Consider the following 114,798-nt stretch of genomic DNA (forward strand, 5'->3'; position numbering starts at 1 on the left):
CTCGCCCGCCTCGGCCAGGCCGTCCTCGTCGCGCAGCAGCAAGGTCGTGGTGATGACGGGGGCCAACGGCCCGCCGCGCACCACAGCACGCGACGCGGCCACCTCGGGAAGTTCCGACACGAGCCGCTCGTAGTCGGCGGGGACCACCGCCGACAGCGCGTCGCGGACACCGAGCGGTGCCCGGTAGCGCATGGTCTCCAGATCTTCGGGATCGCGTCCGCCGACCCCGGGAACCGGGTTGGTGACCGTCAGCAGTCGCCGCAACAGGTCGTAGCGATCCGTGCCGCCGTCGCCCAGCAGCGCTTCGGTGTCCTCGCCGGGACCGAGGGCGAGCAGCCGGGTCAGGGCGCCGACGCCGACGTTGCCGACCGTGCCGAGCCCGACCCGCACCGCGAGATCGACCGTGATCGGCCTGGCGGGCAGGGCGTTTCGGGCAAACCGTACGACCGGGGTATCGCCAGGACCGGTCCGCAGCGCAAAGACCTGATCGCCCGCGGATGCGAGATCGTCGACGCGGGTCCACGGTTCGTGTTCGACCGCGAGCTCGATGCGCGGTTCTCCGATGCGCGGCAGCCCGCCCGGAAACGGCCAGCCAGCGGCGTGCACGCTGACCCGGTCGATCGGCACCGGAACCTCACGCAGGGCCGATCCGTCGACCTCGATACGGAGCCGTTCGCGCCACGGCGCCAGCACGTCGTCCTGCTCCAGCACTGCGATGCCCGGGTTCTGTGCTGCCGCACCCGTCAGCGGAAGGCCGTGGTGTGCGGGCACGACGTTGCCGAAGACCCGGCACCGGTCCCGCTCGTAGCGCGTGGGTGATCCCCGCCGCGGATCCCACAGCACGCGGGTCGTATCGGTGCCGGGCTGCACCTGGGTGACCCGCACGACGTGGCCGGGCACGTCGGGATCCAGCCGCGTCGGATCCAGCGGATCGACGCCTGCGATGACGAGCCAGCGTCCCGGTTCGATCGGCAGGGCGCCCGCCAGCACGGCGCTGGTGTCTCCGATCTCGATCGCCGTGGACACGCCCGGCTCAAGGTTCGTCTCGTCGGCGAGCTGCAGGGTGTCGAGTTCGCGCACGATGGTCAGATCGGATTCTGTGCCGAACACCACGACCCGGTCGGCGGCGTCCGGATTCAGCACCAGCGTGTCGGCCGCGATCACCACGGGACCGGCGGTATCAGCGAGAATGTCGTTGGGCGCCAACGCGTCCAGCGTCGCGGCGTCGGGATCGGACAGTTTGAACCGCAGCATCGTCGATGCCGACAACCCGGGGTCGGGAACGTAGTCGACCAGCCGGACATGGTCTTCCACGGAGCGCCGTTCGAGCGCGGTCGCCACGGTGCCCTCCGACAGTGCGAGCTCCTGCCGGTAGGCGATGCGGTCGAGTCGCTCCGCGAACAGCTCGAGCAGCATCTGGGTCTGGTCGGCGGGCCCCGTCGGCGTCCAACCCGGCATCGTCAGGCGGGCACGGGCGGTCATCAGGGCCAGCAGGCTGCGGGCGTCGCGGGCCCGGTAGTCCACCACCGGGCCCGGTGCCTGCGGCGCAGGCGCCGGTTCGGTCGGCGGCGGTGCGGGATCCCGCAGGGCGCAGCGGGTGTCGACGTCGGGTGCCAGTGCGCCGACCCAGGCCGCGGCATCGTCGTCGTCGCCGGGTACCGGTTGGGCGCGGCCGTGCAATGCGCCGTCGACCCGCAGATCGTGCGCCGCGTCGGGCACGACGTCACCTGCGAGCAGTTCCGCCGGAACGCCGCCGGGCCCGGGATCGTGGTAGGGCAGCGGTGTGGGCTCAGGCTCCCACGGTGGCAAGCCCGCCGTGGCGATGACGACGAGCGCATCGACGAGTTCGGCCTCGGGTCCGAGGACAACTCCCGGACCGCTCTGCACACCGGTGACCAGAGTGTCGGCGGCGGTCAGAGCGCACGGTCCGAACGTCCATCCGAACCCGACGCGGTGAATCGTGCTCTGCGCCAGCAGCACACGCTCACCCTCGACGTGGCCTGCGCGGGCCGCGGTCCATATCAGCAGCCCGCGCAATTCGATGTTGCGCAGGTCGGCCGTCACCTGCACCGCGGTTCCGCTGATCCGTTCGACGACGCACTGGGTGACTTCGACGGGCCCGGGGTCGCTCGTCTGCAGCCACGGGGCATCCTCGGGTACGGGCGCGCAGATGTGGAGGCCCGCGACGGCTTCCGCGTGGCCGGGATCTCCCGTCGCGGGCCAGTCCGGCAGCCCGGCGCCTGCGGCAAGTGCGGCTCCGGCGTCGGCGAGCCAGGTCCGCCAGGATTCCGCAGGTTCGGCGACTGTGCCCGGATCGGTGCCCGAAACCTGTGCGACTGCGAGGTCGGTCAGCCGGATCGCCGCGCGTTCGGGCGCCGCGAGCACCCGGAGCCCCACCGCACCCCCTGCGGTGGCGCGCACTGCATTGATCCTTCCGCCCGACCAGTCGGCCTCGCGGCCCGCGACGATCACCGCGCCGCAGGCCCGGGCGCCGTCGACGGTGTCGACGGTCAGCCCGCGCACGGCCACGTCCCCCGCGCACGCTGTGACGACCCCCGTCGCGTCCTGCGTGCCGCCGACGTGTGCGACGCGCACGTCGAGCAGGCTGAGCTCACCCGCCGCGGCGGCGTCGACCCCGACAGCGGTAGTTCCTTCCACCGCATCGACATTCAGATCGGTGAGCTCGCATCGCCCTGCCGCCCGGACCCGCAGCGCGGTGGCGGTGCCGGCACTGCGCACCCGCAGGGTGAGGCCGTCGACCCGAACGTCGGCACCGGTCAGATCCAGACCGGTCGCGGGTGCGGCGACCGGCGCCGCCGATCCGACGGTCAGCGTCGCGGTACCGCGCAGCGTCAAGCTGCGACCCGGCGCGCCTGCTGAGATCCCGTCGCCGAGGTCGAACTCGCCGGGCCCGAGCACCCAGGTTTCGGCCGAACCCGCAGGCGCCGCGGCCAGACCGGCCTGGGCCTGCGTGAAAGCCGTTGCCAGGTCGGCGGTGTCGAGGACGCGGGTGGTCATGGCGACACCTGCAGCGGTTGAGCGATGGTCAGTGCGGACTCCTCGCCCGTGCCCTTCACGGTGTAGAGGATGTCGACGAGGACGGTGGACTCCTCGACGGTGACCCGCACGGCGTCGAGGGTGACCAGGTCGCTGAGATGGTCGCGGATCGACGTAGTGATCAGATACTCGGCGGTGGCGAGCGCGAGTGGGCCGGTGCCGTCGAACACCAACCGCTGGATGCCGCAGCCGAAGTTGGGCCGGTTCACCCGCTCGCCGGGAATCGTCAACAGCAGCTGCTCGAGTGCCTCGCGAATGGCCCGGCTGCGCGGCGACAGTGCCGCGGCGCCGAGCTCGGTCACCCGGAACGGAAAACTCATGGCCTGGTCCATCACGCTGCTCCGCTCAATGCGTTCCGGACCACCGTGACATCGGCCTCGTAGCGGCGGATGCGTTGTTCGCGTTCGGGTTCGGCCGGGTCGACACCCCAGCGATGCCGCACGGCCTGCACGTACCAGCGCCCGTCGAGCAGGTGCCCGGCCCCCGAGACCGTGACGGGCCGCCGCGATCGGACGATGGCGGGATAGCGGTCGCTCTGCACCGTGCCGGTCCCGGTGACGAACCAGTCTGCGACCCGCAGGCTCGCGCGGGCGAGGTTGCCGAGGTCGACCCTCGAGCAGGGCACGTTGCCCGACGCGATGTCGAGAGTGGCAGGCAGGCTTCCGGCACTGGTGCGACCGGTTGCCACGGTGGTGGCAGTCGCCGCACCCGCCTTGACCGGTTGGATCGTGCTCAGCCGCTCCGCGACCACGTCGGCCCGCGAATGCGTGCCCATCCGCATGAGGTCGGTGCCCTGTAGGTCGACGTACTGGAGCGCCCGGCTGCGCTCGTCGATGTGCCAGCTGCGTACCCGGGTGGGTTGGTGACTGTCGAAGCGGGCCCGGAACGTCTGCAGCGTCGGCGTGAGCCGGGGGAACAGCGCGAGTTCGGGCTGCGGTTCGATGCCCACCCGTGGCGAGTGGAAATGGCCGACGACGTCGTGGCCGGGGTGGGTACCTGCGTGCACGTCGCCTGCCGGTTCGATATACCACTCGAATCCGTTGCGCCGGGCGAGCATTCGAAGGAACTCGGCGTCGGTGCCGCGTTGCACGAGGCCGGGCAGGTCGGCATCGTGGCTGACACCGCTGTCCTCGATGGTGTCGCCGGGTGTGCAGGCGAAGCCGTACTTGCCGAAGATCTCGGCAGCGATCTGGGCGTCGGTCTGTCCGTCCCAGGTCCGGGTGACGGTCTCGAGGTGCATCAGACACGACGCGTCCAGACACGTCAGCACGAGGTACGAGTCGGGCACCCGGCCGCGGCCGATCACGGGCTCGACAGCCGTCACGTAGCCGTCGAAAACTGTTGCCGTGATCGCGGTCTCGTCGGCACCCGCCTCGAAGCCGAACGCTACCGTGACGCGGCTGAGCAGCCGGAAAGCCGGAACGCCGCGCTCGGCCGCGAACGGCCCGTACTCGAGGGCGTCCCAGTCGCCGGGTTTCGAGCTGCCACCGACCGGGGTGAGATCCAACATGATCCGAGCCGAGGACGCCTCGTCGGAACGTTCCTCGACGTCGAGGGCCAGCACCGAGCCGGCCCGCAGCGCCACGGCCACCCCGTCGAGCCACACCTGCAGGTGCGGCGGACGCGCGGTCACGACGACGCCCCTGGGATGTCTATCGAGCGGCCGGGCTCAACCAGCTGGTCCGGCGGAACCGCCGGATTGGCATCGGCGATCCGCCAATACTGGTGCGGGTCACCGAGATAGCTTGCCGCGAGATTGTCGAGCCGGTCGGTGACGGAGGCTGTGTGCTGGCGCACCGCCGGTGGCCGGTTTCTCATCCTGGGCACCAGGAGTTCGACCTCCTGGCTCACCCGGTAGGTCTCGGCGTTGGCGTGGCGCGACGACGGATCGGTGGTCATTGCGGATTCAGCGCCTTCCAGATCGCGTCGACGACGGAGGCCGACGAGGCCTGCTGCGCGGCGGCACTACGACGTTCGGTGAGTCGCGAGAAGGCGGTGCCGATCATCGCGCTGTAGCGACTCTCGATCGGTTCGAGGACGGTGAACTTGAGTTCCACCTCCGCCCGCAGCGGTACCAGGCTCGGCAGGAACTTCTGCTCGGTGATCGTCAGGTTCGTCAGGACCACCGGGAAGATCCGCGCCGATCCCAGGATCAGCAGTAGTTCGTCCGGCCGGATCGGTTGAATGACCTCTTTGGCCTTGTCCTGCTTCTTGGGGTCGTCGGCCACGTTGCCCTCGCGCCCCTGCGAGACGAGCTCGAGGAAGGCCAGCTGCGGCAACACACCTTGTTCGGTGCCGTGCGGCCGCCCGGCGAGGACGGCTTCGGTGGCGTCGAAGACGATCTTGAAACCGATCGTCTCCGACTCGGCGAGCAGCGCCGACGAGCCCATCGTGGCCGTACCCCGGACCTCGGGATTCGGCGGAATCTTCGCCTCCTGCCGTTTGACCCGCGGATCCCACTGGCCGGCTCTCGTTCGGGTGACCGTTTCTGGGTTGAACTGGAACTGCAGAGCCAGCTGGCCCGAGGTCGAGCTCCCGACGATCGTTGCCGCGTCGTCGGTGACCGATACCGTGGCCGCCAATGACTTTGCGTCGCGGTCGATCCGCAGCAGGGCGCCGCGCTCGAGGGTCGATTCGAGTGCATCCAGCCGGGGTTCGAGGTTGAGTCCCATCAGGACACCGCCGGCGGATCGATCGCGGTGTCTGTGACCTCACGGCGCAGGGCTTTGTTGTTGCAGTCGATCAGAGTGACCATGACATCGCCGAGGAACTCTGCGAGTTTGCCTGGGTCGCTGGGCTGTTGGCGCAGCATCCACCGCAGTTCGTACTCGAGCTGGCGCCTGCTCAGGCCCGTACCCGGCTTCTCGTGCATCACGCACCTGCTCTCGTCAACGGCCGGCCTTCGAGTTGGTCGCACAACAGCTCCAGGTACGCGAACCGACGGGGTCGCGGCAACGCGAGGATGTCGGATTCGGGCCAGCCGTAATGGAAAGCCAGGCAGTGCACCTCTGCGAGCAGGCGGTGTTCGCCGGTGGCCAGGGTACGGGTCAGCAGGTCGACGGCGTCGAGCTCGAGCTCTATCCAGCACCCGCACCGAGGACACGCACAGACGAAGGCGAGGTCGGCGCACGAATCCAGGCCGGAGAGTGCCATGGCGATCTGCTGGTGACTGGTCGGGGCGAGCCTGTGCCAGCCTGCGGCGCCTATCGGCTGCCCCGCTCTGCTGACCAGCCGCCCCCAGAGCTCGTCGTCCGCGCCGGCGGCAGCCCGGTCGTCGGCGCCGGTCGGCGGCCGGACCTCGACATCGCCGTCGGCGGTCGAGACCGCGATGCTCAGTGCCTGGGCTGTGCGGGTTTCGCCGAGCAGTTCGTGTGTGCGCAACGTGAGGTCGGCCAGTGCGCCGCAGCCCGCGGCGGGGCACTCGACGATGAGGAGGATGGCGTCACCGTGCAGCAGTGTGCGGATGGCCAGCGCAAGGCGGGCCCGGTCGCCGCGGGTCAGTGCCGCCGTCAACGACGGTGTCACATCGTGGAATTCACCGATCCGTGCGACGCAGCCGGCCAGCAGTTCATCGGCGTCGTCCGGACCAGGTGCGTCGGCGCGCCGCCCGGCCAGGCCGAGTTCGACATGCCCGGTCGGCGGGCGCAGCCGCACCCGCCGATGCCGCGCGCCCGTCGAGTCGACGAGCCCGCGTGCGAGCGCGACATCGTGGTACATCGTTGCCTCAGACCGGAATCCGTTCGAAGCCCTGGTGGGTGAGTTCCAAGGTTTCGATGATCGTGTCGTTACCGTCGCCGACGAGGTCGGACATCGCCGTGTACTTCGAGGGCCAGGCCCGGTGCAGAACGTATTTGCGCACCACCGTGATGTTGTCGATGTCGAGCACGCGGATCTCGACCTCGCGGCGGAAGTTGGGCTCGGCCGCCCGTGGTTCGGCCTGGGCGTCCTGGTCCATCAACTGCCGGGCCCAGGCCTCGAACGTCTCGTCGTTGGTGAGCCCGGATTCGAACACCACGGGCTTGTACTCGACCCGGCCGGGCAGCATCTCCTCGACCGTGGTGCGGTTGTTGCCTGCCCGGAACTTGACCGTGTTGACACTCACTTCGAGCATCGACATCTTGCGGCAGGCGGCAACCTCGTCGCCGTCGATGACGATGCGGAAGTTGAAGTTGCGGAATGGGTCGTTGCGTTCGGCTTCCTGAAATCTCGTGGCCACGGTGGCGCTCCTTCGTCGGGTGATGGTGGGTTAATCCGGGGTGTCGAACAGGTCAGGAGGCGGATCCCGCCGCCAGCCGTGGTGGGTGAGTTCGACGGAGAGCAGGGCGACTTCGTCGGCCATCGCATCCAGCCGCGGGATGGCCTGGTATTTGCTGACCCACGCGTTGAAGATCACGTAGCGCAGCCGGGGCACCAGGTCTCCGGCGTTGGTGAACACTCCGAGGAGCACGTTGCGTTTGACCGGCTGTGCCGGGTCCACCGTTCCGGTGCGCAGGAACCGCACCCCCGCTTCGGCCCAGTCCTGCAGGCTGGTGTCTGTCGAGATGCCTTGTTCGAGCAGGATCGGCTCCCACACCGCGCGGTGCGGATTGGCGTACCGGTGCAACGAGTTTCCGCCTTCCCAGGTCTCGCTGGCCGCCACGGTCAGGGTGAGCCCGGAGACCCGGCGCACACCCGCCACGAAGCCCATCGGGGCCGCACCGATGTCCGCCGCCCCGACGCGTCCGGCGTTGGTGCCGGGCAGTGTGGTCCGGGTGGCCTCCAGTTGCTCGGGCGTGGGATCTCCTGGGGGATCCAGCAATTGGATGCGGAACTGATAGGTCAGCAGCGGGTTGTACGGAGTCGCCGTGACCACGGGATCAGCCATGTCAGACCGCCAGCAAGCTCTTCTGACTGATCTCGATCACCACGAATTCAGCCGGTTTGAGCGGAGCCCACGCCACCTGGGCGGTCACGATGCCCTGGTCGACGAGTTCCTGCGGGTTGGTCTCGCGGTCGCACTTGACCACGAACGCTTCGTCGGGGGTGGCGCCCTGGAATGCGCGCTGCCGGAACAGCCCGAGCATGAAGGCGTTGATGTTGATGCGGATCCGGTCCCAGAGTTCCTGGTCGTTGGGTTCGAACACGGCCCAGTACAGCCCGCGTTTGATCGAGGCCTTGAGGAACAGTCCCATGCGCCGGACGTTGATGTAGCGCCACTCCGGGTCGGCCGCGAGCGTGCGGGCACCCCAGTTGACGATCCCGATGCCGGGGAACTGGCGGATGCAGTTGACCCCGATCGGGTTCAGCAGATCCTGGTCGGCATCGATGAGCCGGTGCTGGACGTCCACCGCGCCGTTGACGATCGAGTCGATACCGGCCGGCGCCTTCCACACCCCGCGGGTGACATCGGTGCGCGCGAAGATGCCCGCCATGTGCCCGGAGGGCGGAACCATCCGGCGCGGGTTGCGGCCGATGCCGACGGGGTCGGTGACCTCGACCCAGGGATAGAACAGCGCTGCGTTCTCCGACACGGTGGGCAGCCCCTCGACCGCTTGGCGCACCTCGTCGGCCGTCACCTGGAAATCCGGATCGATGCTGCCGACGCCGTCGGCGATGAAGAACACGTCGTTGCGTTCACAGAACGTCATCGCCGGTGCCAGGTAGTCCGCGGTCGTCCGCCCCGGCAGGCACAGGATGTTGACGTTCACGGAGTCGAGCGCGTGCAGCCCGGTGCGCCCGTCGGCGGTGACGGTGCCGGCGAACCGGTCGGGCAGCACGGCGCCAGAGCCGTCGTCGCCGCCGAGCAACCGCACCGGTGAATCCTCGGTGAGCGCCGGACGCAGGTCCGGGTTGGCGGCGCTGTTGCGCTCCAGGCCCGTGGCCCGCACGACGGGGAAGAGCCGCGACAGCACGCGGGGGACACCCGGGCGCAGCTGCTCGGCCACTCTCACTTGGACGTTCGCGAGCGAACCCACCGCGGCGCCCCCGGTACCGCCGGAGGTCACCGGAGCCTGCCACGGGGCTGCACCGCCGGTAGCGGCCAGGGCCAGGGTCACTCCTTCAGGGGCACCGTCAGCGGTGACGACCAGGAATCGGCCGGCTCCGTCGGCGACCACACCATGTGGGTTGGTTGCGGGGAGCTCCGCGTTGATCCGGTCGGCGAGGGCCTGGGGGCTCAGCGTCGTGTCGGCGGTGGTGTCGACGACGATGTCGGTCGCGCCTGCGGAGTCCGTGACCGTCAGCGTGACGCCGGTCAGCGGGTCGACGTCGAATTGATCACTGCCGTCGGGTGTCTCGGCGGCGAGGACAGTGCCGAGCGCCACGGCCGGGGTGACGCGCACCCGCGCGTTCGCGACGTCGACGGTGAACGTGTCGCCGAGCGCAGTGGCGAGGAGATCCTGCAACTGGTCGGGCGTGAGGAGCCCGACAGCGCCGGTCACGGTCCCGCCGGCGGCTTCGATCGCCTCGCTGCTGAACTCGACCGCAACACTGGACTGGTTGGGCGTCGTGCTCGACAGGTCGTCCCACGCGAAGGTGAGTCGGGCCTGTTCGGGAACGGAGTAGTTCCCGTCGGCACCGGGGCGGGCCTCGAGCACCGGCGCGCGACCGGGAATGGGCGGTGTGCTCCGTTCCTCTGCGTCGACGAACTCGATCTGGAAAAGGTCGTCGGCACGCACGTACTGCGACGTCTCGTTGACCACCCGCACCGCGTAGTCCTCGGATTCGGGGTCCATCCGGACCCCGTCGTAGGTCTCGATCGTGCGGGACCGGCCGGCCTCCACCCATTCCAGCCGCAGCCGGAAGGTCTCCCCGGCAAAGGAAGTCGAGTTCTCGATGTGGATCCGCACATGGTCGGCCCAGGCACCCTGCCCTTTGGCGGTGAACCGCAGCACGTTGTGCCGGACGCCCCAGGCGTCGTCGGCCCTGGCCTGAAGTGCCGGTGACACAGCCGGATCGGCGGCGTTGCCGGGCAGGACGCGCACCACGTAGGCGCGCCGCCCGCCGGCCGCGAAGAACGCGTCCACGGCCTGGGCCAGGAAGCCTGCTTCACCGCGGCTGTGGCCGCCGAACTTGCGGGTGAAGTCCCCGAATCCGTTGACGAACACCGCGCGGTCGGGAATGCCACGCTGTGCCTGCCCGACGAATGCCGCTGTCGACGTGCCGACGCCCTGGATGGGGCGGACACCTCCGGGGATCTCTTCGACGTAGACGCCGGGTGTCAAGCGTTCAGCCATGGGATGCCTCCGTGGGTTGCAGTGCCGGTTCGGTTTCGGGTGTGGTCTTGGCCGACCTGGGCGGGTTGGTGGTGAAAACTGCCGTGGTGCCCGGTGTTTCACCGGCTGGGCGGCCGGAGAACACCGGTTCGCCCGGTGCGCCGAGTTCGGCGGCGAGCCGCGCGAAATCTCGGACCTGCAGGTCGACGCTCTCGACGAGCGGGGAGCTGATGCCGGCCTCGAGCTCGTCGAGGACCGTGGATACGCGGTACTCCGCGCTCATGCGGTACAGCTGGTTCATCAGGTCGTCGCTGCGGCGCAGCGCACGTTGGGAGAAGAACTCGCTGCGCCGGTAGGCGATGCTGTCGGTGCGCGGGAAGGCGGCCTGCACGGGACGGTCCAGCAGAACCCGATCGCCCTGCACGCCGAGCACTGTGGCGGCGACACCGTCGCCGACCGCGGTGACGCCGTCGGTCGAGCGCGCGAGCACGAACGGATCACCGGGCGACCATGCGGCCGCTGGTGCGGCGGCCGGCCGAAGCCTCGGATCGGGCGGTCCGACCGGTGCCCCGTGCAGATGTACGTGCTGGACGGCCAAGTTCGATTGGTTCTGCGGTGCGCCTGGGGGAGGTCCCAGGACCAGGCGCATGCCAGGCCCACCGACCGGACGGCCGGCGGGGGATACGCCGCCGTCGCCCACCTGTTCGCCGTCGACCGAGATCCGCAGCGCACCGCGACGGGAATCGAGCGCGACGTGGATCTGCATGCCCGCGGCGAGTGCGGCCGTGCTGACCGTGGCGGAGACGGGAGTGAAATCTCCCGCGCCCGCGCGCATCGCCGAGGCACGAAGCTCCGCACCGGCAGCGACGAAACCGACATCGAGCCGCAAGGCGGTCCGGCCTTGACCGATCGCACCGCCGGCTCCTGGACCGAGCACCGTCAGCACCCGCACGGTCGCGCCGACGGCGCCGGCAGACACGCTCAACCCGATTGTCGCGGAGTATCCGTTGGCGCTCGGGGTGTCAGGCGCCCAGGCCACCGGAATCGGCGGCAGTTCAAAGAAATCCAGCTCGGCGCGTTGCGCGGCGGTGAGGGCCAGCGCACCGTCGGTCACCTGGGCGCCCGCGCCGACGAGCCGCGCGGCGCGGCCGGTCTTCCGGTCGGTGACGGCATCGTCGATCACGTCGAGCAGGGCGATGGTCGTGCAGGCCGCAGGTTCGGCGGGGGACAGCAGGCGGACGGACGTGTCGGTCGGTGACACGTCCTCGGCGAGGATCGCCGGGCGGACCAGGAGTTGGCCGCGTGTTGCGGTCGAGCGGGTCCACGCGTCGAGCACCGATGCCAGTTCCGACTGGCTGCCGCTCCACAGATCGACCCGGACGTCGACGGCGACCGCGGTCGGGGTCGGCCTGCGGTGCCGGATGAGCCGGCCCGGGGCGCGCACGGTGGTGGTCGCGGCGAACCCCAGTGCGGCGGCGACCGTCCCCGCCGGTTCGGCGAGTTCGACCGATGACGGCTGCCGCTGCATCAGATCGGGCCCGACGACGACGCCCCGCCGGCCGGATGCCACCACGAAGCGGCGCCGCGCGACATCCCAGCGGGCGGTGACGAGCGCCAACTCGGCCAGCCGTTCCTGGTCGGTCACGGCTGCCCCGTTCTGGGTGAACGTCCCTGAACGCAAAGCCGTTTCGAGTACCGAGGCGGCCTGCAGGCCGACCCCCTCTGCGGCGGCAGACTCCCCGGACAGGGCACCGAAGTTCACGGCGGCGGTGACGATCGTGTCGCCGTCGAGCCGCAACACGAGCTGACCGGGCGCGGGAATCGGGTCGGCCGCGGTGCGCTCGGCGCCCGCGAGATAGCCGGGTGCCTGCACGGGCAGGTAGACCGAGCGGGGTGGGTCGCGGTCGGGCTCGAGTTCGATGTTGAGCGGGCCGACCACCGACGCGTACGGCAGGGCGGGCGGCCGGTATGCGGCGTCGGCCATTCCGTGGCCTGCGCGTAGCGGCGGGCCTTCTACGCGGATGCCTGCCCTGGCACGCCACAGCAGGCCCTCCACCAGCTCGCGAGACCCCATCCCTGCGCCCCCTGTTGTGCTGCGAGGTGCGCGTGCACCCTGCACTCGAAATGGTGTCCGGGGGTCGATCAGATTGCCATCGAACAATGGCAACTGTGCGCGATCGGGCATCACATCGGCACTTAGGGGCATGAAATCCCAGGTCAGCAGCTCTGGGCAAAGATTATTCACTCGTGTAGCATTTTCCTTCATGACTGCAGGAACAGTCCGCGAGCGAGCTGCCCATCTCGGGCCCGAACGCAGGCGGCCCCAGGTGCTGGACGCTGCATTGGCGGTCGTGATGGCCGACGGCGTCGCCGCGGTCACCATCGGCGCGGTCGCCAAGCAGCTCAAAGTGACCCGCCCGGTGGTGTACTCGTGCTTTGCCGACCGCGTCGAACTCATCCGGGCGTTGCTCGAACGCGAACTGGGTCTGCTGCTTCGCGACGCCATCGACGCGTTGCCGTACGGCAAACCGGACGCCGACGAGGCGGTGTTCGTCGAAGGCTTTCAGGCCCTGCTGCGCACCGTCGCGCGCAGGCCGTACTCGTGGCGGTTGGTCATGAGTGCCGACCCCGATCCCGCTGTGGCCGAACACTTCCGCAACGGACGCGCGGTGCTGGTCGACAAGGTCTCACGGCGGCTCGCGCCCACGCTCGACCGATGGGGCACCGCCGACGCCGACAAGAAGCTGCCCGTGCTGGTCGAGCAGTTCATGGCCGCGTGTGAAGCCGCCGTGCGGACTCTGCTGCGTGACGACGGAAAAGACTGGACCCCAGACACATTGGGTGCGTTCGTCGGATCAGCCACCTATCGGGCGTTTCGAACCGCTTGACCCCACGAGGAGGAGTACATGTCCGATCTCCAGCCGATGGCTGACTACGGGTTCTTCGGGCCCGGTTCGGTGACCTGGAAGGTGTGGGGCCACGCGACCACCCCGATCATCGGCTTGCAACGCGCCGTGGTGGTCGAGGAACTCGACCCGCCGCTGATCGCGGCGGTCGACACCACCGGTGCGAACTACGACCGGCCGCGCACCCGCTACGACCGGACCGTGCGCTACTTCGCGATGGTCGCCTTCGCCGACACCGAATCGGTGCTCAAGGCGGCCGACGTGCTGGTGAAGGTTCACTCCAAAGCCATTGGCACCGAACCCCTGAGCGGCAACAGATACGACGCGAACGATCCCAGGTCGCAGCTGTGGATCCTGCTCACCGGCTGGCACTCGGTGCTCAAGGCCTACGAGCTGTACGGCGGCGGCAAGCTCAGCCCGCAGGAGGAAGCCCGCTACTGGCAGGACTGCGCACGGGCTGCCGAGTTCCAGACCTGCGACCCCGCCGACGTCCCGCGCACCCGCGAAGGCATCAACGACTACTTCGAACAGATGCGGCCCCACCTGGCCGTCAGCGAAGCGGCGCGGGCCATGATGGATCACCTGCTCAACGCCAAAGTGGTGTTGCCGCCCGTGCCGCGCCTCGCGCAACCGGCCGTCGAGATCCTCAACTGGTTCCTGCGTGCCGGAACCATCGCCACCATGCCCCGGTGGATGCGCCGGCTCAGCGGATTCGATCAGCCCCGCGTGGTCGACCTGGCCGTGCGGCCTGTGCTCAAGCTCGGCTTCGGCGTGGTCGACCGCGTGCCGCGGCTGAAACTGCTGGTGGCCAAGATCATTGCACCCTCGGTGGTGCCGGTCGCCGGTCCCTACATCATGGGCATCCCGCCGCGCTCGGCAGAAGTGCTCAGTCCCGAAGAAGGGCGCAAACGGTACGGCTTCGTCAAACCCGCCGATGCGCACCGGGAGTTGCGTGCCCGCCAGCACGAGCGTGTGTTCGGGCAGGGGCAGCTGCCGAGCGACGAGGGCCTCATCGAATCTCAGTCCTACCTGGGGAGTTTGGCGTGACCGCACGATCCGATGTCCTGTTCGACCCGAACCGGACCGAGTTCGACCAGTTCGATCCCCGGACGCGGGAGATCTTCCGGGCCACCATCGACTTCTTCGAGTCGCACGGCAAGCGGTGGCTCAAGCAGCAGGACCGGGACCGGGTCTGGTACAGCGACTTTCTCGACCTGGTCAAGCGGGAGGGTATCTTCGCCACGTTCCTGACGCCCGCGTCCGAGGCGGGCGGCGATCCCGACAAGCGCTGGGACACCGCACGCAATGCCATGTACAGCCAGATCCTCGGGTTCTACGGCATGCAGTACTGGTACGTCTGGCAGGTCACCATCCTCGGTCTCGGACCGATCTGGCAGTCGGCGAACGAGGCGGCCCGCAAAAAGGCTGCCGCCCTGCTTGATTCGGGGGAGATCTTCGCGTTCGGATTGTCCGAGCAGGCGCACGGCGCCGACGTCTACTCGACTGACATGGTGCTGGAACCCGGCCCCGACGGTTCGTACACCGCGACCGGTGGCAAGTACTACATCGGCAACGGGAACCTCGCCGGCATGGTCTCGGTGTTCGGCAGGCGCTCCGACAAGCCGATCATCGACAGTTCGGACCTCGACCGGCGCCGTCCCGAGCAGGACTTCGAGGGGTACCTGTTCTTCGCGGCCGACAGCCGGCATCCGAACTACCACCTGCGCCGCAACGTCGTCGACGGCCAGATGTACGTCGCCGCGTTCGATCTGGAGAGCTACCCGGTCAGCGCCGACGACATCCTGCACGAGGGCAAGGCCGCGTTCAACGCCGCGATCAACACCGTCAACATCGGCAAGTTCAACCTCGGCTTCGGCGCGATCGGCGCGTGCGAACACGCGATGTACGAGGCCGTCACGCACGCGGAGAACCGGGTGTTGTTCGGGCAGCGGGTCACCGAATTCCCGCAGATCCGCCGGATGCTCGCCGACGGCTATGCGCGCCTGGTCGGCATGAAGCTCTACAGCGAGCGGGCCGTCGACTACATGCGCAGCGCGAGCCCCAACGACCGGCGCTACCTGCTGTTCAACGCGATCGAGAAGATGAACGTCACGCGCGAGGGCGAGAAGATCGTCACGCTCCTGGCCGACACCATCGCCGCGCGCGCATTCGAATCCGACATGTACTTCACCATGGCACTTCTCGGTGTCACGGGGCTGCCGCGCCTGGAGGGCACGGTGCACGTCAACATGGCACTGTCGCTGAAGTTCATGCAGAACTACATGTTCGGTGCCTCGGACGCCGCGTTGGCAGCCCTGGCCCAACTGCCCGTCGGCCGGGCTCCCGGTCCGGTGCTCAGCGCGCTCGCAGGCGGCCTGCGTGCTGCCGGGGGAGTGCTCGCGGATTCCCCGCTGGCGCAACGTATCCCACCGCTCAAGCCGCTGTTGGCCGAGGTGCCCGAGATACCCACGCGCCGAGACGCACGTAACGACGACTTCCTGTTCCACCAGGGCCCCAGCAGCGGCCTGGCCAAGATCAGGTTCGGGGACTGGCAGTCGGTGCTGCGCCGGTCCGCGTCGACGCCGAACGTCGCGATCTTCCTCGCCCAGGCCCAGGCATTGCAGACGCTGCTGGCGGTCGCGACGCCGACGGCCGAGCAGCAGCGCAACGTCGACTTCCTGTTCGCGATCGGTGAGATGTTCACGCTCGTCCCGTACGCGCAGCTGATCCTCGAGCAGGCCGGCATCGAGGATGCCGACACCGACATCCTCGACCAGCTGTTCGAGGTGCTCGTCACCGACATGTCCACGCACGCGACCGAACTGCACTGCCATCCCGACGCCACCGCCGCGCAGAAGCAGCGCGCGCTCGACATCATCCGCCAACCGGTGGCCGATGCCGGGCGCAGGGACCGCGTCGTCGGCAAGGTGCGCGACCTGGCCGGCCGGTACGAGATGAAGCCGTGACGATGGTGTCCCGGCGCGTCGAGTGGACACCCACGAGGCATCTGCGACGGTAGGGGTGTGGACGCAGTACTCGACGAGTTCGATCAGTACCTCGAACTCGAACGCGGGTACTCGGCGCACACCCGCCGCGCCTACCGTGGTGACCTCACGGCGCTGTTCGAGTTCGTCGCCCGTCGCGTCGGGACGGCCGAGCCCACCAAACTGACCCTCCCGCTGCTGCGCTCGTGGCTCGCCGAACAGGCCGCTGCAGGCGCGGCCCGCACCACATTGGCGCGCCGCACGTCGTCGGTGAAGACCTTCACCGCGTGGGCGGCCCGGCGCGGTGTGCTGGCTGGCGATCCGGCGAGCCGGCTGCAGGTGCCCAAGGCGCATCGCACGCTGCCGGCCGTGCTGCGGCAGGACCAGGCCCTCGAAGCCCTCGACGCCGCGAACAACGGTGCGCAGGAGGGCGATCCACTCGCCCTGCGCGATCGTCTGATCGTCGAGCTGTTGTACGCCACCGGGATCCGGGTCAGTGAGCTGTGCGGTCTTGACATCGACGACGTGGACCGGTCGCGGCGGGTGCTGCGTGTGCTCGGCAAGGGCAACAAGCAACGCACCGTGCCGTTCGGTGAGCCGGCCCAGGTCGCGTTGACCTCATGGCTGGCCGACGGGCGGCCCGCACTGGTCACGCCGGCGTCCGGCCCTGCGCTGCTGCTGGGGGCCCGCGGCAAGCGTCTCGACCCGCGCCAGGCGCGCACCGTGGTGCACCAGACCGTGTCGGCCGTCAACGGGGCACCTGACATCGGCCCGCACGGCCTGCGCCACAGCGCGGCCACGCACCTGCTGGAAGGCGGGGCGGACCTGCGCGTCGTGCAGGAACTGCTCGGCCACACCACGCTCGCCACCACGCAGCTCTACACGCATGTCACCGTCGCGCGGTTGCGTGCGGTGCACGACCAAGCGCACCCGCGGGCCTGATACGTCGAGCGTCGGGGAGGGGCGACAACGCGTGAGCAGATCAACCGTCGAGTTGCCCTCCGGGACGGTTTCCTACCTGACCTGGACGGCTGACCGCGCGGCGCCGGCGGTCGTGTTGCTGCACGGCGGCGGGGTGGACAGCGCGTCGTTGTCGTGGGGCGAGATCGGCCCGCGACTCGCGCAAGCCGGTTACCGCGTCATCGCGCCGGACCATCCCGGCTACGGACGCAGCGCGCCCGCGCGGCTGCCGGTCACACAGGAGCGGCTGGTCGCCTATGTGGGGGAGCTGGTCGACGCCCTCGGCTTGGAGCGCTACACGATCGGTGGGCTGTCGCTCGGTGGCGGCATGACGATCGGCCATGTGCTGGCCCGGCCCGACCGGGTGAGCAGCGCGATTCTGCTGGGCAGCTACGGCGTCATGCCTCGGCTTTCGGACGGACCGTTCTCCGGTGTGCGCCAACTGGTCACCTGGGCCGCACTGCGCACCGGCCTGCTGGGCGCGACGACCAAGTGGGTGGGCGGCAACCGCCGCGCGATGGCCCGCAGCATGCACGCGTTGATCACAGACCCGAAGCAACTCACCGACGATCTGATCGACGAGGTGATGGCCGCCGCGGGCAAACCCGGTGGATTCGAGGCGTTCGGACAGTGGCAGCGCGACCAGGTCAAGTGGAACCGGCTGCGCACCGATTACACCGCGCGGCTGGGGTCGGTGGCGTGCCCCGTGCTCATCGTGCACGGCGATCGCGATCCGGGCGTCCCGGTGGCACGGGCCCGCGCGGCCGCGGCGCTGATACCTGACGCGGATCTGAAAGTGATTGCCGGAGCTGGGCATTGGGTGCAGCGGGACCGGCCGGGGGCGGTCCTGGACGCGATGACCGAGTTCCTGGCCGCTACCGCAACAGCTTGATCACCTCGGCCAGGTGGGCAAGCGCCGATTCGCGGCCCGGCCACGCGTCAAAGACGGTCCAGTAACTGATGCCGAACTTGCGCTGCCGGCCCGCGAGCTCCTCGGCCATCCGCTCGTAGCTGCCGAGCAGCACGAACGGGGATTCCAGCAGGAGGTCGGCCGAGGCGCCGAGGGGTCCGGCTAGCTCGGCGGCGGCCGCGGACGGATCCTCTGTGTGCACCACGAACTGCAGCAGCGCGTTGAGCTCGATGGCGTCGAAGCGGTCGCCCGCGGCGTTGCGGACCACGCTGATGCGGTCCAACAGGCCGGTGGCGTCGAAATGGGTCAGCTTGACCTCGGTGGCGTCGTGGTTGTGGCTGAACCCTGCCAGCCCCGCGATGTCGGCGACCCGCCCCGCCAATTGCAAAACCCGCGTGCCGTTGCCGCCGATCAGCAGCGGAACGTCGACGCCCGGCGGCGCGACGAGTTCGCCCGCGGCGGCGCGCACACAGTAGTGGGCACCGTCGACGTCGACGGGCTCACCGGCCAGCAGTGGGCGGATCACGTCGACCGACTCGATCAGCCGGTCCACGCGCGTGGCGCCAGGATCGAATTTCAGTCCGGCCGCGTCATATTCGGACTTCATGTGGCCCGCGCCCAGACCCAGCTCGAACCGGCCACCGGAAAGCGCTGCCAGGCTTGAGGTCTCCCGCGCGGTGTCGACCGGGTGGCGCAGATCGTTGTTGAGCACCAGGGTGCCCGTGTGCAGGCGCGACGTCGCCGCGCACGCGGCGGCGGCGCCGCTGAACGGGGCCAGCGAGGCGGCCAGATGGTCGGGAATGGTCAGCACGTCGAAGCCGGAATTCTCGACGGTGAGCGCGAATTCGGCGAACTCCGTGCCGCGCGGCAGCGCGGTGTGCAGTCCGAATCGCATCGGTCGGCTGCGATGAACTTCTGTGGTCATCTGTCCGAGGGTAGGTCGGTCAGCGGGCGATCACCACGAGATTCCAGACCACGAGCACGGCGAGAACGGCCATCTGCGGCCAGGGTTTCCACGGGTCGGCCTGGATAGCATATGACATCTCCTTGAGCGGAGAGGTTTGCGGTGGCGCGGACTTGGCTGCGGGCACCGGCTCGTGAAATCGGTGGAAGTACAGCTGGATCAGCGTCGCGCCGATCCACAGTCCACCCAGGAAGCTCACGGCTTCCACCCCACGGCACAGCAGCAGCACCGACAGCGCGACGACGAAGGCCAGCGCTACCCAATCCGACGTGGATGTCGCCGAGGGCTTGTCTCCATAGCTCCTGTCGAGTGCCTCTCGCCGTTTTCGGTACGGCAACGCGAAGAACGCGAACTTGATGAGGATGTGAACGCCCAGCAGGGCGATGACAACCGTCGTGATGGTGTCGAGCATGAGCCCAGAGTGCGACGCCGGCGGCGGGAACGAAGGGTTTTGTACGCCGCGCGGGGTGTCGTTCAGCCTGCCAGCGGCTTGAGCCGAATCTGGGTCTCGGCCAAGAGTCCGAGCGGATTGACGTAGTCGGCCCGCGACGCCGGACCCCACATCGCACCCCAGTGCAGGCATGCCGCCACCGGGCAGCCGGGGTGCCCGGCCACGAGCACACCCAGCGTCGTCCCGGCCGACACGACCTGTCCGGGCCGCACGACCGCGCGCACCGGTTCGTAGCTCGTGCGCAGCCCCCCGGGATGCGCGATCGAGACCACCTCACGCCCGGCGAGAACGCCGGCGAACACGACGGTGCCCGGTGCCGCGGCGTAGACGGGTTGCTCCGCGGTCGCCGCCAGGTCGACGCCACGGTGCCCGCGGTTCCAATTTGGCGAGGGCGCGTCGAACCCTCTGGTCACCGTGGGCCGGGGCGATACGGGCCAGCGCAGCCGCGCACTGTCCGCGTGTGCGGGTGCCGACCATACGAGGAGTAGGGCGGTGATCAGGAGCGCTCGTGCGAGCTTCACGCATCCAGTGAACAGCCGCCGTTGGCGGCTCCGCTAGGGACAATTGGGCACCTGGGGATAACCGGCCACGGCTCAGGCATAGAGCGCGTCCCGTACGTGCAGTGTGTCGCAGTACTCGCGGATCGAGGTGATCCGCGAGTGCTTGACCGTGAAGAAGAACGCGTATTCGTTGTCGTACACGCGACCTTCGACGCTCGTTCCGACGGCATGCCATTCGATGGCCACCACGTCGCCGTCGGAGACTGTGCGGGTCAGCTTGAGCTTGAGTGACCCGGGGCGGTAGAGGCCCAATCCCCGGCGAAGGAAGTCGTTGAGTATCGCCTCGCGGCCGACGTAGTGCCCGGCGACGGGAAGGTCGCCGTGCAGGTGCCAGGTCGCGTCCGGCGCCAGCAGGGACGACAGTGTCGCCGTGTCACCGGCTTCGATTGCGGTGACGAACTGCCGAATCACACTCTCGTTCAACGGATTACTCACTACGTGCCTCCTGATCGCGCTCATGTGCGGATGCCTTGACATCGAGGGATGACCCATCATAGCCTGTGTTCAGTATGTCGTACTAGTAGACGAAGAAATGAACGGAGTTTCAGGTGCGACCTCGTCTTGAAGTTCTGGATGTGTCAAAGCGCTATCCGGGTGTGCGGGCGTTGAACGGACTTCACTTGGCGTTGCAGCCAGGCGAGGTGCGCGCGCTGCTCGGCAAGAACGGCGCGGGCAAGTCGACTCTGGTTCGGATCCTGTCGGGCGCCGAACGCCCCGACGAGGGCACGGTCCGGATCGACGGCGTACGCGTGGCCATCACCTCGCCGGCCCGGGCCCGGGAACTCGGGATCGCCACCGTGCACCAAGAACTCAGCCTCATCCCCGAACTGAGTGTCGCCGAGAACCTCCTGCTCGGCCGTTGGCGCGCGGTGGCCGGTGTCGGTCCGCTGTTGTCGCCGGCAGCGATGGTTGCGCACGCGCACGAGCAGTTGGCCGCGGTCGGCCTCGTGATCGATCCGCGGGCCAAGGTCAAGTCGCTCAGCATCGCCACACAGCAGAGTGTCGAGATCGCGCGGGCGGTGTCGTTGGGCAGCCGGGTGCTGATCCTCGACGAACCGACCAGTTCGCTGCCGGCCGCAGAAGTCGAGATCCTCCTCAAACTGATTCGGCGGTTGGCCCAGTCCGGCATATCGGTGATCTACGTGTCACACCGCATGGACGAGATCCCACTCATAGCCGATTCGGTCACGGTGATGCGGGACGGGCAGCTCGTCGAGACGCGGTCCATCGGTGCGGCGGGCACCGGCGACATCGTGCGCATGATGACGGGCGGCGCTGGGCACGCGCGCCGCCCCGCCGCCACGAAACGATCGGAGGAGGTCGTTCTCGCCGTCCACGGCTTGCGATCCGGAGACCGGGTCGACGGCGTCGACCTCGTGCTCCATCAAGGTGAAGTGCTCGGCATCGCAGGCTTGTTGGGGGCGGGCCGTACTGAGATCCTTCGCTGCCTGTTCGGCCTCGACCCCGTCACCGGTGGTCGAATGGCCCTTGGCGGGCGGCCCTACGCCCCCCGATCGCCACAGGACGCGATCAGGGCCGGTGTCGGGTTCACGCCTGAGGACAGAAAACGCGATGGCGTTGTCCTCGGCATGTCGGTCTCCGGCAACCTGGTGCTTGCGGTGTTGCGCCGGTTGGCGCGGCGCGGATGGCTTTCGCGCAGGGCCGAAAGGGAACTCGCAGCTTCCAGTAGTAAGCGGCTTGCGGTCAAAACGCCCTCACCGCACGTGGCCGTCGGCACGTTGTCGGGCGGCAATCAGCAGAAGGTCATTCTCGGCAAGTGGCTCAATGCGCGGGCCCGGGTGCTGTTACTCGACGAGCCCACGCGCGGAATCGATGTTGAGGCCAAAGATCAGATATATCAACTGATTCGAGAGCTGGCAGCAGACGGCGTAAGCGCCGTCTTCGTGTCGTCGGAGACCGAGGAACTGTTCCAGGTCTGCGATCGAATCGTGGTGCTGCGCGGCGGTCGCGTGATCGCCGAGCGCGTGGTCGACGAGTCCACGCCATCGGAAGTGTTGGCACTGGCAATGGAAGGCAGTCAATGACAGCGGTATTCAGTGGTCGGGTCGTCCCGCCGGCAGACAGCGATCCAGGCGCGCCGTCGCGGGCGCGGTCGATGGTCGCGGTGGCGTGGCATTCCGGTAGGCAGCATCTCGCGCTGCTCGGCGTCCTCGCAGTGGCCGTCGTCGTGCTCTCGGCGACGGCGCCCAATTTCCTCACCGCGGGCAACCTCCTCGATGTCGCCCGGCAACTGTCGTTCACCGGAATCATCGCGTTCGGTATGACTTTGGTGATCGTCGCCGGCGAGATCGACATCAGCATCGGCTCTGCAATCGCCTTCGGTTCTGCGCTGTTGGGTGTGCTCGCGGTGCATCATGGGCTGCCACCATGGCTGGCGGCGGCTGCGGTATGCGTCAGTGGTGCCGTGATCGGCGCCGCGGCGGGCGCGGCCCGGGCGTGGCTGAACGTGCCGTCCTTCATCGTGACGCTGGCGTTGTTCTCCGCGCTCAGCGGCGCGGCTTTGATGTTGACCAACGCCGTCCCGCTGCCGATCATCGATGCGGGGTTCGCCCAATGGGGCAACGGTGCGCTGTTGGGCGTGCCGATTCCGGCATTGGTGATGGTCTCGGCGTTCGCACTGTTCTGGTTGCTGGCCAACCGAACAGCCTTCGGTCGTGGCGTGTACGCCATCGGCGGTAACCCGGAGGCCGCGAGATTGTCCGGGATTCCGGTTGCGCGCATCCGCACCGTGCTGTTCGGCCTGACCGGTTTGCTCGCCGCGGTCTCGGCGGTGCTGCAAACCTCGCAACTGGGGGCAGGCAATCCGACCATCGGACGCGGGGTCGAATTCGCGGTCATCACGGCGGTGATAGTCGGCGGTGCCAACCTCTACGGGGGCCGCGGGTCGATGGTCGGCACCCTGATCGGTGTTGTGTTCATCGGTGTGCTCAACAACGGCATGGTGCTGCTCGGGGTCAACAGCTACGCCCAGTATGTGGCGAACGGGCTCATCGTCCTGCTTGCGGTACTCGTCAGCACCGTGCGCCCGCGAGTGCGGAAATAGGAGGTCTCGGCATGCGCATCTTCATCACCGGCGCGACCGGATTCCTCGGCGGGACATTGGCCACCCGATTGTCGGCGACTCACCATGTGCGCGGGCTCGTTCGATCCACCGCCGACGCCGCATCCCTTGCTGCGGCTGGTATCGAACCCGTGCTCGGAAATCTCGACGAGGCAGGGCTGCTTGCCGGCGAATCGCGCGCCGCCGATGCGGTGATCAACGCCGCCGACAGTGACCATGCCGGTGCCGTCGACGCAATCCTCGACGCTCTCGACGGCAGCGGTAAGCCCTTCCTCCACACGAGCGGCTCCAGCATTGTCGGGTCGGCATCCGGCGGAGAGCCTCAAGACGACGTCTACTCCGAGGATGACGTCTATGGCGACGCCACGTGGGCGCCGGCTTCCGACAAACAAGCCAGGGTCTCCATCGACCGGCGCGTGCTGGCGGCGAAGGACCGCGACATTCGTTCGGTTGTCTTGTGCAACTCGATGGTCTATGGAACCGGCGAGGGGGTCCGCGCCGACAGCGTGCAGATCCCTCGGCTGGTAGAGACGGCTCGACGAACCGGCGTGGTGCGGCACATCGGACGAGGCCTGAACCGGTGGTCCAACGTATCCCTCGACGATGCCTGCAGTCTTTACCTGCTTGCGTTGGACAAGGCGCCCGCCGGTTCGTTCTACTTCGTGGAGAACGGTGAAGAGAGTTTCCGGGCCATCACGGAGGCGATTGCAGCCGCGCTGAGGTTGGCGCCGCCGCAGGAGATGTCCGTATCCGATGCGGTCGCAGAATGGGGTTTTGAGCCTGCGGTCTACGCGCTGGGTTCCAACAGCCGGGTGCGCGGCCGCGCGGCGCGGGGCGGGCTCGGTTGGCGGCCCCGTCAGTCTTCTGTCACCAGCTGGATTCGCGAGAACGTGCGCCCCTGACCGGATTGGGCGGCCCGGCCTCGTATCCTGACGGCGTGGGCATGGAGTCGGGCGCTTCACCGCGCGTGCCGGCTGTTGGCCGGGCTTTTCACGTGATGTCTGACATCGCCGTGCACGGTCCGGCCACGCTGTCCGAACTTTCGCGCAGGCTGTCCCTTCCGAAGAGCAGCCTGCTCGGGATCTGCCAAGCCCTCGTCGACCAACGACTGCTCACGGCGACAGACGGCAACTACGGGCTGGGGCTGGCGATAGTCGAGCTCGCGGCGGCATACGGCCGACAGCCCGTGCGGATGTCGCGCGTCGGCGTCTGCGTGCAGAACCTTGACAACCCGTTCTTCGTCGCGGAGATCGCGGCGGTTCGGGCGGCGGCCGCGGCTCAGGCCGTGGAGGTCGACATCCGCGATGCCAGACAGAGTCTGCGGCGACAGGCCGAACAGATCGACGACCTGGTGGCGGATGGCGTGCAGGCGCTCTTGCTCGACAGCGTGGATTCCGTCGGCATCGGCCCCGCAGTCGCGCGCAGTAAGGACTCTGGAGTACCGGTCGTCGCGCTGAACGTGGGAGCTGAGGGCGCCGATGCGACGGTGACGACCGACAATGTCGCGGCCGGTGCGATGGTCGGCCGGTATCTCGCCGCAGCCATCGGAGGACGGGGTCGGGTTGCGATCGTCGACGGCACGTTCGTGACCGCTACCGCCGATCGGGTCGCGGGATTCGTCTCGGCGTTGCGCGAGTACCCCGACATCGAGATCGTCACTCGGCAACGCGGTGACCATTCGGAGGCCTCAGGCCGCAAGTTGGCTCGTCGCATCCTCGCTGAACATGGCCCAATCGATGGGTTCTTCGGAATCAACGACCCCACTGCCCTCGGTGTGTTGAAAGCGGTCGAAGAGGCCGGCCTGCCGATCCCCATTGTCAGCGTCGACGGATCCCAGCGTGCTGCGGCTGTTTTGGCGCGCGGCGAGGGGCTGATCGCAACTGCGGCACAGGATCCGGCCGAGATGGCACGCGTCGGACTGTCGGTGGCAGCCGATATCCACACCGGCCTGGCCCCTGCTTCTCGGCTTCGGCTGCTGCCGCCGCGGCTGATCACGCCCGACGCCGCCGACTACGTTCCCTGGGACGCAGAATGACGCGTCCCGGTTCACCCGCCGTCCACCGCGCCGCTCGAATTCTGGCCGAGCTGGCGGCGAACCCACACGGGCTCACGGTCCCCGAGCTCGCGCGCCGCCTTGGCACGGCCAAGAGTTCGGTGTCCGACCTGGTGTCGACGTTGCTCGAAGAGGGAGCGGTCACGCGCGACGAGCAGGCAACAGTACGGTTGGGTGCGCGAATCCCCGAGATCGCAAGGGGCTTTGTCGGAGGATCTCGCTTGATCGACGAATTCCGTGGCGCGTGCTCGCGTGTCACGGAGTTGAACGGCGCGGCGATAGTCCTGGCGGTGCTCGTCGGCGGCGACATCGCACACGTGGCCGTGCGTGAGGGCGACAGGCCGTTGCCTCTCACCCTGACTCCGGGAATGCGCCTGCCGGCGTGGTCGACGGCGACGGGAATCGCCCTGTTGAGTCATCTGCCGGACGCTGTGGTCGACCGGATGTTCCAGCACGAGCCGGCCGTGTCGCCGAGCGGTCTGACTTTCGACGCCGACCGACTTCGGTTGGCGCTCAAGGTGTGTCGAAGCCGCGGGTGGGCATCGAACGACGGTGTCGAGGAAATGGCGCTCGCAGGCACGGCGGCCGCGATCAATGTCGGCGGACGAACCCCGGCGGCCGTCGGAATCGTGCGTGCCCTGGGAGATGCGACGCACGAGAAGGACTCCGCCGCAATCCTGCGCCTTGCCGGCGAACTCGCTTCTCGCGCTTGATCAGCCGCCCTTCGGGGTCTTGACGCGTGTGACGCACGGCGCATAGTGTGTTCTGTATCTCGTTTATAGGATCGAAGTATTGAACACGCAGTGCTGAATCCGGCCGCGCGTGATCATGCCGGAAGGACATGTACATCAATGAGGTTCGCAAGAATTGCGGCCGCGGCGGCCGTGGTGGTCGTCGCCGGTGGGTGCCATGCCACCAACAGTGGAGCGGACGGTACGTACACCGTCGGAGTGACGACGTTGTTTCCAACCGGCACGTTCTCGGAGTTTGTCGACCGACTGAACGAAATCGGCCCCGCGCAGGGGATTTCGTTCGACATCGCCGATATCAACAACGACGTGGGCAAGGAACACGAGGTGCTCAGTGCCTTCGCCACCAAAGGTGTGGACCTGGTCGCGACCAGCGTGGCCAGTGCAACCGGCTCGGCCGCGGCGATCCGCAGACTCGACAACGCCGACGTGCCCGTCGTCTGCTACAACACCTGCCTGGCGCCACCACTGGACGAACAACTCACCGAGGCATTCGTCACCAATGACCAGAAGGGGCTCGGCACGAGCACCGGGCGTGCGGTTGCGGCTCATCTCGAAGGTCGCCACAAGCCTGCGAAAGTCGCGTACCTGACCTGCGAGACCTATGACGTGTGCAAGGCCCGTCGTGCGGGGTTGGACGAGGCGCTTTCGGGCCTGGATGTGCAGACCGTGAGCGCCCAGGAAGGCTATGTCGTCGACGCCGCGACCCCCGTCGCAACCGCAATGCTCGCTGCCCATCCCGATATCGACGTGTTGATCGCGGAGAACGAGGACGGAATCGTGGCCGCCGCCAAAGCCGTTGAAGCGCGCGGACTTCAAGGCAGGGTCGCGGTGTTCGGCATCGGCATGAACCCCACTGTCGCGCAGTTGTTGCTCGCCGAACCGGCTGTCGTCGAGCACACCACCGGCCAGGACGCCGCCGCGTGGGCCGACGAAGTGGTCGCGGTCGCCATCGCAACGCGCGACGGCACAGGCGCCGGCGACTATCTGCACTTCACCCCGTCGCCCGAATTCAGCCGCGACAACCTCGCGGCCGTCAAGCAATACCTGGCCGCACACCAGTGATCGGAAATGAGGCATGCTCATGCGCAAGTTCATCAACAAGCCCGGCGACGTCGCGATGGAAACCCTTGAGGGTTATCTGGCTGTCACCAGCGGCCGAACATCGCGTGTCCCTGGCACTCTCGGCCTGATTCGACGTGAGCTCACCGACCGCGTCGTGGTGCTCGTCGGCGGCGGGAGCGGCCATGAACCGGTGTGGCTGGAGTATGTCGGTGAAGGCCTGGCCGACGCCGTGTGCCAAGGGGATGTCTTCGCCGCACCCGACCCCATGTCGATCGCGACCGTGGCTGCCGCGGCACACCGTGGCCACGGGGTGTTGTTCCTCTACGGTAACTACGCCGGCGACAGGCTCAACTTCGACCTCGCCGCAGAGGAACTCGCCGCCGACGGCATCGTGACACGCACCGTGCGAGTCGCCGACGACGTCGCAGCGGCGCCATTCGATCGCCGGGATGACCGGCGCGGTATCGCCGGTGGTTACTTCGCCACTCGAATCGCCGCGGCCGCGGCTGCGCGGGGAGACCATCTCGATGCGGTCGCCGACATCACCCAACGAGCCGTCGACCGCACGCGCAGTATCGGTGTCGCGGGTGCCGGCGGCACAATCCCGGGCTCAGACGAGCCGACACTCGTCGTGCCGGATGGCCGACTCGAGATCGGGATGGGCATGCACGGTGAGAAAGGGGTGTGGGCGGGGGATTTCCTCAGTGCTGACGCGACGACCGACAAGATGCTGGAGCTGCTGCTCACGGACCGCCCGCTGGACGGCAACCATCCAGTCGCAGTCCTCGTCAACGGCCTGGGTGCCACGACCAGGGCGGAGTTGCTGATCGTGAGCCGTCGGCTGCTGAACTGCCTCGCCGAACAGGCGATCGAAGTGGTTGACACCCACATCGGCGAGTACGCCACGAGTCAAGAGATGCACGGGTTTTCGATATCGCTGTTCGAACTGGATGACGAACTCACGCAGCTGTACCACGGTTCGGTCGAGGCCACGTTCGCGGGAGGGTTGGCGTGACGCACCCGTGGGTCGAAACGGTCGACGTCATCGGCATGCTGACTGCGGTGTGCGACCGGATGATCGCCAGTGAAGAACTGCTGGCGCGGGCCGATCGGGAGGTCGGTGACGGCGACCACGGGCAAGGTATGGCCCGCGGTTTTCGCGCGGCGCGTGATTACCTACACCGGGCGACGGCGGCCTCCACGCCGCACCAGATTCTCGTCGGGGTCGGGACGACACTGATCGGATCGATGGGCGGAGCGTCCGGCGTGGTGTTCGGAACCTTTTTCCGCGGCGCCCGCACGTCGGCGTTCACGGGGCCGCTGACAGTTGCCGCGCTCACCGGCCACCTCGACGCCGCCGTAGCCGAGATCCAGCGCCGCGGAGGCGCACGCGCGGGCGACAAGACGATGCTGGACGCGGTGCTGCCGGCTGTCGAGGCATTGCGCGCCCAACCCGCGGAAATACCTGTGGCACAAGCACTGTGCGCTGCGGCCGAGGCGGCTCAAGCCGGCGCAGAAGCGACAAAGGCGATGACGGCGAGACACGGGAAGTCGGCGACGCTCGGGCCCCGTTCGCTGGGGCACCCCGATCCCGGCGCCATCTCTGTCGCACTGATTTTCCGCGAGATGGCCGACTGGCTGACTCGCCAACACCTCTCACCCTCAACCCCCTGAAAGGACGTCAGATGACCACACCCCTTACGGCTGACGAACTGCGGCGGCGCAACGCCACCCGGAAGATCTTCCAGATCGCCCTTGTCACACGAGATCTCGAGCGAAGCATGAAATCATGGGTGGACAACCTCGGTATCGGCCCGTGGACCGTGCTCACCTTCACCGAAGAGTCGGTGCGCCACCTCAAGGTGGACGCGCAACCGGTGACCGTGCCGTTCAAGTTTCTCATCGCGATCGCCACGGTGGGCGACATCGACTTCGAGTTGATCCAGCCCGTGTACGGCCCCACGATCTATGAGGAGTTCCTGCAACGCCGCGGCGAAGGATTGCACCACATCAAGGAGAAGATTGCCGAGAACGACCTCGACCAGGTGATCGCCGACTACGCCGCGAAGGGAATCGGCGTGCTGCAGACCGGCTGGTTCGACGTGGACGTGCACTACTACATGGACACCGAGCCCAAACTCGACTTCATCTTCGAATTGGGGAACTGCCCGCGACTCGAACTCCCGGTGGGCTCGTACTCGACCTACCCGGCGGAATGAGGCAGGCCGACATGCATGCCCGAATGGAGAGGCTGTTCGCCGCGGACGGGCGGCTGCTGGATGTCGCGATCGACCATGGTGCGGTCAACGAACCTGCGCTGCTGGGCGGGATTGCCGATGCTCGGGCGGCGCTGGCGACGTTGCGCGCCGCGGCGCCGGATGCCATCCAGTTGACCCCGGGGCTCGCGCGGCTGTTGTCCGGGCATCGCGGTCCCGGCGATCCGAGGCTCGTGCTACGCACCGATGTGTCGAACGTCTACGGCGCTGCGGTGCCACGTACGCCCTCATGCGAGTTGCTGCCCCAGGCCGTGGAGACCGCGGTACGTCTCGACGCCGCGTGCGTGGTGGTCAACCTGCTGCTACTGCCGAATCAGCCGGAGCTGCACGGCCAGTGCGTCCGCAACATCGGGGTGTTGCGCGCAGAATGCGAGCGCGTCGCGATGCCGCTCATGGTCGAACCACTCGTCATGGCACCCAACGACGTCGCAGGCGGCTATCAGGTCGACGGTGATCTGAGGCGCATCACCGCACTTGTGCGGCAGGCAGCGGAGCTCGGAGCGGATGTGATCAAGGCCGATCCGTGCGATGCGCCTGCCGAGTTTCATCAGGTGGTGACCGCGGCATCGGGTGTGCCCGTCCTCGTTCGCGGTGGCGGGCGAGCCACCGACACCGAGATCCTGCAGCGCACATTTGAGGTCATGAGACAGGGAGCTTGCGGAATCGTGTACGGCAGAAACATCTTTCAGCATCCAAATCCCGCCGCAATGGTGGCCGCGCTGATGGCTGTGGTGCACGACGATGTGGACGCGTCGGCCGCTGCCGACCTGCTGCGGAGCCGAAGCGCGGCGTGAGGATCGTCGGTGCGGTCCTGGAGGACGATCGGGCGGGTCGGCCGGCTGGGGCGATGGCACAGCTGGCCGTCTGCGAGCTGGACCTGGAGGATCCGCGAAGCGGAGAGATCCGCGTTGCGATCGACGCCGCAGGCGTGTGTCATTCGGATTTGTCGGTGGTCGACGGGAACAGGCCACGGCCATTGCCGATGTTGCTCGGGCACGAGGGCACGGGCCTGGTCGACATGGTCGGCTCGGACGTCGACGACATCCGCCCTGGGCAGCGCGTGGTGATGACGTTCCTCCCGCGATGCGGACAGTGCGCGGGCTGCGGCAGCGGCGGACGGGTGCCGTGCGAGCAGGGGACCGCCGCCAACTCAGCGGGCGAGCTCATGGGTGGCGGCACCCGGCTGTCGCGATTCGGCAGGCCGATCCGGCATCACCTCGGTGTTTCGGCGTTCGCGACCCATGCGGTCGTGGACCGAAGGTCTGTCGTGCCCGTCGACGACGACATTCCGCCGGCTGTCGCGGCACTGCTGGGATGCGCGGTCCTGACCGGTGGCGGCGCCGTGCTGAACAGCGGTCGGCCGCAATCGGGGGAGTCCGTCGTCGTTGTCGGCCTCGGTGGTGTCGGAATGGCGGCGACGATCACGGCGCTGGCGCTCGGACACGAGGTCATCGCTGTCGACAACCTGGAAGCCAAGCTCGAGCTGGCGCGCGATCTCGGCGCGGCCCAGGCGGTCAGCCCGGCGCGTGCCTTGGCATCGGGCATCCGGGCACCGGTCGTGATCGAGGCGGCCGGACACCCCCGCGCCTTCGAGACCGCCTTCGCCATGACCGCGCCAGGAGGGCGCATGGTGACCGTGGGCCTACCGGCCCCGTCAGCGATCGCGACGGTGTCACCGCTTCTCATCACCGCCGAAGCGCGAACGATCGCCGGCAGTTACCTGGGTTCGGCCGTCCCGAATCGGGACATCCCCGAATTCGTGCGGCTCTGGCGCGATGGTCTCCTGCCCGTCGAACGGCTGGTGACCTCGGAAATCGGCCTCGACCAGATCAACGATGCGATGGGCGACCTGGCCGGCGGCCGGACCGTCCGCCAGATTGTGCGCACGGGCTGACCGCGGGCGGCGTGGAAAAAGCACACCCCATCAGCGTGTAAACTTCTATCCGCAGCTCGTCCAAGCGGGCTGACTTCGCGTGTCTGCGCCACGACTGCCACCACGGAGTCGTAATCGGATGCCGACGGTCCTGACCTGGGATTTCCTCAGGGAGGGTTCGGCAACCGGCGGGCACCAGGGTCCGGCCTCACCCGAAGCCGGACGACAACCGACATAAAGGAACCATGGACTCATGGCTGTTGTAACCATGAAACAGCTGCTGGACAGCGGCACCCACTTCGGGCACCAGACCCGGCGCTGGAACCCCAAGATGAAGCGGTTCATCTTCACCGACCGCAACGGCATCTACATCATCGATCTGCAGCAGACGCTGACCTACATCGACAAGGCGTACGAGTTCGTCAAGGAGACCGTCGCCCACGGTGGCAGCGTGCTGTTCGTCGGCACCAAGAAGCAGGCGCAGGAGTCCATCGCCGAAGAGGCGACCCGCGTCGGCATGCCCTACGTGAACCAGCGCTGGCTGGGCGGCATGCTCACCAACTTCTCCACCGTGCACAAGCGCCTGCAGCGCCTCAAGGAGCTCGAGGCCATGGAGCAGACCGGTGGCTTCGAGGGCCGCACCAAGAAGGAAATCCTCATGCTCACGCGTGAGAAGAACAAGCTTGAGCGCAGCCTCGGCGGTATTCGTGACATGCAGAAGGTGCCCTCGGCCATCTGGGTCGTGGACACCAACAAGGAGCACATCGCCGTCGGCGAGGCCCGCAAGCTGGGCATCCCGGTCATCGCGATCCTCGACACCAACTGCGACCCCGACGTCGTCGACTACCCGATCCCGGGCAACGACGATGCGATCCGTTCGGCCGCGCTGCTGACCAAGGTCGTCGCGTCTGCCGTCGCCGAGGGCCTGCAGGCCCGCGCCGGCCAGGGTGGGGCCAAGCAGGACGCCGAGGGTGCCGAGCCGCTCGCCGAGTGGGAGCAGGAACTGCTCGCCGGCGCGACCGCAGGCACCGGTGAGGGCGACGCGGCCCAAGCCGACACCACCACTGACGCATCGTAGGAAAGGCTGAACATTGGCGAACTACACCGCCGCCGACGTCAAGCGACTTCGGGAGCTCACGGGCGCCGGCATGCTCGACTCGAAGAATGCGCTGGTCGAGGCTGACGGCGACTTCGACAAGGCTGTCGAGCTGCTCCGCATCAAGGGTGCCAAGGACGTGGGCAAGCGCGCCGAGCGCGCCACGGCCGAGGGCCTGGTCGCCGCCAAGGGCGGTGCGCTGATCGAGCTGAACTCGGAGACCGACTTCGTCGCGAAGAACGCCGAGTTCCAGGCGTTGGCCGACCAGATCGTCGAGGCCGCCGCGGCCTCGAAGGCCACCGACGTGGAAGCCCTCAAGGCCGCCAAGGCCGGTGACACCACGGTCGAGCAGGCCATCGCGGACCTGTCGGCCAAGATCGGTGAGAAGCTCGAGCTGCGCCGGGTCGCCTACTTCGACGGCACGGTCGAGACCTACCTGCACAAGCGTGCCGCGGACCTGCCGCCTGCGGTGGGTGTGTTGGTCGAGTACACCGGTGGCGATCAGAGCGCTGCGCACGCCGTGGCGCTGCAGATCGCCGCGCTCAAGGCCCGCTACCTCAGCCGTGAGGACGTCCCCGAGGACATCGTCGCCAACGAGCGGCGCATCGCCGAGGAGACTGCCCGCAACGAGGGCAAGCCCGAGCAGGCCCTGGCCAAGATCGTCGAAGGTCGTGTGACCGGCTTCTACAAGGACGTCGTGCTGCTGGATCAGCCGTCGGTGTCCGACAGCAAGAAGACCGTCAAGGCCCTGCTCGACGAGGCCGGCGTGACCGTGACCCGCTTCGTGCGGTTCGAGGTCGGCCAGCAGTAGCAGACCCTGCAAAGCCCCGCGCATTTCCGGTTGGCCCGGAGGCGCGGGGTTTTGTGCATTCCGGGGTGAGGGCGGCAAGGACGCCGCGCATCTATTGCACATGTGTCTGTTAACGTCGGGACATGAGTCATATCAGCGCCTTCGGCGACGATGCCCTTGGCGAGCATGACGCAGTCGGACTGGTCGAGGAGATGCGGGCCGGGCGGGTGTCGTCGGCCGATCTCATCGAGGCGGCCGTCGCCCGCACCGAGGCCGTCAACCCCACGCTCAACGGGCTTGCGTACGAAGCCTTCGATCGCGCCCACGCGCGTGGCGCCGCCCCGAGCCCGTACGGCGGGTTCTTCGACGGTGTGCCGACGTTCGTCAAGGACAACGTCGCCGTCGAAGGCATGCCCACCATGCAGGGCACCGACGCGTGGGAGCCACGGCCGCAACGGGCCAACGGCGACTTCGCGCGCGCCTTCTTCGCCACCGGTCTGGTGGCGCTGGGCAAGACGCGACTGTCCGAGTTCGGTTTCAGTGCATCGTGTGAGCATCCGCGGCTGGGGCCGGTCCGCAATCCCTGGAATCCCGACTACACCGCCGGAGCGTCGTCGTCGGGGTCCGGTGCGTTTGTCGCGGCCGGGGTCGTGCCCATCGCGCATGCCAACGACGGTGGCGGTTCGATCCGGATTCCCGCGTCCTGCAACGGCTTGGTGGGGCTCAAGCCGTCGCGCGGGCGGCTGCCGCAGGACAGGGAACTGCGCATGATGCCGGTGCGGATCGTCTCCGACGGCGTCGTGACCCGGTCGGTGCGCGACACCGCGGCGTTCTACCGCGAGATGGAGCGGGTCTACCGCAATCCCAAGCTGCCGCCGATCGGCGACGTCAGCCGGCCGGGCAAGCAGCGGCTGCGCATCGCCGTGTGCACGCAGTCGATCACGCGCGACGCGGATCCCGAGATGCGTGAGCTGACCCTCAAGACGGCCTCGCTTCTTGAGGAACTAGGTCATCGGGTCACCCCGATCGGCAACCCGGTGCCCGCCCGCTTCAAGGACGACTTCCTGTTGTACTGGGCGTTTTTGGCGTACGCACTGGTGCGTGGCGGGCAACGGAACTTCGGCCCGAGCTTCGACCGGGACCGGCTCGATCACCTGACCCTGGGCCTCGAGCGCCATGCGGGCCGCAATCTGTACCGGCTGCCGGTCTCCATCGCGCGGCTGGCGCGGACCCGCCGCATCACCGAGCGGCTGGCCAACAGCTACGACGTGGTTCTCATGCCGACCTTGGCCGAGCCAACCCTGCGCATCGGCGAACTGGACCCGATGGCGGACTACCAGGACATCATCGACCGGCTCATCGACTGGGTGGCCTTCACGCCGCTGCAGAACGCCACCGGTGATCCGGCCATCTCGCTGCCGCTGGCCCAGACTGCCGAGGGCCTGCCGGTCGGCATGATGTTCTCGGCCACCGTGGGCCGCGAAGCGCGGCTGCTGGAGCTGGCCTACGAACTGGAGGAAGCGCGCCCGTGGCGTCGCATCCAGGATCCGGTTCCGGCGAACAGACGCAAAGGTGCCCAGAAGCGCCCGAAATAGGGTGCTTTCGTGTTTGTTCGGCAGAGACGGTACCGGGTAGCGACATGACGCCGTAACGCGGGCGGGAGGCATTTAACCCGCTCGACACCGCGGGCTGCTGCCCGTGAAACACGGCGCTCGCAGCATCTGTGCTGTGGAATCCACTGCTTCGTTGGCGACGAGCCGTCGGGCACCGGAGATCGAAGCGACGACCGGAAGCACCTTCGGCTGTCTGATCCGGTTCGCGTTGGCGAACATTCGCCGGCGACCGGAGCGGTTCGTGTTGTCGGTGCTGGGAATTGCCCTCGCGATCGCGTGTGTGACCGTCGTCCGGACGATCTCGTCGAGTTTCGCGATCACAGGGGCCGAGTCGGTCACCGATGTCCTCGGGGACGCACAGTTGTGGGCGGTGCCCGCAGCGGGCGTCCACTATGACAACGATGCCCGCGCACTCGTGGCGGACGGCCCGGCTCCGCTGATCACGTTGCCCGACGGGTGGCGGGCGACACGCACGTACTCCGGTGTCACCCGGGTCGGCGACACCCCCGTGTCGGTACGGGGAAACGATGAAACACCCTCGGAGCAAGCGGTTTTGGGTGATCCGCTGGCGCAGCGGCTGGGCGTCTCGCCCGGCGACGTGATCGACGTCGGCGGCCGGGCCCTGACCGTCGGCGTCGCGGGCAGCGGTGAGTCGATGACGGTGTCGTCGGCACTGGCCCGGTCTCTGGTCGGTGACAACGGATGGTGGACCATCTACGCGCCGGCCGGTGAGGAGAAGAACCGTGGTCTGGCACGGACATTCGGCGGTGCCGTGGGCCTACCGGTCACGGCTGACCCGTCGATGCAACCGGACCGCACCGGGTCCGGTCTGATCTACGACACTGTGGGCGGATCCGGCCCCTTGACGTTCGAGCAGAAGTTCTCGGCGTTGTTCTCCGGAAAGGTGACCGGCTCGACGCTGGGGCTGATCTCGATCATCGGACTCGTGCTCGGTTTCGTCATCGCGGTGTCGTCCTTCCTGGCTGCCGTGGCCGAACGCAAACGCGAATTCGGCATCATGAGCAGCATCGGCCTGGCAGACGAGGTGCTGTACTTCTTTCTCGTCGAGTCGGCCCTCGTCTTCGTCGCGGCCTACCTGGTCGGGATTCTCGGCGCGGGTGTGGCTGTGGCCCTGGTGATTCCCGGTATCGCGACGCCGACGGCATGGGCCCAGGCCGCGGGTATGGTCGCGGCCTTTCTGCCCGCGATGGCGATCGTCGGTGCGCTGGTTCCGGTGCACCGCTTGTTGCAGCAGCGGCCGGTCGACCTGCTGGGGGCGCGATGATCACGAAAGGCCTCGGATACGGCTGGCTGTCGGCGCGCCGCCGCATCAGGGACATGGTGCTGCCCGTGGTCACCACCGCCACGGGTGCGTTCCTGGTCGTCCTGGTCTTCGGTATGTCGCCCGGCATCCGTGCCCAGTCAGCGGCACTGGGCCACGCCGACGAGATCGAACGCGCGGTGGTGCTCATCGCGGTGACCGTGCTGCTCGTCGGTGTCGTCGAAGTGGCGGTCGCGACAACCCGGACCGTGGCACACCGCACGCGCGAACTCGGTGTGCTCGGCGCCAACGGAATCCCGCGTGGCCCCGTGGTGGCTGCATTGCTCGTTGAGCCCGTCGTGGCGGCCGTGCTCGGAGCCCTGTTGGGTGCACTCCTTGGCGCGGCCACCGCAATCGTCGTCACGCTGGCCGGTTTCGCGCCCACCGGTGTCTCCCCGGCAGGGTTGGCGGTCGGGGCAGTACTGGCCGTCGTGGTCAGCATTGTGGCCGCCCTCGCCACGAGCGTCGTCCCCACCTGGAATGCCGCATCACGACCACCCATCCGATCCCTGACCGCGTGAGGCTGAACAGACAATGACCGCACTGGACGACGCGGCGACAGCCGCCCCCGCCGACACCGAAATCGGCAAGAAGCCCGTCATCGAGATCAGTGATGTCTGGAAGTTGCACAAGCTCGGCGACGAGGTGGTCAAAGCCCTCGTGGCCGCCGAACTCCAGGTGATGCCAGGGGAGTTCGTGTGTTTGATGGGGCCGAGCGGCAGCGGCAAGTCCACGTTGCTCAACATCATCGGCGGGCTGGACCGTCCGACCAAGGGCGCGGTGAAGATCACCGGTCGCGATACCGCACAACTCACCGAGAGCCAGTTCGCCGCGTTACGTCACGACACCATCGGATTCATCTTCCAGAGCTACAACCTGATTCCGTTCCTGTCGGCCGTGGAGAACGTGGAACTGCCGCTGATGTTCGAACCGTATGACCGAAAGTCTTTGCGTAAAAGGGCAACCGAGCTACTGGAGCTGGTAGGTCTCGGTCACCGCGTTCATCATCAGCCCACGAAGATGTCCGGAGGGGAACAGCAGCGCACCGCGATCGCACGGTCGCTGATCAGCAGCCCGACCCTCGTCCTCGCCGACGAGCCGACGGCCAACCTCGACCACCGTACCGGGGAGACGGTGGTGCGTATGCTGCGCGACCTGTGCTCGACACTGGGTGTCACGGTCGTCGCGAGCACCCACGATCCCACGGTGGCCGACGAAGCGACCCGTGTCGTCCGGATGAAAGACGGACAGATCATCAACTGATTCAACGGCATTGGGAGAACACTGATGACCCAGGAACTGGAGGCCGCGCACGTGAGGAGCACCGAATCTGCGCTGCCGCCGTCAGAGCGTGACAAGCTGATGACGACAGAGCTTGTTCCCGAACAGATCTTGCCCAAGGTGATGAGCACCTTCGGCTTGACCGCGGCGTATGTGTTCATCATCTGTTGGATCACCGGCTCGTCGGTGATGGCAACAGGCGGCTGGACCGCGATCCCCATGTGGGTGCTGGGCATCCTCACGTTCCTGGTCCCCGCCGGCATGGCCGTGGTGGAACTCGGCAACCTGTGGCCCGGGCAGGGCGGTGTCTACATCTGGGCCACCCGGACGATGGGTGAGACCTGGGGCTTCATCGGCGGCTACCTGTCGTGGGTGCCGGTGATCCTCAATGCCGCGTCATCGCCCGCGGTGGTCCTGTCATTCCTGTTGTTGGCCTTCCACGCCGAGCTCGGCGTGATGACCAGCGTCATCCTGCAACTGGTGATCCTGTGGACGGTCGTCGGCCTGGCATTGGCGAAGCTCGCCGCCAACCAACGGATCATGAACGTCGTCTTCGTGGTGTTCGGCATTCTCGCGCTGACGATCTTCATCTCGGGAGTGCTCTTCGCGGTGAAGAACGGTTCGGCGACGCCGTTCAGTTGGTCCGATGCGACGATTCCCAACTTCGCGGTGTCGGGCTTCCTGTATGGCACCGTGCTGCTCTACCTGCTCGGCGTGGAGACGCCGTACAACATGGGTGCGGAGTTCCTCTCGGTGCGCAAGAGCGGCCCCCGCATGATCCTGTGGGGTTCGACGGCGCTGGTCGCCATCTACCTGATGACGACACTGGGCACGATGATGGCATTGCCGACCGCGGAGATCGACGCCGTGACGGGTGTCATCGGCATGCTCGACGTCGCGGGATTCCCCGGGCTGATGGAGATCTGCGCAGTCGTTCTCGCCTTGATCATCGTCGTCGCGTTGATGACGTATCAGGTGGCCTACTCGCGGTTGATCTTCGTCTCGGGGCTGGAGCGACACCTGCCGCGCATCTTCACCCATCTCAACCCGCGCACCCGTAATCCGGTGTCGGCCATCCTGATCCAGGGCGTCATCTCGTCGCTGCTGATCGTCGGCCTGTACTCACAGAGCAGCCTGGTCAACACGACGATCTTCCTGCAGGGTGGCCTGTCGACCGTGTGGCTGCTTTCCGGCTTCTTCTTCCTGATCCCGGTCGTGATCGCCCGCAAGAAGTACGCGGATCGCTATGAGAACGAGACGTTCTGGCGCATCCCCGGCGGCATGGTCGGCGTCTGGATCACCGTGATCGTCGGCACCCTCGGCACGATCGGCGGCGTCTACTACTCGTTCGCGAAATCATGGCTCGCCAGTGCCGGGGTCGGGGATGGCGAGTGGATGACGTGGGTGGGCAGCATCAGCGTCGGCATGTTCGCACTCGGGCTGGTGGTCTACATCTTCGGCCGCCGCTCGGCGCACAAGGTCTCGCAGGAGGATGCCCTGGCCCATCTCGCGGTGTTCGACCTGACCGCCGACGGCGCGACCGCAACCAAGGAGGCCTAGCCCATGACCATGGACAGCACGTTGGCACCGACCGAATCCACCGAAGGCGCCACCCGGTATCCGCTCGACCCGCTGACCGGCGCCGAGATCGAGGCGGCAGCTGCGGTGATCACCGAATCCGACTACGCCACAGCGACGTTGAAGTTCGTGATGATCCAGCTGGCCGAACCCGCCAAGACGGCCACGCTCACATTCCGTGGCGTCGCCGACGTGCCACGTCGCGCGTTCGTCACGGCCTACGATGCGGCGGCCAAGCTCATCTATGAGGCCGTCGTCGACCTCGACGCGCGGGTGATCGACTCGTGGACCCCGATACCCGGCCGCTTCCCCTCCTACCTCGTGGAGCACATGACCGGGGTCGAGGAGAAGGTACGCGAAGATCCGCGCTGGCAGGAGGCGATGCGCAAACGCGGCGTGACCGATTTCAGCCTCGCGATGATCGACCCTTGGCCGGCAGGCTATTACGGCGCGCAGGACCATTACGACAACTCGGCGCTGATCTGCCGTCCGCTGACGTTCATGCGGGCCGCGCCTTCGGAGAACGGCTATGCACGCCCGGTCGAGGGGCTGATCGTCACGTTCGACCTCGACGCGATGGCGGTTGTCGACGTCGAGGATCACGGTGCTGTTCCGCTGCCCACGAAGGGCGGCAACTACGCCGAGAAGTTCATGTTCGACGCCGACAACCGGCCCGCGTTCACACAGTTCCGCGATGACGTCAAACCCATCGAGATCACCCAGCCCGACGGGCCCAGCTTCACGGTCGACGGCTGGAACGTCACGTGGCAGAAGTGGTCGCTGCGCGTCGGGTTCAACCCGCGCGAAGGCCTGGTGCTGCACGAGCTGACCTACACCGACCGCGGCACTGTGCGACCCGTCATGTATCGGGCGGCGTTGTCGGAAATGGTAGTGCCGTACGGTGATTCGTCGCCGACGCACTGGAACAAGAACGTCTTCGACATGGGCGAGGTCGGCATGGGCTTCTCGGCCAACCCGCTGACCCTTGGCTGCGACTGTCTCGGTGAGATCTTCTACTTCGACGGCACGGTCAACGACTCCAGCGGCAACGCCGTCACCATCCCCAACGCCATCTGCATGCACGAGGAGGACTACGGGATCTCCTGGAAGCACACTGATTTCCGCACCGACGAGGTCGAGGTCCGGCGCTCCCGGCGGCTCGTCATCTCGATGATCTGCACCGTCGGCAACTACGAGTACGGCTTCTTCTGGTACCTGTACAACGACGCGTCGATCGAGATGGAGGTCAAGCTCACCGGGGTGCTCACCACCGGGGCGATCGCCGACGGCGAGACGCCGCGCTGGGGCAAGATGGTGGCGCCCGGGATGTACGGGCCGAATCATCAGCACTTCTTCAACTTCCGGATGGACATGAGCGTCGACGGCCCCGGAAACAGCGTGTACGAGGTCGACTCGATCCCCGAACCCGACCCGGAACTCAATCCGCACCACAACGCGTGGATCACGCGTGACACCCTGGTGGCGTCGGAGGCCGAGGGGGCGCGCGACTGGGAGCACTCGACCGGCCGGTACTGGAAGGTCGTCAACCCGTCCAAGCTCAACGAGTTCGGCGCGCCCGTCGCCTACAAGTTGATGCCCAAGGACATCGTGCCCGTCATGGTGCAGGAGGGTTCGGTCATCTACGACCGGGCCAGGTTCGTGCAGCACAACCTGTGGGTGACCAGGTATGAGCCCAACGAGCTCTACGCCGCGGGCGACTACATGTACCAGTGCGCCGAGGCTCAGGGGCTACCGCAATACGTGGCCGACGACGCGCCGCTGGAGGACACCGACGTCGTGCTGTGGTACACCGTCGGTGCCCACCACGTGGTGTGCCCCGAGGACTGGCCGGTGATGCCGTGCCACTACACCGGGTTCAAGCTCAAGCCGGTGGGATTCTTCGACGGCAACCCGGCCCTGGACCTGCCGCCGTCGCCGCCCGCTGCCTGCCACCACCACTGAACCTGCGGTCACGGTGGTTTCCGCGCATATATGTGACTGCTCGCGCGGGGACCGGGCCTTATGCTCTTTATCGAGCAGAGGGTTACGGCGGCATCGCCGTCCTCTTATGATGACCGGCGAGTGTCGCCGAACAGGGGGATGTGCATGGGTCCGGGGTCGGATGACCAGCCAGGCGAGGACTATCAGCCAGGTCAGAACGTGCAACCCGGTGAGGAGCACCGGCCCGCGCCGCAGCAGGGTTCGATCCGCTGGCAGGAACCCGGTGTCACGCAGCCTCGCCCACCCACCGTCGCCGAGGCGCGCGCACGCGACAAGGCGCAGAAGGCGCGCGAGGCCGCCGAGGAGTGGGCGAGACTTCAGGAGGAGAAGCGCGAGCAGCGCGCCGCCACCGGCCGCAAGGTCTTGATGGGCTCGGTCGCGGTGGTCGGTGTGGTCGGCGCGGTGGCACTCGGCTACCACCTGCTGCACAAGGACGAGATCGCCGCGACGTGTGTCAAAGACGGCACCAACGAGGTGGTGCCGGACAGCTACTGCTCGAGCGGCTACAGCAGTTCGGGCGGCACGTTCATCTATGCGGGCTCGCCGTACCGCTACTACTACGGTGGCAGCAGCGGCGGGGTCGGCACCGTGGCCCGGGGCGGAACCATCGAACAGCCCAAGGGCACGACGGCCAAGACCAAATCGGGGACGTCGATCTCGCGCGGCGGGTTCGGATCGTCGTCGAGCTACGGCGGAAGTTCGGGCAGCTGAATGCGCCGCCAACGTAGTTCCCCGCGCGCCGGCTGGGAACAGATAGTCGCTGACCAGGGCATGTGCTACGGGACTCCGGCGCGGGACGCGGCAGGCGCCGACCGGCCGTACTGGGACGAGTCGGTGCACTACGTGTTCGACATGGACGAGGTGCTGTCGATCGAGGCCTCGGTCGAAGTGCTGCATTCGATGTGCCTCGAAGCGGTCGAGCAGGTGGTGCTCACCGAGCGCTACCGCGATTTCGGATTGCCCGAGTGGAGCTGGGAACACATCGAAAAGTCCTGGCGCCGAAGTGATCCCCACCTCTACGGCCGCTTCGACCTGAGGTATGACGGGCGCAGGCCACCGGTTCTGCTCGAGTACAACGCCGACACCCCGACCACGCTGCTGGAAGCGGCGATCCTGCAGTGGTACTGGAAGACCGACGTGTTCCCGGCGGACGACCAGTGGAATTCGCTGCACGAGAAGTTGGTCGCCCGGTGGGGCGAGATCCGGGACCGGCTGCCGGGTTCGGAGGTGCATTTCACCTGGTCGGGCGCGGAGTCGACCGGCGAGGACAACGTGACCGTGGCCTACCTTCAGGAATGCGCCGCGGAGGCCGGGCTGAACACCGTGGGCCTGGCGATCGAGGACATCGGTTTCGACATCGACCTGAACCGGTTCGTCGACCTGGAGGAAGCACCGATGTCCTCGGTGTTCAAGCTCTATCCGTGGGAGTGGGTGCTCGACGACGAGTTCGGCCGCCACGCCGTCGAGAGCCTTCCGGCCACCATGTGGGTCGAGCCGCTGTGGAAGACGCTGCTGAGCAACAAGGCGATCCTGGCGGTGCTGTGGGAGATGTACCCCGGTCACCCGAACCTGTTGCCTGCCTATGTCGATGACCCGCATGAGCTCACCGAGTATGTGCGCAAGCCCAAGCTGGGCCGCGAAGGTGCCAACATCACGATCGTCGGCGCCGGGCACGAGACCGAGACCGGCGGCGTGTACGGGGAAGAGGGCTACGTCTACCAGCTGCTCGACCCGCTGCCGCAGTTCGACGACATGCGCCCGGCACTCGGCGCGTGGATCGTCGGCGACGAGTCGGCGGGCCTCGGCATCCGCGAGACCTCCGGCTTGGTGACCGACAACGGCGCCGCTTTTGTGCCACACCGCATTCCGCTGTGATTCCGAAAGGTTCGAACCCTATGACCACGACGTTGGTTGCGCTCGACAAGGACTTCTGGTCGCTGCTCGGGCACGGTGTGTCCGCGATCGTGCTGTACACGATCGTCGGTGTGGCGCTGATGGTGCTCGGTTTCTTCGTGATCGACTGGACCACTCCAGGGCCGCTGCGCACGCTCGTGCAGGCCGGCCGGCCCAACGCCTGCGCCGTGACCGCATCGGGGGTGCTGTCGATGGCGGTCATCGTCGTGCTCGCGATCTACGCGTCGTCGGGAGACCTCATCCAAGGGCTCGTCACCACGGTGGTGTTCGGGCTTTTGGGCATTGCCGCGCAAGCCTTTTCGGTGGTGCTCATCGGCGCGATCAAAGGCATCGGGATCGGGCCGATGCTGGCCTCGGAACGGTTCACGCCCGATGTGCTGGTGGTGACGGCGTCGTACCTGGCGTTCGGGCTGATCGTCGCGGCCGCGATCCTCTAGTTTTCCTTCCGCGAGCAGACACTCAGGTACCCGGAACGATCGCGTACCGGGTACCTATGTGTCTGCTCGCGGGGCAAAGGTGCGGCAGACGTCGGCGGCGGCGCGCTCCAGTGAGACGGCGCCGTCACGCAACGCCTGTGCGATCGGGGTACCGGGCTGGGTGATCGCCACCAACCGGTCCACTCCGTTGGCCAGCAGCACGTCGGCGTCGGGGGCCACCCGGCCCGCGAAGATCACCACGCGAGCGCCTGCGCGGCGCGCGGCCTGCGTCACGCCGAACGGGGTCTTGCCGAGCATGGTCTGCGCGTCGACACTGCCCTCACCGGTGAACACCCAGTCGGCTCCGGCCACGGCCTGGTCGAGTCCGACGGTCTCGGCGATCACCTCGACACCGGGATGGCATTCTGCGCCAAGGAAATCCAGCAGGGCGAAGCCGAGGCCGCCGGCAGCGCCCGCACCCGGGAGCTCGGGGCGCGCCCGCCCCAGCGTCGCCTCGGTGACCGCGACGAACCGGGTCAATGCCGTTTCGAGAGTCTGCACGTCGGCGGGGGTCGCACCCTTCTGCGGGCCGAAAACCGCGCTGGCGCCGCCCTTTCCGAGCAGGGGTGCCGTGACGTCGGAAGCGATCCTGATCCGGACGTCGGCCAGCCGCGGGTCGAGGCCGCTGAGGTCGATGCGTTCCAGCCGCGCGAGTGCGGCGCCCCCGGGCGGCAGCGCGGCCCCCTCGGAATCTGTCAGCTTGGCGCCGAGCGCCGCGAGCATGCCCGCCCCGGCGTCGTTGGTGGCCGAGCCGCCGAGCCCGATCAGCAGCTCGGTGGCACCGTGGTCGAGCGCTGAGGCGATGAGCTGACCCACGCCGAATGTGCTGGCCCGCAGCACATCCCGGTCTTCGGGTGCCACCAGTTCCAATCCGGAGGCGGTGGCCATCTCGACCACGGCCAGCCCGCGCTCGGCGACGTAGCCGTAGTTCGCGCGGATCGGCCGGTCCAACGGGTCGGCGACGTCGACCGTGACGTGGGTGCCGTCGAGCGCGTCGACGACCGCGTCGACGGTGCCTTCACCGCCGTCGGCCATGGGCACGCCGACACATTCGGCATCGGGCAGCACCGCGAGCACACCCGCGCGCATCGCTGCCACGGCCTGTGAGGCGGTCATCGACTCTTTGAACGAGTCGGGTGCGAGAACGATTTTCATCCGGTGCTATCGGACAGGGGTAAGCGCCGGCTTCCCGGCGAGTACCGCGGCGGCATTGTCGATAGCGAGGATACCCATTGCGTCGCGGGTCGCTTCACCCGCGCTCGCGATGTGCGGGGTGAGTACCAGATTCGGGGCATCCAGCAGTCGCGGGTCCACATCGGGTTCGTTTTCGAAGACGTCGAGTGCGGCGCCGCGGAGCGCCCCGGCATGCAGCGCGGTGATCAGCGCGGATTCGTCGACCACGCCGCCGCGCGCAGTGTTGATCAGATAAGCGGTCGGCTTCATCTTCGCCAGGGCCGCCGCGTCGATCAGGTGCCGGGTCTGCGGGGTGAGCGGCGTGAGCACGCTCAGCACGTCGGATTCCGCAAGCAGGGTGTCGGCGTCGACGAACTGCACGCCGTCCTCAGCGGTGCCGGGCGTTCGACTCCGTGCGGTGGCCAACACGGTCATGTCGAAGGCTCGGGCGCGGCGGGCGACGGCCTGGCCGATCCTGCCGTAACCGAGGATGCCCAGCGTCGCTCCTGCGCTGATGTCCAGCCCGACCAGCATGCGCGGCCCCCACACCCACGGTTCGCCAGTCCGCAGGAACCGGTCACCGTCGACCACCCGCCGGGTTGCCGCCAGGATCAGGGCGAACGTGTGGTCGGCGGTCGCGCGGTCCAGAACCCCGGGCGTGTTGGTCACGGTGACCCCGGCCGCGGTCGCGGCTGCGACGTCGATGTTGTCGTAGCCGACCGCGACGTTGGCGACGACCTTCAGACCGTCACCTGCCGCGGCGAGCAGGGCGTCGTCGACGCGCTCGGTCAGCGTGACGATCGCCGCGCCCGCGCCGCGGATGCCGGCCTGAAGTTCGGCACGCGACGGCGGGGCCTCTGAGCCGACGCGTACCGGCACACCGAGTGATTCGAGGTGGGCCATGGCCCGGTCGGTGAGCAGGCGGGACAGGTAGATCGGTGCGGTCAACAGACGGTCCTTGTCAATGCGTCGTCGAGCGTGCTCGGCGGTGCGACTCCGGTGACCTGCGACCATGTCGCGCGGTATTGCTGCAGGCGCCGCTCGATGGTCGCGTGCCACTCGGGCCGAGGCTGCACCAGCCGTGCTCGTGGTGGATCGACGATCGTACCGTCGAGCACCTCGCAGCACATGGCCGCAGCGCCCAGCGCAGGCAGATGGCTCTCGTCGATCACGAGGATGTCCCTGCCGAGGACATCGGCGAGCAGCTGGGGCAGTCGGGGTTCGTCCCCGAAAGCGCCACTGACGTAAAGGCTTCGCTGATCCGCACCCACGCACGACTCGATGATCATGCGGTCGGCGAACAGCACGCCTTCGACGACACCCCGGGCCGCCGCGATCCGGGTCGTGTCCGGCCGCAGGCCCAGCAGCGCGGTGCGGGGTTCGGCGAACCACAGCGGTCCGCGCTCGGGGCGGGTGTGGGGAATGTACACCGGGGTGTCGTCGGCGGGCCCGGCATCGTATGCGGCGTCGACGAGTTCGGCGACAGCCGAGTCGTCGCGTCCGAAGCCCAGTTGAGCCGCGCCGTCGGCCAGCGCGTCACCGCCGTTGATCACGCCGTTGATGAGCCATTGCCCGGTCCTCACATCGGTCCGCTGTAGCGCCAACGCCCTCGGATCGGGCTCGGCCAGCGCATTGGACACCACGTGGGTGGTTCCCATGATGAACAGTGGTCGGCCGCCTGGCGCGGTGCCGAGGGCGTACGCTGCCGCAGGTGTGTCACCGGAACCCACCAGCACCGGGATGCCGTGGGGGAGGCCGAGGACATCCGCGGTGGTGGGGCACAGCGGTCCCAGCACGCTCAACGACGGCAACACCGGCGGCAGTTGGTGGGCTGGGATGCCGAACCTGACCAACGCCTCAGCGAGCCACTGGCACCTGCCGTCGGTGCCGGACATCAGTGCGGTGTACGACGCCTGGGTCGGATCGATGGCCCGTCGTCCCGTCAGCCATTGCCCCAGCCAGGTGCCGGCCAGGCCGAAAGTCGTTGCTGTGCCGAGCGCTTCGGGTTCGACCTGCTGGAACAGCCGATAGGCCGCGCCCATCGCGGTGGCCGGCATGAGGTGGTTTCCGGTCAGTCTGCGCTCATCCGCACTCAGCGTCGCGATCAATTCGGCAGTCGGCCCGGCCAGACCGGGGTGGTCCCAGGTCACGCCGGCGGCCAAGGGCCGGCCTGCTGCGTCAAGCAGCAGCGCCGTCGGGCAGTGGGTGTCGAGGCCGATCCCGGCGACGCCTGCGGCGTACGACCCGAGCTGCGCGACCGCCGCGGTGATGCTGCTGCGCCAGGCGGTGGGGTCGGCCCGGCCAGGGCCGACCCCGCGAGCTGACGGATGGCACACCCGGGACCGCGCGAGAACCCTTCCGTCCGTGTCGATCACGACGGCTTTGGTGGCCGAGGTGCCGACGTCGATTCCTAGGTATGCCACGGCTGTCGTCAGTCCAGCAGCTTGGCAGCGACCTCGGGGGTGTCCCCGCCGTGGATGACGGCCTTGAGGGCCGCGACCATCTTGGCCGGATCCTCGGCCTGCCAGATGTTGCGGCCCGCGGTCATGCCGTGACCACCGGCCTCGACGACGGACGCGGCCTGCTTGAGCACGTCGAGCGGGCTGGGTGCCGGTGCGCCGCCTGCCGCGACGACGATGGCCGGGGTGCCCTCGACCACCTTCGCGAACTCGGCCGTGGAGCCCGTGTACCAGGTCTTGACGATGTCGGTGCCCAGTTCGGCCGCGGCGCGCGACGCGTACAGCACCGACTCCGTGGAACCCTTGCGGTCGCCCCACATCTCACCGGACGGGTAGGCGTGGCAGACGACGGGCAGCCCCCAGCTGTGGGCCTCCTCCACGACGGAGGTGAGCATCTCGAACATCGCGACCTGATTCGACGAGCCGGCCGAGATGCCGACGGCGACGGCGTCGGCGCCCAACCGGATCGCGTCGTGGACCGTGCCGATGGTGGCGTCGTAGGTGGGGTGGAACTCGACCGAGAACATCGAGGCCTTCAGGATCCACGGCAGCGGGTTGGGCCGTCCGCCGAAAAGCGGACCGGCCAGACCCTTGGTGATGGTGACGGCGTCCGGGTTGCCTGCGGCGATGCTGTCGAACGTGGTTCCGATGGTGGCCAGCCGGGGTGCGACACCTCGCGGCACGGCCTGGTCGAGCGCAACGGTGACGGTGCGGCCGTCGGCTTCGAACAGCCGGCGCAGCCGCAGCTCGCGTCCCAGCGCCGGGGTGGTCCCGGACCGGTTGATATCGAAGGCGGGCGTGAAAGTGCTTGTCATTGTCGGGTTTTCTCCTTCTTTGGTGAGGTCTGCGCTCAGGCCCACGGATCGACGCCGACGCGCATGTCTGCGCCGGAGCCGGCCAGGCTGATGGCCTCGACTGCCTGGTCGAGCGGAAGTTGGGTGCCGATCAGTTCGGCGACGGGCAGTTGACCGGAGGCCACCATGGGCGCCACCGCGTGGAAGCCGTCGAGCCGGCACGACGACGCGCCGACAATGGTCCATTCGTTGTAGTGCACGTCGTTGGCCGATACCGCGAGGTCGGCGTCGGCGCCGAACCCGGCGAACACCGATACGCGGGCGCCGGGCGCCAGGTTGGCCAAATATGGCGTGAGGGCGTCGATCCGGCCGATGGCCATCACCAGGACATCGATGCCGCCGTCGGTGAAATCGTCCAGGGCCGCGGCCGTGTCCGGTCCGGGTTCGAGCACCAGGTCGGCGCCGAACCGCTTCGCCATCTCACGGCGCCCGGCGATCGGATCGACGGCGGCGACCTTCTCCACCCCCAGGCTCTTGGCCAGGCCCGTGTGGATCAAACCGAGTGGCCCGCACCCGACGATCAGTGCGGTCTGTGCCTTGGACATCCCGGCGAGTTTCTGGCCGTTGTATGCGCACGCGACGGGTTCGATGATGGCGGCCTGCGTGGCCGGAACGCCGGGCACGGGAACCAGATTCTGCCGCGCCACCGCGGGCACGTGCACGTACTGTGACAGGCCGCCGGTCAGCTGATAGCCGAATGCCTTGCGGTTGCGGCAGATGTTCTCGTGCCCGCGCAGGCATGCCGCGCACCGCCCACACGTGACCAGTGGATACACCGCGACTTGGTCGCCCATGCCGATGCCGTCGGGCAGGGGACCGTTGGCGTCGACGACGGTGCCGGCGAATTCGTGTCCGAGCACGCTCGGGAACGTGACGTTCTTCTGCTTGCGGCCCTCGTAGATGCGGACGTCGGTACCGCACAGCAGCGCTGCGTCGACACGCAGCAGGACGTCGCCCGGCTGCAACACCGGCATGGCGGCCGATTCGATCCGAATGTCATTGGGACGGTAGAGGACTGCTTGCCGGAAGCGCTGTTCTCCGGTCGTGGTCGTGCTGCCGCGGGGCTGCGACATGGCGGTTGTCACGGCTGGTTGCCTTTCTGGTCGGCGGTGTCGGTCACGGCGCGCAGCGGATGCGCGATGTCGATGTGCGCGCCGACGTGACGTAGGCGGTCGAGGTGGATGGGATCGGCGTCTTCGTCGGTGACGAGCCGCCATTGCGCGGGCAGGGCGGACCAGTAACTGAACTGGTCGGTGCCGAGCTTGCGGTGGTCGGCGACGACGACGGTCTGCCTGGCCCGCTGCATCATCAACGTCTTGAGTCGGCTCTGTTCCAAAGTGCGTGATGCGACACCGTATTCGGGATGTACGGCGTCCGCCCCGACGAAGGCGTAGTCCGCGACGACCGAGCGCAGCATGCCTTCGGCCTCGGCGCCGCTGATGGTTTCGTTGACCCGGCGCAGGCGGCCGCCCAGCACGACCACCGACACGTCTTCTTTGCGCATCAGGATGTTGATGGCGCCGATGCCGTTGGTGAACACCGTGATGTCCTCGGCTTCGAGGTACCGGGCCACGAACTCGGTGGTGGTGCCCGCATCGACGATGACCAGCGCACCGTCGGCTACCAGCTCGGCGGCGAGCCGGCCGATGGCGTCCTTCTCGCGGGTGAACTCGAGGTGACGCTGATGAATGCTCTGTTCGGTCGGGGAGGTCAGCGCGACGCCACCGTAGGTGCGGGTGATGTGGCGGTCCTGATGCAGCCGGCTCAGGTCGCGGCGCACCGTCGCGAACGAGACTCCGAAACGGTCGGCGATCTCCTCGACGCTCAACGAGCCCGACTCGACCGTCTGGAGGAGGTGCAGGATCTGTTCGCGCCTGCGCGCACCGCGGACGTCGCGGCGTCGCGCCACGGTGTCCCGGGCGTCGTCCGCGCCTTCGGGGTCGTCGGCATCTGTGGGCTGAGTCACGCCAGTAAAGCTACATGCGCGATGTGCGCAAGTCAACGCTATATGAGCGATACGCGCATATTAGAGGCGAAGCGAGCGGATATATGCGTGTAATGCGCGCGAAATGCGCGCAGGAACGATCCCTTGACAAATTAGATGATTGGTTCAATCATGTGAGACCGAGAAGATGATTGTGTCGTGCACCACAGTCGCGCACTTTCTGAGACTCCCGCCCCACCTCGGTGCGCGAAACGATCAAAGTTTGAGTCTGGAGGTCAACAATGACCAGCATGCCGGCAGTGACGCCCGGGAGGCCGGGCAGCTCCGATACGGCAGATCCGGCGCCGCCGGGACGCAGTCGCGCGTCGAAGGTGCGCTGGGCCGTCGCGGTGTTCTGCGCACTGGGATTGGCGATCAACTACATCGACCGATCCGCGGTCTCGGTGAGCCTGCCGTTCATGACGGAGGACTTCCACCTCACGCCGACCGAGAAGGGGCTCATCCTGAGCGCGTTCTCGTGGAGTTATGCGCTCATGCAGATCCCGGCGGGCCGGCTCATCGACCGGTTCGGTGAACGCGTCATGTTCGGCGCCTCGGTGCTGGTGTGGTCGTTGTTCACCGGAGCAACCGGAGCCGTGAACAGTTTCGGTGCACTGTTGGGCCTGCGGCTCGGGTTGGGTGTGGGGGAGGCCGGTGCCTACCCGGCCGCGGCCAAGACGGTGTCGAACTGGTTCCCGCTGCGGTTGCGCAGCCGTGCCACATCCGTGTACGACAGCGGCGCCCGCATCGGCAGCGCCGCCGCGACGCCGTTGATCGCGCTGATCATCGGGCTGTGGGGGTGGCGGGCAGCCTTCCTGTTCGCGGGTGCGCTCGGCGTGCTGTGGGCCATCGGATGGTGGGCCTGGTACCGGCGCCCGGAGTTCATGTCCGCGGTCAACGAAGCCGAGTTGGCGATCATCCACGAAAGCCACAAGGAGCAGGCCGCCAGCAACGTCGATCCCGATGCCAAGCCCATGCGGATCGCAGACCTGTTCCGGCGGCGCACGGTGTGGGGCATGATGATCGGCTTCTTCTGCCTGAACTTCATGATCACGTTCTTCCTCACGTGGTTCCCCTCCTACCTGGTGGAAGAGCGCGGATTCAATCTGCTCAAACTCGGTGTCTTCGGCATGATCCCGCCGCTGGCGGCCATCGTGGGCAGCTGGGTCGGCGGGCTCACCGGTGATTACCTGCTGGCGCGGGGCTGGTCGCTGAACCGGGTGCGCAAGACCTGCCTGGTGGGCGGCATGCTGGTGTGCTCGGTGATCGCGCTGGCCGCCGTGGCCCCGCAGGCCTGGCAGGCGTTGGTGCTGATGTCGATCTCGTATGCGGCGTCGGCGTTCACCATCGTCACGATCTGGTGCCTGCCCGCCGACGTGGTCGATGCCAGCACGGTCGGCAGCCTGGGCGCGACGCAGAACTTCTTCTCCAACATCGGCAGCGCGCTGAGCCCGATCGTCATCGGTGCGCTCTACGGTGCGACCGGAACGTTCGAGGTGCCGCTGGTGCTGACGGGTCTGGTCGTGGTGGCCGGGGCGCTGTGCTTCGGCCTGCTCATCAAGCGAGTGGAGCCCATCCGCTAGCTCAGTGACGCGAAATCCCCCTTCCCACAATGGGACTGGGGGATTTTGCATGTCGGCAGGTCAGTGCGGGTGGAAATCGGGGAGTTCCGCCACGGGCGTCGCAGGCCCGTCCACGGCGTGAGCGAGCAGGCGTTTGAGCTCGCGGCGCTGCTCGCCGGTCAGCCGGGCCAGCGCGAGCTCGTCGGCGGTGTGGACCACGGCCTCGGCCCGTTTGAGCAGCGCGGCGCCCTCGGACGTCAACTCGGCGGGCAGGGCGCGTCCGGAGCTGACCGTGGCCGGCCGGCACACGATGCCCCGTTCCTGCAGGCCGCGGACCACGTTGTTCATCGCCTGCGGCGAGACGTTGATGTGCCGCGCGAGTTCGGCGTTGGACTGGCCGGGGGCCGTCGAGAGAATCCGGAGGCACACGAATTCGGGCAAGGTGAGGCCGAGTGGCTGCAGGTGTTCGGTCACCTTCGGTTGCAGCACCGCCGCCACGCGGTACATCAGGAAGCCCAGTGGCTGATCCTCGAGGATTTGCCCGCTGTCAGAGTTCATATCAATCATATTGACACATATCAACTGCGTTGATATACCGGACTCATGACTCAACCACAGGAATTGTTCGAATCGGCATATCGCGGCGAGGCCCCCGAGTTCGCGGGAGTTCGTCCACCCTGGAGCATCGGCGAGCCGCAACCTGAGATCGCAGCGCTCATCGAGGCGGGCAAGTTCCACGGTGACGTGCTCGACGCGGGCTGCGGCGAGGCCGCGACGGCGCTCTATCTCGCGGAGCGGGGGTTCACGACGGTCGGCCTCGATCAGTCCGCCACCGCCATCAACCTGGCCCGCGCCGAGGCAGCCAAGCGGGGCCTGACCAACGCGACCTTCGACGTCGCCGACATCAGCGCGTTCACGGGCTACGACGGCCGGTTCGGCACCATCGTCGACAGCACCCTTTTCCACTCGATGCCGGTCGAACTCCGGGAGGGCTACCAGCAGTCCATCGTCCGGGCCGCCGCGCCGGGCGCGTCGTACTTCGTGCTGGTCTTCGACAAGGGCACCATGGGCGACACCGGCCCGGCCAACCCGGTCACCGAGGAGGAGTTGCGCGAGGTCGTCGGCCGGTACTGGGTGATCGACGACGTCAGCCCGGCCCGCATCCACGCGAACGTGCCGCCGGAATTCGCCAACTTCGCCGACTTCGCGGGCGGCGACATCCGCGACGAGGGCGGCATCCGCAAGTCTGTGGCCGCCTGGTTGTTGCAGGCCCACCTGGGCTGACCGTCGCCGGCCGGCGACACTCGGTCCGCCACTTCGCGCACCCGGGCATTGCCTGACGCCTTCCATAGGGCAGGATGGAGATGCCGTCCTGGGCGCTCGCCCGGATGGCTCTCTAGTGCAAGGAGTGCCGAGGAACCGATGGCGGACCCGAATGTCGCCGGCCAGGCCGCAGCACCTATTCGACCGCTCTATTCCCGCGTTCTGCTGAAGCTCGGCGGCGAGATGTTCGGCGGCGGCCAAGTCGGCCTCGACCCCGACGTCGTCGCGCAGGTCGCGCGCCAGATCGCCGAAGTCGTCCGCAGCGGAGCCCAGGTCGCCGTCGTGATCGGTGGCGGCAACTTCTTCCGAGGCGCGCAGCTGCAGCAGCGCGGCATGGAGCGCACCCGGTCCGACTACATGGGCATGCTGGGCACGGTCATGAACAGCCTTGCCCTGCAAGACTTCCTGCAGAAGGAAGGCATCGACACGCGCGTGCAGACGGCCATCACCATGGGCCAGGTCGCCGAGCCCTACATTCCGCTGCGCGCCGTGCGGCACCTGGAGAAGGGCCGCGTCGTGATCTTCGGGGCAGGCATGGGCCTGCCCTACTTCTCCACTGACACCACCGCGGCGCAGCGCGCCCTGGAGATCGGGGCCGAGGTCGTGTTGATGGCCAAAGCCGTCGACGGGGTCTTCACCGACGATCCGCGCACCAATCCCGACGCCGAACTCATCACCGCGATCAGCCACCGCGAGGTCATCGACCGCGGTCTCAAGGTCGCCGATGCGACGGCCTTCAGCCTCTGCATGGACAACAGGATGCCGATTCTCGTGTTCAACCTCCTCACCGACGGCAATATCGCTCGAGCGGTCGCGGGTGAGAAGATCGGAACACTGGTCACCACCTGACGGTGCGACAGGGACGGGAGATAAAGACGTGATCGACGAGACTCTCTTCGACGCCGAGGAGAAGATGGAGAAGGCCGTCACGGTGGCCCGCGACGATTTGGCGTCGATTCGTACGGGCCGGGCCAACCCCGGCATGTTCTCCCGGATCAACATCGACTACTACGGCGCGATGACGCCGATCACGCAGCTGTCGAGCATCAACGTGCCCGAGGCGCGGCTCGTCGTCATCAAGCCCTACGAGACGTCGCAGCTCAAGCCGATCGAGGACGCCATCCGCAACTCCGACCTCGGCGTCAATCCGAGCAACGACGGCAGCGTCATCCGCATCTCCATCCCGCAGCTCACCGAGGAGCGCCGCCGCGACCTGGTCAAACAGGCCAAGTCCAAGGGCGAGGACGCCAAGGTGTCGGTGCGCAACATCCGCCGCAAGGCCATGGAAGAGCTCGGCCGCATCAAGAAGGACGGCGAGGCCGGCGAGGACGAGGTGGCGCGCGCCGAGAAGGATCTCGACAAGTCGACGCACACCTACACCGCTCAGATCGACGATCTGGTCAAGCACAAAGAAGGCGAACTGCTGGAGGTCTAGTGGCCGATCAGCAAGCGGGTTCCGTGGCAAACACACCGGCGTCAGAGCCGAAGAAACAGTCGCGCGCCGGGCGCAACCTGCCCGCTGCGATCGCCGTCGGCGTGGCGCTCGGCGGCTCGGTCATCGCCATCTTGCTGTTCGCCCCGCATGTCTGGGTCGCGGTGGTCGCCGCGGCCATGGCCGTGGCCACCCACGAGGTGGTGCGTCGGCTGCGCGAAGGCGGGTACTCGGTGCCCGTCGTGCCGTTGCTCATCGGCGGCCAGGCCATGGTGTGGTTGACCTGGCCCTTCGGCGCCGCAGGTGCGTTGGGCGGCTTCGGTGGCACGGTCGTGCTGTGCCTGATCTGGCGGTTGTTGAGCGGCGGTCTGGCGGCCGCTCCCGCCAACTACACGCGCGACGTGTCGGTGACGATCTTCCTGGCCGCCTGGATCCCGCTGTTCGGCGCGTTCGGCGCGCTGCTGATCTATCCCGACGACGGTGCCGGGCGGGTGTTCTGCCTCATGCTCGGCGTGGTCGCCTCCGATATCGGCGGATACACCGCGGGTGTGCTGTTCGGCAAACACCCCATGGTCCCCGCGATCAGCCCGAAGAAATCGTGGGAGGGCCTGAGCGGCTCGCTGGTGCTGGGCATCGTCGTGTCGATGCTGTCGGTGCAGTTCCTGCTCGACAAGCCCGCGTGGGTCGGCGTACCGCTCGGCATCATGCTCGTCATCACCGGAACCCTCGGTGATCTGGTCGAGTCCCAGGTCAAGCGAGACCTCGGGATCAAGGACATGGGCACGTTGCTGCCGGGCCACGGCGGTCTGATGGATCGCATCGACTCGGTGCTGCCGTCAGCCGTCGCCACCTGGATCGTGCTGACGCTGTTGGCCTGACACGTTCAGCCAGCACGCCGCCGCGCCGACCGCCAACCCGGCGACGATCCCGATATCGGGCCGCTGGCCCAGCATGACCCACGACATCAGGCCCGCGACCGCGGGGATGACGCTGAACAGCATCGCGACCGCCGCGGCACCGTGATCGTTGACTGCCCGAACGTAGAGCGTCATGCCCAGCAGCGCGTTCGACACGATGACCGCGCCGACCGCCGCGGCGGCCTTCCACGGATCCGACACCGTGAACGGCAGAGCCGCGGCGAGCATGGCCGCGGGCAGCACGCACACCGCGTTCTGCAGGGCCGCGGTGGCCCGGAAGTCGACACCCGAGCAGAACCTCTGCTGGTACACGCCGCCCGCCGCCACCGAGAGCAGTGAGAGCAGCAGCAACAGCACGACGGGGTCGATACCGCCGACCATGGCGAGCCGGCCCGCGCAGGCCAGCAGCACCGCGACCACGCCCAACCCGAGCGCGCCGACCCGCATCGGGGTGAGCCCTTCGCCGAGAAAGGCCGCGGCCAGCAGAGCGGTGATGACCGGGTTCATCGAGATGATGACCGCGCCGAGGACCGCGGGCGCGCCGTGCAGCAGAGCCAGGTACAGGCAGCCGAACAGCATGCCCTGCGCCAGCAATCCGCTGACCAGTACGTGCACCAGCGTTCGGCCTGTGGGCCAGCTCACGCGCGCGAGCATCGCCCAGCCGCTCAGGATCGCGCCAGCCACCCCGAACCGGAAGACCAGCACCGCCATGGGCGACATTGCCGAAACCGCAAGGGCGCCAATCGGATAGCCGAGGGCGTAGAAAAAGGTCAGGGTCGATGCGGTCCGAAAGGGCATCGGCGTGGTCGCGCTGGGCCCGGAAGGCAAAGCCATAACGCCATGTTGCTGACGGGCCGGTGCGTTCGTCCAATCAATTACGGCCACGTTGAGATGAGATACTGACAGGACACCATGCCCGGATCCCTGCCCCTCGTTTTCGACGCACCGCGACGCGCCATGCCGCCGCGGCATCTCGCCGACCTCGACGAAGCCGGCCGCGCGGCCGCGGTCACCGAGCTGGGGCTGCCCGCGTTCCGGGCAAAGCAGCTGGCCAACCAGTACTACGGTCGGCTCATCGCCGACCCGCAACAGATGACCGACCTGCCCGCCGCCGTGCGCGATCAGGTGGCCGAGGCGTTGTTCCCGGCCTTGATCGAACCCGTCAAACAGATCCAGTGCGATGCCGGTGAGACGCGCAAGACGCTGTGGCGTGCGGTGGACGGTACGACGTTCGAATCGGTGCTGATGCGGTATCCGCAGCGCAACACCGTGTGTATCTCGTCACAGGCCGGGTGCGGCATGGCCTGCCCGTTCTGTGCGACCGGCCAGGGTGGGCTCAAGCGCAACCTGTCGACCGCCGAGATCCTCGAGCAGGTACGGGCCGCGTCGTCGGCGATGCGTCAGGAACATGACGGCCGGTTGTCGAACATCGTGTTCATGGGCATGGGGGAGCCGCTGGCCAACTACAACCGCGTGCTGGCCGCGGTGCGGCGCATCATTGCACCGCCTCCGCACGGCTTCGGGATCAGCGCGCGTGCGGTCACGGTGTCGACAGTGGGGCTCGCGCCGGCCATCCGGAAGCTGGCCGACGAGCGGTTGGGTGTCACGCTCGCGCTGTCCCTGCACACGCCCGACGACGAGTTGCGCGACACGCTCGTTCCGGTCAACAACCGCTGGAAGGTCGACGAAGTTCTCGACGCCGCGCGCTACTACGCCGACGTCACCGGCCGCCGGGTTTCTGTCGAGTATGCGCTGATCCGCGATGTGAACGATCAGCCTTGGCGCGCAGACCTTCTCGGCAAGAAGTTGCACGGCAAGCTGGGTCCGCTCGTGCACGTCAATCTCATCCCGCTCAACCCGACGCCGGGCAGCAAGTGGGACGCCAGTCCCAAACCGGTAGAGCGCGAATTCGTCAAGCGGGTCCGGGAGCGGGGCGTGTCGTGCACGGTCCGCGACACCCGCGGGCGCGAGATCGCCGCGGCGTGTGGGCAATTGGCCGCCGAGGGCTGAGTTTCCGCGCCGAGACTACTGTTTGTGTTGGGAAATCGGCGTTTCCGCACCAACAAGCGTCGTCTCGGCGCATGGCTCACTCCGTTGGGCGGAATTGCCGAGCAGTCGCTCAGGCCGGGTTCAGTCGGACTGTCTGATGCCGACCGCGTGGCGCAGCTGCGCGAGGAACTGGTCGCCGTCGTCGCTGCGGACGATGTAGTGCGACACCGCGACGCGGATCGCCGTGGCGGCCTTGACCGCCGCGTTGGGCCCGGACAGCAGCTTCTGCAGCCGCGCGCGCATGATCGGGATGACATGGTCGAGCTGGGCGATCACCACTTCGGGTTCGATGTCGACCAGCCGCACCCCTGAATACGACTGTTGATACTCGACGATGAAACGCAAAGCAGCGTCGAGTTTTTCCGTGCCACGCAATCCCACGGTGGCCTGGCCGATGCCGTTGTCGAACATCTCGCGTTCGTAGTTGCCGAAAGCGTCGAGCAGTTCCTGCTTGTCGGCGAACCAGCGGTACAGCGTCGGCCGGGACACCCCCGCCTGCAACGCCACCTCGGACAGACTCAGCTTGGTCTGCCCACTGCGGGCGAGCACCTCGGCCGTCGCCACCAGAATTCGGTGGCGGGTCGAGGTGTCCTCGATCTGCGCGTCCCGCGGAGCGGGCACTGGTTCGTTCACGTCCAAGCCTCGGTCGATTGTGGTTCACCAAATGGTAGGGCCATCACAGCAACTTCTGGAGTATTGCCACAGTCTCCAGGTCGGCCAGCGCCGCGACGCCGCGCCGCGCACCTTCGGCCGCGATGTCGTCGGCCTGCATGCCGCCCAGGCCCGCGGTGATCACGGCCGCGGTGTACGCATACAGCGCGCCCATGCGGTAGCGCTCCCACAGCTCGTCCCCATCCAGGTCCGGCCCGCCCGCCGCGCGCAAGGCGCGGCGGTATTCGTCGAGCAGGTCGTGCTCGGCGGCCCGGCGGTCAGCGGTCGTCATGCTGGTGATCAGCGTGTAGGCGAGTTCGCGGCCCGGGTGTCCGCGCCGGACCGCCTGCCAGTCGAGCAGTCCGGCCTTCCCGTCCCGGAAGTACACGTTGCCCGGATGTGCGTCACCGTGCATGACGGTGTGTGGCGGCTGATCGAGCAGGTGCGCGACGCGGCGGTAGTTGTCGTCGATGAACCGGCCGTGGTGAACGGGGATGTCGGTGCGTTCGGCGAGTCGGCGGGTCGAGAGTTTGAGCAGCGGCCCGGTCAGCAGCGACGTGTCGTCCTCCGACGCCGAATACAACCAGCCGAGCGGTCCGGTGCCGCTGTGGGCGGGCAGCCGGCCCCAGAAGGTGGCGTGCAGGCGGGCGAGGAGTTCGACGACGAGCGCGGCCCGGTCGCGGTCGAGGGGATGCAGGGTGTCGGGAAACTCGCACGGCCCGGCAGCAAGGTCTTCCAGCACCAGCACGAACCGGCCGGTGACCGGGTCGAACGCGGTGCCGTGGCACCGGGGTACGCCGGGCAGCGCGCCGGAGAGGGTTTCGTAGAACCGCACCTCGGTGTGCGCCAGCCTGCCGAGGTCACCCATCAGCCGGGTCGCCGTCGTTGCGGCGGGCATCTTGACGAACACCGCCGCGTCGGTTGCGATACGCTGCACGTCCTGGCCCACGTGCACCGCCAAACGCAGGGCGGCAGTGCCGCGGCGGGTCACCGGGAGCATCCGTCGAGTTTACAAATATACGAAGAAATGTAAATACGCTGGTGGGCTATCACGATCGTGCGGAGTTGATCGACACCAGCAGCGCATCGAGTTGGGCACGCGTGATCCGGCCTGCCGAGAATCCCGCGAGCCGTCCCAGCGGAATCGACGCGATCATCTTCAGCAGATCGGTGCCCAGCGCCGACTCGCCGGTCCCGCCGGGAACGGCTTCGCTCAGCGCCGCGACGGCCAGCGGCGCCGCCACCGGATCGGTGAGAATCTCGCCGAGAGTCGACTCGGCCGTGAACGGCTGCACCGGTTCATCGCCCTCCAGTTTCACGGTGGCGGACAGTCGCAGATCCCGGCTCGACGCACCGACCCATACGGTGTACTCACCGGCTTCCACCGCCCACCGATGCGCGGCGACGTCCCAGTACGCCAGATCGCTTCTGCGGACCGGGATTTCGACAGTGGTCTGCTCGCCGGGGGCCAGCGTCACCCCGGCGAACCCCGCCAGTGTGCGCGGCGGCCGGGCAACCCGCGACGAGGGCAACCCGGTGTAGGCCTGGACCACCTCGCGCCCGGCCCGTGCGCCGCTGTTCTCGACCGTCACTCGCACGGTCACGCCGTCGCGTCCTTCGGCGACCCGCAGGTCCGAATAGGCGAATGTGGTGTAGGACAGGCCGTGGCCGAACGGGAACGCGACCGCGATGTCGCGGGCGTCGTAGCCTCGGTAACCGACGAAAACCCGTTCGCCGTAGACGGTATGACCCCGCTCCGACGGAAAGTTGAGGTAGCTGGGGCTGTCCTGCAGGCGCAGCGGCACGGTTTCGGCCAGCCGCCCGGACGGGTTCACCGCTCCGAACAGCACGTCGGCGATCGCGCCGCCGCCTGCCTGCCCGAGCAGCGCTCCGTCGAGGATGGCAGGCGCGAGAGTCGCGACCTCGTCGAGTCGCACCACGCCGCCGTGCGCGAGTACCACCACGGTGCGGGGCTGCACGTCGACGACCGCCCGCAGCAGGTCCAATTGCTCTGCGGGCAGGTCGATGTCGTCACGGTCGTAACCTTCGGATTCCGCTTCCGCCGACAGGCCGAGGAACACGATCGCGGTGTCGGCAGACCGGGCGGCGTCGACCGCGCTCGCGACATCGGGGGAGTAGGTCACCTCGTGACCTGCCGCGTGGCTTCGGATCTCGTCGAGCGGGATGTCGACCCGGGTCGGGTTCACGTGCGAGCTGCCGCCGCCCTGGTAGCGCGGAGCTTGTGCGAACGGGCCGATGACGGCGAGTGTCGACGGCGAGAGCGGCAAGACCTCGCCGTCGTTCTTGAGCAGCACGACGGCTTGTGCGGCTGCCTCGCGGGCCAGCCGGTGATGCGCGTCGGCGTCGAAAGGCGTGCGAGTGCCGGCATTTTCCGTTGCGCGGGCGGCCAGTCGGGCGACCCGGCCCGCGGCCCGCGTGACGACGGATTCGTCCAGCGCGCCCTCCTGCACGGCCGATACGACGTCGGCGTCGGTGATACCGCCCGTCGCGGGCATCTCCAGGTCGAGGCCGGCCGCGACCGCGGCGACCCGGTCGCGCACCGCGCCCCAATCGCTGACCACCACACCGTCGAAACCCCACTCGCCGCGCAGCACCTCGGTCAGCAGCCAGGCGTTCTCTGCGGCGTACGTGCCGTTGATGCGGTTGTACGAACACATCACCGTCCACGGTGCGGCGTCGCGCACCACGCGTTCGAACGCCCGCAGGTAGATCTCGCGCAGCGTCCGCTCGTCGACATCGGAGCTGGCCCGCATCCGGTCGTGCTCGGCGTTGTTGACCGCGAAATGCTTCAGCGACGCGCCGACACCCCGGCTCTGCACGCCGCGCACCCACGCCGCGCCGAGTGCCCCGGACAACAACGGATCCTCGGAGTAGTACTCGAAATTGCGCCCGCACCGCGGATCTCGTTTGATGTTGACGCCCGGCCCGAGCAACACGTGCACGCCCAACGACCGGCACTCGTCACCCAGGGCCACGCCGATCCGCTCGACCAGCTCCGGATCCCAGGTCTGGCTGAGCCCGACTGCGGGCGGGAAACACGTCGCCGGTTCGCTGCTGGCGACGCCGAGATGGTCTGTGGCACTGCCGGATTGCTTGCGCACCCCGTGTGGGCCGTCAGTCAGCATGATCGCCGGAACGCCGTCGACGGCCTTGGTCGTCCAAAAAGTCGCGCCGCTGCCCAGGGCGGCGCGTTGCGGCAGGCTCAGTTCGGCGATGCGTGTGTCGTAGGGGGTCACCTTTCCCGAGGGTAGCCGTGCGCGGCGGGTGTGCGGTTTCCCGGGGCTACGTCCCGCGGGGCTCTGCCTTTACAAATTTTCAGTGAACTGTCACGCTGAGTTCTGGTGTGACATTGCCGTCGCAGCCCGCAGGAGGGAACCCACGTGACAGTTGCCAGTACGCCGCAGGCACGCGAATACAGCCCGTTCGACATCACGTCGCACGAGTTCTGGAGTCAACCGTTCGACGTGCGCGACGAGACTTTCGCACAGCTGCGCGCGACGGACGGCCTGACCTGGCACCGGCCGCTGCCGACGCTGTTCGACATCTCCGAGCCCGGGTTCTGGGCGCTGACCCGGCGCGCCGACCTCCAGTTCGCGAGCCAGCATCCCGAGCTGTTCACCTCGACCCTCGGAGTGGCGCTCGACCCGATGCCCGCCGATGTGCAGCGCTTCGCATCGTTCTTCCTCACGATGGACCCACCCGAGCACACCACCTATCGCAAGCTGATCAGTTCGGCGTTTACGCCGCGCAACGTGCGCAGGATCGAGGAGCAGATCCATGCCAACGCCGTGGCGGTGGTCGACGACCTCGTCGGTGCGGGCGACATCGACTTCGTACACGACTGCGCGGCCCGGCTGCCGATGGTCACCATCCTCGACATGCTCGGCGTGCCGAGCGCCGATCAGCCTGCACTCGCGAGGGCCGCCGAAAAGCTGTTCAGCATGAGCGACGACGAGTATTCGAGCATCGAAGAACGCGCGGCCGACACCATCAACGAGATCATGCTCCTGTCCGGTACCGGGGTGGAGCTGGCCAAGTTCCGCCGCGCCAATCCCGGTGACGACCTCATGACGAGCATCGTCGATGCCGAGGTGGACGGGCACCGGCTGACCGACGACGAGATCGGGGCGTTCCTGATCCTGCTCGCCTCCGCGGGTAATGACACCACCAAGCAGACCACCACGCACGCGATGCTGGCGTTGGCCGCGAATCCGGAGCAAAAGGATTGGCTCATGGCGGATTTCGAAAACCGTATCGGGCTGGCCGTCGAGGAGTTCGTCCGGTGGTCGACGCCGGTGCTGCAGTTCGCCCGGTTCGCCACCGAGGACGTCGAGGTCGCGGGCCAGCGGATCAACGCGGGCGACAAGGTGGGGTTGTTCTACTGCTCGGCCAACCGTGACGAGTCGGTGTTCACCGAACCGCAGCGATTCGATCTGAGCCGTTCGCCGAACCCGCACGTGGGGTTCGGCGCGGGCGGTCCGCACTTCTGCCTCGGCAACCAACTGGCCAAGACCGAACTGCGAAACCTGTTCCGTGAGTTACTGACCCGGCTCAAGACCGTCGAGTTCGGCGAGCCCGAGCTGCTCTACAGCAGCTTCGTGCACGGCATCAAGCGCGTGCCCGCGTTTGTGCGGTAGCGGCCTCCCCGCGGAACTGCATTCCCGGTCGCTAAGACCGAGCGTCAGCGACCGGGAATGCAGTTCCGCGGAGAAGGTGGGCGGCGTGGGCGCACCAAAACCGACTGCTGGATCGCGCCCACGGCGCCGGTCTGGTCGAACAGGGTTCCCACCGTGGTGCCGATGCCGTCCGGGCCGTAGCTGGTGTCGGCCCGGATGCCGATCCAGTCGCCGTCGGGCACGCGATGCACGTGCACCACGAGATCGGTGTTGAGGAACGTCCATTCGCGGATGTCGATCTTGGAGCCGATGCCGTTGGCGTCATCGGCGACGGTGAACAGGCGCTGCAACGGCGTCATCGCTTCACCCTTGACCAGGTCGACCATGGGCTTGAGCCACGACTCGCCCGGCCCGGGCGCCTGCGGCACCGTGAGCCACCGCCAGTCGATGCTGTGCACGTAGTTGGGCTCCCAGTTCTTGGCCATGTCGCGACTGCGGGCCCGCTCCAACGGCGGCAGCGGCGGCGCGGCCGCGTGCCGCAACGGCGCGGTGTCCAGCGTCAGCATGCGCCAGCCGCTCGCGCGGGCCACGACTCGCGGTGCGCGGTCCGGTCCCGGCGCGAGCATCTCGGCGCTCACCAACTCGATCTGCTTGCCCGGCCGGTCCAGCTGGGCGCGCACCCACAGATCCCCCTCGGACGGCACGGCGCCCATCAGATCGACCGCGACGCGGCTCAACCGGGTGTCGCTGCGTGGCTCACAGAGCTCGAGCGCGCGGACCAGCAACGCCGAGACGGGGGCCGCGTGCTGAATGGCTGCCGACCAGGTGCCGCGCACCAGGTCCGTTGCGCGAAATCTCGCGCCGTGCCGATCGGTGTCGATCAGCTCGTAGTAGGAGTCCGACATGGCCGCCCGTCAGTGGTGATGGACGTGGTCACCGGGTGCGGCCACATCCACCATGAGCGCCTCGATGCGAGACGACTTGGTCCCCACGAGCCGCTGCGGATACGCATCGGCCGTGGTGACCAGGAACAGGGTGCGGCCTTCCGGGCCGCCGAGCGCGCACGCGATCGCAGTGCGGTCACCGACGTCGACCCGGTCGGTCACGGCTCCACCATCCACGATGCGCTGGAAGCGATGCGCGAGCGTCAGCGCGGTCCAGACCCCGCCCTCGGCATCGATCGCGATACCGTCGGGCGGGCCGTCGAGCCCTTCGGCGAACACCCGACGGTCGGACAGATCGCCGTCGGCGCCGACGGCGAACGCGCTGAGGCGACGCCCGGTCGATTCGGCGACGATCAGCGCCGTGCCGTCCGGTGTGATGGCCATGCCGTTGGGGAAGTCGAGGTGTTCGGCGACCACGCGCGCGGTGCCGTCGGGATCGATCCGCACGATCACCCCGCCCGAGCGAGCCTGCGAGCCCACGTAGGCGCGGCCGTGCCCGTCGATCACCAGGTCGCCGAGCGCCGCGGGCACCAGTGCACTCACGTCGGCCAGCACATCCACGGTGTCACCGTCGTAGCGCAGCACCTGGCGGCGTTCCGTCGAGACGATCAGCAGCGTGCCGTCGGGCCGAAAACCCAAGCCGGAGGGGGCATGTCCCGGCACGCTCAGCGTCGTAATGGCGCCGCCGAGGGTCACGGTGTGCACGGCCTCGCCGAGCATGTCCGAGAACCACAGCAGCCCTTCGAACCAGCGTGGCCCCTCACCGAAACAGAATCCGTTGGCCAGTTCGGTTGTCCGCACCAGTTCGGCCCCGACCGTCATGTCCACGCGCCTTTACAAATCACGCCTCAAGTGTCACGCTCGCAGGGTGTCACTGTCAACCACCGGGACGCCCTAGATGAAGAAGTTCTACGGCCACACGCTGCTGTATCTGCACGAGACCATCGATCTGGGCTCCGGTCGCGTAGACCGATTCACGGAAACCTTCGACGAGATCTACCAGCCGATGATGGCCGACCTCGGCGCGCGGTTGTTCGCGTTGTGGGAAACCACGCCGTACAACGGGCACTGGCCGCAGGTGACCGTCATGTGGGAGATCGACGCGTTCGCCGACTACGCGCGGATCGGCAGGGCGCAGGCCGCGGGCGGCAGCCATGAAAAGCCCGCTCTGCAATGGGCGGCATACCTCTCCGAGAGCGGTGCCAGCGGTGAAGGCCGGATCATGTACGCGGGCAAGTACAACAAGACGCTGACGCAGCTGCGGCAGGAGAACTTCCGCGCGGGTCTGGTGATCCAGGAGATCATGCAGACCAAGCCGGGCCGGCAGGACGACTACATCCGTGAGTTGGAACGGCTGTACGTGCCGTGGTCGGAATCGACCGGTAAGCGCTGGCTCGGGTCGTACATCACCACGTTCCGGTTCAACGAGGTCATCCACTACTGGGCGCTCGACGACGACTGGGACTGCTTCGAAAACCACTACCCGTCGTGGAAGGACAGCCCGCCCGCGGAAATCGTCACCTGGATGAGCGTCGCCCCCGCGCTGCGCGACGGTTGGGAGGATTCGATCCTCGCGGCGCTGCCCTCTTCGCCGTTGCAGTAGGTCCGCGATGAAACAGCCAGTCCTGCAGGACTTCACCTATGATCCGTTCGACCCGGACGTGATGGCAGATCCGCTGCCGTACTACCGCATCCTGCGCGACCGACACCCGGTCTATCACATCGACAAATGGGACACCTATGCGCTGTCCCGGTTCGACGACATCTGGAACGTACTCGGGGTCAACGACGGAACGTTCGTGGCGTCGGAGGGCACGCTGCCGGCCGCGAATGTCCTCGCTCGTCGTAACGACGGCCCGGTGCCCGATCCGCCGCTGCACCCCATGCCGTTTCACGCCAATTTCGATTCGCCGATCTACGAGAACGTCCGCCGGTGCACGTCGGCGCAGTTTCGCCCCCGGTCCGTGACCAGACTGGCGGACCGGATCCGCACGCTGGCCAACGAACGCCTCGACGAGTTGCTGCCGCGAGGCCGATTCGACCTGACGCAGGATTACGGGGGCATCGTGGCAGCGACGATGGTGTGCGAATTCGTCGGGCTCCCAGCCGCTCTGGCTCCCGAGGTGCTCGCGACCGTGAACGCGGGAAGTCTCGCGCAGCCCGGCGAAGGTGTGGAGGTCGGCAACGCCCGCCCAGGGTACCTGTCATATCTCACCCCGATCGTCGAACGCAGGCGGGCCGAAGGTGCCGACGGCAGCGTGCCGATCGCCGACAGCCTGATCTCATACCGGCTGCCCGACGGTTCGGCGTTCGGCGACATGGAAGCCGCCGTGCAGATGCTGGGGGTGTTCATCGGCGGCACCGAGACGGTCCCGAAGATCACCGCGACCGGGCTCTGGCAACTGCTCCGCCATCCAGACCAGTTGGCCGCGGTACGTTCCGATCTCGAAGGCAACGTGCCGACCGCCCGGGAAGAGATCATCCGGCACAGCGCGCCCGCGCAGTGGTTCGCCCGAACGGTGCGGCGGCCCTTCACCATTCACGGCACCACCATCAACCCCGGGCAACGCGTCATCACGCTGTTGGCGTCGGCGGCCCGTGACGAGCGGGAGTACGACAACCCTGACGATTTCATCTGGAACCGGCCGATCGAGCGGCTGCTGTCGTTCGGCCGCGGGCAGCACTTCTGCCTCGGCGTGCACGTGGCGCGGCTGGAGATCACGATCATGATCCAGGAGTGGCTCAAGCGCGTGCCGGACTACCATGTCGACGAAACCGCCGCGTCCCGGCCGCCGTCGAGCTTTCAATGGGGCTGGAACAACCTTCCCGTGGAGGTGTGACGTGTGGTGTTACCGCCTGGTCGCGCCGTTCACGTTCGAACGCACCGACGTCGCGGAGCCCTCGCCGGAGTCACTGTGCGACGGGCAGGTGCTCCTGAAGTTCGAGGCCGCCGGGATCTGCGGCAGCGATCTGCCCGGATTCCGTGGTGCTCAAGGAAAACTCCCCGGCGACACCGGGTCTCGCGCCGCCGAGATGAACGGCTTCCCGATCCACGAGATCGCCGGCGAGGTGCTCGCGAGTCGCCATCCCGGTCACCTGCCGGGAGCCCGCGTGGTGGGTTGGGCCTCGGGCTTCGACGGTCTGATGGCCCGCGTGGTCGCAGACGGGAACGGCCTGGCTCCCTACGACTCGCAGCTGTCCCCGCAGTCAGCCGTCGGCCTGCAGCCGCTCGCGTGCGTGCTGTACGCCGTCGAGCAGCTCCCTGGACTTGCCGGGCGTCACGTCGCGGTGCTCGGGCAGGGCTCGATCGGCCTGCTGTTCTCCTATGTGGCAAAGGCTCTCGGTGCCGCCAAGATCACCGGCGTCGACCCGGTGGACCGCGCTCAGATCGGCCCGCGGTTCGGCGTCGACGACGTGGTCCGGGCTACCAGCGACCGGTGGGTTCGGCACCTCGACCCCCGCGACAAACCCGACGTCGTGATCGAGGCCGTCGGGCATCAGGTCGCAACCCTCAACCACGCGCTGGAGGCCGCGGCATTCGGCGGCACGGTCTTCTACTTCGGCGTGCCGGACGACGACAGCTATCCGATCAGCATGCGCACCATGCTGCGCAAGAACCTGACGCTGAAATCCGGCGTGACACTGGACCGCCGGCGGATGCTGCACAGTGCCGACGAGTTCGCCCGCGCGCATCCCGACCTCCTGCCTGCCTACATCACGCACACCTTCGGAATCGACGATGTGCAGGCCGCGTTCGAGTTGGCGTGCCTGCCGACGCCGGGCCGGGTCAAGATCGCGATCACCGCATGAACCCCAGCAGGCTGCAGGCAGTACTCGGCCGGCGCGAGCCGATGTGGGGCGGCTGGGTGGTGGGCCCGACCATGCTCGGACCCGAGGAGTTCGCGGCGGCGGGATACGACTATGTCGGATTCGACGTCCAGCACGGCTATCTCGACGACGCCGACGTGGCGCTGTTGTTGCGCCGGGTCGAGCATGTGCCGATCGCGACCGTGGTTCGGCTGCCGTCGGCTGATCCGGCACCGATCGGCCGGGTGCTCGACGCCGGCGCCGACGCCGTGATCATCGCGATGGTGGAATCGGCCGAGCACGCCGCACAAGCGGTCGCTGCCACCAGGTACGCGCCCGGCGGGGTTCGCAGCTTCGGCCCGTTACGCGCGAGCCTGGGACTCGACACCACGGCGCTCGAGGCCCGCGTGTCGGTCTTCGTGATGATCGAGACCGCACGTGGACTCGGCGCCGTCGACGACATCTGCGCGGTTCCGGGATTGACCGGGGTGTACGTCGGACCTGCCGATCTGGCCATCTCGATGGGATTTCGGCCTGCCGACGCCTGGACGCAGCCTGACGTCGGCGGGGCCATGGCGGCGATTCAATCCACTGCCACATCAGCGGGCCTCGTCACCGGGATTCACGCCGGTACCGGAAAACTCGGAAAGGCAGCGGCCGCACAGGGTTACCGCATGATCACGCTGACCTCCGAATCTCAGGCGTTGCGCCGTGGCGCGGCCGGGCATCTGCACGACGCGACCGGCCAGGCCGAGGACCGACAAGGGGGATACCACTGACCAAACCCACCGACCACGTGGCACTGGTGACCGGTGCGGCACGCGGCCAGGGCGCGGCAATCGTGCGCCGGCTGGTGGCCGACGGCTTCCGGGTGGCCGCCGCGGATCTGCTGGTCGACGAGTTACGGTCGAGCACAGCAGAATACGACGACGCCGTGATCGCCGTCGCGCTAGATGTCACGTCCCCCGATCAATGGCAAGCCGCCGTGGCGACGACGGTGGAGAGGTTCGGGTCGCTACGCACCCTGGTCAACAACGCCGGCGTGCTGCACCGGGCTCCGATCGCCGTCGAGACGCCGGACGGTTTCGAAAACAGTTGGCGCGTCAACTGCCTCGGCCCGTTCCTCGGAATCCGCGCGGCCCTCGAATCGCTGCGCCGCGTCGACGGCGCCGCCATCGTCAACACGTGCAGCACCGGTGCCATCCGGGCGTTTCCCGACCACGCCGCGTACGGGTCGGCCAAGTGGGCGCTGCGAGGTCTCACGCAGGTCGCCGCGGCCGAGCTGGGCCCGGCGGGGATCCGGGTCAACGCGGTGTTTCCCGGCCCGGTCGAGACGCCGATGCTCGACCCCGCCACCCAGCGCCGGCTCGCGGCCAGGGCCGTGACCGGGCGGCTCGGGAAGGCCACCGAGATCGCCGATGCGGTCGCGTTCCTGGTGTCCGACCACGCGTCGTTCATCACGGGATCCGAACTGGTCGTCGACGGCGGGCAATGCCTGCAGATCGGATGAGCATGCCCACGTCCATCGGGATCATCGGCGCCGGCCCGGGCGGGCTCGCGCTGGGAATCTTCTTGAAGAAAGCCGGTTTCGCCGACTTCACCATTTTCGACCGCGAGGACGGCGTCGGCGGAACGTGGCGGATCAACACCTATCCGGGTTTGGCGTGCGACGTGAAATCACATCTGTATTCGTACTCGTTCGATCTCAACGCCGAATGGTCGCGACTGTGGTCGGGGCAGCCGGAGATCCTGGCGTACTTCGAGCGCTGCGCACGGCGACACCAACTGGCCCCGCATCTCAAGCTCAACACCGAGGTGGTTGCCGCGCAGTGGGATTCCGATCACTGGTGCCTGAAGACCAAGGCGGGCGAGGAATACCGGTTCGATGTGGTGGTTTCGGCGGTGGGGTTGTTCACCCGGCCCGTGCTGCCCAACCTGGTCGAGGAGGAGCCGTTCACCGGCACTGTGATGCATTCCGCGCGGTGGGACCATTCGGTCGATTTCGACGGTGCGCGGGTGGCCGTGCTCGGCACCGGGTCGACCGCATCACAGGTCGTACCCGAATTGGCCAGGGTGGCCGGGCACGTGTACTCGGTGCAGCGCTCGCCGACGTGGATCCTGCCGAAACCGGACCGCGCGTACACCGAGCGGGAGCGCTGGCTCTTCGCCCATGTGCCACTGGCCAAGAAGATCTACCGGGCCAGGCTGTGGCTGCGCAGCGAGGCGAACATCGCCGTCATCGAGAACGGCAGCGAAAAGACGCAGCACTTCCGGGCGATCGCCATGAGGCTGCTCGAATCAACGGTCACCGATCCGGAATTGCGCAACCGCCTGACGCCGGATCATCCGTTGGGTTGCAAGCGGTTGGTGTTCTCGTCGGACTTCATCCCGACGCTGACCCGCCCCAACGTCGAGGTGGTCTCCAGCCCGGCGCGGGCGTTGCGGGCCCGGTCGTTGGTGACCGACGACGGGCGCGAACTCGATGTGGACGTGGTGGTGTGCGCGACGGGTTACGCCGCAGCCGACTATCTGGGCGAGATCGACGTGGTGGGGGAGGACGGAATCTCGTTGCGCGACACCTGGAATGACGGCGCATACGCCTATCTGGGGATGGCGGTGCCGGGCTTTCCGAACTTCTTCATGCTCTACGGGCCGAACACCAATGTGGGGTCCAACAGCGTCATCTTCATCCTGGAAGCGCAGGCCCGGTACATCGTGCGGGCGCTGAAGCACCTGCGCCGCAAAAAGAAGTCGTACGTGGCGGTGCGGCCCGATGTGATGGCCGCGTTCCTCAGCGACATCGACAGGTGGATGCAGGGCACGGTGTGGCTCACGCGCTGCAGCAGTTACTTTCGGGCGCCGAACGGCCGGGTCGTCACGCAATGGCCACGCAGCGCACGGGCATTCTGGACGATGACACGCCGTTTCCGGCCCCGCGCCTACGTTTTCGACCCGCCCGCGGTACGCGCAGGCGCACCGGCGGGCGCCACGTCCGGTCGCAGCGACGGTTAGCCGGATGGGTTGGCTCGATCGGCTCGATCCCGCGTTGCGGCACCTTGCCGAGGCGCGGACGGATCTCTCGCCCGCTGCACTGGGCGCAGTACGCGCGGGCCTGAACCGGCGGCGCCGGAACGCGGCGCGGATTCTCGACACCCCGGGTGTCGACATCTCCGGCGGCAGCGTCTCGCTCGGCCGGCGCACCGTCGCGATACGCCTCTTCCGCGGCGGTCCCGCACCGGCACCCGCGGTCGTCTACTGCCATTCCGGCGCGTTCGTCCTCGGCAACCTCGACACCGATCAGCTGCAGTGTGTGGAACTGGCCCGGCAAGGCGGGTGCGTCGTGATCGCGATGGACTACCGGTTGGCCCCGGAGCACCCCTTTCCCGCCGCGCTCGACGACGCGTTGCTGGTGCTGAGGTGGGTGGCTACCCGCTCGGACGAACTCGGAGTCGACCCGACGCGCATCGCGGTGGCAGGCAGCAGCGCAGGCGGGGCGTTGGCGGCCTTGATGGCCCAGCGGTCGGCCTCCGGGCAGGCACCACGAGTGGTGCTCCAGCTGTTGCACCAGCCGGTGCTCGACGACCGGCCGACCGTTTCCAAGCACCGGTTCGCCGACACGCCCGGCATCGACGGCCCGGCGGTCACGGCCATGTGGCAGCACTATGTCGCGGGCCGCGAGGTGCCCGAAGCCGTCCCGGCGCGCGCGGCCGATCTCACCGCAGTGGCACCGGCCGTGATCACGTGCTCGGAGCTGGATCCGCTGCGCGACGAGGCCCTGGATTACGCCCGCCGCCTCCTGGCGGCCGACGTGCCCACCGAGCTTCATGTTTTCCCGGGCACGTGCCACGGATTCGATTCGCTGCTGCCCGAGTGGGAGATCAGCCGACAGCTGTTTGCCCTGCAAGGAGCCGCGTTGCGGCGCGCCCTGTATTGACGTGTGCGTTAGCTGAGCTGCTCGGGGGCGCGCGAGGCCACCGATATGGGCGATAATGCCAATCTGCGTTACGGAGATCGCGCGACGGTCACCGTGCGGCGCGGTGTGACGGGGACGTCCGGCCGGTAGCCCTTCGGGCCGGTCAGATGCAGGTCAGCGATTGAGAGGTAGTTATGTCGGCCGACAACGACCGGCTCACGTACGCCAGAGACCCTAAGCACGCGAAAGACCCCGACTACGGTGAGCTCGACGTTCTGTTGAGCGGCTCGGTCCCGGCGATGTCCAACGGTCAGAGTCGACACGGGAACGCTCCGCCGGCGGTGTTGCCGTCCAGGTTCCCCAGGCCGGCGCCCCCGGCCGGCGAAGCCGAGATCACGGCGAAGATCCCGCCTGTCCCGGCCGACCCGCCTCGTCCGCCCGTCGGCGTGCCGGCCGAGAACTGGATACTGCAGACGCCCGTGCCGCCCCATGGCGCACCGGTTGCCGTGCCCCGCGCGATCGACAACTTCGCCCACGTCGGGGTGCGCTCCGCGGTCAAGATGCACTCGCGGCGAGGGTGGCGGCGGCTGCTGTACCGCACCACCCGCATCAACGTGGGTCTGTCGCGCGACGAACTGTACGAGCTCGACCTGTTCGCGCGCGTGCGCCGCAACGCCAGGGAGTCGTACCAGATCGGCGTCTTCGGGCTCAAAGGCGGCGTCGGCAAGACAGCGGTGACCGTGGCCCTCGGATCCGTGCTGAGCCAGGTGCGGGGCGACCGGATCCTGGCCATCGACGCCGACCCCGCGGGCGGCAACCTCGCCGACCGTGTCGGCAGGCAATCCGCGGCCACCGTTGCGGATCTGCTGGCGGCAAAGGACCTTTCGCGCTACACCGACGTTCGGGCCTTCACGAGCATGAACGAGTCGAAGCTCGAGGTGCTCGCCGGAGCCGAGTACAGCAGCTCACCCCGCGCGTTCGACGACACGGATTGGATCGCCTCCACGGGCATCGTGTCGCAGCACTACAACGTGGTGCTCGCCGATTGCGCGGCCGACATGTTCACCCCTGCGGCCCGCGGTGTGCTGGAGACGGTGTGCAGTGGCGTCATCGTGGCGAACGCGACGATCGACGGGGCCCGCCAAGCCGCGGTGACCCTCGACTGGTTGCGGCAGAACGGGCGGCACGATCTGTTGAGCCGGTCATGTGTCGTGGTCAACCACGTCGGGTCGGCCAAGCCCAACGTCGACATCGGTGACCTGGTGCATCAGTTCCAGAAGCATGTCGCGCCCGGGCGCGTGTTCGTGCTGCCGTGGGACAAGCACATCGCCGCGGGTACCGACATCCACCTCGACCTGCTGCGCCCGAAGTTCCGGCGGCGCGTTCTCGAGCTCGCCGCGGCGCTGTCCGAAGACTTCGAGACCCCGTTGGTCAACTGACCGATACGTGCTCCAACTCGCGTGCCACCGCGGCGTGGTACTTGTCGATGTTGGCCGGGTTGACCACCCGGAACAGCGCGTCCGGCAGCGGTGCGTCTCTGTACGCCTCGATCGTCATGGTCCGACGGAACAGCGTGACCTCGGCACCCGGTCGCGTGAACCGGTATTCCACGGTGATCCGGCCGGGCAGACCACCGTTGCCGTCCGCGTCATGTCCGAGGTTGCCCACCGAACTGAACACCCACACGCGCGGCCGCGTCGCAATGGCCAACTGCCATGTGTAGACGTGCGAACCGTCGGGCCCGGCCTCGGTCCAGGTGTCACCCACCTGCAGCGGCAGCCGGCCGGGCAGGTCGCCTACCCGGCCGCTGCCCGGGTAGGTCTTGGTCCAGTTGGCCGGATTGGTGACGAAATCGTAGACAGTCTCGGCGGATTGGCTGAACGCCGTCTCCGAGCTGGTGGTCACGATGCCCAATGGTGGTCACCTTTCTGATCGTCACAGGAGCCGGGCAACTCCGCGTGCACGTGCACCCGGGTGGCGTCGAAACTCAGAAATCCCTTGATGGGCAAGGATTCCGGCGGGGGTTCGGGGTAGCTCCAAGCGATGTCCTCGACCACGGTATCGCCGATGACGGCCGACCAGTAGGTCGCGGTGCCCTTGTAGTTGCAGTACGTGGTGGTCGCGCTGCGCCGCAACAGGTCGGTGCGCACGGCCGTGGGCTCGACGTAGAGCCGTGGCTCGAGCGCGGTCTCGAACACGATCACGGTGTCATCGGTGTCCGCCAGCACGGTGTCGGCGACCCACACGCGCAGACCGCGTCGTGTCGGCCGGCAGTCGACGCGGTGATAGGGATTGGGCGGGTAGTGCACCAGCCGGCGGCCCTCCTCGACCCATGCGTCGACCGCGTCCCACGGCACCGAGACATAACCCTCGGCCTCGGATACCGGCTCACACGGCAGACCGTCGACCTCGTCGCGGGGAAACGCATAGCTCAATGGATGTCCCGGCCGGTGCACCAACAGCGCACGTTCGGTGTCCAGCTTTCGGGTGTTTCCGACGAATGCCTCGATCCGGCGGGGGTGCGGCTCGACATATACGACGACACCGTCGATCGGCGGAGTGAACCAACCGGCCGGTCGTGGACCGAGCGGCCCGCTACCCGCCACGAGAGTCATTGCGGCTCCTCCTCTTTGGCGGCACGACTCGGCGATGACCCGAGTGCCCGCACCGGCGTGTGCGGACACCGTCGCGCCACAATAGGAGCTTTACAGATTGATGGATAAATGTCACGCTGTTGAGTGATACGCGCCATACCGGAGGGTGACGAGATGACGGTGACCAGATCGAGGCTCGACCGCCTGCCCGTCCGATCTGCCGAATCAACGCCCCGTGAATTGGATTGGACCCGTATGTCTCCTCAGCCTGCCCCCAGCACCGTGTCCTTCGTCCGGCCGCGCTCCGAGGCGGTGCTGTGCTACGAACTGAACGTCGTGGCGTCCACCACTGCGGCCGTGGTATCCGGACTCGGGGGTTGGCTCTTCGACCGGCGCATGGCCGGCTGGGGCGTCGGTGTCGCGTTGACCGATCGGGGCGACGACCGCGCGTTGCGGATTCTCGGCGCGAAAGTCGTTGAGCTGAGCGGCGTATGGGGATCCGGGCCCGGTGACGCCGAACGCGTGGCGTTGACCGTCGTCGCGACGGACCGGTTCGAATCCGATGGGGCCGTGCGGAGTCGGGGGCTCGACGCGCTGCACGCAGGCTCCGGGGGCATCGCGTTCTGGGGCCTGGCATGTCCCCGGTCGTTGAGCAGTCAGTTGTACCCGACGCGATACCGTCCGAGCACGGCCGCCCGGGCATTCAAGGCCCATGCCCTTGCCGCAGCGGGATTGCCGATGGCCGGGGCGGACGTGCCGGAGACGGTGTTCCGGTGCGGAACGGCAGCCGGTGCGCTGGACAGCGACCTGGTGCCGGTGTGGTGACACAGCCGAGCGTCTGATCCGCCCGGCGGGGTGCTGAATGTCGCTGTCTACCGGATCCAGCCGCGACGGCGCAGCCACCAGTCGCGTACCACGAGTGCCACGATGATGGCCGCGAAAGCGATCAGCGTCCAATCCTCGACGTGGCCGACGTGGTTGCCGCGCATCATGATCAGCAGGAAGGCCGCCGACAACAGGCCGCCGATGTGGATGACCTTGATGTTCTCCTTGGACCAACCCCAGGCAGCGGACGGCACGTCCTCGACGTCGACGCCGTTGTTGCGGTCCACCTCGGTGCTTGCCACGGGTTGCTCCTCGTAATCAGGCTGGCTTCGGGCTGCCCACATTCTGACATACGACATTGCGTCGTATGCAGCCGTCTCGGGTCAGGCGAGCCGGCCGTACCGGCGCAGCGCTTCGAGCCGTTCGGTCGCATGGTCGACGATGGGTTCGGGGTAGTGCTCGGGACGCGGCAGGCCCGGATCGTGCACGTCGTCGACATCGGCCAGCTCCGGAACCCACCGCCGCACGTAGTCGCCCTCCGGATCGAATTTCGCGCCCTGCAGCGTCGGATTGAACACGCGAAAGTACGGCGCGGCGTCTGTGCCGCAGCCTGCCGCCCACTGCCAACCGTGCTGGTTGTTGGCCACGTCTGCGTCCACCAGCTGGTCCAGGAACCAGCGCGCGCCCCACTGCCAGGGCAGGTGCAGATCCTTCACCAGAAACGACGCCGCGATCATCCGCACCCTGTTGTGCATGAATCCGGTCTGGGCGAGCTGGCGCATGCCCGCGTCCACGATCGGGAACCCGGTCCGGCCCGCCTTCCAGGCGTCGAACAACGTGCGTGCCTCGGCGTCGTCGTCGACTTCGATGGCGTCGAAGTCGCGGTTCCAGTTGTGCCAGGCGCTGTCCGGCCAGTGCTGCAGCACCGCGGCATAGAAGTCGCGGAAGGCGAGCTGCCGTAGATACGCGTCGGCCCCGGCACCTCCCTGTAGGTCGAGCACCATGGTCCGGGGGTGGATGGCACCGAACTTCAGGTGTGCGGACATGTGGCTGGTGGTGTCCCGGTCGGGCCGGTCGCGGTCGTCGGCGTACGCGGGCAGCGATGTCTCGACGAAACGCCGCCACTGTGCGTGTGCCGCCTGTTCTCCGGCGGCGATGCCGACATCCGGAGCGTGCGGTATTTCGATGTGGCCGAGGGACTTCGACGGCGCGATCCACGAGGCCGACCGGGCGCTGGTGCCTGCGGGCGCGCGCCAGCCGTGTTGGCACCAGGCCCGGAAATAGGGCGTGAAGACCTGGTACGGCGTGCCGTCGTTCTTGGTGACCCGGCCCGGTGACACCAGATACGGAGATCCCGTGGCGCACAAAGGCACGCCGCCGAGCGCGGCCCGCACGGCGTCGTCGCGTCGGCGCCCGAACGGCGTGTGGTCGTGCGAGACGTGCACCGACGCCGCGCCGACGGCTTCGGCCACGGCGGGTATCTGCTGCTCGGGCCTTCCCTCGACCACCAGCAGGTTGCCGCCGAGGTTGTCCCGCAAGGTGTGCAACGCCCGGTGGAGGTAGTGCAACCGGCGGGCGCCCGACGCGGCGAGCCGCGGATCGAGCACGTAGCAGGCCAGCACGTCGCCGTCGTGCTGCGCGGCGTCCAGCAGGGCGGGGTGGTCCGCCAATCGCAGATCTCGCCGAAACCACAGCACCGTGGGCATGCCGGCCATGTTACTGCCGCGCATCAAACTGACGCTTGCGATGACGTCATAATGATGTCATCATGACACCATGGACTTGCAGCCGTATGTAGACGCCGTCCGCCACGAACTCGGAGTGGCCGCCGCCGCGGGCGGCGCCGAGGCGGAGGCGCTGGCCCAGCGGCTCACCGCGCCGCTGGAATCGGCTTTGCGCCTGACGCTGCTGGAAGCCCTGTCGGAGGCGGCCGAGCAGATCACTCGGGACATCGCCCCCGGATCCGTCCACGTCCGTCTCAACGGCCGCGACCCCGAGTTCACGGTCGAACCCGCCGAGGCCGATGTGCCCGTGGCGCCGGTTGTGGATCCGGTGGAGGACGACGGTGGCGGCACCTGGCGTGTATCGCTACGGCTCCCCGAGAGCCTGCGCCCTGGTGTCGAAGGGGCGGCGCGCCGCGAGGGCGTGTCCGTGAACGCCTGGCTCGTGCGCGCGGCCGCCGCGGCGCTCGGCGGCGCCGGGCGCCAAAGCCGTACCGGTGACAAGACCTTCAGCGGCTGGGTCCGCTGAACCGAACGACAGGAGATGATCGATGACCACATTTCACACACCCGAACCCATTACGGCCGTCGTCGAGGTCGTGGCCGGCGCGGTGCGCCTGACCGCCACCGACCGTGACGACACGGTCGTCGACGTCAGGCCGCGCGACCCCGAGCGCGCCTCCGACGTACGCGCGGCCGAGCAGACCCGCGTCGACTACCACAACGGCACCCTCGTCGTGACCGCAGGCAGGAAGGTTCTGTCGTTGGGCCGCGGGGGAGCGGTACGCGTCGACATCGCCCTGCCGACGGGTTCGCGGCTCGATCTCTCGTCGGCATCGGCCGACGTCGACGCCGACGGTGTCTACTCGGATTGCCGCTTCGCGTCGGCAAGTGGTTCGGTCCGCGTGGCGACGGTCACCGGGAATCTCAAGGCGGACACCGCATCCGGTGATATCGCGGCCGGAGATGTCGCGGGGAACGCGCGGATCGCCACGGCATCCGGCGACGCCGCGATCGATAGGATCGAGGGGGACGTGAAGTTCCAGGCCGCCAGCGGCAACCTCACCATCGGCACCTTGCGCGGGCACGTCAAACACCAGGCCGCGTCGGGTTCGGTCACGGTCGCCGCCGCCGTCACCGGCGCCTTGCACGCGCAGACCGGAAGCGGCGAAGTCGAAGTCGGCGTTCCGGAAGGCACCGCGGCGCGACTGGAGCTCAAGACCCATTCCGGCACGGTCGACAACGGATTGCAGTCCTCGGACGGCCCGGCCGTCGGTGACGAGACCTTCGTCGTGCACGCCCGCACCGGCTCGGGGGACATCTCGATCCGCCGCGCCATCGGACCGGTGGTCACGGGGCCGACGGCCTAGTCAACGCTGTGCCGAGGATCGCAGCCACATGGTGACTGCGATCCTCGGCGTAAGCGGCACACGACCGACGGCTTAGGCCGGGTCGAACCGGAACACCGTCAAACGCCCTGCCAGTGCCTCGAATTCGTCGGGTGTGCCGTCGACGACCAGGCCGCTGCGCTTGGCGAAGCCGACGCCGACGGGCACCTTGACCGCGAACGCGCGCAAAACCGGGCGCGACTCGTCGGGTGTGAGTTCGACGATCTTCACGGGGCGGGACCGCCGGCCTCGCGTCAGCGTCCCGGCCCCGGCGGCGCGGGCATTGGCCGCCCAGTCCGAGCCGGGATACCCCGCGACCGTGTAGAGGCCGCCGTCGTGATCGAACGGCGTCATGGGCGTGCTGCGGGGCACCCCGGATTTCCGCCCCGGCACCGTGAGCACCATGGCGGGCCCGGTCGGGACGCCCAGGCGCTGCACGGCCATCATCACCTTGTTCATCGGCTTGAGCCAGCGGGGTGGGCGAGGCTCGGTCTGCTGTCCTGACATGTCTTGTCCTCCTCAGTCTTTCGTGAAGTGACCGCGGTGCTCGGCAGCCCAGTCGGCGAACGACGTGGCGGGCCTGCCGAGAATCTTGTCGACCTCGTGGGTCACCAGCGCGGGCCGGTCGACGGTGTCGGCCAGCAGGCCCATGTACGCGTCGGCGAACTCCGCGCCGAAGCCCAGGTCGACGAATCGTTGCCGCACGACATCGGTGGGCACCTCGCGGTAGTGCAGCGGCCGGCCCAACACCCGCCCGAGCGTGGCGACCAGTTCGGTGTTGGTCAGTGCCTGCGGCCCGGTCAGTGGGATGCGCTGTCCCACAAGGTCGTCCGTCAGCAACGCGACCGCCGCCACGGCGGAGATGTCGGCATCGGCGATCACCGCGGTCGACGCATTCGCATACGGACCGCTCACCACATCACCTGCCCGGATCTGGGCCGACCACATGCCGGCGAAGTTGGAGGCGAAGACCGTGGGCCGCAGGCTCACCCACTCCAGGCCGGAAGCCACGGCCAGCTGCTCGACTTCGCGGTTGCGGTCCCCGCGCACGCGTGACGGTTGCCGGGAATCGTCGTCATCGGCGTTGATCGCCGACAGTGCGACAAGGCGTCCAACCCCCGCGGCGCGGGCCAGTTCGACCGTCGCGGCCAGCTCCTGGCCCAGTGCCCGTGAGTTGAGGAAGACCGCCGAGGCGCCCGCGACGCCGTCGGCCGCGGATCGGACCGGCTCGACGCCGGGCGGAAACCCCGCGGTCTCGGGAGTGCGGGTGACCGCGCGCACGCGGGCTCCGGCGCGGACGAGTTCGGTGATGAGCGGGCGGCCGACATTTCCGGTGGCGCCCGTGACGAGAATTGTGTTCATGCGATCAAGGACGGGGAGGGCGTCCGAAAAGTTACCGGTGCGCGTCGGTAACTTTCCCGGCGCCGGATTCGTCGTAACCACATGAACGGCATCGAGACAGCCTGGCGAGACCACCACCCGTACCTGGTGAATCTCGCCTACCAGATGCTCGGCGACATCGGTGACGCCGAGGACATCGCGCAGGAGGCGTTCCTGCGGCTGTCCCGCACCGACTCCGAGCGAATCGACGACATCCGGGCCTGGCTCACCGTGGTGGCGGGCCGGCTGTGCCTGGACAGCCTGCGGTCCGCGCGGAGCCGGTTGGAACGCCCCGACGGCTCGGCCGCGGTGGACACCACCGCGGCCGTCGGCTCCGACCCGGCCGATCGCGTGACGCTCGACGACCAGGTCGCCGCGGCGGTGCTGACCGTGCTGACCCGGCTCAGCCCGGGTGAACGCGTCGCGTTCGTGCTGCACGACATCTTCCGCATCCCGTTCGACGACATCGCCGAAACCGTGGGGCGACCCGTCGGGACATGCCGTCAACTGGCGCGCAGGGCCCGGACGAAGGTGGCCGCGGCGGCGCCTCGGCTCAATGAGGTCAGTCCCGGCGAGCACCGCAAGGTCACCGACGCGTTCATCACCGCGTGCGCCAACGGGGATCTGCAAGCCCTCGCGGCGGTGCTCGATCCGAGCGTGTGGGGCGTCGGCACCGTGCTCACCGATTCGGCCCTGCGTCAGGTCCACCACGGCCGCCACGACGTCGCGACCAACCTGCTGCGCTACCTCGGCCCGGGGGCGACCGTGGTGTGCGCGGCCGAGCCCGTGCTGCTGGCCTTCGACCGGCGCAGGCTGTTCGCGGTCGTCGTGCTGACCATTCGGGACGGGCTGGTCGTCAAGATCGAAGCGACCGCCGACCCGACGGCCCGGGCACATTAGGGAAGGCCGGTCGGTGCGCGGCACAATGGAGCGGTGAGCGATACCCCGCGACAGCGCGTGCTGATCCTCGGTAGCACGGGTTCGATCGGCACCCAGGCGTTGGAGGTGATCGCCGCCAATCCCGATCGCTTCGAGGTGGTCGGCCTGGCTGCCGGCGGCGGCAATCCCGACCTGCTGGCCGCTCAACGGGCCCAAACCGGCGTCAGCGCGATCGCGGTCGCCGACCCGGCAGCCGCCGAGCGGGTCGGAGACGTCAGGTATGCCGGGCCGGACGCGGTCACTCGGCTGGTCGAGGACACCGAGGCCGACGTGGTTCTCAACGCCCTGGTCGGGGCGCTCGGCCTGCAACCCACCCTGGCCGCGCTGGCCTCGGGAGCCCGGCTGGCGCTGGCCAACAAGGAGTCGCTGGTGGCCGGCGGGCCGCTGGTCCTCAAGGCCGCGGCACCGGGTCAGATCGTGCCGGTCGACTCCGAACACTCGGCGATGGCGCAGTGCCTACGCGGCGGCACGGCCGACGAGGTCGACAAGATCGTGCTCACTGCGTCGGGTGGGCCGTTCTTGGGTTGGTCGTCCGACGACCTGCAGTCGGTCACCCCGGAGCAGGCCGGTAAGCATCCGACCTGGTCGATGGGCCCGATGAACACGCTGAACTCGGCGACCCTGGTCAACAAGGGACTCGAGCTCATCGAAACCCACCTGTTGTTCGGGATCGACTACGACCGCATCGAGGTCGTCGTGCATCCGCAGTCGATCGTGCATTCGATGGCCACGTTCACCGACGGCTCGACCCTGGCCCAGGCCAGCCCGCCCGACATGAAGCTGCCGATCGCGCTCGCACTGGGCTGGCCCGCCCGAGTTCCGGGCGCCGCCGCGGCATGCGACTTCACCACCGCCTCGACCTGGGAATTTCTCCCGCTGGACAACGAGGTGTTCCCCGCGGTGGACCTCGCGCGCCATGCCGGTAAGCGCGGCGGTTGCCTGACCGCGGTCTACAACGCGGCAAACGAAGAGGCCGCCGAGGCCTTCCTGGACGGCCGCATCGGTTTCCCGGCGATCGTGGAAACGGTCGGTGACGTGTTGCACGCTGCAGACCGGTGGGCCGCCGAACCCGCTACCGTGGAAGACGTACTCGACGCGCAGCGCTGGGCCAGGGAACAGGCCCAGCACATCGTCGAGCAGAAGACCACTAAAAAAGGGCTCGTTTCTAGATGATGTTCGCAATCGGCATCGTGCTGTTCGCGCTGGCCATCCTGGTATCAGTGGCGCTGCACGAATGCGGTCACATGTGGGTGGCGCGTGCCACGGGCATGAAGGTGCGCCGCTACTTCGTCGGCTTCGGTCCCACCCTGTGGTCGACGCGACGGCCCAACCGGCTCGGGGAGACCGAGTACGGCATCAAGGCCATCCCGCTCGGCGGCTTCTGCGACATCGCGGGCATGACCTCGGTCGATGAGATCGCGGCCGAGGACCGTCCCTACGCGATGTACCGGCAGAAGGTGTGGAAGCGCGTCGCGGTGCTGTTCGCCGGCCCCGCGATGAACTTCATCATCGGCCTGGTGCTCATCTACGGCATCGCGGTGACGTGGGGCTTGCCCAACATCAACCAGCCGACCACCGCCATTGTTGGTGAGACCGGTTGCGTTGCACCACAACTCAGCCTCGACAAGATGGGTGACTGCACGGGCCCGGGCCCGGCCGCACTTGCCGGCATCCAGGCAGGCGACGAGATCGTGAAGGTCGGCGACACCAAGGTCTCCGACTTCTCGTCGATGGCGGCCGCCATCCGCAAGCTCGACGGCCCGGTGCCCATCGAGCTCAAACGCGATGGCCGCACCATCAACGTCGTCGTCGACGTGGCCCAGACGCAGCGGTTCACCAGCACCGAGGCCAAGGAACCCACCACCGTCGGTGCGATCGGGGTGAGCGCGCCTGCCGTCGAACCGCCCGCGCAATACAACGTGCTCACCGCGGTGCCCGCGACCTTCACGTTCACCGGTGACCTCGCGGTCCAGCTCGGCAAGTCGCTCGCGAAGATCCCGACCAAGATCGGTGCCCTGGTGGAGGCCATCGGCGGCGGCGAACGCGACAAGGAAACCCCGATCAGCGTCGTGGGTGCCAGCATCATCGGCGGCGAGACGGTCGAGGCCGGGCTGTGGGTGGCGTTCTGGTTCTTCCTGGCCCAGCTGAACTTCGTGCTGGGCGCGGTGAACCTGGTGCCGCTGCTGCCGTTCGACGGCGGCCATATCGCCGTGGCCACCTACGAGAAGGTCCGAAATATGATTCGGGCGGCCCGCGGCAAAGTGGCCGCCGGGCCGGTCAACTACCTCAAACTTATGCCCGCCACGTATGTGGTGTTGGTGGTCGTGGTCGGTTACATGCTGCTGACCGTGACCGCAGACCTGGTCAACCCGCTCAGCATCTTCCAATAGGAGAACTCCGTGACGTCCATCGGTCTGGGTATGCCTGCGCCCCCCGCGCCTACGCTGGCGCCCCGGCGCAAGACCCGTCAGCTCATGGTCGGCGGCGTGGGTATCGGCAGTGAACACCCGATCGCCGTGCAGTCGATGTGCACGACCAAAACGCACGACGTCAACTCGACGCTGCAGCAGATCGCCGAGTTGACGGCGTCGGGCTGCGACATCGTCCGGGTGGCGTGCCCGCGCCAGGAGGACGCCGACGCACTGCCGGAGATCGCGCGGCACAGCCAGATCCCGGTGATCGCCGACATCCATTTCCAGCCCAAGTACATCTTCGCTGCGATCGACGCCGGATGCGCCGCGGTGCGCGTCAACCCGGGCAACATCAAGGAGTTCGACGGCCGGGTCAAGGAAGTCGCCAAGGCCGCGGGCGCCGCGGGCATCCCGATCCGCATCGGGGTCAACGCCGGCTCCCTGGACAAGCGGTTCATGGAGAAGTACGGCAAGGCCACGCCCGAGGCCCTGGTCGAGTCGGCGCTGTGGGAGGCCTCGTTGTTCGAGGAACACGGCTTCGGCGACATCAAGATCAGCGTCAAGCACAGCGACCCCGTCATCATGGTGGCGGCCTACGAGCAGCTCGCCGCGCAGTGTGACTATCCGCTGCACCTCGGCGTCACCGAGGCAGGCCCGGCATTCCAGGGCACCATCAAGTCCGCCGTGGCGTTCGGTGCGCTGCTGTCCAAGGGCATCGGAGACACCATCCGGGTGTCGCTGTCGGCGCCGCCGGCCGAGGAGGTCAAGGTCGGCAACCAGATCCTGGAGTCGCTGAACCTGCGGCCGCGCGGTTTGGAGATCGTGTCGTGCCCGTCGTGCGGGCGCGCGCAGGTCGACGTCTACACCCTGGCCAACGCGGTGACGGCCGGTCTCGACGGGCTCGACGTGCCGCTGCGGGTCGCGGTCATGGGCTGTGTGGTCAACGGGCCCGGTGAGGCGCGCGAAGCCGACCTCGGGGTGGCATCCGGAAACGGCAAGGGCCAGATCTTCGTCAAGGGCGAGGTCATCAAGACCGTGCCCGAGGCGCAGATCGTCGAAACGTTGATCGAAGAGGCCATGCGGCTCGCCGAACAACAGGGACCAAGTGATGCGAGCGGTTCGCCGGTGGTGACCGTAAGCTGAACATGGCCCTGTGAGCGGGGTCACCACCCTTCGGGTCAGCAGAGAGAGTCTGGATGTCGGCTCCACCACTATTCCGTCTCGTCGACGAGCGACGGGTCTCCGTGGTGCGCGACGCCACCTCGGTGCTGCGAGTGCTCGACGAGGATCCCGTCGGGTCGTGCATGGTGTCCTCCCGGGTCGCCGACCACGGCGTCGATCCCGCCGCGATCGGTGGGGAACTCTGGACACGCCGCGGTGTCGGTGAGTCCCTGTGCTACGCCGGTCCCAACCTGATCCCGCTGCGCGGTGACCTCGACGATCTGAAAGCGTTCTCCGACAAGGCCATGAGCACCGCACGGCGCTGCTCGTCGCTGGTCGGCCACGCGGGTCTGGTCATGCCGATGTGGCAGCGGCTTGAGACGGTGTGGGGCCCGGCCCGTGACGTGCGTGAGCAGCAACCGTTGATGGTCTTGAACTCGATGCCGCAGTGCGCCGTCGACCCCGCGGTGCGGCCCGTGCGCATAGAGGAACTCGACACTTATCTGGTGGCGGCCATCGACATGTTCATCGGCGAGGTCGGCGTCGACCCCCGGCTGGGCGACGGTGGCCGCGGGTACCGTCGCCGCATCGCGGGATTGATCGCCGCGGGACGGGCCTGGGCCCGGTTCGAACGCGGTGAGGTCGTGTTCAAGGCCGAGGTGGGTTCGCAGTCGCCGGCCGTCGGCCAGATCCAAGGGGTCTGGGTGCACCCGGACTGGCGCGGCCACGGGCTGGGCACGGCGGGCACTGCCGCGCTGGCGGCCGCGGTCGTCGGCGGTGGCCGCATGGCCAGCCTCTACGTCAACGACTACAACACCGTCGCGCGGGCGACCTACGACCGCATCGGCTTCGAACAGATCGGTACGTTCGCGACGATCCTGCTGGATTAGACCCGGCGCACGAGCTCCAGTAGCTCGTCGACCGACCACTGGTCGTCGGCGTGCTCACCGTACTTCGCGGCGACGACGGTTCCGCCGGCGTCGATCAGGAAGTCGGCGGGCAGTCCGAGGCGGCCGCCGTGCGGTCTGGCGGCCGGCGCGCGGAACCGTCCGGTGGCGGTCGCCGCGACACCTCGCACGATCGTCGGCCAGGCCCGCGGGTCGAGCAGCGCGCGGGGTGTCGACTCGACCCCGAATTCCTTGTAGTACCGCCTGTTCGGGTCTGCGATCGTCGCGAACGGCAGGTCGGACGTATGCGTGCGGAGTTCGTCGGCGGGGGAGTGGAAGAACGCCACCTCCCGGATACCTGCGGCGCTGATCTCGTCGTGCCGGGCCGCGAACGATCGCAGATGCAGATTGCAGATCGGGCACCCGGCGAACCGGCGGAACTGCAGGTGCACCAGGCGGTGCTCGTCCGGAACCGGGATATGTTCGCCTGTGACGCTGACGAATTCGTAGCGAGGGATCGTGGTGATGCTGGGCCGGGGCATGGCTACTCCTAGTTAGCGTGCGATGTACGCTTACGGGCGACGCTATAGCGATACGCTGTACGCTGTCAATCGCCATGCCGCGACCACGTTCACTGCGCCCGGAGCAGATCGCCACCGCCGCACTCGCCGTCATCGACGCAGACGGTCTTGCCGCGTTGTCGATGCGCGCAGTGGCGCGCGAGCTGGGCATGGGCACCATGTCGCTGTACCGATACGTCGCCGACCGGGACGAGCTCGAGGTGATGGTGGTGGATCTCGTTCTGGCCGAAGTGGATCTGGATGTGCCGCGCGCATCGCCGTCGCGCCGGGTGACCGTGCTCGCCGAGCGCGTGCGGGACGCCGCGGCCGGCCATCCGTCGGTCGTGCCGCTCGTGCTGACCCATCGCCATCGCTCGCCGGCGTCGCTGCGGTGGGGGGAGGCGGTCCTGGCCGCGCTCACCGACTGGGGCTACACCGGCAAGCGGCGCGTGTACGCGTTCCGTGCGGTGCTGGCCTATGTCCTGGGCGCACTTCAGGTGGAGAATTTCGGCGCGCTGACCGGCCCGGGTACCGAGGTGCTCGCCCAGCTTCCCGCCGCACAGTTTCCGCTGCTGTCGCAGACCGCTGCACAGGCGGCCGGCATCTGCCCGCAGGAAGAGTTCCGCCGCGGCCTCGACATCCTGGTGCGTGGCCTGGATCCCGCGTCATCCCGGTGAAGCCAGCCGGTCGGCGAGGAACGCAATGAAGTCGGCGATCCGGCCTGCGCTTCGCCCGTCGTCGAGATCGGGGTTGTAGATCACGACGCTGGCGCCCAGGCAGCCGGACACGCTCAGGCACGATGCGGCGAACTCTTCGAGTTGTGTCCAGGTCAGCCCGCCCGGCTGCGGGTAGTCGACTGCGGGCAGCGAAGCGGTGTCGAGCACGTCGAGGTCGACGTGGAGCCACCAGCCGGCGTCAGCGGCCGCGGCGCCGGCGGTCACCAACTCGGCGATTTCGGACGCTGTCGAGGCGGCGAGCGTGGCGCAACTGCGGTAGGTCGCGACCCGGTCGTGCACACTCGGCTGACCGGCCTCGGCGAGCTCGGCATGATCGCGAGGTCCAAGGACGGCGACATGCTCTGGCCGCAGGCATGGCAGACTGGCGTCGAGTGCCGACGGTCCGCTGAAAAGTCCAAGGGCCAGCCCGATTTCGCAATCAGAGGCCTCCCCTGTGGGCGTTAGGTGCGGATCCCATGCGTCTTCGTGGCCGTCGAGGAAGACCAGGCCTGCTCCGCCGTCGGCGGCCGCGGCGATGAGCGGAGCCAGCAGGACGGGGCAATCGCCCGCGACGACGATGGGCGTGGCTCGGTTCTGCCATGCCGAACGCACGGCGGCGGCGCCGGCGGCCACCATCTCGACCAGCGCGTGCTCGTTCACAAGTCCGGACGCGCCTCGTGTGGTGGTCATGCCGGTCACCGGAATCCAGCTGGACCGGACCGGCGACGCGAGCCGGTGCTCGACACCTGCGGCGTGGATGGCCGCAGGCATCCGCGCGACACCGGTGGGTATCCCGGCGGCGTTGAACGGCACGTAGATCAGTTCGGTTGCGGCCATGTCGCTGCCGCCACGATAGCCCTCGGCCGGGGCTGTCCGGCCCGGTGAGGGAAGCGACACCATCGGTGGCCCCGCAGGTTTCGGCACAGTCTCGATTCGGTCTCGGTGCGCCTCCGACGAAACCCGCCCGCAGCTTCTTACCATCAGCCACAATGGCAACTCAAACATCATCAGTAACACGGACCGTCGGCCTGTTCAGCGTGGCGGCGGTCATCGGGGCGGTGGCGCTGAGTGCATGTACACCGAGGCCCGACGGGCCCGAACCGGCGGCGGAGAAGTTCTTCGCGGCCCTGGCCACCGGGGACACCTCGGCCGCCGCACAGCTGTCGGACCGCCCGGACGACGCCAAGACCGCGCTGAGCGAAGCGTGGAACGGTTTGCAGGCCACGCGGCTCGACGCACAGATCCTGGGCTCGAAGTACTCGCAGGACACCGGCAGCGTGGCCTACCGCTACACGTGGCACCTGCCCAAGAACCGCACCTGGACCTACGACGGCCAGCTGAACATGGTCCGCGACGAGGGTCGCTGGGAAGTGCGCTGGAGCGCGACCGGACTGCACCCGCGACTCGGCGAACATCAGACCTTCGCGCTGCGGGCCGACGCACCGCGCCGGGCCTCGGTCAACGAACGCGGTGGCACCGACGTACTGGTGCCCGGCCAGATCTACCACTACGCCCTCGACGCCAGGGCGGCCGGTGCGGCTCTGATGCCGACCGCCCGCGCCGTCGCCGACGCCCTGCGCCCGTTCATCCCGGCAATCGATCCGCAACTGCTGGCCGAGCAGGCCAGCTCGTCGGCCCAGCCGATGAGCCTGCTCACGCTGCAGCAGGCCGACCACGACCGCGTCGCCCCGGCCATCGCCGGCCTGGCCGGTGTCGTCGTCACGCCGCAGGCCGAAATGCTGCCCACTGACCCGACTTTCGCGCCCGCGATCGTCAACGAGGTCAAGAAGGCCGTCGGTGACGACCTCGAGGGCGAGGCAGGCTGGCGCGTCGTCACCGTCAACCAGAACGGCGTCGACGTCGACGTGCTCAACGAGGTCGCGGGTCAGCCCGCACCGTCGGTGACCATCAGCCTCGACCGGGCCGTGCAGAACGCCGCGCAGAACGCCGTCAACACCACGGGCAAGAAGGCCATGATCGTGGCGATCAAGCCGTCGACGGGCGAGATCCTGGCTGTCGCGCAGAACGCGGCCGCCGACGCCGACGGACCACTGGCCACCATGGGGCAGTTCCCGCCCGGCTCGACGTTCAAGATCGTCACGGCGGGCGCGGCGATCGAGCGCGACATGGCCACGCCGAACAGCCTGCTGGGTTGCCCCGGCACGCTGGAGATCGGGCACCGGATCGTGACCAACTACGACGCGTTCGACCTCGGGACCGTGCCGATGTCGCGGGCGTTCGCCAACTCGTGCAACACCACGTTCGCCGAGCTCGCCAGCAAGATGCCGCCGCGCGGTCTCACGCAGGCCGCCGCACAGTACGGCATCGGCACCGATTACCAGGTCGAGGGAATTCCCACGGTGACCGGTTCGGTGCCGCCCACGGTAAGCCTCGCCGAGCGCACCGAGGACGGTTTCGGGCAGGGCAAGGTACTGGTCAGCCCGTTCGGCATGGCACTGGTGGCGTCGACCGTCGCTGCCGGGAAAACCCCTGTGCCGCAACTCATCGAGGGTCATCAGACCATGGTTGACGGTGCGGGTGCACCCATCAGCCCCAAGATGCTCGACGGTCTGCGGCCCATGATGCGCCTGGTGGTGACCAACGGCACGGCCAAGGATCTCAACGGGTTCGGCGACGTCCGGGGCAAGACCGGTGAGGCGGAGTTCGACGGGGGATCGCATTCCTGGTTCGCCGGCTACCGCGGCGATCTGGCGTTCGCGGCGCTCATCGTCGGCGGTGGCAGCTCGGAATACGCGGTCCGGATGTGCAAGACCATGTTCGACGGATTGCCGCCCGACTACCTGGCCTAGGTTTGAACGGCCCACCCCACTGGCGGAGCGTCCGGCCGGCGCGCAGCGTAATTTGGAATGGCCATGACGGAACTCAACGGGGATCTGCCGGAACTGCGGATATCGGATGCCGATCGCAATGGCACATTGCGGCGGCTGCACAATGCCGTCGCCCTTGGCCTGATCGACATCGACGAGTTCGAGGAGCGGTCGGCGCGGGTGTCGCGCGCGCGGCTGCGCGCCGATCTGGACGTGCTGGTGGGTGATCTGCCCGGCCCGGGTGCCATCGTCACCTCGGCGGCCGACCGGGTCGAACTGCGCGGCGTGCTCGGATCGCTCAAGCGCCACGGCGAATGGGTCGTGCCGACGCGGCTGGCGCTCGTGCGGCGCATGGGCTCGGTCGATCTCGACCTGACCCGGGCCCGGTTCGCCGGTCCGATGGTGATCGTGGAACTCGACCTGAAGTTCGGCGGATTGGACCTGCGACTGCCCGACGGCGCGAGTGCCTCCATCGACGACGTCGAGGTCATCGTCGGCAGCGCCGAGGACCACCGCAGGGACGCCCCCGCCGAAGGCACGCCACACGTGATCCTCACCGGACGGGTGGTGTGCGGCTCGGTCAGCATCCGCGGGCCGCGCAAGTCGTGGTTCGGTCGCTCTCCGAAGGCCTAGCGCGAATCCAGGACGGCGAAGCTCAACGTCGCGCGCGCCGCGAGCCGGTCGCGGCCGGCGTCCACCACATCGACAGACGTGACGATCAACCGGCGGCCCGCGCGCACGATGGTCGCCACGGCGCGGGCCGGACCCGCCACGATGGGTGCCAGGTAGTGGATGTTCATGTCGGCCGTCGTGACATCCTGGCCCGGCCCCACGTGCCGGCCGGCGAGTCGCCCGGCGGCGATGTCGACCAGTGTCGCCACCAGGCCGCCCTGCAGCGCGCCACGGGTGTTGGTCAGATCGGGCCGGTTGTCCATCTCGACGATCAGCTCGTCGTCGGTGTCCAGCACGTCCCGAAACCCCATCTGGCCGAGCAGGTGGCCGGGCGTGGTCTGCATCGGCCTCGACATCGGTCCCGACTCGCTCAGCATGGCTGACAAGTTAGCATCATTCTCGTCATCAGAGAATTGCGTTCTCGTAGCTATCCTTGCAGCCATGCCTGTTCGTACCGCTCTTCGCCCTGGTGTGCTGTCGCCGACCCTGTCGGTGCCCAAGTCGATTCCCCGGCCGGAGTACGCGTGGCAGCCCACAGTGCAGGAGGGCAGCGAACCCTGGGTGCAGACCCCGGAGGTCATCGAGAAGATGCGTGTGGCAGGCCAGATCGCGGCCGCCGCGCTGGCCGAGGCGGGCAAGGCCGTCGCGCCCGGCGTGACCACCGACGAGCTCGACCGCATCGCGCACGAGTACATGATCGACCACGGCGCGTATCCATCCACGTTGGGCTACAAAGGTTTTCCCAAGTCCTGCTGCACCTCGCTGAACGAGGTCATCTGCCACGGCATCCCGGACTCCACGGTGGTGGAGGACGGTGACATCGTGAACATCGACGTCACGGCCTACATCGACGGTGTGCACGGCGACACCAACGCGACGTTCCTGGCCGGCGACGTGTCCGAGGAACACCGCCTGCTCGTCGAGCGCACACACGAGGCGACCATGCGGGCCATCAAGGCCGTCAAACCCGGCCGCGCGCTGTCGGTGGTCGGCCGCGTCATCGAGTCGTACGCAAACCGGTTCGGCTACAACGTGGTTCGCGACTTCACCGGTCACGGCATCGGCACCACGTTCCACAACGGCCTGGTGGTGCTGCACTACGACCAGCCCGCCGTGGAGACCGTGCTCGAACCCGGGATGACGTTCACGATCGAGCCGATGATCAACCTGGGCTCGCTCGACTACGAGATCTGGGACGACGACTGGACCGTGGTCACCAAGGACAAGAAATGGACCGCGCAGTTCGAGCACACCCTGGTGGTCACCGAGGACGGCGCCGACATCCTGACCCTGCCGTGACCCGCCCCGCGCGCGGAAAATGAGCGGGGCGCTGCTGGTCGCGGGCACCACGTCCGACGCGGGCAAGTCGATGGTGGTGGCCGGATTGTGCCGGCTGCTGACCCGCAAAGGACTCTCGGTCGCGCCGTTCAAGGCGCAGAACATGTCGAACAACTCGGCGGTCACCGTCGAGGGCGGCGAGATCGGACGCGCGCAGGCCATGCAGGCACGTGCGGCAGGCCTGGCGCCGAGCGTCCGGTTCAACCCGATCCTGCTCAAGCCGGGCGGCGACCGGACGTCGCAACTGGTGATCCGCGGCCAGGTGGCCGGATCCATGGCAGCGGGCGACTACTTCACGCACCGGGACCGGCTCGCGACGGTGGTCGCCGAGGAATTGGCCTCGCTGAGATCGGAATTCGACGCCGTGATCTGTGAGGGAGCCGGGTCGCCGGCAGAGATCAACCTGCGGGCAACCGATCTGGCGAACATGGGCTTGGCGCGGTCGGCACGGCTACCGGTCGTGGTGGTCGGCGACATCGACCGCGGTGGGCTCCTGGCCCACCTGCACGGCACCGTGGCGGTGCTCGAACCGGCCGACCAGGCACTGATCGCCGGATTCGTGGTCAACAAGTTCCGCGGCGATCCGGCCCTGCTCGAACCCGGGCTGCGGCACCTGCAGGATCTCACCGGCAGGCCCACCTACGGTGTGATCCCGTTCGACGACGAAATCTGGCTGGACACCGAAGATTCGGTGTCGCTACGGCCCGGGGGAGTCGTGGGTACCCCACAGCCGCCACGCGGCCGCGAGACCCTCACCGTCGCGGCTATCCGGCTGCCCCGGATATCGAATTCGACCGATGTCGAGGCGCTGGCGTGCGAACCGGGTGTGCTGGTGCGCTGGGTCACCGACGCCGCCGACATCGCCGACGCTGATGTCGTGGTCATCCCCGGCAGCAAGGCCACGGTGACGGACCTGGCATGGTTGCGAGGCCGGGGGCTGGCCGACGCCATCGCGGCTCACGCCGCGCGGGGGCGTGCCGTGCTCGGCGTGTGCGGCGGGTTCCAGATGCTGTGCCGACGCATCGAAGACGACGTCGAATCGCGATCCGGCGGAGTCGACGGCCTCGGCCTGCTCGACGCCGACATCGTGTTCGACCCGCAGAAAACGTTGCGGCACTGGGAAACTCCGCTGCGAGGTTACGAGATTCACCATGGTCAGGTGGTTCGCTCCGCCGAGCAGGACTGGCGCGGCGTCGGCATCCGGCGCGCCGCGGTGTTCGGCACGCACTGGCACGGGCTGCTCGACAACGACGAGCTGCGGCGCGGCTGGCTCGCCGAGGCCGCGCACGCCGCCGGGCGTACCGGATTCGTCGTCGCCGACGACGTCGACGTGACCGCGCGCCGAGATGCGCAACTCGACGTGATGGCGGATCTGCTTGCCGCGCACCTCGACGTCGGCGCGATGCTCGACCTGCTGGAACACGGTGCGCCGGCACGGCCGACGATGCGGACGACGCTGGCCTGACCGTGCTCACGTGTGCATGCGTGCACCCTTGAGCACCTTGTCCACCACATTGCGCCCGGCATGGACCGCGAGCCCGACCAGATCGAGGTCGTCACGGCCCACCGCTCGGACGGCGGCCGTGTTGTCACCGTCGTTGCCCGTGGAGAACAAGTCGGCGGTGAAGATCGACACCGCCAGCCCGCGGCCGATCGCGCGCGTATGTGCGGCGCGCAGCGTCTCTTTCGAGCCCTCGAAGACCATCACGGGTTGGCCGAACATTGCGAGGTAAGTCGTACCGTCCGCGTCGGCATAAGGTTCCCCGACGGTGTCCGGATGGGCCGCCGCGATGCCGCTCGCCAAGAATGCGCACACGTTCAACCGCTGCCAGCTCTGCAGGTCGTCGCGTAACAGGACCGCGATCTTCGTATCGAAACGTACTGGGGTTTCCTGGGATTGCACATCGCCAATACTGCGTGGCGCGCGGCAGGGCCGTCTTGTACGTTTTTGATGTGGCCCCGGCCGCCGAGACAACCGCGTGGCGCCCGCACGTGCGAGGGATCAGAGAAGTCTTCCACGCGCGGTATCTGACACACGCCTACCCGCAGCACACCCACGACGCGTGGACCTTGCTCATCGTCGATTCCGGCACCATCGGCTACGAACTCGGCGGCCACGAGCGCGGATCCACCGGCGCGGTCGTCACACTGCTGCCGCCACACGTGCCGCACAACGGCCGCAGCGTCCGGCCCGGCGGCTTCCGCAAGCGTGTGCTGTACATTGAGCCGGCCATGCTGACCGGGATCGGAGCGGCCGTCGACCACCCGAGCCTCGACGACAACCTGCTGCGCGACCGCATCGCCGCGCTGCACGACGCGCTCGCTCCCGGCGACGAATTCGAAGCGCAAAGCCGGCTGGCGTTCGTCATCGAGCGCATCCAGGCGCACCTCGCGGGTGCGGTCGAGCCGCCCGAGCGGACGGGCAACCGGCGGCTGGCACATCAACTGCGCGATCTGATCGACAGTCGGCTGGAAACCGGGCTGACGCTCGACGACGCCGGCGCCATGCTGCACGCCGACCCGACCCACCTGGTGCGCACCTTCAGCCGGGAGTTCGGGCTGCCACCCCACCGGTATCTGGTGGGGCGACGCATCGACCTGGCTCGCCGTTTGCTGCTGGACGGGATGCGGCCGGCCGACGTTGCCACGACCGTCGGATTCCACGACCAGTCGCATCTCAACCGACACTTCAAACGGATGCTCGCCACGACGCCCGCGCGGTATGCCGGCGACGCTCACGTCGCACCCGCGACGAATCTCGGTAGCCTGAGGTCATGATCAGCCGGCGCACGAGCGCGTTCGGGCCTGTGCTCGTGGTTCTGGTTGCCGCGCTCACCGGGTTGACCGGATGCGCCGACGTGGTCGCGGGCAATGCGGTGTGGCCGGGCGCCACGCTCGAGAAGGTCGTGCTCGGCGCGGCCGACTTTCCTCAAGGCGTGCAGTACGACCGCGTCATCGAAGAACCCGGGAAACCCGACGGTGCCGGCGCACCGCCGGCCATGCTGTCCTCGCCCGCGGGGTGTTCCGACGGGCTCACCCGGGTGATCGCCGAGACGGCCGAACGCGGCCCCGGCAGTGCGGCCAAGTTCGTCGCGGCCTACGACGGCGCCCGCATGGTCATGACAGTGCTCACCTCGCCGCTGGCCCTCGACCGGCTGGCCGCCACCGCCGATCGATGCGCCGAGTTCCGGACGTTCTTCGATCCGTCCGATGAAGGCATTCCCATCACCACCACGCGCCTGCCGTCAGAGCGCCCCGACACCTTGGTGTACCAGCAGACCATGAAGTTGAACGGCCAGGACAACAGCGTCTTCTTCGCGTTCGAGAATGTCGGCAACTGGTCGGTGTTCGGTATCGCCTTCCCCACCCAGAACCCGTCGATCACTGTCAAAGGCACCCTGCCGCAGACATTTCTGGACACCTTCGACAAGCAGGTCGACCGGATTGCCGCGCGCTGACGTCCGCGTCAAAGACGGATTGATTCCGGCCCGCACAACCAGCGCGGACGGTAGGTTGACCGAATGCAATCCACCGTGGTGACGATCGACGGTTTCGCTGTGCCCGTCGACGTGGCCGGACCTGAGAACGGCTCAGTGGTGGTTCTGCTCAGCGCCGGTCACCACGGTCCGGCGGCCTACGAGGCGGTCTGCCAACGCCTGCACACCGCGTCGCTGCGAACCGTCGTCATCGCGACCGATCCACGGCTGACGGCCAAATCTGTGGTGGGCATCCTCGACTCGATCAACGTCAAATGGGCGCTGCTGGTCGGTGACCGACAGGGCGGTGAACTGGCCTGGGAGCTCGCGGCCACCCGCCTGGACCGCTTCATCGGTCTCGTCGTCGTCGACCGCGGCCATCCCCGCGTCGCCGACGTCACCGGAGTGGTCCGGTCCGAAGACTGCCCGCCGGTCGAGATGAACACCACGGCACTGGTCAGCACCCCGGCGGCCCGCGCGGTGGCCAAGGCCAGCCAGCGCTTCGTCTACGGCGACTTCCGGCTCGTCGAAATGCTGGGGCGGCGCAACGCCCAGGACTCGACCGCTCAACTCGCCGCCGAGATCGTGCTGCGCACCAGCAACTGGTAACCCGGCCTGCCTTCGCGCAAGCGCTCAGTCAGCCGCCGCTGGGTTGATGCTCGGCGGCCTGCCTTCGCGCAAGCGCTCAGTCAGCCGCCTCGGAAGGCTTCCAGGCTTGCGGCAACCCCGGCTGCTGCGGGAACAGGAAATCGACGAACGCGGCCGCCGTGGGCTGCGGTTCGTGATTGGCCAGGCCGGGACGCTCGTTGGCCTCGATGAACACGTACTGGCTGCCGGTGATGTCGGGCACCAGCAGGTCGATGCCCGTCACGGGGATGCCGATGGCCTCGGCCGCGGTCACCGCGACCCGGCACAGTTCGGCGTTGACGTCGGCCGTGACGTCGTGGATGGTGCCGCCCTGATGCAGGTTCGCGGTGCGGCGCACCCGCAGATGTTCGCCTTCCGGCAGCACATCGTCGAGCGACCAGCCGGCCTCGGTGACCGTGGCGATCGTGATGTCGTCCATCGGGATCCGGGATTCGCCGCCCGTCGCGGCGGCCCGGCGCCGGCTCTGGGTTTCGATCAACTCCCGGATGGTGTGTTTGCCGGTCCCGCTGATCTCGGCCGGCCTGCGGATCGCGGCCGCCACCACCTTGCCGTCGATCACCACCAGCCGCAGGTCGTCACCGGTCGCCCGTTGCTCGATCAGCACCTCGGGGTGCTGCTCGCGCGCCCGGGCCAGCGCGAGGTCGAGTTCCTCGGGACCGTCAACGCCCACCGTGATGCCCTTGCCCTGCTCGCCGCGGGTCGGCTTCACCACCACGTCGCCGACCTCGGCCAGGAACGCGTGGTCCTCTTCGTCGAAGGTCGCCAGCCGGCCTCGCGGCACCGTGATGCCCGCCTCGGACACGATGCGCCGGGTCTGGCGCTTGTCGTCGCAGCGGCTCATCGCCACCGCGGACGTGAACTCCGACAGCGACTCTCGCGTCACCACGATGCGCCCGCCGTGCGAGAGGCGCATCTCGCCCGCGCCGGCGTCGAGCACCTCGACCCAGATGCCGCGGCGCATCGCCTCGTCGGCGATGATGCGGGCGTACGGGTTGAGATCGTCGACGGTCTCGGGGGCGTGGGTGAACAGCGGTTCGTTGATGGCGTTCTTGCGCTTGACGGCCAGCACGGGAACCCGTTGGAAGCCCAGCTTTTCGTAAAGGGCGATCGCCGCGGAGTTGTCGTGGGCGACCGACAGATCCATATAGGCGCGGCCCCGGTCGCGGAAGATGCCGGCCAGGGTGCGGGTCAGCGCGTCGCCCACCCCCGGCAGCCCGGCCGACGGATCGACCGCGAGACTCCACAGGCTCGACCCGTCCTCGGGGTCGGAGAACAACCGCTTGTGGTCGATGCCCGTGACGGTGCCCACGACGCTGCCGTCGTCGTCGCGGACCGCGACCAGATACACCACCGCGGGCGTGAGTGTGTGGTTGTGCCAGATGACGTCGACGGGTGCGGGCACCATGCCGCACCGGACGTAGACCCGGTTCATCGCGTCGGCGTCGTTGAGCGTCTGCAGTGTCCGCACCGAGAAGCCGATCGGTTCGGACGGTTCGAACTCGTCGGTGAACCGCAGCCGGTAGGTGTGGCTGGGGTCGATGAACAGTTCGGCGGGGGAGCGCGCGATCAGTACGTGCGATTCACGGGCGTAGATGCAGATGTCGCGCCGGCCTGGGCCTTCCTGGGCCAGCACCTCGGCCAGCTTCTCCGGCTCGGCGAAGGTCTGGCCGAAAATCAGCCGCCCCCAACCGAGTTCGAGGACCACGTCGTCGGCCATCGCGTCGACCAGATGCTGCGGTGACGCGTCGTGGAGACCGAGGGTGATGGCCTCGGTGTGGTCCTGGCCGGCGGGCGCGCCGGGGTCGGTCGTGGTCACGCCGCCGACCCCGTCACGCCGTGCCGCTGCAGCCACAGCTCCAGCAGCGCGATCTGCCACAACTCGTTGCCGCGCAGCGGCGTCAGCCTTCCGTTCGGGTCGGCGAGCAGCCGGTCCACTTCCTCGGGCCGGAACAGTCCGCGTTCCTTGGCCTCCGGTGCATAGAGCGCGTCGCGAACCATGTCGAGGTAGGGCCCTTCCAGGTGGGTGAGCGCCGGGACCGGGAAATAGCCCTTGGGCCGGTCGATGACCGCCGCCGGAATCACCCGCCGCGCCGCCTCTTTGAGCACGCCCTTGCCGCCGTGGGCGGTCTTGAGTTCGGGTGGGCAGGTCGCCGCGAGCTCCACGAGTTCGTGGTCGAGGAACGGGACGCGGCCCTCCAGACCCCACGCCATGGTCATATTGTCTACGCGCTTGACCGGATCGTCGACCAGCATGACCGTGGTGTCCAGCCGCAGCGCCCGGTCCACACCCGTGGCCGCGCCGGGCGCGGCGAAGTGGTCGGTGACGAACGCGCCGCTCGGATCTCCCTCGGCCCAGAACGCGTCGTTGATGATGCCGCCGACCGCGGCGCTGTCCCGGTCGAAGAACGCACGGCGGTAACTGGCGACCGCACCGTCGAGCGTCGCGGCGCCGGGCTCGGCCATCGGGGGATACCAGTGGTAGCCCGCGAACACCTCATCTGCGCCCTGCCCGGACTGCACCACCTTGACGTGCTTGGCGACCTCTTGGCTCAGCAGATAGAACGCCACGCAGTCATGGCTGACCATGGGCTCGCTCATCGCGGCGATCGCGCCGTCGAGGGCCGGAAGCATGCGGTCGGTGCCGATCCGGATCTGGTGATGGTCGGTGTCGAAGTGCTTGGCGATGATGTCGGAGTACTTGAACTCGTCGCCGGCCACCCCGCCGACCGACTCGAAGCCGATCGAGAACGTCGCAAGGCCGTGCTGGCCGGCTTCGGCGAGCAGCCCGACGATCAGACTCGAATCCACGCCGCCCGACAACAGGCAGCCGACCGGGACGTCGGCGACCAGCCTGCGCTCGACCGCGAGCCGCAACTGCGTCAGGACCGCGTCTTCCCAGTCGCGTTCGGACCAGTCGGCGCGGTCGGCGCGCCGGCTGAAGTCCGGTGACCAGTACACCGTGGTGTGCCGGCTGCCGTCGGGCTCGATCGCGACGATCGACGCCGGCGGCACCTTCTTGACACCACGCAGGATGGTCAACGGTGGCGGCACCACGGAGTGGAACGTCAGGTAGTGGTGCAGCGCCACGGGGTCGATGCGGGTGTCGACCCCGCCCCCCGCGAGCAGCGCAGGCAGCGACGACGCGAACCGGATGCGGTGCGCGTCCTCGGTGAGGTACAGCGGTTTGATGCCGAGCCGGTCACGCCCCAGCAGCACGCGCCCGGTGTCCCGCTCGGCGATCGCGAACGCGAACATCCCCAAGAGGTGGTCGACGAAGCGGTCACCCCAGTGGTGGTACGCCTTGAGCAGCACCTCGGTGTCGCTGTGCGAGAAGAAGCGGTAGCCGTACCCGGACAACTCCCGGCGTAGCTCTTGGTAGTTGTAGATACAGCCGTTCCAGCAAACGGTCAGCCCCAGTTCGGAGTCGACCATCGGCTGCGCGCCGGCTTCGGTCAGGTCAATGATTCTCAGTCTGCGGTGGCCCAGGGCGACCCGGCCTTGCGACCACACTCCGGCCGCGTCCGGACCCCTGGGCGCCATCGCCTCTGCCATGGCCGACACCGCTGAAATATCCGGCGTACGGCCATCGAGACGCACCTCCCCGGTGGCTCCACACATCAATTCGACCCTACAAGGATCTGGCTCCGGTGTCTCACCCGCGGTGGGTCGGGATGCAATCGTGGCCGCCTCCGGAGCCTGTCGGTGGGTGGCCCTATCCTCCTCACATGGGGCCTGGATTCGGCTTCGGCATAGCCCGCGACGAGCTGATTCGTGACTTCGGTGCGCAATCGACCGTGCGCGGTGAGCGCTATGCCGCCGAGGGTCGGGTCCGTGACATCGAGTTCGACGATGACGAGCGCGTGCTGCGCGGACGGTGTGTGGGTTCGCATGGTCAGGTGTACGTCCTTGAGGTCGGCTTGTCGCAGGGGAATCGGGTTGCCGCCGAATGGGCGCTGTGTTCATGCCCGGTCGGGTCTTTCTGCAAACATGCGGTCGCCTTGCTGTTGGCGGCGGCGCCTTCCGACGCGGCCCACCCACCCCTCGAGCGGTGGCGGTACCTGCTCGACAAGGTGCTCGACGAGCTGGCCGCACCGGAGGACGGTGGCAAACCGATCGGGCTGCAGTTCTCGGTGGTGGCGCCGACGCGGTACCGGCCCGGCACGCTGCTCACGCTGCGGCCACTGACCCTCGGGAAACGCGGCACGTGGATCACGCGCGCGCTCACCTGGCGGCGGCTCATCGACCACGCGCCCGCTGCCGAGTTCGACCCCGACCAGTACCGCGCCGTGCGCGCGCTGGCGCTGGCACTCGACCAGCACCATCCGCCGTACAGCCACGACGCGGTCGTGCTCAACGGCATGCCGGCCGACCTGTGGCCGCGGCTGGTCGAGGTGCTCGACGCGGGCGTGACAGTGCTGGCCGACGCCGCGAGCGGCATCCGGGCCGTCGAACTCATCAAGAACGTCCACCTGAGGTTGGACTTCAATGCAGAGGACACCGGTGGCGCTGTCATGTCGGTGGCCCTGATCGTCGACGGGCAGCAGCAGGATTCCGACGGGGTCGGGCTCATCGGCATGCCGGCGCCCCACGGAATGTTCCAAGTCGTCGACTCGGTGCTGCGGCTCGGTGCGTTCGATCCGATGCCGGGGCCCACCATGGCCGCGCTGCTGGGCCACCACGAGCAGGTGCACATCCCGGCTGACATGGCGCGCGAAGTCGCGGTCGACATCCTGCCCCGCCTGGCCAACCGGGTCGACATGGAGGTCGAGGACGGCCTGTTCGTCCCGCCGACCATCACGGGCCCGGCACCGGTGCTCACGGTCAAGGTGGTCGACGGCGGTGCGCGGGCGTTCTGGAGCACCCGGTACCAGGTCAACGATCAGCACCACGATTTCGACCCGGCGTCGCACGCGGGGCTGATCGGTTACCGCGACGCCGCCGCCGAAGACGCGCTCTGGCAGCGCGTGACCCCGGCGCTGCAGGCCGTCGCCGGGGCCGCGCAGGACTGGAAGCGCCAGGCGACCCAGCATGTCAACCGCCGGATATCGTCGACCCTGGACGCCGCGGCCATCCACGAGTTCCGGGCCATCGTCAACGCGGCGACCGCCCGGGATGCGGTCGCCGCAGCGTCACGGGCCACGCTGCTGGGCGCGGTGAATCTGACCCTCGTCGAATCGGCGGTGCTGATCGGCCAAACCCTGCCGCGGCTGGACTGTTTCGACGAGCTGGTCGTCGATTCCGATGAGCGCCACCGTCCGGCCGCCGCGGACCCGCTGCTGTCGTTCTCCGGTGACACGTCGCTACCGGGTGACTGGTTCAGCTTGAACATCACCGTGAGCGTAGACGGCGAGACGGTGGCGCTTGCCGAGGTCATCCGCGAATTGTCCGCCGGGGCAACACATATGATGCTGCCCTCCGGCGTGTACTTCCGGTTGGACACTCCCGAGCTGGTGCGGTTGCGGGCCCTGCTCGACGAGGCGCGTGCACTCGGGGAGATCGACGGCGAGCGGGTCAACGCCGCGTCGCTCAACACCACGCTGTGGGACGAGCTGCTGGAGCTCGGGGTAGTGGACGCGCAACTGGCCCGCTGGCGCGCGCACCTGGCCCGGCTTGCCGCCGCCCGGCCGCCGGTCCCGGTGGACCCACCGGCCGGCCTCGACGCGGATCTGCGCGATTACCAGCGCGACGGCCTGGACTGGTTGTCGTTCCTGTGGGACAACCAGCTCGGCGGGATCCTCGCCGACGACATGGGTTTGGGCAAGACCGTGCAGACCCTGGCGCTGATCGCCCGCGCGGTGACGGCGGGGGCGGGCAAGTTCCTGGTGGTGGCGCCGACCAGCGTGGCGCGCAACTGGCTGGCCGAATGCCGCAAGTTCACCCCGGATCTGTCCGCGGTAGTGGTGACCTCCACCGATGCGCGTGGCCCCGTGCGACTGGCCGAACAGGTCGCGGGCGCCGACATCGTCGTAACCTCGTACACCCTGCTCCGGATGGACGTCGCGGCCTACAGTCAAATCCAATGGGCCGGAATGGTTCTCGACGAAGCCCAGTTCGTCAAGAACCACCACAGCAAGACACATCAGAGTGCCCGGTTGCTCGACGTGCCGTTCAAGTTGGCGATCACCGGGACTCCCATGGAGAACAACCTGATGGAGTTGTGGTCGCTGCTGTCGATCACCGTGCCCGGCTTGTTCCCGTCGCCCAAGGTGTTCGACACCTACTTCCGCAAGCCGATCGAATCGGGAGAAGCCGACGACCGGCTTCCGGTGTTGCGCAGGCGCATCAAGCCGGTGTTGCTGCGCCGCACGAAAAGCCAGGTGCTCACCGAGCTTCCGGCGAAGAGCGAGCAGGTGCTCACCATCGGCTTGAGCGCCAAACACCGAAAGATCTACGACACCCGCCTGGCCCGGGAGCGGCAGAAGGTGCTGGGCCTGCTGGGGGACTGGGAGAAGAACCGGTTCGAGGTCTTCCGGTCGCTGACGCTGCTGCGGCAGCTGAGCCTGCACCCCGGTCTCGTCGACGATTCGGCGCGTGCGGTCGGCTCGGCCAAGATCGACTTCCTGGGCGAACAACTCGAACAGCTCGTCGCCGAGGGGCACAGCGCGCTGGTGTTCAGTCAGTTCACCGGATTCCTCGGTCTGGTGCGGGCGCATCTCGACGCGGCAGGCATCGGCTACAGCTACCTCGACGGCTCCGTCGATTCCGAGGGCAGGGCCAGGGCCATCGAGGACTTCGGCGACGGCACCAAGCAGGTTTTCCTGATCAGCCTCAAGGCGGGCGGGTTCGGCCTCAACCTCACCGCGGCCGATTACTGCTTCCTGTGCGATCCGTGGTGGAGCCCGGCCGCCGAGGCGCAGGCCGTCGACCGGGCCCACCGCATCGGGCAGACCCGGCCGGTCAGCGTCTACCGCTTGGTCGCCGACAACACCATCGAGGAGAAGGTGGTGGCCTTGCAGGACCGCAAGCGGGCCCTGTTCGCCGCGGTGGTCGATGACGGCGATCTGTTCGGTTCGACCATCACCGCCTCCGACATCCGCGAACTCCTCGGCTGATCACACGGTCGTGGCGTCCACCTGCTTGATGGGTCCGGTGAACCAATGCTTCACCGACACATGCCAGTAGATGAACAGCAGCACCAGTACGCCGCCGACGAGCAGCGGGGTGTAGTTCACGAACTTCCACTCGAAGCTCGGATCCCACGGCATGCCGCCAAGCGAGGTCGGGAACATCGCGATGATCGACGTGACGATGATCTCGACGATCGCGACGGGCGCCATCCACTTGTACTTGCTGCCCAGATTCCACCGGCCCTGCTCGAAGGAGTCGCCGGCCTTCCAGCGGTAGTAGATCGGCACCGCGAAGCACAGGTACAGGCCCACCACGCCGATGGACACCACCGCGAAGAACGCGACAGGCACGGGCGCACCGTTGATCTCGACCGGCACGAGCGCGGGCAGCGTGATGATCGCGGCGATGGTCGCCGTGATCATCACGCCGTTGGCGGGCACCTTGGTGGAGTTGACCTTCGACCAGAGTTGATGGCCCGGGACCGCGCGGTCGCGGCTGAAGGCGAACAACATGCGTGATGCGCTGGTCTGGCAGGCCGTCGTGCAGAAGAACTGGCCGGCCGTGGAGATCAGCAGCACGATGGCGACCCACTTGGAGCTCATGGCCTGGGCGAAGATCACGGCGACCGCGCCGCCGCCTTTCGACACGCCGTCGGCGTCCTGCACCGCGAACAGGAACGACAGCAGCAGGATCCAGCCCCCGATCGCCGAGTAGAAGATCGACTGCCAGATGCCCTTGGCCGCCGCGTCGGCGGCGCTCTTGGTCTCCTCGGACAAGTGCGCCGACGCGTCGTACCCGGTGATCGTGTACTGCGTCAGGATCGCCGAGATCGGCAGCACGAAAAGCAGGAATCCCCAACCCTTTTCGCCGCCGAAGATGCCGCTGTTGTTGATCGTCTGGGCGAACACGTCCGAGAAGCTGGCGTGCTGCTCGGGCACGAAGATCAGGATCAGGATCACCGCGGCCGCGCCTGCGACGTGCCACCATACCGACACGTTGTTGATGACCGCCAGCAGATGGCTCGAGAAGATGTTGATGACGGCCGAGATCACCAGGATCACCACGAAGAGCCCGAACGTGCGCGTGAGGCTGTAGCCGGCGAGCCAGGTTTCGCTGAACGTGCCGAGGGTGAGATCCAGGAACGTCGCGCAGCCGTAGGACACCGACGCCAGGATGGCGATCAGGCCGATCAGGTTGAGCCACCCGGTGTAGAAACCGGCTTTCGGGCCGCCGAGTTTGGAAGCCCACCAATAGATTCCGCCCGACGTGGGGTACGCCGAGACCAGCTCGGACAGACACAGGCCGATGATGAGGATGAACACCGAGACGATCGGCCATCCCCACGCGATCGCGGCCGGGCCACCGTTGTTCCAGCCCAATCCGAACGACGTGAAGCAGCCGGCCAGGATCGAGATGATCGAGAACGAGATGGCGAAGTTGGAGAATCCGGACCAGGAGCGCTGCAGCTCCTGGGTGTAGCCGAGCTTGGCGAGATGTTTCTCGTCTTCACTGAGTTGCTCATGGCCTTCGGGCATGGCGGTCTCCTCTTGGAGCGGAAGGAACGGAGATTCAACTACATAGGCACAATAAGTGGTTATTGGTTGATTGTCCTACCTTTGAGCGTGATAATCGTGGAGATTCGCGGTGCGGTCCTCGCATCGTGGTCATCGCAATGGTCGGCTCCGAGCCATCGTCGGCCAGTTGGTCCCCCTCGACGGAGAGGCGCGCAATGAGCCCCAACCCCGGCATGCTGGCCCTTGAGGAGTTACAGCGAATGGTCGCCGACGGCGACATCGACACCGTGATCGTCGCGTTCTGCGACATGCAGGGCCGGCTCACGGGTAAGCGGGTCTCTGCGCGGTTGTTCGTCGAGGAGGTCGCCGCCCACGGCGCGGAGTGTTGCAACTACCTGCTCGCCGTCGACGTCGACATGAACACCGTCAACGGCTATGCGATGTCGAGCTGGGACACCGGCTACGGCGACATGGTGATGACGCCGGACTTCAGCACGCTGCGGCTGATCCCCTGGCTGCCGGGCTCGGCCCTGGTGATGGCGGACCTGTCCTGGGTCGGCGGCGGCCCGGTCGAACAGGCCCCGCGCAGCATCCTCAACCGGCAGATCGCACGATTGACCGATCGGGGCCTGGTGCCCTACGTCGGAACCGAGCTGGAGTTCATGGTGTTCGACGACACCTATCGTCAGGCGTGGGCGGCCGGGTACAAGAACCTCACCCCGGCCACCGACTACAACGTGGACTACGCGATGCACGCGTCGACGCGCATGGAGCCGCTGCTGCGCGACATCCGCCGCGGCATGGAGGGCGCCGGCATGTACTGCGAGGGCGTCAAGGGCGAATGCAACCTCGGGCAGCAGGAGATCGCGTTCCGGTACGACCATGCCCGCGTCACGTGTGACAACCACACGATCTACCGCAACGGCGCCAAGGAGATCGCCGACCAGCACGGCAAGAGCCTGACGTTCATGGCGAAATTCGATGAACGCGAAGGCAACAGCTGTCACATCCACATCTCGTTGCGTGGGGCCGACGGCGGTGCGGTGTTCGCCGACGACAAGGACGACCTCGGGATGTCGCCGATGTTCCGCAGCTTCATCGCCGGTCAGCTCGCCACGATGCGCGAACTCACGCTGTTCTACGCACCGAACATCAACTCCTACAAGCGGTTCGTCGACGGCAGCTTCGCGCCAACGGCCGTCGCGTGGGGCCTCGACAACCGCACGTGTGCGCTGCGGGTCGTCGGCCACGGGCACGGCATGCGCATGGAGAACCGCGCGCCGGGCGGTGACGTCAACCAGTACCTGGCCGTTTCGGCGTTGATCGCAGGCGGCCTGTACGGTATCGAGCGGGAGCTTGAACTTCCGGATGCGTTGTCGGGCAACGCATATGCCAGCAACGCCGAACGGCTGCCGACGACGCTGGCCGAGGCCGCGGCGCTGTTCGAGAAATCGGAGGTGGCGCGGGAGGCGTTCGGCGACGAGGTCGTCGAGCACTACCTCAACAACGCCCGCGTGGAATTGGCGGCGTTCAACGCCGCCGTGACGGATTGGGAAAGGGTGCGTGGCTTTGAGCGGCTCTAGTTCTGCTCGCGATGAGAAGGTGCACCCCGTCATCGGGATGACGACCTACCTGCAGCAGGCGCAGACAGGCGTGTGGGATGTGCGGGCCAGCTTTCTGCCGCAGATCTATTTCACGGGCGTGAACCTCGCCGGCGGCATCGCGCTGCTGCTGCCGCCCCAACCGGTCGACGACGCCATCGCCGACCGGGTGCTCGACCGGGTCGACGGCCTGGTGATCACCGGCGGACCCGACGTGGACCCGGCCCGCTACGGCCAGGAGCCGCACCCGAGCACCAACAAGCCCGATCGTGAACGCGACGACTGGGAGTTCGCGCTGCTTGCCGGTGCCCTGCGGCGCGGCATCCCCGTGCTGGGAGTGTGCCGGGGTGCGCAGGTGCTCAACACCGCGCTGGGCGGAACTCTGCACCAACACCTTCCCGACGTGATCGGCCACACCCATCATCAGAAGGGCAACGCGGTCTTCGGAACATCGGCCGTGCGCACCGTGCCAGGCACCAAGTTGGCTGGCCTGATCGGTGAGACGTCCGACGCGCAGTGCTACCACCACCAGGCCATCGACCGCATCGGTGACGGTTTGGTGGTCAGTGCGCGCGACACCGACGGCGTCATCGAGGCGGTCGAACTTCCGGGGGACGACTTCGTGCTCGGCGTGCAGTGGCATCCCGAGGAACGCCTCGACGACATCCGGCTGTTCACCGGTTTGGTGGCGGCAGCCAGAAGCTATGCGACAGAAAGGGTCTCATGACAGCCAGCCAGGTCATCAACCCGGCGACCGAGGAGGTGCTGACCACCGTCGAGTTGCTGGGCGAGCATGCCGTCGACGACGCGGTGGCGCGGGCGAAGTCGGCGCAGCGCGCATGGGCGCGCCGCGCGCCTGCGGAACGCGCAGCCGCGTTGCGTGCGTTCGCGGCGGCCGTCGACGCGCATGTCGGTGAACTTGCCGCACTCGAAGTGGCCAACTCGGGGCATCCGATCGGCCAGTCCGAATGGGAGGCAAGCCATGTCCGCGATGTGCTGAACTTCTACTCAGCGGCGCCGGAGCGGTTGTCGGGCAAGCAGATTCCGGTCGCGGGCGGGCTCGACGTGACATTCAACGAGCCGCTGGGTGTCGTGGGGATCATCACGCCGTGGAACTTCCCGATGACCATCGCGGCCTGGGGATTCGCGCCGGCGCTCGCCGCGGGCAACGCGGTGGTGCTCAAACCCGCCGAATGGACCCCGTTGACCTCGATCCGGCTCGGTGAACTCGCCGTGGAATCGGGCCTGGATCCGGACCTCTTCCAGGTGCTGCCTGGCAAGGGCTCGGTGGTCGGGGAGCGTTTCGTCAGTCACCCCGATGTGCGCAAGGTCGTGTTCACGGGCTCGACCGAGGTGGGCACGCGCGTCATGGCCGGCGCCGCGGCCCAGGTCAAACGGGTAACCCTGGAACTGGGCGGCAAGAGCGCGAACATCATCTTCGACGACTGCGATCTGGAGCGGGCCGCGGCGACCGCGCCGTACGGGGTGTTCGACAACGCGGGCCAGGATTGCTGTGCGCGCAGCCGAATTCTGGTGCAGCGCAACGTGTACGACCGCTTCATGGAACTGCTGGAACCCGCCGTGCAGGGGGTCGCGGTCGGTGATCCCGCGATCCGCGGGACGGAGATGGGGCCGCTGGTGTCGAGGCCGCACTGGGAGTCGGTGTCGTCGTACGTGCCCGACGACGCCCCCGTGGCATTCCGCGGCTCGGCACCGGACGGGCCCGGTTTCTGGTTCCCGCCAACGGTGCTCACGCCGCAGCGCACCGACCGTACGGTGACCGACGAGATCTTCGGGCCGGTCGTCACGGTGCTGCCGTTCGACGACGAGGCCGACGCGATCGAACTGGCCAACGACACCCCGTACGGACTGTCGGGTTCCATCTGGACCGACAACCTGTCGCGCGCGGTGCGGGTGTCCCGGGCCGTGGAGGCGGGCAACCTGAGCGTCAACTCGCACTCGTCGGTGCGCTACAACACCCCGTTCGGCGGCTTCAAGCAGTCCGGGCTGGGCCGTGAGCTCGGACCCGACGCGCCGCTGTCTTTCACCGAAACAAAGAACGTCTTCTTCGCAGTAGAAGATCCAGCAGAGGAGCTGTAAATGGACCTGACGCAAAGACTGGCGGGCAGGGTCGCCGTCATCACCGGCGGTGCCAGCGGCATCGGCCTTGCCACCGGCAGGCGACTGCACGCAGAGGGCGCCACGATCGTGGTCGGCGACATCGACCCCACAACGGGTAAGGCCGCGGCCGACGAACTCGGCGGTCTGTTCGTGCCCGTCGACGTCTCCGATCAGGATGCCGTCGACAACCTCTTCGACACCGCCGCGTCGACGTTCGGTTCGGTCGACATCGCGTTCAACAACGCGGGCATCTCGCCGCCGGATGACGACCTGATCGAGAACACCGAACTGCCGGCCTGGCAGAAGGTGCAGGACATCAACCTCAAGAGTGTGTATCTGTCGTGCCGGGCTGCGCTGCGCCACATGGTGCCCGCGGGCAAGGGCTCGATCATCAACACCGCGTCGTTCGTCGCGGTGATGGGTTCGGCGACGTCGCAGATCTCCTACACCGCCTCCAAGGGCGGCGTGCTGGCGATGTCGCGTGAGCTGGGCGTCCAATACGCCCGGCAGGGCATCCGGGTCAATGCGCTGTGCCCCGGACCGGTGAACACGCCGCTCCTGCAGGAACTGTTCGCCAAGGATCCCGAACGGGCCGCGCGCCGCCTGGTGCACGTTCCGCTCGGCCGGTTCGCCGAGCCCGAGGAGCTCGCGGCCGCGGTCGCGTTCCTGGCCAGTGACGACGCGTCGTTCATCACCGGTTCGACGTTCCTGGTCGACGGAGGGATCAGCTCCGCCTACGTCACGCCACTCTGACACGCTGTCCTCATGACGGCCGAACCGGATCCGCAGTCGAGCACCGCCGCCGAGGCGGCGGCCGATGCCTTGTTGCGTCCGGTTCGGCTGGGCAACGCATTCGAGGACACCGTGGGCCGGCTCTTGGAGACCATCCGCCTCGGCGTGCTCGCGCCCGGTGAGTCGCTGCCCCCCGAGCGTGAGCTCGCGACCCGGCTCGGGGTCAGCCGCGACACGGTCCGCGAAGCCATCAAGTCGCTGGCCGACGCCGGCTACCTGGTGTCCAAACGGGGGCGCTACGGCGGCACGTTCCTCGCCGACGAGTTACCGACACTGGCGCCGACCAGCCAGCGGTTCACGCGTGAAGAGATCGACGATGCGTTGCGGCTGCGGGAGATCCTCGAAGTCGGGGCGGCCCGGATGGCTGCGGGGCGCACGCTCAGCGCGGCCGAGCGCGACGGGCTCTACTCGCGGCTGGCCGATGTGCGCGGTGCCGACCCCGACGACTATCGCCGGCTCGACTCCCGGCTGCACCTGGCGATCGCCGAGGCGGCGGGCTGCCCGTCACTGGTGCCGCTCGTCGCGGAGAACCGGATGCGGCTCAACGCGTTGCTCGATCAGATCCCATTGCTGCCGCGCAACATCGCGCACTCCGACGAACAACACGAGACGATCGTCATCGCCATCCTCGCCGGTGACGCCGACGGCGCCGCGGCCGCGATGCTGACCCACGTCGGAGGCTCGGCGGCCCTGCTGCACGGCTTCCTGGATTAAATTGGGGACGTGGTCCAACCGGGCAATCAGGCGCAGGTCGAGCAGGCGTCGTCGGCTCTGGCCGACGTGGACGCGGCCGGCTGGGCCCGGCGGTTCGACCTGCTCTCGGATGCCCACCGTTTGGAGATCCTGCTCGGCCTGCACCGCGCGCCCGGCATCTGCGTCAGCGACCTCGCCGCCGCGTTGGGCAGGTCGGAAAATGCTGTCTCGCAAGCCCTCCGGGTATTGCGCGATCAGGGTTGGGTGACGTCGACCCGCGTGGGCCGGATGGTGAGCTACCGCCTGGAAGACGAGGTCGTGCACGATCTGCTGCATTGGATCGGAGCCAGGCACGGCTGAAGCCCGCGCTCATCTGTTTATCTAGACAGGTGAAAAGATGAGGCTTAGGCTCGGCCGATGAGCATCGGCGCGCCGACCGAGAGCACCGCACCTGCCCGCTTCGATCGCGCCGACTGGATGTCGATCGCCACCGTCGGTGGCATCGTGGCCGCGTTGCACGTGGTCGGCTGGGGCGTGCTGGTGTTCGGGGTGGCGCCACAGCACATCACGCTCGGTTCGGCCGGCGTATTCGGTGTCGGCCTCGGCGTCACCGCGTACCTGCTCGGCGTGCGGCACGCGTTCGACGCCGACCACATCGCCGTCATCGACAACACGACCCGCAAGCTGGTCGGCGAAGGCACCCGGTCCCTGTCCGCCGGGTTCTGGTTCTCGCTGGGGCATTCGAGTGTGGTCTTCGGGCTCGCACTGTTGCTGGCGTTGGGAGTCCGGGCCCTGGTGGGGCCCGTGCAGGACGAGAACTCGGTGACGCTGCAGACCCTGGGTCTGATCGGCTCGCTGGTGGCCGGGACGTTCCTCATCCTGATCGGTCTGACGAATCTGGTTGCCGCGGTGGGCATCGCCAAGGTGTTCCGGGCCATGCGCACGGGCGAATTCGACGAAGCCGAGTTGGAACGCCAGCTGCAGCAGCGCGGCTTCCTGGCCAGGCTGCTGGGCCGCGTGATGCGCCGGGTCAGCAAGCCGTGGCACCTGTACCCCGTCGGCTTCCTCATGGGCCTGGGGTTCGACACCGCGACCCAGGTCGCGCTGTTGGTGCTGGCGGCCGGCACGGCGGCGTTCACACTGCCGTGGTACGCGATCCTGGTGTTGCCGGTGCTCTTCGCCGCGGGCATGAGCCTGTTCGACAGCCTCGACGGCATCTTCATGGCACGTGCCTACGGCTGGGCCTTCCTCCAGCCCATCCGCAAGGTCTACTACAACCTGACCGTCACGGTGCTCTCGGTCGTCGTCGCACTGGTGATCGGGGTCGTGGTGCTGGCAGGCCTGCTCGTCGAGCGGCTCGGCATCACGTCGGGCCCGCTCGCGGTCATCGGTTCGGCCGATCTCGAATTCGTCGGATTCGCGATCGTCGGCCTGTTCGTCGTGAGCTGGCTAGTGGCCCTGGGGATCTGGCGCTTCGGCCGGATCGAGGAACGCTGGAGCGCCCAGGCCTGACGGCATCAGCCCGCGGTCAACCCCAGCAACGCGTTCTCGATCACCTCGGGCAATGCCGGGTGAATCCAGTACTGCCCGCGGGCGATCTCCTCGGCGGTCTGCCCGAAGCTCATGGCCTGGATCAGCGGCTGGACGATCGTCGACGCCTGATAGCCCATGATGTGAGCACCCAGGATCCGGCCCGTCGCCCGGTCGCCGATGAGCTTGGCGATCCCGGTCGTGTCCTCCATCGCCCAGCCGTAGGCGGTGTCGCCGTAGTCCTGGACCTTGGTCACGATGTCGTAGCCGGCCTCGCGGGCCTCGGCCTCGGTCAGCCCCACGGTGGCGATCTGCGGTTCGGTGAACACCGCCGACGGCACGAACCGGTGATCGCTGCGCACCAGGTTCTCGGTGTCGTCCCAGTCCCGCAGCAGGTTCTCCCTGACCACGCGGGATTCGTGGTTGGCGACATGCTTGAGCTGATAGTCCGACGACACGTCGCCCAGCGCGAAAATGCCCGGCGCCGTGGTGCGTTGGAAGTCGTCGACGATCACGCGACCGTCCTCGTCGACCTCGACGCCGGCGAGTTCGGCGTCGAGCAGATCACCGTTGGGAATCCGGCCGGTGGCCACGAGCAGCATGTCGGCGGGCAGGGTTTCGCCGTCGTCGAGCTCGAGCACGATGCGGTCGCCCTCCTGATGCGAGCCGACGACGTTCTCGTGCGTCCGCAGATCCCACTTCTCGGCGGCCAGCGCGCTGAACCGGTGGCAGATGGTCTCGTCGCAGTGGGTGAGCAGACCCGAGCCGCGCACCACGATGGTGACCCGCACACCCAACGCCGAGAACACGTGCGCGAACTCGGCCGACACGAACCCGCCGCCGACGATCACGAGATGCTCGGGCAGCTCGGGAATGCGCATGATGTCGTCACTGGTGTAGTAGGTGACCCCGCAGCCCACGATGGCCGGCGGGATGAACGTGCGCGATCCGGCGGCGATCACCACCTGATCGCTGCTGAACTCCTCGCCGGCCTCGGTGCGCAGCGTGTAGCGGCCGTCGGCGGTCTTGGGGCCGAACCGGGTGTGGCTCGCGTACACCGTGATGTCCGGGTTGGACCGCCGGTAGTCCTCGCCACCTGCCGCGATCGGATCGATCCGGCCGAACACCCGCTCGACGATGTCAGGCCAGCGCACCTTGTCGATGTGGGAGTCGATGCCGTAGCGGGCGCTGTCGCGGATGGTGTGGGCGACCTCGGCGGCGTAGACGAACATCTTGGTGGGGATGCAGCCGACGTTGAGGCACGTGCCGCCGAACGTGCCCTGCTCGCAGATGGCCACCTTCTTGCCTGCGTAGCGGTCGTCGAGGATGCTGTTGCCCGAGCCGGTGCCGATGATTGTCAGGTCGTAGTGCTCCACGCGCCGTCCCTATCCGGAAGATGGTGTGTTCGAGGGGGATTGCAGTTGCAGGTAGTGGTCCAGCCACTGTTCGAGCTCGCGGTAGGCAGCTGCCCGCGGATCGGCCAGAGACAAGAACACGTCGTGTTTGGCGTCGACGATGGGACAGATCGTGCTCCGGTTCCCGACGCAGCCCGACCACCTCGCGATCTGCGTGACGTCGAGCACCGCGTCGCCGCGCTGGATCACCGCGGGGTCTGGTGTTTCCGCGACGCTGTGATCGGACCGCAGGATCAGGTTCGGCACCCCGACGTCGAGGCCGCGGTGCAGACGCGCCTGCCCCCGCCGGATCGCGTTGATCCAGCCGAACGTCACCGGGAACCCGCCCAGCGGCTTCCAGTCGAGGTTGTAGTCGAACTCGCCGCCGTAGTCGCGGTGCAGGCTTGTGCCGTAGCCGCCTTCGGTGGGTTTGCGGACCACGGTGAGCTTGCGCAGCCGGGCCAACGCGATCAGGGCCGCCGACGTCGGGGCGGTGCGCAGGATCGCCGGCCCGTGCAGGTCGAAGAACGGGCTGTTGAGGATGAGCCCACGCACGTTGTGGGCCGTGAGCGCGTCGCGTTGGCGCAGCCGGTCGGTGAACAACGTGACGATCAATCCGCCGGCCGAGTGGCCGTACAGGCAGACCTTGGCGTTGCCCGTGTCGGCCGCGACGATCTCGAGGGCCCGCAGCAGTTCGGTGTCGTAGTGCGACAGGTCGGTGGTGAAATGCGGCGTCTGACCGTCGCGTCGGGAGCGTCCGCACTTGTGCAGGTCGATCGCGTAGAACGCGAACCCGCGCTCGGCGAACTTCTCGGCGAGTTCGGTGTGGAAGAAGTAGTCGGTATAGCCGTGCAACGCGAGGACCGCGTGCTCGTATCGGGCGGCATCCGACCGGCGGACGAGGGTCGCGACGAGATCGCCCTCGCCGTGCGGATCCGGGCCGAGCGTGATGGTGTGCTGCCAGAAGCCGGGCAGTACATCCGGCTCCCAGTCGGGCTCCCGTGACGTCACGGTTTCACCCTACTGGCGTGGAGTTCTGCACGGCCGCAATGCGGATCCGAATCCGGCCGGGTCGGCCCGGCACTGGTGACGAACAGCACGCGATAGGCCTGGCAACTGGGAATCGGGCTCACGATAACCTGAGCATCAAGGAACAGCCGTCCGCGGTGACGGGCAAGCGCGATATGAAGGACGAGCGATCAGGTGTCTGAGGCAAAGGTAGCTGGGACCACGAAGACTGACGTCGTTCTGGTGGGCGCCGGAATCATGAGCGCCACCCTGGGCGCGCTCATTCGGCTGCTCGAGCCGAACTGGTCCATCACACTCATCGAGCGACTGGACGGCGCCGCGGCCGAGAGCAGCGACCCGTGGAACAACGCAGGTACGGGGCACTCGGCGCTGTGTGAGCTGAACTACACCCCCGAGAACAGCGATGGCACGATCGACATCGCCAAGGCCGTCAACGTCAACGAACAGTTCCAGGTCTCGCGGCAGTTCTGGGCGTACGCGGCCGAGAACGGCGTGCTGCCCGACGTCCGCAGCTTCCTCAACCCCATTCCGCACGTCAGCTTCGTGCACGGCGCGGAAAATGTCGCCTACCTCAAGCGCCGCTACGAGGCGCTGGTCGGCAATCCCCTGTTCGCGTCAATGGAGTTCATCGACGACAAGGACGAGTTCACCCGCCGGTTGCCGTTCATGGCCAAGGGCCGTGACTTCTCCGATCCGGTCGCGCTCAACTGGACGCAGGCCGGCACCGACGTCGACTTCGGCTCACTGTCGCGCCAGCTGATCGGGTACACCGCCCAACGCGGCATGGACACGCTGTTCGGGCACGAGGTGCGCAATCTGCGCAAGGAGTCCGACGGCAGTTGGACGCTCAAGGTGACCAACCGGCGCACGGGCGGCAAGCGCAAGATCAACGCGAAGTTCGTGTTCGTCGGCGCCGGCGGGGGCGCGCTGCCGCTGCTGCAGAAATCGGGCATCCCCGAGGCCAAGGGCTTCGGTGGTTTCCCGGTCGGGGGTGCGTTCCTGCGCACCGACAACCAGGCGCTGACCGCGGCTCATCAGGCCAAGGTGTACGGGCTGCCGCCGCTCGGCGCGCCGCCGATGTCGGTGCCGCACCTGGACACCCGCATCATCAACGGGAAGTCCTGGCTGCTGTTCGGCCCGTTCGCCGGCTGGACCCCCAAGTTCCTCAAGCAGGGCAAGTTCACCGACCTGCCGCTCTCGGTCAAGCCCGACAACCTGATGTCGATGGTCGGCGTCGGCCTCACCGAGTTCGGCCTGGTCAACTACCTCATCGGCCAGCTGCTGCTCAGCGAGGCCGCCCGCGTCGACACTCTGCGTGAATTCGCGCCCAGCGCAGTCGATTCCGATTGGGAGCTGGACATCGCCGGTCAGCGCGTACAGGTGATCCGGCGCAAGGGTGCCGGCGGCGTGCTGGAGTTCGGCACCACGGTGCTCTCCGCGGCCGACGGCAGCATCGCCGGGTTGCTCGGCGCCTCGCCGGGCGCCTCGACCGCCGTGCCCGCGATGCTCGACGTGCTGGAGCGGTGCTTCGCCGACCGGTACCAGGGGTGGCTGCCCAAGCTCAAGGAGATGGTGCCGTCGCTCGGCACCAAGCTGTCGAACGAGCCCAAGCTGTTCGAGGAAGTGTGGTCGTGGGGCACCCGGGCCCTTGACCTCGACACCCCGGTCACTGCGTGAGGGTGGTCTGGGCATGACGGTCGCACTGCGTCGGAGCTGGGCCAAGGATCTCGACGCGGCGACGCTCTATGAGCTGCTCAAGCTGCGGGTCGAGGTGTTCGTCGTCGAACAGGCCTGCCCGTATCCCGAGCTCGACGGCCGTGACCTGCTCGCCGAGACCCGGCACTTCTGGCTGGAAGGCCCGGACGGTCAGGTGATCTCCACGCTGCGGCTCATGGAAGAACATCCGGGCGGCGAGAAGGCCTTCCGCATCGGGCGGGTCTGCACCAACCGCAGCGAACGCGGGCGCGGCCACACCACGCGACTGCTGCAGGCCGCGCTGGCCGAGGTCGGCGACTATCCGTGCCACATCAATTCCCAGACGTATCTGGAGGACATGTACGCCCAGCACGGCTTCGTCCGCGACGGTGACGAGTTTCTCGACGACGGCATCCCGCACGTGCCGATGGTGCGGCCGGGGAGTCCCTCGTGACGGTCGAGTACCCGTTCAGCGCGCTTGTCGGGCAGGACCGGCTACGGCTGGCCCTGGTGTTGTGCGCGGTACGCCCCGAGATCGGCGGGGTGCTGATCCGCGGCGAGAAGGGCACCGCGAAATCGACGGCGGTGCGGGGCCTGGCCGCGGTGCTGCGCGAGGTGGACGACGAGGCCCGGCTCGTGGAGCTGCCCATCGGGGCCACCGAGGACCGCGTCGTCGGCTCACTGGACCTGCAGAAGGTGTTGCGCGACGGCGAACACGCGTTCTCGCCCGGCCTGCTGGCCCGCGCGCACGGCGGCGTGCTGTACGTCGACGAGGTCAACCTCCTGCACGATCATCTGGTCGACGTGCTGCTCGACGCGGCCGCGATGGGCCGGGTGCACGTGGAACGCGACGGCATATCGCATTCGCACGAGGCCAGGTTCGTCCTGATCGGCACCATGAATCCCGAAGAGGGCGAGCTGCGTCCGCAATTGCTGGACCGGTTCGGCCTGACCGTGGA

112 protein-coding genes (2 of these 112 running past the window's edge) are annotated in these 114,798 nt (G+C 67.9%); 69 read left to right on the forward strand and 43 right to left on the reverse strand.

Features of this window, described 5'->3' with window-relative positions; all coding sequences use genetic code 11:
- The 11 genes in view from G6N67_RS27050 to G6N67_RS27100 are tightly spaced (at most 30 nt apart) and all read right to left on the reverse strand, a layout consistent with a single transcriptional unit that may run on beyond the window.
- Positions 1-3,018: the 5' portion of a baseplate J/gp47 family protein gene (locus G6N67_RS27050; protein WP_036436713.1), read on the reverse strand. 453 nt of this gene lie to the left of the window's left edge; only the first 3,018 of its 3,471 coding nucleotides appear in the window; it begins with the start codon at positions 3,016-3,018; its stop codon lies beyond the left edge, outside the window.
- Entirely contained in the window at positions 3,015-3,377 is a 363-nt protein-coding gene (locus G6N67_RS27055; protein ID WP_163642308.1) for a GPW/gp25 family protein, read from the reverse strand. The genes G6N67_RS27050 and G6N67_RS27055 overlap by 4 nt, the downstream gene beginning before the upstream one ends.
- Positions 3,378-3,388: 11 nt before the next feature.
- Positions 3,389-4,690: a phage late control D family protein gene (locus G6N67_RS27060; protein WP_163642310.1), complete on the reverse strand. Its 1,302-nt coding sequence runs from the start codon at positions 4,688-4,690 to the stop codon at positions 3,389-3,391.
- Positions 4,687-4,956 carry a LysM peptidoglycan-binding domain-containing protein gene (locus G6N67_RS27065; RefSeq protein ID WP_036436717.1) on the reverse strand — a complete coding sequence of 90 codons (270 nt, stop codon included), beginning with the start codon at positions 4,954-4,956 and terminating at the stop codon, positions 4,687-4,689. Before G6N67_RS27065 ends, G6N67_RS27060 begins: the two co-directional genes overlap by 4 nt.
- Complete coding sequence (locus G6N67_RS27070; RefSeq protein WP_036436719.1) at positions 4,953-5,729, reverse strand: CIS tube protein; 777 nt, start codon at positions 5,727-5,729, stop codon at positions 4,953-4,955. The genes G6N67_RS27065 and G6N67_RS27070 overlap by 4 nt, the downstream gene beginning before the upstream one ends.
- Complete coding sequence (locus G6N67_RS27075; RefSeq protein WP_036436721.1) at positions 5,729-5,929, reverse strand: hypothetical protein; 201 nt, start codon at positions 5,927-5,929, stop codon at positions 5,729-5,731. The genes G6N67_RS27070 and G6N67_RS27075 overlap by 1 nt, the downstream gene beginning before the upstream one ends.
- A complete protein-coding gene (locus G6N67_RS27080; protein ID WP_163642311.1) occupies positions 5,929-6,774 on the reverse strand; it encodes a hypothetical protein in 846 nt (281 codons plus the stop codon). Before G6N67_RS27080 ends, G6N67_RS27075 begins: the two co-directional genes overlap by 1 nt.
- A 7-nt stretch (positions 6,775-6,781) precedes the next feature.
- Positions 6,782-7,273: a phage tail protein gene (locus tag G6N67_RS27085; RefSeq protein WP_036436726.1), complete on the reverse strand. Its 492-nt coding sequence runs from the start codon at positions 7,271-7,273 to the stop codon at positions 6,782-6,784.
- Positions 7,274-7,303: 30 nt separating this feature from the next.
- On the reverse strand, positions 7,304-7,921 hold the full coding sequence (locus G6N67_RS27090; RefSeq protein WP_163642313.1) for a phage tail protein: 618 nt from the start codon (positions 7,919-7,921) through the stop codon (positions 7,304-7,306).
- A 1-nt stretch (position 7,922) separates the two neighbouring features.
- Positions 7,923-10,271 carry a phage tail sheath family protein gene (locus tag G6N67_RS27095; RefSeq protein WP_051578975.1) on the reverse strand — a complete coding sequence of 783 codons (2,349 nt, stop codon included), beginning with the start codon at positions 10,269-10,271 and terminating at the stop codon, positions 7,923-7,925.
- Positions 10,264-12,324, reverse strand: a complete 2,061-nt coding sequence (locus G6N67_RS27100) for an amino acid adenylation domain-containing protein (protein WP_131524771.1) — start codon at positions 12,322-12,324, stop codon at positions 10,264-10,266. Before G6N67_RS27100 ends, G6N67_RS27095 begins: the two co-directional genes overlap by 8 nt.
- A 190-nt stretch (positions 12,325-12,514) precedes the next feature.
- On the opposite strand from G6N67_RS27100, the gene G6N67_RS27105 reads away from it, so the two are divergent.
- The 5 genes from G6N67_RS27105 to G6N67_RS27125 are packed head-to-tail and all read left to right on the forward strand — an operon-like array spanning position 12,515 to position 17,992.
- Complete coding sequence (locus tag G6N67_RS27105; RefSeq protein WP_051578976.1) at positions 12,515-13,138, forward strand: TetR/AcrR family transcriptional regulator; 624 nt, start codon at positions 12,515-12,517, stop codon at positions 13,136-13,138.
- Between the two features lie 18 nt (positions 13,139-13,156).
- Positions 13,157-14,203: an oxygenase MpaB family protein gene (locus G6N67_RS27110; RefSeq protein WP_036436734.1), complete on the forward strand. Its 1,047-nt coding sequence runs from the start codon at positions 13,157-13,159 to the stop codon at positions 14,201-14,203.
- Complete coding sequence (locus tag G6N67_RS27115) at positions 14,200-16,122, forward strand: acyl-CoA dehydrogenase family protein (RefSeq protein WP_036436737.1); 1,923 nt, start codon at positions 14,200-14,202, stop codon at positions 16,120-16,122. The genes G6N67_RS27110 and G6N67_RS27115 overlap by 4 nt, the downstream gene beginning before the upstream one ends.
- A 57-nt stretch (positions 16,123-16,179) precedes the next feature.
- On the forward strand, positions 16,180-17,082 hold the full coding sequence (locus G6N67_RS27120; RefSeq protein ID WP_036436741.1) for a tyrosine recombinase XerC: 903 nt from the start codon (positions 16,180-16,182) through the stop codon (positions 17,080-17,082).
- Positions 17,083-17,113: 31 nt separating this feature from the next.
- The gene (locus G6N67_RS27125; protein ID WP_036436743.1) at positions 17,114-17,992 is read left to right on the forward strand and encodes an alpha/beta fold hydrolase; all 879 of its coding nucleotides are present in this window, start codon (positions 17,114-17,116) and stop codon (positions 17,990-17,992) included.
- Here G6N67_RS27125 and G6N67_RS27130 read toward each other — a convergent pair.
- The 4 genes from G6N67_RS27130 to G6N67_RS27145 all read right to left on the reverse strand — a co-directional run bounded on the left by G6N67_RS27130 (position 17,976) and on the right by G6N67_RS27145 (position 20,420).
- Positions 17,976-18,935 carry an LLM class F420-dependent oxidoreductase gene (locus G6N67_RS27130; RefSeq protein WP_036436745.1) on the reverse strand — a complete coding sequence of 320 codons (960 nt, stop codon included), beginning with the start codon at positions 18,933-18,935 and terminating at the stop codon, positions 17,976-17,978. The two genes, G6N67_RS27125 and G6N67_RS27130, sit on opposite strands and share 17 nt — an antisense overlap.
- 19 nt (positions 18,936-18,954) lie before the next feature.
- Positions 18,955-19,386 carry a hypothetical protein gene (locus G6N67_RS27135; RefSeq protein ID WP_051578977.1) on the reverse strand — a complete coding sequence of 144 codons (432 nt, stop codon included), beginning with the start codon at positions 19,384-19,386 and terminating at the stop codon, positions 18,955-18,957.
- Positions 19,387-19,448: 62 nt separating this feature from the next.
- A complete protein-coding gene (locus tag G6N67_RS27140) occupies positions 19,449-19,946 on the reverse strand; it encodes a M23 family metallopeptidase (RefSeq protein WP_036436747.1) in 498 nt (165 codons plus the stop codon).
- A gap of 72 nt (positions 19,947-20,018) precedes the next feature.
- Positions 20,019-20,420 (reverse strand): nuclear transport factor 2 family protein, encoded by a 402-nt coding sequence (locus G6N67_RS27145; RefSeq protein ID WP_163642316.1) that lies wholly within the window; start codon positions 20,418-20,420, stop codon positions 20,019-20,021.
- 140 nt (positions 20,421-20,560) lie between these two features.
- Here G6N67_RS27145 and G6N67_RS27150 point away from each other — a divergent pair, with 140 nt between their 5' ends.
- The 22 genes from G6N67_RS27150 to G6N67_RS27255 all read left to right on the forward strand — a co-directional run bounded on the left by G6N67_RS27150 (position 20,561) and on the right by G6N67_RS27255 (position 43,114).
- On the forward strand, positions 20,561-22,030 hold the full coding sequence (locus G6N67_RS27150) for a sugar ABC transporter ATP-binding protein (protein WP_268951291.1): 1,470 nt from the start codon (positions 20,561-20,563) through the stop codon (positions 22,028-22,030).
- Positions 22,027-23,049: an ABC transporter permease gene (locus tag G6N67_RS27155; protein WP_197747934.1), complete on the forward strand. Its 1,023-nt coding sequence runs from the start codon at positions 22,027-22,029 to the stop codon at positions 23,047-23,049. The genes G6N67_RS27150 and G6N67_RS27155 overlap by 4 nt, the downstream gene beginning before the upstream one ends.
- 11 nt (positions 23,050-23,060) lie before the next feature.
- Positions 23,061-23,969: an NAD-dependent epimerase/dehydratase family protein gene (locus G6N67_RS27160; RefSeq protein ID WP_036436753.1), complete on the forward strand. Its 909-nt coding sequence runs from the start codon at positions 23,061-23,063 to the stop codon at positions 23,967-23,969.
- A gap of 41 nt (positions 23,970-24,010) precedes the next feature.
- A complete protein-coding gene (locus G6N67_RS27165) occupies positions 24,011-25,102 on the forward strand; it encodes a substrate-binding domain-containing protein (protein WP_081812686.1) in 1,092 nt (363 codons plus the stop codon).
- Positions 25,099-25,833: an IclR family transcriptional regulator gene (locus G6N67_RS27170; protein ID WP_051578981.1), complete on the forward strand. Its 735-nt coding sequence runs from the start codon at positions 25,099-25,101 to the stop codon at positions 25,831-25,833. The genes G6N67_RS27165 and G6N67_RS27170 overlap by 4 nt, the downstream gene beginning before the upstream one ends.
- Before the next feature lie 138 nt (positions 25,834-25,971).
- Positions 25,972-26,934 (forward strand): substrate-binding domain-containing protein, encoded by a 963-nt coding sequence (locus G6N67_RS27175; protein WP_036436755.1) that lies wholly within the window; start codon positions 25,972-25,974, stop codon positions 26,932-26,934.
- Between the two features lie 19 nt (positions 26,935-26,953).
- Positions 26,954-27,949 (forward strand): dihydroxyacetone kinase subunit DhaK, encoded by a 996-nt coding sequence (locus tag G6N67_RS27180; RefSeq protein WP_036438352.1) that lies wholly within the window; start codon positions 26,954-26,956, stop codon positions 27,947-27,949.
- Positions 27,946-28,608, forward strand: a complete 663-nt coding sequence (gene dhaL / locus G6N67_RS27185; RefSeq protein WP_197747935.1) for a dihydroxyacetone kinase subunit DhaL — start codon at positions 27,946-27,948, stop codon at positions 28,606-28,608. Before G6N67_RS27180 ends, dhaL begins: the two co-directional genes overlap by 4 nt.
- Positions 28,609-28,619: 11 nt before the next feature.
- Positions 28,620-29,153: a VOC family protein gene (locus tag G6N67_RS27190; protein WP_036436758.1), complete on the forward strand. Its 534-nt coding sequence runs from the start codon at positions 28,620-28,622 to the stop codon at positions 29,151-29,153.
- A gap of 23 nt (positions 29,154-29,176) precedes the next feature.
- Positions 29,177-30,004, forward strand: coding sequence for a class I fructose-bisphosphate aldolase (locus G6N67_RS27195; RefSeq protein ID WP_197747936.1), 828 nt, complete (start codon positions 29,177-29,179; stop codon positions 30,002-30,004).
- The gene (locus G6N67_RS27200; RefSeq protein WP_036436761.1) at positions 30,001-31,104 is read left to right on the forward strand and encodes a zinc-binding dehydrogenase; all 1,104 of its coding nucleotides are present in this window, start codon (positions 30,001-30,003) and stop codon (positions 31,102-31,104) included. The genes G6N67_RS27195 and G6N67_RS27200 overlap by 4 nt, the downstream gene beginning before the upstream one ends.
- 232 nt (positions 31,105-31,336) lie before the next feature.
- On the forward strand, positions 31,337-32,161 hold the full coding sequence (rpsB, locus tag G6N67_RS27205; protein WP_036436764.1) for a 30S ribosomal protein S2: 825 nt from the start codon (positions 31,337-31,339) through the stop codon (positions 32,159-32,161).
- Between the two features lie 13 nt (positions 32,162-32,174).
- Positions 32,175-32,990, forward strand: a complete 816-nt coding sequence (gene tsf, locus G6N67_RS27210) for a translation elongation factor Ts (protein ID WP_036436767.1) — start codon at positions 32,175-32,177, stop codon at positions 32,988-32,990.
- A gap of 122 nt (positions 32,991-33,112) precedes the next feature.
- Positions 33,113-34,564: an amidase gene (locus G6N67_RS27215; protein ID WP_036436770.1), complete on the forward strand. Its 1,452-nt coding sequence runs from the start codon at positions 33,113-33,115 to the stop codon at positions 34,562-34,564.
- Positions 34,565-34,697: 133 nt separating this feature from the next.
- On the forward strand, positions 34,698-35,867 hold the full coding sequence (locus tag G6N67_RS27220; RefSeq protein ID WP_036438357.1) for an ABC transporter permease: 1,170 nt from the start codon (positions 34,698-34,700) through the stop codon (positions 35,865-35,867).
- Positions 35,864-36,424 carry an FtsX-like permease family protein gene (locus G6N67_RS27225; protein WP_036436773.1) on the forward strand — a complete coding sequence of 187 codons (561 nt, stop codon included), beginning with the start codon at positions 35,864-35,866 and terminating at the stop codon, positions 36,422-36,424. The genes G6N67_RS27220 and G6N67_RS27225 overlap by 4 nt, the downstream gene beginning before the upstream one ends.
- Before the next feature lie 13 nt (positions 36,425-36,437).
- Complete coding sequence (locus G6N67_RS27230; RefSeq protein ID WP_036436777.1) at positions 36,438-37,166, forward strand: ABC transporter ATP-binding protein; 729 nt, start codon at positions 36,438-36,440, stop codon at positions 37,164-37,166.
- Between the two features lie 24 nt (positions 37,167-37,190).
- The gene (locus tag G6N67_RS27235; RefSeq protein ID WP_036436780.1) at positions 37,191-38,744 is read left to right on the forward strand and encodes an APC family permease; all 1,554 of its coding nucleotides are present in this window, start codon (positions 37,191-37,193) and stop codon (positions 38,742-38,744) included.
- A gap of 3 nt (positions 38,745-38,747) precedes the next feature.
- Positions 38,748-40,724 carry a primary-amine oxidase gene (locus G6N67_RS27240; protein ID WP_036436783.1) on the forward strand — a complete coding sequence of 659 codons (1,977 nt, stop codon included), beginning with the start codon at positions 38,748-38,750 and terminating at the stop codon, positions 40,722-40,724.
- Between the two features lie 243 nt (positions 40,725-40,967).
- On the forward strand, positions 40,968-41,474 hold the full coding sequence (locus tag G6N67_RS27245) for a hypothetical protein (RefSeq protein WP_036438359.1): 507 nt from the start codon (positions 40,968-40,970) through the stop codon (positions 41,472-41,474).
- Entirely contained in the window at positions 41,475-42,638 is a 1,164-nt protein-coding gene (locus tag G6N67_RS27250; protein ID WP_036436786.1) for a glutathionylspermidine synthase family protein, read from the forward strand.
- Between the two features lie 20 nt (positions 42,639-42,658).
- Positions 42,659-43,114, forward strand: coding sequence for a DUF350 domain-containing protein (locus G6N67_RS27255; protein WP_036436788.1), 456 nt, complete (start codon positions 42,659-42,661; stop codon positions 43,112-43,114).
- A 54-nt stretch (positions 43,115-43,168) separates the two neighbouring features.
- Here the strand turns inward: G6N67_RS27255 and G6N67_RS27260 are convergent, their stop codons facing one another.
- The 6 genes from G6N67_RS27260 to G6N67_RS27285 are packed head-to-tail and all read right to left on the reverse strand — an operon-like array spanning position 43,169 to position 49,605.
- Complete coding sequence (locus G6N67_RS27260) at positions 43,169-44,308, reverse strand: glycerate kinase (RefSeq protein ID WP_036436791.1); 1,140 nt, start codon at positions 44,306-44,308, stop codon at positions 43,169-43,171.
- Between the two features lie 6 nt (positions 44,309-44,314).
- Positions 44,315-45,274 (reverse strand): 2-hydroxyacid dehydrogenase, encoded by a 960-nt coding sequence (locus G6N67_RS27265; protein WP_036436793.1) that lies wholly within the window; start codon positions 45,272-45,274, stop codon positions 44,315-44,317.
- On the reverse strand, positions 45,271-46,749 hold the full coding sequence (locus tag G6N67_RS27270; protein WP_036436795.1) for a xylulokinase: 1,479 nt from the start codon (positions 46,747-46,749) through the stop codon (positions 45,271-45,273). Before G6N67_RS27270 ends, G6N67_RS27265 begins: the two co-directional genes overlap by 4 nt.
- An 8-nt stretch (positions 46,750-46,757) precedes the next feature.
- Positions 46,758-47,600, reverse strand: coding sequence for a class I fructose-bisphosphate aldolase (locus G6N67_RS27275; RefSeq protein ID WP_036438361.1), 843 nt, complete (start codon positions 47,598-47,600; stop codon positions 46,758-46,760).
- Positions 47,601-47,635: 35 nt separating this feature from the next.
- On the reverse strand, positions 47,636-48,724 hold the full coding sequence (locus tag G6N67_RS27280; RefSeq protein ID WP_235684064.1) for an alcohol dehydrogenase catalytic domain-containing protein: 1,089 nt from the start codon (positions 48,722-48,724) through the stop codon (positions 47,636-47,638).
- On the reverse strand, positions 48,721-49,605 hold the full coding sequence (locus tag G6N67_RS27285) for a DeoR/GlpR family DNA-binding transcription regulator (protein WP_051578983.1): 885 nt from the start codon (positions 49,603-49,605) through the stop codon (positions 48,721-48,723). The genes G6N67_RS27280 and G6N67_RS27285 overlap by 4 nt, the downstream gene beginning before the upstream one ends.
- A gap of 269 nt (positions 49,606-49,874) precedes the next feature.
- Between G6N67_RS27285 and G6N67_RS27290 the strand changes: the two genes are divergently transcribed.
- Complete coding sequence (locus G6N67_RS27290) at positions 49,875-51,206, forward strand: MFS transporter (RefSeq protein ID WP_081812734.1); 1,332 nt, start codon at positions 49,875-49,877, stop codon at positions 51,204-51,206.
- A gap of 60 nt (positions 51,207-51,266) precedes the next feature.
- On the opposite strand, the gene G6N67_RS27295 is transcribed toward G6N67_RS27290, so the two are convergent.
- On the reverse strand, positions 51,267-51,743 hold the full coding sequence (locus G6N67_RS27295; RefSeq protein WP_370466166.1) for a MarR family winged helix-turn-helix transcriptional regulator: 477 nt from the start codon (positions 51,741-51,743) through the stop codon (positions 51,267-51,269).
- 45 nt (positions 51,744-51,788) lie between these two features.
- Between G6N67_RS27295 and G6N67_RS27300 the strand changes: the two genes are divergently transcribed.
- The 4 genes from G6N67_RS27300 (at position 51,789) to G6N67_RS27315 (ending at position 54,818) form a co-directional block, all read left to right on the forward strand.
- Positions 51,789-52,469 (forward strand): class I SAM-dependent methyltransferase, encoded by a 681-nt coding sequence (locus G6N67_RS27300; RefSeq protein WP_036436799.1) that lies wholly within the window; start codon positions 51,789-51,791, stop codon positions 52,467-52,469.
- A gap of 138 nt (positions 52,470-52,607) precedes the next feature.
- On the forward strand, positions 52,608-53,357 hold the full coding sequence (gene pyrH / locus G6N67_RS27305; RefSeq protein WP_036436800.1) for a UMP kinase: 750 nt from the start codon (positions 52,608-52,610) through the stop codon (positions 53,355-53,357).
- Between the two features lie 28 nt (positions 53,358-53,385).
- Positions 53,386-53,943 (forward strand): ribosome recycling factor, encoded by a 558-nt coding sequence (gene frr, locus G6N67_RS27310; RefSeq protein ID WP_036436801.1) that lies wholly within the window; start codon positions 53,386-53,388, stop codon positions 53,941-53,943.
- Positions 53,943-54,818 (forward strand): phosphatidate cytidylyltransferase, encoded by an 876-nt coding sequence (locus tag G6N67_RS27315; protein ID WP_036436802.1) that lies wholly within the window; start codon positions 53,943-53,945, stop codon positions 54,816-54,818. The genes frr and G6N67_RS27315 overlap by 1 nt, the downstream gene beginning before the upstream one ends.
- Here G6N67_RS27315 and G6N67_RS27320 read toward each other — a convergent pair.
- Positions 54,777-55,691, reverse strand: coding sequence for a DMT family transporter (locus G6N67_RS27320; protein ID WP_230021710.1), 915 nt, complete (start codon positions 55,689-55,691; stop codon positions 54,777-54,779). The two genes, G6N67_RS27315 and G6N67_RS27320, sit on opposite strands and share 42 nt — an antisense overlap.
- Before the next feature lie 78 nt (positions 55,692-55,769).
- Here G6N67_RS27320 and rlmN point away from each other — a divergent pair, with 78 nt between their 5' ends.
- Complete coding sequence (gene rlmN, locus G6N67_RS27325; protein WP_036436806.1) at positions 55,770-56,867, forward strand: dual-specificity RNA methyltransferase RlmN; 1,098 nt, start codon at positions 55,770-55,772, stop codon at positions 56,865-56,867.
- A gap of 120 nt (positions 56,868-56,987) precedes the next feature.
- On the opposite strand, the gene G6N67_RS27330 is transcribed toward rlmN, so the two are convergent.
- From G6N67_RS27330 to G6N67_RS27340, 3 genes are read right to left on the reverse strand one after another with little or no spacing between them, the layout of a single operon-like run.
- A complete protein-coding gene (locus G6N67_RS27330) occupies positions 56,988-57,539 on the reverse strand; it encodes a TetR/AcrR family transcriptional regulator (RefSeq protein ID WP_036436808.1) in 552 nt (183 codons plus the stop codon).
- A 43-nt stretch (positions 57,540-57,582) separates the two neighbouring features.
- Positions 57,583-58,557 (reverse strand): phosphotransferase, encoded by a 975-nt coding sequence (locus G6N67_RS27335; protein ID WP_036436809.1) that lies wholly within the window; start codon positions 58,555-58,557, stop codon positions 57,583-57,585.
- Positions 58,558-58,606: 49 nt separating this feature from the next.
- Positions 58,607-60,814 carry a glycoside hydrolase family 3 C-terminal domain-containing protein gene (locus G6N67_RS27340; protein ID WP_036436810.1) on the reverse strand — a complete coding sequence of 736 codons (2,208 nt, stop codon included), beginning with the start codon at positions 60,812-60,814 and terminating at the stop codon, positions 58,607-58,609.
- A 144-nt stretch (positions 60,815-60,958) separates the two neighbouring features.
- Between G6N67_RS27340 and G6N67_RS27345 the strand changes: the two genes are divergently transcribed.
- Positions 60,959-62,215, forward strand: a complete 1,257-nt coding sequence (locus tag G6N67_RS27345) for a cytochrome P450 (RefSeq protein WP_036436811.1) — start codon at positions 60,959-60,961, stop codon at positions 62,213-62,215.
- Positions 62,216-62,259: 44 nt separating this feature from the next.
- Here G6N67_RS27345 and G6N67_RS27350 read toward each other — a convergent pair whose 3' ends face one another.
- Entirely contained in the window at positions 62,260-63,099 is an 840-nt protein-coding gene (locus G6N67_RS27350) for a thioesterase family protein (protein WP_036436812.1), read from the reverse strand.
- Between the two features lie 9 nt (positions 63,100-63,108).
- On the reverse strand, positions 63,109-63,960 hold the full coding sequence (locus tag G6N67_RS27355) for an SMP-30/gluconolactonase/LRE family protein (RefSeq protein ID WP_036436813.1): 852 nt from the start codon (positions 63,958-63,960) through the stop codon (positions 63,109-63,111).
- Between the two features lie 76 nt (positions 63,961-64,036).
- Between G6N67_RS27355 and G6N67_RS27360 the strand changes: the two genes are divergently transcribed.
- The 8 genes from G6N67_RS27360 (at position 64,037) to G6N67_RS27395 (ending at position 72,297) form a co-directional block, all read left to right on the forward strand.
- On the forward strand, positions 64,037-64,741 hold the full coding sequence (locus tag G6N67_RS27360; RefSeq protein WP_036436814.1) for a hypothetical protein: 705 nt from the start codon (positions 64,037-64,039) through the stop codon (positions 64,739-64,741).
- 7 nt (positions 64,742-64,748) lie between these two features.
- Entirely contained in the window at positions 64,749-65,978 is a 1,230-nt protein-coding gene (locus tag G6N67_RS27365) for a cytochrome P450 (protein WP_036436815.1), read from the forward strand.
- Between the two features lies 1 nt (position 65,979).
- Positions 65,980-66,948, forward strand: coding sequence for a zinc-binding dehydrogenase (locus G6N67_RS27370; RefSeq protein ID WP_036436816.1), 969 nt, complete (start codon positions 65,980-65,982; stop codon positions 66,946-66,948).
- Complete coding sequence (locus tag G6N67_RS27375; RefSeq protein ID WP_036438368.1) at positions 66,945-67,724, forward strand: HpcH/HpaI aldolase family protein; 780 nt, start codon at positions 66,945-66,947, stop codon at positions 67,722-67,724. Before G6N67_RS27370 ends, G6N67_RS27375 begins: the two co-directional genes overlap by 4 nt.
- A 17-nt stretch (positions 67,725-67,741) precedes the next feature.
- Positions 67,742-68,455 carry an SDR family NAD(P)-dependent oxidoreductase gene (locus G6N67_RS27380; protein WP_230021707.1) on the forward strand — a complete coding sequence of 238 codons (714 nt, stop codon included), beginning with the start codon at positions 67,742-67,744 and terminating at the stop codon, positions 68,453-68,455.
- Entirely contained in the window at positions 68,437-69,957 is a 1,521-nt protein-coding gene (locus G6N67_RS27385; protein ID WP_036436818.1) for a flavin-containing monooxygenase, read from the forward strand. Before G6N67_RS27380 ends, G6N67_RS27385 begins: the two co-directional genes overlap by 19 nt.
- A gap of 4 nt (positions 69,958-69,961) precedes the next feature.
- The gene (locus G6N67_RS27390; RefSeq protein ID WP_036436820.1) at positions 69,962-70,879 is read left to right on the forward strand and encodes an alpha/beta hydrolase; all 918 of its coding nucleotides are present in this window, start codon (positions 69,962-69,964) and stop codon (positions 70,877-70,879) included.
- A gap of 173 nt (positions 70,880-71,052) precedes the next feature.
- A complete protein-coding gene (locus G6N67_RS27395; protein WP_036436822.1) occupies positions 71,053-72,297 on the forward strand; it encodes a MinD/ParA family ATP-binding protein in 1,245 nt (414 codons plus the stop codon).
- Here the strand turns inward: G6N67_RS27395 and G6N67_RS27400 are convergent.
- Positions 72,290-72,772, reverse strand: a complete 483-nt coding sequence (locus G6N67_RS27400; protein WP_036436824.1) for an aldose epimerase family protein — start codon at positions 72,770-72,772, stop codon at positions 72,290-72,292. The genes G6N67_RS27395 and G6N67_RS27400 overlap by 8 nt on opposite strands.
- Positions 72,760-73,473, reverse strand: a complete 714-nt coding sequence (locus G6N67_RS27405; protein ID WP_036436825.1) for a DUF427 domain-containing protein — start codon at positions 73,471-73,473, stop codon at positions 72,760-72,762. Before G6N67_RS27405 ends, G6N67_RS27400 begins: the two co-directional genes overlap by 13 nt.
- 234 nt (positions 73,474-73,707) lie before the next feature.
- Here G6N67_RS27405 and G6N67_RS27410 point away from each other — a divergent pair, with 234 nt between their 5' ends.
- The gene (locus G6N67_RS27410; RefSeq protein ID WP_131524775.1) at positions 73,708-74,277 is read left to right on the forward strand and encodes a hypothetical protein; all 570 of its coding nucleotides are present in this window, start codon (positions 73,708-73,710) and stop codon (positions 74,275-74,277) included.
- Positions 74,278-74,324: 47 nt separating this feature from the next.
- Here the strand turns inward: G6N67_RS27410 and G6N67_RS27415 are convergent, their stop codons facing one another.
- Complete coding sequence (locus tag G6N67_RS27415) at positions 74,325-74,579, reverse strand: DUF2631 domain-containing protein (RefSeq protein WP_036436827.1); 255 nt, start codon at positions 74,577-74,579, stop codon at positions 74,325-74,327.
- Between the two features lie 81 nt (positions 74,580-74,660).
- The gene (locus tag G6N67_RS27420; RefSeq protein WP_036438372.1) at positions 74,661-75,983 is read right to left on the reverse strand and encodes a cryptochrome/photolyase family protein; all 1,323 of its coding nucleotides are present in this window, start codon (positions 75,981-75,983) and stop codon (positions 74,661-74,663) included.
- 70 nt (positions 75,984-76,053) lie between these two features.
- Between G6N67_RS27420 and G6N67_RS27425 the strand changes: the two genes are divergently transcribed.
- Positions 76,054-76,527, forward strand: coding sequence for a hypothetical protein (locus G6N67_RS27425; protein ID WP_036436828.1), 474 nt, complete (start codon positions 76,054-76,056; stop codon positions 76,525-76,527).
- Between the two features lie 22 nt (positions 76,528-76,549).
- Positions 76,550-77,368, forward strand: a complete 819-nt coding sequence (locus tag G6N67_RS27430) for a DUF4097 family beta strand repeat-containing protein (protein WP_036436831.1) — start codon at positions 76,550-76,552, stop codon at positions 77,366-77,368.
- A gap of 72 nt (positions 77,369-77,440) precedes the next feature.
- Here G6N67_RS27430 and G6N67_RS27435 read toward each other — a convergent pair whose 3' ends face one another.
- Together G6N67_RS27435 and G6N67_RS27440 are read right to left on the reverse strand one after the other, a co-directional pair.
- The gene (locus G6N67_RS27435; protein ID WP_036436834.1) at positions 77,441-77,893 is read right to left on the reverse strand and encodes a nitroreductase family deazaflavin-dependent oxidoreductase; all 453 of its coding nucleotides are present in this window, start codon (positions 77,891-77,893) and stop codon (positions 77,441-77,443) included.
- Between the two features lie 12 nt (positions 77,894-77,905).
- A complete protein-coding gene (locus G6N67_RS27440) occupies positions 77,906-78,748 on the reverse strand; it encodes an NmrA family NAD(P)-binding protein (RefSeq protein WP_036436837.1) in 843 nt (280 codons plus the stop codon).
- Positions 78,749-78,829: 81 nt separating this feature from the next.
- Between G6N67_RS27440 and sigI the strand changes: the two genes are divergently transcribed.
- From sigI to G6N67_RS27465, 5 genes are read left to right on the forward strand one after another with little or no spacing between them, the layout of a single operon-like run.
- Complete coding sequence (gene sigI, locus G6N67_RS27445; RefSeq protein WP_036436840.1) at positions 78,830-79,666, forward strand: RNA polymerase sigma factor SigI; 837 nt, start codon at positions 78,830-78,832, stop codon at positions 79,664-79,666.
- Between the two features lie 33 nt (positions 79,667-79,699).
- The gene (dxr, locus tag G6N67_RS27450; protein ID WP_036436843.1) at positions 79,700-80,878 is read left to right on the forward strand and encodes a 1-deoxy-D-xylulose-5-phosphate reductoisomerase; all 1,179 of its coding nucleotides are present in this window, start codon (positions 79,700-79,702) and stop codon (positions 80,876-80,878) included.
- Complete coding sequence (locus tag G6N67_RS27455; RefSeq protein WP_036436844.1) at positions 80,875-82,095, forward strand: M50 family metallopeptidase; 1,221 nt, start codon at positions 80,875-80,877, stop codon at positions 82,093-82,095. Before dxr ends, G6N67_RS27455 begins: the two co-directional genes overlap by 4 nt.
- Before the next feature lie 30 nt (positions 82,096-82,125).
- Entirely contained in the window at positions 82,126-83,259 is a 1,134-nt protein-coding gene (gene ispG / locus G6N67_RS27460) for a flavodoxin-dependent (E)-4-hydroxy-3-methylbut-2-enyl-diphosphate synthase (RefSeq protein WP_036436846.1), read from the forward strand.
- Positions 83,260-83,312: 53 nt separating this feature from the next.
- Positions 83,313-84,167 (forward strand): GNAT family N-acetyltransferase, encoded by an 855-nt coding sequence (locus G6N67_RS27465; RefSeq protein WP_036436847.1) that lies wholly within the window; start codon positions 83,313-83,315, stop codon positions 84,165-84,167.
- Here the strand turns inward: G6N67_RS27465 and G6N67_RS27470 are convergent.
- Positions 84,164-84,706 carry a peroxiredoxin-like family protein gene (locus G6N67_RS27470; protein ID WP_036436848.1) on the reverse strand — a complete coding sequence of 181 codons (543 nt, stop codon included), beginning with the start codon at positions 84,704-84,706 and terminating at the stop codon, positions 84,164-84,166. The two genes, G6N67_RS27465 and G6N67_RS27470, sit on opposite strands and share 4 nt — an antisense overlap.
- A 74-nt stretch (positions 84,707-84,780) precedes the next feature.
- On the opposite strand from G6N67_RS27470, the gene G6N67_RS27475 reads away from it, so the two are divergent.
- A complete protein-coding gene (locus tag G6N67_RS27475; RefSeq protein WP_036436850.1) occupies positions 84,781-85,401 on the forward strand; it encodes a TetR/AcrR family transcriptional regulator in 621 nt (206 codons plus the stop codon).
- Here the strand turns inward: G6N67_RS27475 and G6N67_RS27480 are convergent.
- A complete protein-coding gene (locus G6N67_RS27480; RefSeq protein ID WP_163642318.1) occupies positions 85,390-86,277 on the reverse strand; it encodes an arginase family protein in 888 nt (295 codons plus the stop codon). The two genes, G6N67_RS27475 and G6N67_RS27480, sit on opposite strands and share 12 nt — an antisense overlap.
- Before the next feature lie 152 nt (positions 86,278-86,429).
- Between G6N67_RS27480 and G6N67_RS27485 the strand changes: the two genes are divergently transcribed.
- Together G6N67_RS27485 and G6N67_RS27490 are read left to right on the forward strand one after the other, a co-directional pair.
- A complete protein-coding gene (locus G6N67_RS27485) occupies positions 86,430-88,250 on the forward strand; it encodes a penicillin-binding transpeptidase domain-containing protein (protein ID WP_036436854.1) in 1,821 nt (606 codons plus the stop codon).
- A 63-nt stretch (positions 88,251-88,313) separates the two neighbouring features.
- Positions 88,314-88,901, forward strand: a complete 588-nt coding sequence (locus G6N67_RS27490; RefSeq protein WP_036438376.1) for a DUF1707 SHOCT-like domain-containing protein — start codon at positions 88,314-88,316, stop codon at positions 88,899-88,901.
- On the opposite strand, the gene G6N67_RS27495 is transcribed toward G6N67_RS27490, so the two are convergent.
- On the reverse strand, positions 88,898-89,284 hold the full coding sequence (locus G6N67_RS27495; protein ID WP_036438378.1) for a PaaI family thioesterase: 387 nt from the start codon (positions 89,282-89,284) through the stop codon (positions 88,898-88,900). The two genes, G6N67_RS27490 and G6N67_RS27495, sit on opposite strands and share 4 nt — an antisense overlap.
- Before the next feature lie 97 nt (positions 89,285-89,381).
- Between G6N67_RS27495 and map the strand changes: the two genes are divergently transcribed.
- Positions 89,382-90,239, forward strand: coding sequence for a type I methionyl aminopeptidase (map, locus tag G6N67_RS27500; RefSeq protein WP_036436856.1), 858 nt, complete (start codon positions 89,382-89,384; stop codon positions 90,237-90,239).
- Between the two features lie 19 nt (positions 90,240-90,258).
- Complete coding sequence (locus G6N67_RS27505) at positions 90,259-91,743, forward strand: cobyric acid synthase (protein WP_036436859.1); 1,485 nt, start codon at positions 90,259-90,261, stop codon at positions 91,741-91,743.
- Between the two features lie 6 nt (positions 91,744-91,749).
- Here G6N67_RS27505 and G6N67_RS27510 read toward each other — a convergent pair whose 3' ends face one another.
- Positions 91,750-92,181, reverse strand: a complete 432-nt coding sequence (locus G6N67_RS27510) for a PTH2-like family protein (protein ID WP_110798566.1) — start codon at positions 92,179-92,181, stop codon at positions 91,750-91,752.
- A gap of 50 nt (positions 92,182-92,231) precedes the next feature.
- Between G6N67_RS27510 and G6N67_RS27515 the strand changes: the two genes are divergently transcribed.
- From G6N67_RS27515 to G6N67_RS27525, 3 genes are all read left to right on the forward strand, one after another.
- Entirely contained in the window at positions 92,232-93,056 is an 825-nt protein-coding gene (locus tag G6N67_RS27515; protein WP_370466167.1) for an AraC family transcriptional regulator, read from the forward strand.
- Complete coding sequence (locus tag G6N67_RS27520) at positions 93,053-93,736, forward strand: hypothetical protein (RefSeq protein ID WP_230021699.1); 684 nt, start codon at positions 93,053-93,055, stop codon at positions 93,734-93,736. Before G6N67_RS27515 ends, G6N67_RS27520 begins: the two co-directional genes overlap by 4 nt.
- A gap of 63 nt (positions 93,737-93,799) precedes the next feature.
- A complete protein-coding gene (locus G6N67_RS27525) occupies positions 93,800-94,363 on the forward strand; it encodes an alpha/beta fold hydrolase (protein ID WP_036436863.1) in 564 nt (187 codons plus the stop codon).
- 76 nt (positions 94,364-94,439) lie between these two features.
- On the opposite strand, the gene ngg is transcribed toward G6N67_RS27525, so the two are convergent.
- Together ngg and G6N67_RS27535 are read right to left on the reverse strand one after the other, a co-directional pair.
- Positions 94,440-96,218 (reverse strand): N-acetylglutaminylglutamine synthetase, encoded by a 1,779-nt coding sequence (gene ngg / locus G6N67_RS27530; protein ID WP_036438384.1) that lies wholly within the window; start codon positions 96,216-96,218, stop codon positions 94,440-94,442.
- Positions 96,215-98,020: an N-acetylglutaminylglutamine amidotransferase gene (locus tag G6N67_RS27535; protein ID WP_036436865.1), complete on the reverse strand. Its 1,806-nt coding sequence runs from the start codon at positions 98,018-98,020 to the stop codon at positions 96,215-96,217. Before G6N67_RS27535 ends, ngg begins: the two co-directional genes overlap by 4 nt.
- Positions 98,021-98,127: 107 nt before the next feature.
- Between G6N67_RS27535 and G6N67_RS27540 the strand changes: the two genes are divergently transcribed.
- Positions 98,128-101,454, forward strand: a complete 3,327-nt coding sequence (locus G6N67_RS27540) for a DEAD/DEAH box helicase (protein WP_036436867.1) — start codon at positions 98,128-98,130, stop codon at positions 101,452-101,454.
- Here the strand turns inward: G6N67_RS27540 and G6N67_RS27545 are convergent, their stop codons facing one another.
- Positions 101,455-103,005, reverse strand: a complete 1,551-nt coding sequence (locus G6N67_RS27545) for an amino acid permease (protein WP_036436869.1) — start codon at positions 103,003-103,005, stop codon at positions 101,455-101,457. It lies immediately after the preceding gene.
- Positions 103,006-103,199: 194 nt separating this feature from the next.
- Here G6N67_RS27545 and G6N67_RS27550 point away from each other — a divergent pair, with 194 nt between their 5' ends.
- The 7 genes from G6N67_RS27550 to nicT are packed head-to-tail and all read left to right on the forward strand — an operon-like array spanning position 103,200 to position 109,703.
- Positions 103,200-104,567: a glutamine synthetase family protein gene (locus tag G6N67_RS27550; protein ID WP_036436871.1), complete on the forward strand. Its 1,368-nt coding sequence runs from the start codon at positions 103,200-103,202 to the stop codon at positions 104,565-104,567.
- A gap of 37 nt (positions 104,568-104,604) precedes the next feature.
- Entirely contained in the window at positions 104,605-105,312 is a 708-nt protein-coding gene (locus G6N67_RS27555) for a gamma-glutamyl-gamma-aminobutyrate hydrolase family protein (RefSeq protein WP_036436874.1), read from the forward strand.
- On the forward strand, positions 105,309-106,685 hold the full coding sequence (locus G6N67_RS27560) for an aldehyde dehydrogenase family protein (RefSeq protein ID WP_036436875.1): 1,377 nt from the start codon (positions 105,309-105,311) through the stop codon (positions 106,683-106,685). The genes G6N67_RS27555 and G6N67_RS27560 overlap by 4 nt, the downstream gene beginning before the upstream one ends.
- On the forward strand, positions 106,686-107,459 hold the full coding sequence (locus G6N67_RS27565) for a 3-oxoacyl-ACP reductase (RefSeq protein ID WP_036436876.1): 774 nt from the start codon (positions 106,686-106,688) through the stop codon (positions 107,457-107,459).
- Positions 107,460-107,471: 12 nt separating this feature from the next.
- Positions 107,472-108,212, forward strand: a complete 741-nt coding sequence (locus tag G6N67_RS27570) for a FadR/GntR family transcriptional regulator (RefSeq protein ID WP_036436877.1) — start codon at positions 107,472-107,474, stop codon at positions 108,210-108,212.
- Between the two features lie 9 nt (positions 108,213-108,221).
- On the forward strand, positions 108,222-108,551 hold the full coding sequence (locus G6N67_RS27575; RefSeq protein WP_051578987.1) for an ArsR/SmtB family transcription factor: 330 nt from the start codon (positions 108,222-108,224) through the stop codon (positions 108,549-108,551).
- Between the two features lie 57 nt (positions 108,552-108,608).
- A complete protein-coding gene (nicT, locus tag G6N67_RS27580; RefSeq protein WP_036436879.1) occupies positions 108,609-109,703 on the forward strand; it encodes a Nickel transporter NicT in 1,095 nt (364 codons plus the stop codon).
- Positions 109,704-109,708: 5 nt separating this feature from the next.
- Here the strand turns inward: nicT and mtr are convergent, their stop codons facing one another.
- Positions 109,709-111,097, reverse strand: coding sequence for a mycothione reductase (mtr, locus tag G6N67_RS27585; RefSeq protein WP_036436880.1), 1,389 nt, complete (start codon positions 111,095-111,097; stop codon positions 109,709-109,711).
- 9 nt (positions 111,098-111,106) lie between these two features.
- Positions 111,107-112,126 (reverse strand): alpha/beta hydrolase, encoded by a 1,020-nt coding sequence (locus G6N67_RS27590; RefSeq protein ID WP_036436881.1) that lies wholly within the window; start codon positions 112,124-112,126, stop codon positions 111,107-111,109.
- A gap of 255 nt (positions 112,127-112,381) precedes the next feature.
- Here G6N67_RS27590 and mqo point away from each other — a divergent pair, with 255 nt between their 5' ends.
- The 3 genes in view from mqo to G6N67_RS27605 are tightly spaced (at most 13 nt apart) and all read left to right on the forward strand, a layout consistent with a single transcriptional unit that may run on beyond the window.
- Positions 112,382-113,821: a malate dehydrogenase (quinone) gene (gene mqo / locus G6N67_RS27595; protein ID WP_235750372.1), complete on the forward strand. Its 1,440-nt coding sequence runs from the start codon at positions 112,382-112,384 to the stop codon at positions 113,819-113,821.
- Positions 113,822-113,834: 13 nt separating this feature from the next.
- The gene (locus G6N67_RS27600) at positions 113,835-114,293 is read left to right on the forward strand and encodes a GNAT family N-acetyltransferase (protein WP_036436883.1); all 459 of its coding nucleotides are present in this window, start codon (positions 113,835-113,837) and stop codon (positions 114,291-114,293) included.
- A protein-coding gene (locus tag G6N67_RS27605) for a magnesium chelatase subunit D family protein (protein WP_036436887.1) crosses the window boundary here: on the forward strand, positions 114,290-114,798 show its 5' portion. It continues 1,369 nt past the right edge of the window; 509 of the gene's 1,878 nt are visible here — the first part of the coding sequence; its start codon is at positions 114,290-114,292; its stop codon lies beyond the right edge, outside the window. Before G6N67_RS27600 ends, G6N67_RS27605 begins: the two co-directional genes overlap by 4 nt.

This window comes from Mycolicibacterium mageritense, from assembly GCF_010727475.1.
Taxonomy (GTDB): Bacteria; Actinomycetota; Actinomycetes; order Mycobacteriales; family Mycobacteriaceae; genus Mycobacterium; species Mycobacterium mageritense.

Coding starts and splice junctions, on each gene's coding strand:
- G6N67_RS27055 (WP_163642308.1), bottom strand. CDS start 3,377: ATGAGTTTTCCGTTCCGGGTGACCGAGCTCGGCGCCGCGGCACTGTCG.
- G6N67_RS27065 (WP_036436717.1), bottom strand. CDS start 4,956: ATGACCACCGATCCGTCGTCGCGCCACGCCAACGCCGAGACCTACCGG.
- G6N67_RS27070 (WP_036436719.1), bottom strand. CDS start 5,729: ATGGGACTCAACCTCGAACCCCGGCTGGATGCACTCGAATCGACCCTC.
- G6N67_RS27075 (WP_036436721.1), bottom strand. CDS start 5,929: ATGCACGAGAAGCCGGGTACGGGCCTGAGCAGGCGCCAGCTCGAGTAC.
- G6N67_RS27080 (WP_163642311.1), bottom strand. CDS start 6,774: ATGTACCACGATGTCGCGCTCGCACGCGGGCTCGTCGACTCGACGGGC.
- G6N67_RS27090 (WP_163642313.1), bottom strand. CDS start 7,921: ATGGCTGATCCCGTGGTCACGGCGACTCCGTACAACCCGCTGCTGACC.
- G6N67_RS27095 (WP_051578975.1), bottom strand. CDS start 10,271: ATGGCTGAACGCTTGACACCCGGCGTCTACGTCGAAGAGATCCCCGGA.
- G6N67_RS27100 (WP_131524771.1), bottom strand. CDS start 12,324: ATGGGGTCTCGCGAGCTGGTGGAGGGCCTGCTGTGGCGTGCCAGGGCA.
- G6N67_RS27105 (WP_051578976.1), top strand. CDS start 12,515: ATGACTGCAGGAACAGTCCGCGAGCGAGCTGCCCATCTCGGGCCCGAA.
- G6N67_RS27110 (WP_036436734.1), top strand. CDS start 13,157: ATGTCCGATCTCCAGCCGATGGCTGACTACGGGTTCTTCGGGCCCGGT.
- G6N67_RS27130 (WP_036436745.1), bottom strand. CDS start 18,935: ATGACCACAGAAGTTCATCGCAGCCGACCGATGCGATTCGGACTGCAC.
- G6N67_RS27135 (WP_051578977.1), bottom strand. CDS start 19,386: ATGCTCGACACCATCACGACGGTTGTCATCGCCCTGCTGGGCGTTCAC.
- G6N67_RS27155 (WP_197747934.1), top strand. CDS start 22,027: ATGACAGCGGTATTCAGTGGTCGGGTCGTCCCGCCGGCAGACAGCGAT.
- G6N67_RS27160 (WP_036436753.1), top strand. CDS start 23,061: ATGCGCATCTTCATCACCGGCGCGACCGGATTCCTCGGCGGGACATTG.
- G6N67_RS27165 (WP_081812686.1), top strand. CDS start 24,011: ATGGAGTCGGGCGCTTCACCGCGCGTGCCGGCTGTTGGCCGGGCTTTT.
- G6N67_RS27170 (WP_051578981.1), top strand. CDS start 25,099: ATGACGCGTCCCGGTTCACCCGCCGTCCACCGCGCCGCTCGAATTCTG.
- G6N67_RS27175 (WP_036436755.1), top strand. CDS start 25,972: ATGAGGTTCGCAAGAATTGCGGCCGCGGCGGCCGTGGTGGTCGTCGCC.
- G6N67_RS27180 (WP_036438352.1), top strand. CDS start 26,954: ATGCGCAAGTTCATCAACAAGCCCGGCGACGTCGCGATGGAAACCCTT.
- G6N67_RS27190 (WP_036436758.1), top strand. CDS start 28,620: ATGACCACACCCCTTACGGCTGACGAACTGCGGCGGCGCAACGCCACC.
- G6N67_RS27195 (WP_197747936.1), top strand. CDS start 29,177: ATGGAGAGGCTGTTCGCCGCGGACGGGCGGCTGCTGGATGTCGCGATC.
- rpsB (WP_036436764.1), top strand. CDS start 31,337: ATGGCTGTTGTAACCATGAAACAGCTGCTGGACAGCGGCACCCACTTC.
- G6N67_RS27215 (WP_036436770.1), top strand. CDS start 33,113: ATGAGTCATATCAGCGCCTTCGGCGACGATGCCCTTGGCGAGCATGAC.
- G6N67_RS27225 (WP_036436773.1), top strand. CDS start 35,864: ATGATCACGAAAGGCCTCGGATACGGCTGGCTGTCGGCGCGCCGCCGC.
- G6N67_RS27230 (WP_036436777.1), top strand. CDS start 36,438: ATGACCGCACTGGACGACGCGGCGACAGCCGCCCCCGCCGACACCGAA.
- G6N67_RS27235 (WP_036436780.1), top strand. CDS start 37,191: ATGACCCAGGAACTGGAGGCCGCGCACGTGAGGAGCACCGAATCTGCG.
- G6N67_RS27240 (WP_036436783.1), top strand. CDS start 38,748: ATGACCATGGACAGCACGTTGGCACCGACCGAATCCACCGAAGGCGCC.
- G6N67_RS27250 (WP_036436786.1), top strand. CDS start 41,475: ATGCGCCGCCAACGTAGTTCCCCGCGCGCCGGCTGGGAACAGATAGTC.
- G6N67_RS27255 (WP_036436788.1), top strand. CDS start 42,659: ATGACCACGACGTTGGTTGCGCTCGACAAGGACTTCTGGTCGCTGCTC.
- G6N67_RS27260 (WP_036436791.1), bottom strand. CDS start 44,308: ATGAAAATCGTTCTCGCACCCGACTCGTTCAAAGAGTCGATGACCGCC.
- G6N67_RS27275 (WP_036438361.1), bottom strand. CDS start 47,600: ATGACAAGCACTTTCACGCCCGCCTTCGATATCAACCGGTCCGGGACC.
- G6N67_RS27290 (WP_081812734.1), top strand. CDS start 49,875: ATGCCGGCAGTGACGCCCGGGAGGCCGGGCAGCTCCGATACGGCAGAT.
- G6N67_RS27295 (WP_370466166.1), bottom strand. CDS start 51,743: ATGAACTCTGACAGCGGGCAAATCCTCGAGGATCAGCCACTGGGCTTC.
- G6N67_RS27300 (WP_036436799.1), top strand. CDS start 51,789: ATGACTCAACCACAGGAATTGTTCGAATCGGCATATCGCGGCGAGGCC.
- pyrH (WP_036436800.1), top strand. CDS start 52,608: ATGGCGGACCCGAATGTCGCCGGCCAGGCCGCAGCACCTATTCGACCG.
- G6N67_RS27320 (WP_230021710.1), bottom strand. CDS start 55,691: ATGGCTTTGCCTTCCGGGCCCAGCGCGACCACGCCGATGCCCTTTCGG.
- rlmN (WP_036436806.1), top strand. CDS start 55,770: ATGCCCGGATCCCTGCCCCTCGTTTTCGACGCACCGCGACGCGCCATG.
- G6N67_RS27335 (WP_036436809.1), bottom strand. CDS start 58,557: ATGCTCCCGGTGACCCGCCGCGGCACTGCCGCCCTGCGTTTGGCGGTG.
- G6N67_RS27350 (WP_036436812.1), bottom strand. CDS start 63,099: ATGTCGGACTCCTACTACGAGCTGATCGACACCGATCGGCACGGCGCG.
- G6N67_RS27355 (WP_036436813.1), bottom strand. CDS start 63,960: ATGACGGTCGGGGCCGAACTGGTGCGGACAACCGAACTGGCCAACGGA.
- G6N67_RS27360 (WP_036436814.1), top strand. CDS start 64,037: ATGAAGAAGTTCTACGGCCACACGCTGCTGTATCTGCACGAGACCATC.
- G6N67_RS27365 (WP_036436815.1), top strand. CDS start 64,749: ATGAAACAGCCAGTCCTGCAGGACTTCACCTATGATCCGTTCGACCCG.
- G6N67_RS27375 (WP_036438368.1), top strand. CDS start 66,945: ATGAACCCCAGCAGGCTGCAGGCAGTACTCGGCCGGCGCGAGCCGATG.
- G6N67_RS27385 (WP_036436818.1), top strand. CDS start 68,437: ATGCCTGCAGATCGGATGAGCATGCCCACGTCCATCGGGATCATCGGC.
- G6N67_RS27390 (WP_036436820.1), top strand. CDS start 69,962: ATGGGTTGGCTCGATCGGCTCGATCCCGCGTTGCGGCACCTTGCCGAG.
- G6N67_RS27395 (WP_036436822.1), top strand. CDS start 71,053: ATGTCGGCCGACAACGACCGGCTCACGTACGCCAGAGACCCTAAGCAC.
- G6N67_RS27405 (WP_036436825.1), bottom strand. CDS start 73,473: ATGACTCTCGTGGCGGGTAGCGGGCCGCTCGGTCCACGACCGGCCGGT.
- G6N67_RS27410 (WP_131524775.1), top strand. CDS start 73,708: ATGTCTCCTCAGCCTGCCCCCAGCACCGTGTCCTTCGTCCGGCCGCGC.
- G6N67_RS27420 (WP_036438372.1), bottom strand. CDS start 75,983: ATGCCCACGGTGCTGTGGTTTCGGCGAGATCTGCGATTGGCGGACCAC.
- G6N67_RS27425 (WP_036436828.1), top strand. CDS start 76,054: ATGGACTTGCAGCCGTATGTAGACGCCGTCCGCCACGAACTCGGAGTG.
- G6N67_RS27430 (WP_036436831.1), top strand. CDS start 76,550: ATGACCACATTTCACACACCCGAACCCATTACGGCCGTCGTCGAGGTC.
- G6N67_RS27435 (WP_036436834.1), bottom strand. CDS start 77,893: ATGTCAGGACAGCAGACCGAGCCTCGCCCACCCCGCTGGCTCAAGCCG.
- G6N67_RS27440 (WP_036436837.1), bottom strand. CDS start 78,748: ATGAACACAATTCTCGTCACGGGCGCCACCGGAAATGTCGGCCGCCCG.
- sigI (WP_036436840.1), top strand. CDS start 78,830: ATGAACGGCATCGAGACAGCCTGGCGAGACCACCACCCGTACCTGGTG.
- G6N67_RS27455 (WP_036436844.1), top strand. CDS start 80,875: ATGATGTTCGCAATCGGCATCGTGCTGTTCGCGCTGGCCATCCTGGTA.
- ispG (WP_036436846.1), top strand. CDS start 82,126: ATGCCTGCGCCCCCCGCGCCTACGCTGGCGCCCCGGCGCAAGACCCGT.
- G6N67_RS27465 (WP_036436847.1), top strand. CDS start 83,313: ATGTCGGCTCCACCACTATTCCGTCTCGTCGACGAGCGACGGGTCTCC.
- G6N67_RS27470 (WP_036436848.1), bottom strand. CDS start 84,706: ATGCCCCGGCCCAGCATCACCACGATCCCTCGCTACGAATTCGTCAGC.
- G6N67_RS27475 (WP_036436850.1), top strand. CDS start 84,781: ATGCCGCGACCACGTTCACTGCGCCCGGAGCAGATCGCCACCGCCGCA.
- G6N67_RS27480 (WP_163642318.1), bottom strand. CDS start 86,277: ATGGCCGCAACCGAACTGATCTACGTGCCGTTCAACGCCGCCGGGATA.
- G6N67_RS27485 (WP_036436854.1), top strand. CDS start 86,430: ATGGCAACTCAAACATCATCAGTAACACGGACCGTCGGCCTGTTCAGC.
- G6N67_RS27490 (WP_036438376.1), top strand. CDS start 88,314: ATGACGGAACTCAACGGGGATCTGCCGGAACTGCGGATATCGGATGCC.
- G6N67_RS27495 (WP_036438378.1), bottom strand. CDS start 89,284: ATGCAGACCACGCCCGGCCACCTGCTCGGCCAGATGGGGTTTCGGGAC.
- map (WP_036436856.1), top strand. CDS start 89,382: ATGCCTGTTCGTACCGCTCTTCGCCCTGGTGTGCTGTCGCCGACCCTG.
- G6N67_RS27505 (WP_036436859.1), top strand. CDS start 90,259: ATGAGCGGGGCGCTGCTGGTCGCGGGCACCACGTCCGACGCGGGCAAG.
- G6N67_RS27520 (WP_230021699.1), top strand. CDS start 93,053: ATGATCAGCCGGCGCACGAGCGCGTTCGGGCCTGTGCTCGTGGTTCTG.
- G6N67_RS27525 (WP_036436863.1), top strand. CDS start 93,800: ATGCAATCCACCGTGGTGACGATCGACGGTTTCGCTGTGCCCGTCGAC.
- G6N67_RS27535 (WP_036436865.1), bottom strand. CDS start 98,020: ATGTGTGGAGCCACCGGGGAGGTGCGTCTCGATGGCCGTACGCCGGAT.
- G6N67_RS27540 (WP_036436867.1), top strand. CDS start 98,128: ATGGGGCCTGGATTCGGCTTCGGCATAGCCCGCGACGAGCTGATTCGT.
- G6N67_RS27545 (WP_036436869.1), bottom strand. CDS start 103,005: ATGCCCGAAGGCCATGAGCAACTCAGTGAAGACGAGAAACATCTCGCC.
- G6N67_RS27550 (WP_036436871.1), top strand. CDS start 103,200: ATGAGCCCCAACCCCGGCATGCTGGCCCTTGAGGAGTTACAGCGAATG.
- G6N67_RS27555 (WP_036436874.1), top strand. CDS start 104,605: ATGACGACCTACCTGCAGCAGGCGCAGACAGGCGTGTGGGATGTGCGG.
- G6N67_RS27560 (WP_036436875.1), top strand. CDS start 105,309: ATGACAGCCAGCCAGGTCATCAACCCGGCGACCGAGGAGGTGCTGACC.
- G6N67_RS27565 (WP_036436876.1), top strand. CDS start 106,686: ATGGACCTGACGCAAAGACTGGCGGGCAGGGTCGCCGTCATCACCGGC.
- G6N67_RS27570 (WP_036436877.1), top strand. CDS start 107,472: ATGACGGCCGAACCGGATCCGCAGTCGAGCACCGCCGCCGAGGCGGCG.
- nicT (WP_036436879.1), top strand. CDS start 108,609: ATGAGCATCGGCGCGCCGACCGAGAGCACCGCACCTGCCCGCTTCGAT.
- mqo (WP_235750372.1), top strand. CDS start 112,382: ATGAGCGCCACCCTGGGCGCGCTCATTCGGCTGCTCGAGCCGAACTGG.
- G6N67_RS27600 (WP_036436883.1), top strand. CDS start 113,835: ATGACGGTCGCACTGCGTCGGAGCTGGGCCAAGGATCTCGACGCGGCG.